The sequence below is a fragment of the Streptomyces sp. NPDC054757 genome, assembly GCF_053612185.1.
Genome location: NZ_JBSHBW010000022.1, coordinates 56,833 through 148,952 on the forward strand (window position 1 = coordinate 56,833; position 92,120 = coordinate 148,952).

Consider the following 92,120-nt stretch of genomic DNA (forward strand, 5'->3'; position numbering starts at 1 on the left):
GCGGTCTTCGCCGACGCCACCAGCGGTACGAGCAGTTACCGGTTCCGCTTCCTGCGGCCGTCCGCACCGGCCGCCGACTCCACGGTCAGCGTGGACCTCAACCGCACACTGCTGCCGCCCTGCGCCTTCGCCGAGCACTTCATCTGCCCCTTCCCGCCGCCGGGCAACACCCTTGCGGTCGCGGTCGCGGCGGGGGAGCGCAGGGCGCTCACGCACTGACCCGGGCCGACGCGATGGCCGCCCGGCCGGAAGGCGCTCTTGCGCCGGACGGCCGGGTCGCGTTCTATTCCAGGCAGCGCGTTTGTCAGGGACACGGCGGAACTGGCGCCGTCGTGCCTCTTGGCCGCGCCTCATGGGTCCCCCCACCGAAGGACCCGCGGATTCTCTTCCGGAGGAACTGATATGAGGATCAAGCGCACCACCCCCCACAGCGGCCCCGCGAGACGCGGCCGGCTGATCGCCGTGGCGTCCGGCCTGCTGGTCGCGGCTGCCCTCACCGTCCCCAGCGCCCACGCCGACCAGGCCAAGGCCTACAGCCCCCAGCAGCTCACAGCCGCGAGCAACGCGGTGCAGAGCGCGGATGTGGCGGGCACCGCCTGGTACACCGACAAGGCGACCGGCACCGTGGTCGTCACCGCGGACAGCTCGGTCTCATCGGCGGAGATCAGCCGGATCGAACAGCGGGCCGGGGCCAACTCCGGTGCGGTGCGCGTCGAGCGCACCTCCGGCACCTTCAACAAGCTCCTCAAGGGCGGCGACGCCATCTACACCTCGCAGTGGCGCTGCTCCGTCGGCTTCAACGTGCGCAGTGGCTCGACCTATTACTTCCTCACCGCGGGGCACTGCACCGAGGGTTCCCCCGCCTGGTACACCAACTCCTCCGGCACCACGAGCATCGGCCCGACAGCGGGCACCAGCTTCCCGGGCAACGACTACGGCATCGTCAAGTACACCAACTCCGCGGTGCCGCACGACGGCACCGTCGGCAGCCAGGACATCACCAGCGCCGGCAACCCGACCGTGGGACAGACCGTGACCAGGACCGGCTCCACCAGCGGTACCCACAGCGGCAAGGTCACCGCGCTCAACGCCACCGTCAACTACGGCGGCGGTGACGTCGTATCGGGACTCATCCAGACCACGGTCTGCGCCGAGCCCGGTGACAGCGGGGGCCCGCTCTACTCGGGCTCCAAGGCCCTGGGTCTCACCTCCGGCGGCAGCGGCGACTGCACATCGGGCGGTACGACCTTCTTCCAGCCCGTCACCGAGGCGCTGAGCGCCTACGGGGTCAGCGTCTACTGACCCACGCCGACACCAGGGGTGCGAGAGCCCCCGTCCGGGATTCCGGGCGGGGGCTCTTGCGCGCTTTTGAGAGGATGTCGGGGGGAGCGGGGAGCTCACAGGAGGCGGGGGCGTATGAAGCGCATCGGAGTCACCGGGCACCGCAGTATTCCGCCCGACGCCATCGCCCATGTACGGGAGGGGCTGCGCACCCTGCTCGGCGCCCATCAGGGGCCCCTGGAGGTCCTGTCGAGCCTGGCCGCGGGGGCCGACCAGCTCTTCGCGGGCATCGCACTCGAATGCGGCGCCGAACTGACCGCGGTCATTCCCAGCGGCGACTACGAACTGGGCTTCCGCGACGCGGGCGAACTGGCCGGCTACCGCCGCCTCAGGGGCCGGGCGGCCCAGGAGGTCCGGATGGACTTCCGGCACTCCACGGACGAGGCCTACTACGCCGCGGGCGCCTATATCGCCGACCACTGCGACCGGCTGGTGGCCGTCTGGGACGGCCTGCCCGCCCGCGGCCTCGGCGGTACGGGAGACATCGTCGACTACGCCCTGAAGGCGGGCAAGCCGGTGACGGTCATCTGGCGCGAGGGCGTGAAACGCGACTGAGAACGGCCGCTGCCGAAGGCGGGCCGGGGGCGGGACATCGTACGTGACGTACGGTCAACTTCCGTGCCGGGCAAGCCAGTCGGTGTACTGCGGTGAGACGACCCGCTCGGTCTCGTAGACCGCGGCCGACCACTGCTTCTCGGTGAGGGGGCTCTCCATCTCCAGATGCAGGGCCTTGAGCTTCTCTTCCACCAGGGCGTGCGCTGATATCAGCGGCTGGTGGCGGCGGAACTCGCTCCAGGCCACCCCCGAGGCGGCGGCGGCCGACACCACGGCGGCGACCTCGGTGTTCTCGGTGACGGAGAGGGCGCGCAACACCCCGAAGACCAGGGCGATCAGCGTCAGCAGGGCGAAGGCGCTGGACCACAGCAAGGCGGCCCCCCGGGAGACCTCCTGCTTGCGCCGGTACCAGGTGCGCTGCTCGATCAGCCGGTCCCGTACATAGGTCTCCTTGCGGACCCCGAACGACCTGCCCCGCAGGGAACGCATCCGAGGGGTTATCAGCTCGGCCCCCGGGGTCTCCTGGTCCCAGCCCACCGCCCGCAGCTCCTCCAGCTGTTCCCCGACCCGGCTGATGAACAGCGCGTCCGCGTCGGCCGATCCGGCGTCGAACGGTGCCCCGTGCACCGCGTAACGCCAGCACATGGACTTGATGAAGTCGGCTGCGGAGCGGTTGAGTTGCCACTCCGCCTTGGCCTTGCGGCGGGAGGTGCTGAAGGTCAGCAGCAGCACCCCGGCATACGCCAGGGCGCTCAGGACACCGATGGCCTGGAAGCCGCCCCCGAGCTCGGCCCGCCAGGGGATGGACGCCGTGGCGGCGCCGACCACCAGGAGCACCAGCTGGGCCCGGGTGGAACCCACGGCCTCGCCCTGCCGGGCGATGGCAAGGGCGTCGGCCCGGTGGAACAGCTCGGGCAGATCGGCATTGCGGAAGACCAGGCTGCGTTCTGGGTTCCGCCCAGGGCCGGGAAACGCCGTCACATGAACCCCCGTCTGCGACTTCAGTCTTCACTCTTTAGGTGGAATGGCATGTTCCGCAATTCTGGAGCACACTCTGTGCGACGTTCTTGTTGCGTCCGGTCGCGCTCAGTTGCCATCAGTCTGGTTGAGAGTAAAGTCGACCCGCCGACACTGCAACGGTGCAAGTATCGGCATTCCTGCCCATGTCCAGAAAACATCCCTCAAGGCGGCTCACCATGTCCGTAACCTCAGCCTCTTCCGCCGCTGTCAAGAAGCCGCGCGTTCCCCTGGCCGAGATCGATGTGCGCGGTACCGAGGCTGTCAAGCAGCTCGGCCGGGTCCTCTCCGTCTCGACCGGCCGTTCCATGCGGGCATCGACCTTCAATTCCGCGCTCTAGACTGGCGGAATGACAGGACCCCTGGTCCCATTCCGCGAGATCGTCCTCAAGGTCCACAGCAGATGCGATCTTGCCTGTGACCACTGCTATGTCTACGAACATGCCGACCAGAGCTGGCGCTCCCGGCCCAAGGCCATCTCCGACGAGGCGATCCACTGGACAGCTCTGCGACTGGCGGAGCATGCCAGAACCCATGACCTGCCCTCCGTGTCAGTGATCCTGCACGGAGGGGAGCCACTGCTGGCGGGCCCCGCACGACTGCGCCGCGTCTGCGAGGAGCTCACCGGGGCCCTGGAGGGGACCGCCGGGCTCGACCTCCGGATCCACACCAACGGCCTCCAGCTCAGCCCCCGCTACCTCGACCTGTTCGACGAGTTCCACGTCCGGGTCGGTATCTCCCTCGACGGCGACCGCGCCTCCAACGACCGGCACCGCCGCTTCGCCGACGGCCGCACCAGCCACCCGCTGGTGCTCAGGGCCGTCGAACTGCTCCGCCAGGACCGGTACGCCCCTCTCGACCTCGGTCTGCTCTGCACCATCGACGTGCTGAACGACCCGGTCGCCGTATACGACGCGCTGACCGATCTCGACCCGCCGCGTATCGACTTCCTGCTGCCGCACGCGACCTGGGACGACCCACCGCACCGGCCCGCCGGATCGCCGACCGCCTACGCCGACTGGATCCTGACGGTCTTCGACCGCTGGGACGCGCAGGGGCGGCGGATCCCTGTACGGCTCTTCGAGTCGGTCATCTCCACCCTCAACGGCGGTCCGAGCCTCACCGAGTCCCTCGGCCTGGCCCCCACCGACCTGGTGGTCGTGGAGACCGACGGCACACTGGAACAGGTCGACTCGCTCAAGAGCGCGTACGAGGGCGCCGCGTTCACCGGATTCGACGTCTTCAGCCACACCTTCGACGAGGTCGCCGCCCACCCCGGGGTCCGCGCCCGCCAGCTCGGCCTCGCCGGTGTCGGGCAGAAGTGCCGTCAGTGCCCCGTCGTACGGTCCTGCGGCGGCGGCCTCTACACCCACCGCTACCGCGCGGGCTCCTTCGACCAGGAGAGCGTCTACTGCGCCGACCTGGAGGCGCTGGTCCGTGGCATCGAGTCCCGCACGGCGGCGGCCACCACATCGCCCGCGCTCACCGACCTGCGGGAGCTGGACGCCGGACAGCAGGAGCTGACCCGCACTCTGCTCGCCGCGCTGCACACGGAGCTCGCGGGCCGCGGCGGCGAGGAGTGGGCACGGGCCTGGGAACTGGCCGGTGCGGTCGAGCAGCGGTCCGACGGTCTCGACACGGTGCTTGCCCACCCCTACGCCCGCAGCTGGCTGCTCAGTTGCCTGGACGAGCTGCGGCAGGGCCGGACCGGCGACCCGGGCAGGCTCGCCGCCCAGGTCGCGGCCGGTGCCCTGCGCGGCGGGCTCGACCTGCCCGTCACCGTCCCGTACGCCGGCGGCCTGCTGCAGCTGCCGACATACGGGGCGTTACGTCTGACCGGAGCCCCTGCGAGCGGCCACGCCGAGGTCCGCCGCGTCGAGAAGGGCTTCCTGGTCAGGAGCGCCGCCGCCGAACTGCGTGTGCCGCGCCCTGACGAGGCCACCGCCGACTGGCAGCCGCTGCGCCGGACCGACTGCGACGGGGCCCCCGACCTCGCCCTCGACGACCTCGATCCGTACCGCGACTGCTTCGGTACGCCGGTGGGGGAGCGCCTCACCCTGGCCGGCGCCGCCGACTGGAGCCGCCGGTTCGCGCACGCCTGGTCCGCGCTGCGGGCGGCCGTCCCCGGGTACGCGCGGGAGGCCGCGGCCCGGCTCACCACGGTGACGCCGCTGACCGCGGGCGAGCCAGCCGTGGGCCGGCACGGCCTGGGGGCCATCGGTGTCCCGCTGCCCGGTCTCACCCCCGAAGGGCTGCTGCGCGCGGTGCGCAGAGCCGGGCTGCGCGCGCTCCTGGACGTCACCGATCTCTTCGCCCAGGACGGCACCTGGCTGCACCGGATGCCCTGGCGGCAGGAGCCGGTACCGGTCTCGGAGGTGCTGGCCGGCGCCTACGAGGGCGTGGCGCTCGCCGCGTACGCGGGGGCGGCCGGGAAGGGGCACGGGAGAGAGAACCGTGCGCGCACCCTGGCGCACACCCGGCAGGCGCTGGAAGCTCTGGAGGGTGCGGCCGAACTGACCGTCAGTGGCAAGAGCCTGGCCGCCGCCCTGTGGGACGAGTGGGAGGAGGCCGCCCGTGGCTGACGGAGCCGGGACGGCCGCCGGGCTGCGCGCGCTCGGTGTGACGGAGGGGACGACCCTGCTGGTGCACGCCGCGCTCGGCGGTACCGGGCTGGACGCGCGGGCGCTGCGCGACGCGCTCCTTGAGGTACTGGGGGATGACGGGACGCTGGTGGTCCCCGCCTTCACCCCGGAGAACTCCACGACATCGGCGGCCCATCTGCGGCAGACCGCCGGGCTCACCGAGGAGGCCAGGGCCCGCTTTCTCGACGCGATGCCCGCCTTCGATCCCGCCCGCACGCCGTGCCCCGGGATGGGCCGGCTGGCTGAATGCGTAAGGCTCTCCCCGGGGGCCGTACGCAGCGGCCATCCGCAGACCTCGTTCGCCGCGCTGGGCGCGCGCGCCGAAGAGCTGGTAAAGGACCATCCCGCCGACTGCCACCTCGGTGAGGATTCGCCGCTCGGCAGGCTCGCAGCCGCCGGTGCGCAGGAGCTGATGATCAATGTGGGATTCGGGGTGTGCACCTCTTTCCACCTCGCTGAATACCGAATTCCGGATATCCCGACGCAGCTGTACCGCTGTGTGGTCAGTACGGGCGGGCGGCGTCAGTGGTTCGAATACCGGGACATCGCACTCGACGACAGTGATTTCGAACTGATCGGCGCCGATTTCCCCCGCGGGAGCCTCCGGGAAGGGAAGCTGGGCAGAGCGGCCGCCATGGTGTTCCCGATCAGGGAAGCTGTGGGGCACGCGCAGCAGTGGATGACCGAAAAGCGGCGTTGATTGACCGAACGTCGACGGGGTGGAGACTCTTCCCTCCGGAATGATGTCTTCATGGACGACGGGGGGCCGAGTGGCAGCATCGGAACAGCCGAGAGCGGCGAACCACAGGCCGTATTTCTTTCTCAGCTATGCGCACACTCCGAAACACGGGGCCGTCGGACCCGACCCCGACATGTGGGTCGAGCGGCTCTTCCGTGATCTCTGCGCCCATGTGATGGCCATGACCAATCTCCCCGCCGGGGCGCCCGCGGGCTTCATCGACCGGGAACTGCGCTCGGGCGAGGGCTGGTCGGAGCGGCTCGGTGAAGTCCTCGCCACCTGCCGGGTCTTCGTGCCGCTCTTCTCACCCCGCTACTTCGGCAGCGAGATGTGCGGCAAGGAGTGGTACGCCTTCGCCCAGCGCGCCATCCAGGAGCAGGTCCGCAACAACCGCACCGCCGACGCGATAGTCCCCGCCCTCTGGGTTCCCGTGCCACCGCACCAACTGCCGGGCCCGGCAGCCCGGTTGCAGTTCAACCACCGCGCCTTCGGCGAGCGCTATGTGACCGACGGGCTCTACGGACTCGTCAAGCTGCGGATATTCGCCGAGGAGTACGAACGGGCCGTCTACGAACTGGCCAAACGCATTGTGAGCGTCGCCGACGCGTCGGACATCGGCCCCTGCCGTCCCGTCGACTATCGCGCCATACCCAGCGCCTTCGGACCGCCCAGTGCGGGGCCGCGCCCGATGAAACTCACCGTCGCCGCGCCCACCCGCCACGATCTGCCCGACGGCCGGCATTCCGAGTACTACGGGGACACCCCGCTGGACTGGAATCCCTACCATCCCGTCTCAGCGCAGCCGCTCTCCCGGCTCGCCGAGGACCTGGTGCGCTCACTCAACTACCAGGCCACCGTCACCTCGTTCGACGAGGAGGTCCTCCACCTGGACGGCAAACAGCCGCCGTCCCGCCCCGAGGTCCTGCTCGTCGACCGATGGGCCCTGCACGACGACGAACGGCGCCAGCGGCTCTCCGCCTTCGACTCCGAGCACCGCCCCTGGGTGAGCGTGGTCGTTCCCTGGAACCGCGACGACCACCAGAGCAGAGCATCCGAGACCGAGCTGACCGGCCGTCTTGAGGACACCATGCCGTCCAAGATGCGCGAGGGGCGCGCCGCGTCCAGGGCCGCCGCCAAGGGCGTCCCGAGCATGGAGGCCTTCGGCCAGATCCTGCCCCAGGTGGTCGAGGCCGCCGCCCAGCAGTATCTGAAGCACGCCGCGGTCTATCCGCCGGGCGGCGGCGGACACCACGAAAGGCCCCGGCTCATCGGTCCGATGGCGACCGAGCAGGCCACCACCCGCTACATACCGGCCACACAGGATCTCACGCTCGACGCGGAGGACACGGATGACGGCAGGGCGTGACGGACGCATCGTCACCTTCTATTCGTACAAGGGAGGCACCGGCCGGACCATGGCGCTGGCCAACACCGCCTGGATCCTGGCCGCCAACGGCAAACGCGTCCTCGCGGTCGACTGGGACCTGGAGGCGCCGGGCCTCTACCGGTTCTTCCACCCCTTCCTCGACCCGTCCACACTCGGCGCCACCACCGGGATCATCGACCTGATCACCGAGTACGCCTGGGCGGCCACCAGCCCCGTCCCGCGCCCCGACGACTGGCACCGGGACTACGCCCGTATCCAGCAGCACGCGGTCTCGCTGACACCCGAGATCCTGGGCTGGGAGTTCCCCGACGGCGGCACCCTCGACTTCGTGTCGGCCGGCCGGCAGAACCGCGAGTACTCGGCCACCGTCTCCACCTTCGACTGGGACAACTTCTACGACCGGCTCGGCGGCGGCCACTTCTTCGACGCGCTGCGCGACGACATGAAGGCCAACTACGACTACGTCCTCATCGACAGCAGGACCGGTCTCAGCGACATCGCCGACATCTGCACCGTCCATCTGCCCGACATGCTCGTCGACTGCTTCACCCTCAGCGACCAGTCCATCGACGGCGCGGCGGCGGTGGCCCGCCAGATCGACAGGCACGACGGAGGCCGCGGCATCCAGATCCTGCCCGTCCCGATGCGGATCGACGAGGGCGAGAAGGAGAAGGCCGACGCCGGACGGGCCCTGGCCAGGCTCCGCTTCGACGGACTGCCGCGCGGGCTCAGCGCCGAGGAGCTCACCGCCTACTGGGGAGCGGTCGAGATCCCGTACCGCCCCTACTACGCCTACGAGGAGACGCTGGCCACCTTCGGCGACGAGGCCGGACTCACCAACTCGCTGCTCTCCGCCTTCGAGCGGCTCGCCGCCGTCGTCACCGACCGGCGCATCACCTCGATGCCGCAGATCCCCGAAGAGGTCAGGCTGCGCATCAGGGACGCCTTCACCCGCCGGCGCCCGGCGCTCCCCGCCGATCTGCTGCTCAGCTATGTGGCGGAGAACCGGATGTGGGCCGACTGGATCGAGTCGGTGCTGACCCGCGCCGGATTCCGGGTGGTGCCCCGCGACGTCTCCGCCGGGCCGGCGCCCTCCGACGCGGAGTCCCCGGCGGCCGACGGCGTCTCCCGTACCGTCGTCGTCCTCTCCAGCGCCTACCTCAAGTCGGCCCGCGCGGTGGAGGTCTGGCGGCGTTCGGCGGCCGAGGACCCCTCCGGGACCCGCAGACACCTGCTGCCGCTGCGGGTCGGTGACGTACGGCTGACCACGCCGTACATCGACCGGAACCCGGTCGACCTGTTCCGGCTGGACGAGGTGCACGCCACCGCCGCGCTGCTGCGGTCGGTCGACCGGCCGGGCCAGCCCGTCGACGGGGTCTCGCCGGGGCCGCGCTTCCCCGGCACCGTCCCGAAGATCTGGAACGCGCCCGCCCGCAACTCGGGCTTCACCGGCCGCTCCCTGGTCCTGGAGCGGATGCGCGACCAGCTCGGCGGCGGGATGGCCGTGGTCCTGCCGCAGCCCCAGACGCTGTACGGACTCGGCGGCGTCGGCAAGACCCAGGTGGCCCTGGAGTACGTGCACCGCTTCATGGCCGACTACGACCTGGTCTGGTGGATCTCCGCCGAACAGGCCGACGACGTCATCGCGGGCCTCGCCGAACTCGCCGTCCGGCTCGGCACCCAGGGCGCCGACGACATGGCGTCCGCATCCCAGGAGGCCATCGACCTGCTGCGCCGAGGGGTGCCGACCCCGCGCTGGCTGCTGGTCTTCGACAACGCGGACGACCCCGAGCAGGTGAAGCGCTTCTTCCCGCCGGGCGGCCCCGGCCATGTACTGGTGACCTCACGGAACCAGACCTGGTCGCAGTACGGGGACGCGCTGCCCGTCGACGTCTTCATGCGGGAGGAGTCCGTCGAGCACATCCAGCGCCGGGCGCCGGGGCTCTCCGCCGACGACGCGGCCCGGGTCGCCGAGGCGGTGGGCGATCTGCCGCTCGCCGTCGAACAGGCGGCGGCCTGGATCGCCGAGACCGCCACCCCCGTCGACACCTATCTGGAACAGCTGGCCCAGGAGGCGGAGAGCGTACTCGGGCTCAACCAGCCGGCCGGCTACCCGGAGCCGGTGGCCGCCACCTGGAACGTGTCCATCGCCCGGCTCAGGGAGCGCTCGCCCGCCGCCGTCCGGCTGCTCCAGCTCTGCGCCTTCTTCGCACCGGAGCCGATCTCGGCCAAGCTGCTCTACAGCCGCGAGATGATCGACGCGCTCAAGCCGTACGACGCGACGCTCCAGGAGAAGCTGGTGCTCGGCCGGGTCATCCGGGAGATCGGGCGGTTCGCGCTCGCCAAGGTGGACCCGGTGGGCGGCTCCATCCAGGTGCACCGGCTGGTGCAGGCGGTGATCAAGGCCCAGCTCACCCACGCGGAGCGGGACGACGCACGGCACGCTGTCCATATGATCCTGGCGGGCGCCAGGCCCGACGGCGACGAGCCTATAGACAACCCCGGCACCTGGCCCGACTTCGCCCCCATCTGGCCGCACCTCGGGCCGTCGGAGGCCAGGCTCTGCAAGGAGCCGGAGACCCGCAGGCTGATGATCGACCGGGTGCGCTACCTCTGGAAGCGCGGTGACTTCGTCACGGCCGCCGCGCTCGCGGGCGAGCTGCGCGAGGTCTGGCGCGAACGCCTCGGCAACAACGACCTCCAGTACCTCTACCTCCGCTTCCACCTCTCCAATATCCTCCGCTCGCGCGGCCGTTACGTGGAGGCGATGGAGCTGGACGAGGAGACCCTGCGCCGCCAGCGCGCCCAGCTCCCGGAGCTGGGCCCCTCCCATCCGCACACCTATATGACCACCAGCGCCCTCGCCATGGACCTCGGCGCCGTCGGTGAGTACAGCAGGGCCATGACACTGGCGACCGAGGCGTACGAGGGGTTCAAGGAGATCTTCGACGAGTCACATCCGAGGACCCTGGCCGCCGCCAACAACCTGGCGCTCAACCTGCGGATCGCCGGCCAGTACGCCCGTGCGCGCGAGATGGACCAGGATGTCTACGACCGGCGCACCGAAGTGCTCGGCCCGGAGCATCCGTACACCCTCTCGTCCGCGCAGAACCTCGCCCGCGACCTGCGTGAGGTGGGCCGGTACGAGGACTCCGTCGCGCTGCTCTCGCGGACGTACCAGATCTTCAAGGAGCAGCTGGGCCGGGCCTTCCCCGGCACGCTCGCGGCGGCCAAGAGCCTGGCCGTCTCGCTGCGCAGGGCGGGCCGCCTGGAGGACGCCAGACGGCTGACGGCGGCCACCCGGGACCGGTACCGCATCAAGTACACGGTGGCCAACCCGGACTGGCTGGCCTGCGATCTGAACTTCGCGGCCGACCTGTTCGCCGCCGGGGACGCGGCGGGGGCGCGCGACACCGCGCAGGCGGTGGTGGACCAGTACATGAAGATGCCGGGGGAGCGGCATCCGTACACCCTGACCGCCATGAACAACCTGGGGATCTACCAGGGCGCCTGCGGGGCGCTGGACACCGCAGAGTCGGTGCTGGCCAGCACCATCAGGGCGATGAGCGACGTACTGAACCCCCGCCATCCGCACGTGCTGTTCGCCACCGTCAACCTGGCCAATGTCACAGCGGAGCTGGGCGATCTCCCCAAGGCCCTGGAGATCGAACGAAGGGTGGTCGCTGCCCTGCGCGAGGTCGTCGGCGCCCACCATCCGGAGACGCTGGCCTGTGCGTCCAACATGTCGGTGACGCTGGACGCGCTCGGCCGCAAGGAGGAGGCGCAGCTGCTGAGGGCGGAGACCGTCGCCGAGCTGCCGCGCCAGCTCGGCGACGACCACGACTACGTGGGGATCGCGGGCGACGCGCGGCGGTTCAGCCGGGACCTGGAGCCGCTCGTGGTGTGAGGGCCGGCGGTCCCGCCGCGCGCCCCGGTCCTCACTCGTCCAGCAGCCAGTGCAGAACGCGGGGGAGCGCGTGCAGTGCGTCGAAGTGCGCGGCGGCCGGTTCGAGCACGGCCGTCGCGCCCGGGATGCGCCGGGCCAGCCAGCGGGAGTGGCCTACCGGTGAGAAGACGTCCTTCACGCCGTGCCACAGCATGATCGGGCTGCGGATCCCGGCCGGGTCGAACCCCCAGGGCCGGGAGAACGCCAGTGCGTCGTCGATCCAGCCGTACGGTGAAGTGCGCAGCGCCTCCTGGTAGTTGCGCAGCAGCATGGCGCGTACGCCCGCGTCGTTGACGACCCGGCGGTCGGAGTCGGTGAGGTCGCTGAAGAGCTGGTCCAGCAGCCGGACCGGGTTCTTCCTGATCTCCGCCGAGCGCGGGATGAGCCGGGCCGCGAGACCGTCGGGGTCGTCGGAAGCGGTGGTGTACTCGCGGACGTTGGACGCGGCCATGCCCTCGAACCAGTCGAGTCCCACCGCGTCCCGGGGGGCGAGCGTCACCAGGGCCGCCGCCCTGGTGACCCGGTCCGGCAGCAGTGCCGCGCAGGCGAGCGCGTGGGGTGCGCCGCCCGACCGGCCCGCCACGGCGAACTTCTCCAGCCCCAGCGCGTCGGCGATCGCCCCGACGTCCTGGGCGACATCGGCGACGCTGCGCCCCGGCAGCCGGTCGCTGCCGCCGTAGCCGGGGCGGTCGAAGGCGATGAGCTGCATCCTGCGCTGGTAGAGCACCATTCCGCGTGGGGCGGGTCCGAGTCTGCTGCCGGGGGTGCCGTGCAGCAGGAACACCGGCCTGCCGCGTGGATCGCCGAGACGCTCCACCGTCAGATGACGCCCGTCCGGTGCGCGTACCCGTCCGCGCAGCCCCGGTCCCTCTGTGCCGTACGCATGCATCGTGTGCACTGGCATCCCCCTCCGCTCCGATGATTACCCATCAGCGCGTTTTCTGGGGTGATGAGTTGGTGGGAAAGTGTGGATACGGAAGGGAGTGCGCCGCAATCCGGTCCGCCGGCGGTGGATAGCGGACGGCAGGCGGCAGGACACGAGGGTGATTTGTCACTGTCCAAGGTTTATCCATGCTTTGATACCCCGGCGGTACTCTCCATTCGTGAACGGAGTGCGGGTGCCTTGTTGGTGTCGTGTGCCCGTCCTTGAACCGACCTTGTGTGCGAGCTGTGACTGTCGGAATAGTGGGCGACTCCATCCTCCGCTTCCGGTCACCCCACATGACCGGAAGCGGCCCCCACAGGAGGTCGAAGTTGAAGCACCGACGCATACCCAGGCGCCGAGTGATCGCGGCAGCGACCGGCGCCGCCGCGCTGATCGCAGCGGGCGTCACCTTCCAGACGGCCAACGCCAGCGAGGCGGCGCCGGCATCCGCGGCGAAGACCCTGTCCGTGTCCGCGGCCGGGAACCTGGCATCGGCACTGACCCACAAACTGGGCTCGGACGCGGCCGGTTCGTACTACGACGCAAAGAGCAAGAACCTGGTGGTGAACGTCCTCGACGAGGCGTCGGCCCAGGGTGTGCGCAAGGCGGGCGGCCGGGCGAGAGTCGTCCAGAACTCGATGGCCGAGCTGACCGGCGCACGCAAGACCCTGTCCGACAAGGCATCGCTGCCGGGCACCTCATGGGCGGTGGACCCGGTCAGTAACAAGATCGTCGTCACCGCCGACCGTACGGTATCGGGGGCGAAGCTCTCCAAGCTCAACAGCGTCGTCAAGGGTCTCGGCGCCAAGGCCGAACTCAAGCGCAGCACCGGGGAGTTCAAGCCGCTCATCGCGGGCGGCGACGCCATCTGGGGCTCCAGCGCCCGCTGCTCGCTCGGCTTCAACGTGGTCAAGGACGGCCAGCCGTACTTCATCACCGCCGGGCACTGCACCGAGGCCGTCAGCAGCTGGTCGGACTCGCAGGGCGGCTCGGAGATCGGCACCAACGCGGCCTCCGACTTCCCTGGCCACGACTACGGCCTGGTGAAGTACACATCGGACACCCCGCACCCGAGCGAGGTCGACCTCTACAACGGCAAGACCCAGCCGATCACCAAGGCGGCCGACGCGACCGTCGGCATGGCGGTCCAGCGCAGCGGTTCCACCTCGCAGGTGCACGGCGGCACGGTGAAGGGGCTCGACGCCACCGTCAACTACGGCAACGGCGATGTCGTCAACGGTCTCATCCAGACCGATGTCTGCGCCGAGCCCGGTGACAGCGGCGGCGCGCTCTTCTCGGGCGACAGCGCGATCGGTCTGACCTCGGGCGGCAGCGGTGACTGCTCCGCCGGCGGTGAGACGTTCTTCCAGCCGGTGCCCGCGGCGCTGGCTGCCTTCGGGGCGAAGATCGGCTGACGCTCCCGTAGCGGTTCCCCAGCAGTACACCGGGGCCCGGCCCGTCCTCGTGACGGGACGGGCCTCTGCCGTACCCGGATGCGGTTCTCAGGTCCTGGGCGTCGTCTCCCGCACCGCCGGGGCGGCCGCCGGTCTGCCGCGGAAGACGGACATACCGATCGTGATGATCGTGCCCACCACCGCCCAGCCGGAGAGCACCAGCAGCGGGCCGGTGACGGCGTTGCCCCTGAAGTACGCGATCGAGCGCGCCGTCCAGGTCCCCGCGCCCGGGGGCAGCCAGGGGCCGATCGCATGCCAGAACGGCGGCAGCATCGGCAGCGGGAAGGCGCCGCCCGCGCTCGGGTTGCCCGCGATCACGACCAGCAGGACGGCCAGGCCGATGCCGACGATGCCGGTGAGCGCCTGGAGGGCGAGCGTGATCGCGCCGACCCCGAAGACGACCAGCGCGCCGAGACCCCAGAGCCCCGCGACGCTGCCGGGCAGCGCGCCGAGCACCGGCCCGACGATGACCGCGCCCCCGAGGCCGCCCAGGACCGAGTAGAGCGCCATGGTGGCGAGCCTGAGCACGGCGCGCTGTCCGTTGGCGGCCCGGGAACCCGCGCTGATCGCCAGGATCGACGCGCAGAGGTAGCCGCCGACGCACCAGCCGACGACGAGGTAGAACGCGGAGAGCCCGTCGAAGTCCTGGGCCGAAGCGGGGGCCAGATCGACGGTCCGTACGCTCCGCCGCTGGGTCTTCTCCACCCCGGTGATGATCCGGTCGAGCGAGGAGGAGAGCACGGTCCCGCCGCCGGACGCGACCAGGAGTGTGTCCTTCGGGCCGCCGGAGCCGACGATCAGGGCCCCGTCGAGATCACGGTTGAGGATCTTCTTCCGGGCGTCGGCGGCGCTGGAGACCGTACGCGGGTCCAGCGGGCCGCCGGGCAGCCCCTTGAGTTCGCGGACCAGCTTCGGGGCCGCCTGCGCGGGTGCGACGACCCCGAAGGGCACGTCCTTCGGCCGGGGACTGTGCAGAGCCCCCACATAGGACGCGATGAACAGCAGCTGCAGCACCAGCGTGCCGATGACGAGCAGCGCCGCGCGCGGGGTGACAGCGGTCTTCATCTCGTCCAGGAAAGTCATGGCCCCACGGTCCGGTAGCGCGGGCGTTTGCGCAGGTGGGAAGGGCCGAATGGCTGACGCTCCGTTAATCGTACAGGTATTCGAAAGTGGTCTATGGTGGGGAGAAGAATCAGGAACGGACTGGATCATCGGAGCAGGAGGTGCGGCGGATGCCCGGTTTCACGCATCTCCACACCGTCTCGGGGTTCTCCCTGCGGTACGGGGCCTCCCACCCGGAACGGCTCGCCGAGCGGGCCGCCGAGCGGGGCATGGACGCCATCGCGCTGACCGACCGGGACACCCTCGCGGGCACCGTCCGCTTCGCCAAGGCGTGTGCGGCGGCCGGGGTGCGGCCGCTGTTCGGGGCCCGGCTCGCCATCGGCGGCCGGGCGCGCGCCGAAGGGCCCACGCACCGGACGCGCACCCCCGTGCGCGGCGGGGCGTTCATCGACGAGTCCGTACCCCGCGCGACCTTCCTCGCCCGGGACGGCGCCGTGGGCTGGGCGGCCCTGTGCCGGCTGGTCACCGTGGCCCACGCGGACGGCGGGCGGCCCGTGCTGCCCTGGGACGAGAACCACGGGGACGGCCTCGCCGTCCTGCTCGGCCCCGACTCCGACGTCGGCCGGGCGCTCGCGGCGGGCCGCCCGGACCGGGCCGCCGCCCTGCTCGGGCCGTGGCGCGAGATCCACGGCGACGCGCTGCGCCTCGAAGCGGTCCATCACGGGCTGAGCGGCACCGGACCCGGCTCGCTCAGGCTCGCCGCCCGTACGCTCGGCTTCGCCGCCGAGCAGGGCGTACGCCCCGTACTGACCAATGCCGTCCGCTACGCCGACCCGGGGCAGGGCCCGGTCGCCGACGTCCTCGACGCCGCCCGCAGGCTGGTGCCCGTCGATCCGCGCAAGGGCCTCGACAGCGGTGAGCGCTGGCTCAAGGACGCCGGTGAGATGTTCCGTACCGCCGAGCGGATCGCCGAGGCGGCGGGCTTCCGCCGGGACACCGCGCACCGGCTGATCGAGGAGACCCAGGCCCTGGCCGCCTCGTGCAGCGTCGACGCCGAGGACGACCTCGGCATGGGCACCGTCCACTTCCCCGAACCGCGCCTCGTCGGCGCCGGACACCGCACCGCCCAGCGCGTACTCGCCTCCCGGGCCGCCGCCGGCATGGTGCTGCGCGGCTACGACCGCAGACGCGAGTACTGGGAGCGGATGCACCACGAACTGGACATCATCGCCTTCCACGGCCACGCCTCGTACTTCCTGACCGTCGCCCGGGTCGTGGACGATGTGAAGGAGATGGGCATCCGGGTCGCGGCCCGCGGCTCCGGCGCGGGCTCCCTCGTCAACCATCTGCTGGGCATCGCCAACGCCGACCCCGTCGAGCACGGGCTGCTGATGGAGCGCTTCCTCTCCCGCCGCAGGCTCGCGCTGCCCGACATCGACATCGACGTCGAGTCGGCCCGCAGGCTCGACGTCTACCGCGCGATCATCGGCCGCTTCGGCGCCGAGCGGGTCGCCACCGTGGCCATGCCGGAGACCTACCGGGTGCGCCACGCGATACGGGACGTGGGCGCCGCCCTGTCCATGGACCCGGCGGAGACCGACCGGCTGGCCAAGGCCTTCCCGCACATCCGCGCCCGCGACGCCCGTGCGGCGATGGCGGAGCTGCCCGAACTACGCGCCGTGGCCGAGGAGTCGGAGCGGGATGCCGGGAAGTACGGGCGGCTGTGGGAACTGGTCGAAGGGCTCGACGCCCTGCCGCGCGGAGTCGCCATGCACCCGTGCGGGGTGCTGCTCTCGGACGCCTCCCTGCTGCGCCGGACGCCCGTGATGCCGACCAGCGGCGAGGGTTTCCCCATGTCCCAGTTCGACAAGGAGGACGTGGAGGACCTGGGGCTGCTCAAGCTCGATGTGCTGGGGGTGCGGATGCAGTCCGCGATGGCCCACGCCGTCGCCGAGATCGGCCGGGCCACGGGGGATCGGCTCGATCTGGACGACCCCGCACAGGTGCCGGAGGGTGACCCCGGAACGTACGCGCTCATCCGCTCCACCGAGACCCTGGGCTGCTTCCAGATCGAATCGCCGGGCCAGCGCGACCTGGTGGGACGGCTGCAGCCCGCCACCTTCGACGATCTGGTGGTCGACATCTCGCTGTTCCGGCCGGGTCCGGTCGCCGCCGACATGGTGCGCCCCTTCATCGAGGCCCGGCACGGCCGGGCGCCGGTCCGCTTCCCGCACCCCGACCTCGCCGAGGCGCTGAGCGGTACGTACGGGGTCGTCGTCTTCCACGAGCAGATCATCGAGATCCTGCGGATCATGACGGGCTGCGGCCGGGACGAGGCGGACCAGGCGCGGCGCAGGCTCTCCGACCCCGAGTGGCAGGGCCGGATCCGCGCCTGGTTCGCCGCGGCTACGGCGGAGCGGGGCTACGCGCCCGATGTCACCGCGCGCACCTGGGAGATCGTCGAGGCGTTCGGCGCGTACGGATTCTGCAAGGCGCACGCGGTGGCCTTCGCCGTGCCGACCTACCAGTCCGCCTGGCTCAAGGCACACCACCCCGCGGCTTTCTACGCGGGGCTGCTCACCCATGACCCCGGGATGTACCCGAAGCGGCTGCTGCTGGCGGACGCGCGGCGGCGCGGGGTCCCGGTGCTCCCGCTGGACGTCAACCGGTCGGCGGTCGCTCACCGTATCGAACTGGTGTCCGGTAATTTCGGGGTCCGCCTCGCGCTCTCCGACGTCCACGGCATCAGTGAGGCCGAGGCCGGCCGGATCGAGGCGGAGCAGCCCTACTCCTCGCTGCTGGACTTCTGGCAGCGTGCCCGGCCGGGAAAGCCGGTCGCCCAGCGCCTCGCCCAGGTCGGCGCGCTGGACGCGTTCGGCGCCAACCGGCGGGACCTGCTGCTGCACATATCCGAACTGCACGCGGGAGCGCACCCCGGCCGCGGCGGATCCGCGCACAGTGGCCAACTCGCCCTGGGCGAAGGGCGGAACACGGCACCGGCCGGACTGCCCGACCTCAGCGACGCCGAGCGGCTCAGCGCCGAACTCGGTGTTCTCGGCATGGACTCCTCGCGCCATCTGATGGAGGACCACTACGCCTTCCTGAAGGAGCTGGGCGCGCTCTCCGCCCAGCGGCTGCGCTCCGCCGAACACGGGCAGAGCGTCCTGGTCGCGGGCGCCAAGGCCGCCACCCAGACCCCGCCGGTACGCTCCGGGCGCCGGGTCGTCTTCACCACCCTGGACGACGGCACGGGCCTGGTCGACCTCGCCTTCTTCGACGACAGCCATGCCGCGTGCGCGTACACCGTCTTCCACTCCTGGCTGCTGCTGGTGCGCGGAGTGGTGCAGCGGCGCGGGCCGCGCAGCCTCAGCGTGGTCGGCTCGGCGGCCTGGAACCTGGCCGACCTGGTGGAGCTGCGGCGGACCGGCGGCCTCGACGCCGTCGCCGCCGCCCTGGCCGCGCCCGCGCCGGGCGGCGGGGACGGCGCGGACGGCGGGGGCGGAGGCGGTACGGAGGCAACGGACGGCACCGGCCGCCGTATCCGCCACTCCACCGGCTACGAGATGAACCCCTGGGCCGACCTCAGGCCCGCCGGGGACCCCAACGCCACCGGGCGCAAGCTCTGGCACTCCAGCCAGGGGAGCGCGGGATGATCCTCTCCGTACGGTTCACTCCCGAGGCCCTGCCGCTCGGCCTGATCGAGGACCTCACCCCGGTGGTCCAGGCCTTCCCGCCCGATGCCGCGCTCATCGATGTGGGCGGCGCACAGCGGTACTTCGGGCGCGGCGCCACCGAACTCGCGGCGCTGCTGCGGGTGCGGGCGCTCGCCCACCACGGTCTCGACTGCGCGATCGGCGTGGGCGCCAATCCGCTGCTGGCCCGGATGGCCGCGCGGGAGGCCCGGCCGGGGACGACCCTGGTGGCCGGTGACGCCCGTACGTTCCTCGCGGACAAGCCCGCCGCCGCGCTCCAGGGGGTCGGGCCGAAGCTGGCCCGCACCCTCTGCTCGTACGGGCTCGACTCCATCGGCAGGATCGCCACCGCCCCCCTCGCCACCCTCCAGCGGATCGCCGGAGCGCGCGCCGGGCGTGAACTCCAGGAGCGGGCGCGCGGCATCGACCGTACGCGGGTCGTACCGAACGCGGCGGCCCGCTCGGTCTCGTCCGAACGGTCCTTCCCCCGCGACGAACTGGACCGTGACCGGCAGCGGGTGGCCCTGCTCTCGCTCACCGAGGAGCTGGGGGCCCGGATGCGCCGTGAGGGGCAGGTGTGCGGCGCGCTGGCGCTCACCGTGCGGTACGCCGACCGGTCCACCACCACCCGCGGACGCACCCTGCGCGAGCGGACCGCGCACTCGGCCGCGCTCACCTCCGCGGCGTACGCGGTCCATGACTCGCTCGGGCTGCAGCGCGCCAGGGTGCGTGCGATCGCGCTGCGTGCGGAGGGGCTGTCACCGGCCGAGCACGCCGCCCATCAGCTGATGTTCGACCCCGCCGACGACAGGGCACGCCGGATCGAGGCGGTCGCCGACCGGGCGCGGGCACGCTTCGGACCCGGCGCGATCATGCCGGGGGCGCTCGGGACCGCCCGGCGGGCCGCGGTCTCGTGAGGCGCGGTGCCATGAGGTGCGGTGCCATGAGCTGTACGGTCGTGGACCGCGGAGATCATTCTGATTCTCCCTGACCCTCCCTGGTCCTCCATCAGTTCTTTACTGACGCGTAACTTCCCCCGCTACCCTACTCGCGCGTAATTTGGCGTGTACAGAACACTCTTGTGGTCCGGGCCGCAGGGCGAACATCCGTCGTCACTCCCTTGAGTCGCAAGGAGATCACCCGATGATGCCCTGGAAGCGTGCGCTCGGAGCCCTCCCCGCGCTGGCGCTGGCGGTCACCGCCGCCGCGGTCCCCGCCGCCACGACGGCGCAGGCCGCCGCCCCCAGCAGCGGATGGAACAACTACTCCTGCAAACCGTCCGCGGCCCACCCCAGGCCGGTCGTCCTCGTCCCCGGCACCTTCGGGAACGCGGCCGACAACTGGCTGGTGCTCGCCCCGTACCTGGTCGACCGCGGATACTGCGTCTTCTCCCTCGACTACGGACAGCTCCCCGGCGAGACCCTCTTCGACGGGCTCGCCCCGGTCGACCAGTCGGCCGCCCAGCTCTCCACCTTCGTCGACAAGGTGCTCGCGGCGACCGGCACCCCGAAGGCGGACATCGTCGGCCACTCGCAGGGCGGCATGATGCCGAACTACTACATCAAGTTCCTCGGCGGGGCGGCCAAGGTGAACTCGATGACCGGCATCGCCCCCGACAATCACGGCACCACGCTGTCCGGGCTCACCAAGCTGCTGCCGTACTTCCCCGGCGCCGCCGACATTCTCAAGAAGGGCGCACCGGGCCTCACCGACCAGGTCGCGGGCTCGCCCTTCGTCAACAAGCTCAACTCGGTGCCCGACACGGTGCCCGGGGTGCATTACACCGTCATCGCCACCAAGTACGACGAGGTGGTCACCCCCTACAAGACCCAGTTCCTCAGCGGCCCGGACGTCAACAACGTACTGCTCCAGGACAAGTGCGCCGCCGACATCTCCGAGCACGTCACCATCGGCCTGACGGACCGGATCGCGTACCACGAGGTCGCCAACGCCCTCGACCCCGCGCACGCCACCCCCACCACCTGCGCCTCCGCCGTCGGTTAGGGCGGGGCCGCCGGATGCGGTGTCCCCTCCCTCGGGTTCCCGGGCGGGGGCGGGGGCACCGCACCGGTTGTATACGGACGCGCCGAGGCACCGGAACCGCGCACCGCGTGCACGGTGTGAGCGTGAACTGCCCGATTGACGCCGGGAGATACACATATGTTTCGCCGGGCATGTGATCAGCCGGATTGTCGGTGGGAGCTGAGAGCATCGGACCATGACGATCAACTGGGATGCCGCGGCCGACACTTTCGACGAGGAGGCCGACCACGGCCTGCGCGACGCCGGGGTGCGTGACGCATGGGCGGCGCGGCTGAAGAGATGGCTGCCGGGCGAGCCGGCCGGGATCCTCGATGTCGGCTGCGGGACGGGCAGCCTCGCCCGGCTCGCGGTCGACCAGGGGCACCGGGTGACCGCGGTCGACCTCTCGCCCCGGATGGCCGAGCTGGCACGGACCAAACTGGCCGGCACGGACGCCGAGGTGCTGGTGGGCGACGCGGCACAGCCGCCTGTCGGCGAGCGGACCTTCGACGTGGTGCTGGCCCGTCATGTGGTGTGGCTGCTGCCCGACTTCGAGGCGGCGCTCAAGCACTGGTGCTCACTGCTCAACCCGGGCGGCAGGCTGGTCCTTGTGGAGGGCGTCTGGGCCGGAGTGGGACTCTCCGCGGGCCAGCTGATGGCGGCGCTCGACCCGCTCACCGCATCCGTGCACCACGAACTGCTCTCGGCCGACCCGGCCCTCTGGGGCAAGGAGGTCGACGACGAGCGGTACGTACTGGTGGCGCTGGCCTGAACCGGGAAGCGGCGGCGGGGGCCCGGCGGACCACCTCCCCTTTCCCTTGAGGGCTGCCGCCGGGGTGGCGGGCCCCCGGTAAGGGAGAATCGCGGGGTGACTCTGAAGATCAACATTGATGCGGACGCCGCCACTGCACCGTACGAGCAGGTGCGGGCCCAGATCGCCGGACAGGCCCGCTCGGGGAAGCTTCCCGCGGGATACCGGCTGCCGACGGTGCGGGGCCTGGCGGACGAGCTGGGGCTCGCCGCGAACACCGTCGCCAAGTCGTACCGGGCGCTGGAGGCCGACGGCGTGATCGAGACCCGCGGCCGCAACGGCACCTTCGTGGCGGCCGCCGGTGACGCGGCGGAACGGGAGGCGGCGGAGGCGGCACGGGCCTTCGCCGAGCGGGTCCTGCGGCTGGGCCTCGCTCCCGAAGCGGCCCGCACCGCGGTCGACGACGCGCTGCGGGCGGCGTACGGGAAGTAGCCCGGCCGGAGTGTTTTCGGCGTTCAGCACGTACGCACGGCAGCGGCTACCGGTGCCGTCGCCTACAGGTACAGCCCCGCGTCCGCGCCCCGTTCCTGTGCGGGGACGGACGCGGGCCCCGCGCCGCGCCGGAGCGCGTACAGCTCCGCGAGCGTCGCGCCGTCCCGGCCGACGCCCTCGTCGGTCCCCAGCCACGCCGTCGATTCCGCACGGGTCAGCGGACCGACCTCGATCCGGGCCAGGCAGCGGCCCGGCCGCACCACGGCGGGGTGCAGTCGTTCCAGGTCCTCATTGGTGGTGACGCCCACCAGGACATTGCGGCCCTGGCCCAACAGGCCGTCCGTGAGGTTCAGCAGCCGTGACAGCGCCTGCCCCGCCGTGTGCTTGGCCTCACCGCGGATCAGCTCGTCGCAGTCCTCAAGGAGCAGCAGCCGCCAGCGCCCCTTCGCCGAACCGTCGTCCTCACCGATGGCGATGTCCATCAGATAGCCGACGTCGCTGAAGAGCCGCTCCGGGTCGAGCACGCAGTCCACCTGGCACCAGTCGCGCCAGGAGCGGGCCAGGGTGCGCAGCGCCGACGTCTTCCCGGTGCCCGGCGGACCGTGCAGCAGGAGCAGCCGTCCCGAGATGTCGTCGGGGGTGACCTTCATCAGGCCGCCCAGCGCGTCGGCCACCGGCGCCGTGTAGTTGGCCCGCACCTCCTCCCAGGTACCGGCCGCGATCTGCCGGGTGGTGCGGTGCGGGCCCCGGCGCGGGGAGACGTACCAGAACCCCATGGCGACGTTCTCGGGCTGCGGTTCGGGTTCGTCCTGCGCGTCGTCCGTCGACTGCTTCAGTACCCTCGCCGCCAGCTCCTCGCTGACCGCGGTGACCGTGACATCGGCTCCGCGGTTCCAGCGCGAGACGAGCAGCGTCCACCCCTCACCCTCGGCGAGCGTCGCGCTGCGGTCGTCGTCCCGGGCCGCTCGCAGCACGGTCGCGCCGGGCGGCAGCAGGGTGAGCCCCTTCTTGACGCGGTCGATCGACGAACTGTGCGAGTACGGCTGCTCGCCGGTGGCGAAGCGGCCGAGGAACAGCGCGTCCACGACATCGGACGGCGAATCGCTGTCGTCGACATTGAGCCGGATCGGCAGGGATGCCTCAGGGTTTGCGGACATGCGCCCATGATCCGGCACCGGGGCGGCCCGTGCACGCGCTTTGTGCCGCGCGTTCTCTCCCGGCGAGAGCGCCGTACGCCCGTCCGGCCCACTGACGCCTTGTCACCGAAGGGGTGAATCACAGTCGTTCGTGCCCCGGGCGGCCGGGAGCCGGGCTTCACTGACAACCAGGCGACCGCAGGCTGTCGCAGCATCGAATACTTGGCATGGACACTTCCAGAAGGTGGCCGTGGGCTGGTACGACAGACGTGGCGGAAATCCTGCCTCAGGGAGGTTCCATGAAATTGTCCAGATTTGTGACTTTCTCATCCTCTGTTCTCCTCGCCGTCGGACTCGCCCTCACCGGGGTGGGCACGGCGCAGGCTGCCCAACCGGCCGCATCCACCGGCTATGTGGCGCTCGGTGACTCGTACTCGGCGGGAGTCGGATCCGGCAGCTATGACAGCGCCAGCGGGGACTGCAAGCGCAGCAGCCTCGCGTACCCGAAGCTGTGGGCCGCCGCCCATTCGCCCTCGTCGTTCGCCTTCGTCGCCTGCTCGGGCGCTCGTACGGGTGACGTTCTCTCCAGCCAGCTCTCGGCGCTGAACTCCTCGACCGGTCTGGTCTCCCTCACCATCGGCGGCAACGACGCGGGCTTCGCCGACACCATGACCACCTGTGTGCTGAAGTCCGAGGCGACCTGTCTCGCGGCGCTCGCGACCGCCAACACCTACATCGACTCGACGCTGCCCGGCCTGCTGGACAAGGTCTATTCGGCGATCTCCGCCAAGTCGCCGTCGGCGCATGTGGTCGTGCTCGGCTATCCGCGCTTCTACCAGCTGAACGGCACCTGCATCGCCGGGCTGAGCGAGAAGGAGCGCGGCGCGATCAACTCGGCCTCCGATCACCTCAACGCGGTGACGGCCAAGCGCGCCGCCGACCACGGTTTCGCCTTCGGTGATGTCACCTCCGCCTTCTCCGGACACGAGATCTGCTCGTCCGACAGCTGGCTGCACAGCGTGAACATCCTCAATCTGACCGAGTCCTACCACCCGACGGCGGCCGGCCAGTCCGGCGGCTATCTGCCTGTGCTCAACGCGCAGGACTGACCCGCCGCCGGCGGAGGAGGCCCGGTGGTCCGGGGCCTCAGGCCGGCCCGGTTCCGCCCCGTCGCCCGGGGCGGAACCGGGCCGGCCAACTCTGGCCGGGGCCAGGTGACTTCGGAGAGTCACCGTCAACCTCCGTATGCCAGAGGTGAATCCGGCGCCCGGGATACACGAGTGCCGCCGAGGGGCGATAGGGTTACTGTGCCCGGGGCCGGGTGCCCTCGTACGGGTGGGGAGTGACATGGAACAGATAGCAATGCGCAGCAGGCCACGAGTGCCTGCGATCACATGCGGAAGCGGTGCGACCAGTTCGCGCCTCGACCGCCATCTCTCGGTGCTCGGCGGCCCTGTCGTCCCGCAGCGCGAGTCGGCGGAGGCGACATCCCTGATGCGTGAGCTCACCTCACGCGATGTCGCCCACTCCAGGACGGGCAGGGGCGCGCGGGTGAAGCTCTTCGCCCCGCTGCGACGGCTGCGCCGTTCGCTCTTCGGCAGCCGCGGCTGAACCTTCCGAACCGGAACGACCGGTCCACGACCGGGCGACCACACCGTCCCGTGCGGCGCTGCTCACGTCCCGCCCGTCATCCCCGGGGCGTCCAGTGGTGCGTCGGTGTGTTCGCCGGGCTCCCCACCCCGACCTGCCTCAACCCGGCCAGGCCCCGTCCGGCCCGTGGGTCCTCCCCAGCCCGCAGGCCGCCCGTGAGAGGTACGGACATGGCGAGCGGCACGTGATGCCGTGCGCGGTACGGACGCCGTACACGTTGCCGATGCCGTGCGCGTTACGGATGCCGCGAGTGGCGCCGATGACCGCGGGGGCTTCAGCCGGTGTCATCACCAAACAGCGGTAACGGCCGTGTCACACCAGGGCGAACTGGCCCTCCGGCCCCTCCTCGTGGTGGTCGAGCACCGATGCGGGGCGGCGGGCCGCCGCGGGGACCGGCAGGACACCTGCCGCCTCCAGTTCTGCCCGCCCGATCCGCGGGCCCGACGCCAGCTTCCGCCGCAACTCCCGCTGTTCGGAGCGGAGCCCGGCCAGCAGAGCCAGCACGGTGATCAGTTCGAGCAGTTCGGAACTCCACTCGGGGGGCCAGCCGGACGGGCGCAGCGCCTCCAGCGTGCCGGGCTCCGCCGGAGCGTTCCTGCGCCCGAACCACAGATCGAGCACCCGCACACCGCCCACCGTGAAGTCCCATGCAGTGGCCGGAACCGGTGAGATACGCCCGGTGCCGAGCAGCAGGGTCTCCTCGTCGGGGTCGTACGCGAGTGCCCCGGGCCGTGGCGGGACGGCTGCCCGCACATAGGGCCGGCGGCCACCGGGCAGCCGGGGCCGGTCACCGCCGCGCGCCCCGCGCAGCTGGATCCGCAGCAGTTGACCTCCCAGTGCGGTTCCGGCCGACCAGAGCTCCGGGTCGGCGGGGAGCGGTACGGCGCACCCGCCGGGCACCGGCCCGGCCGCGGCCATCGCCCAGGCGAGTATCTGCTCGGCGGTGACCTCCTGGCCGTACCGCGTGGTGAGCAGATCCGCCAGCCCCGGTGCGATGTTGGGCTCGGCGCCGCCCGGCCTGCGGTGCAGCGGCCTGATCCGGCCCGCCCGGCCCGCCGGGGTACGGCCGTCCGGGAGCACGGCGGAGACCAGCAGCGCCGGACCCGGGTGCCCGGCGGCCTCGTCCGCCGCCGTACCGGCCCGTGCGGTTCCGCCGCCGCCCGCCGGGCTGTTGCGCGCGGCGCCGTCCCCGGGGGGCCCGGCCTGTTCGACGACGAAGAGCTGATGGGCGTCGGCGACCCGCCACAGCTCCGGGCGGGCCGCGTCGAGCAGTCGATGGTCCGGGATCAGCCACTGCTCGTCGAACGGACCGCATCCCAGCCGGACCGGTGCGGGGCACGGTCCCGTCTCACGGCTGAAGCGGCCCGTGCCGGTGGGCTGTCCCGGCAGCGCGGGTACGGAACTCTCCGGCGTCCTGGCCCTGGTGGGGCGGAAGAGGCGTTCACGTTCGGGTCCGTCGGCCCGTACCAGGGTGTCCCAGCGTGCCCTGAGCGAACGCGCGTCGGGCGCCACCACCCAGTCACGCCCCAGCCGGGGGGACTGCGCCGACCAAGGCATCAGATCGTCGAGCAGGGGAGCGTCATCCGTCACGGTCCGCATGTTAGGGCCTGTCGTCGGAGCGCTGCCCGCCGAGCGACCACCCTTCGGGCCACGACGGCACTTCGGCGACAGGCCGCGGAGCCTGTGGCCGGTCGCCGTGCTCCGGGAAAGCGGGGGAACCGGCAGGCTCGCCTGCCGGTTCCCCCGCCCCAGCTGTTCCGCTCTCTGCTTGTCGGCGGCGGCCGGACGCTACTTTCTGACCACCAGCAGGACGATCACCGCGATGACCACCAGGGCGGCCACCACCGCGGCGGCGATCTTGCCCTTGCTGTACGGCCGTTCGCCGATGACCTCGGCGGTCCGTGCGTTGACCATGACCTGCCAGCTCTTGCCCGCGTAGAGATAGGTCAGGAACCACACCGGCAGCAGCATCAGCTTGAAGGTGAGACCCGAGTACCGGGTGTCCACCGAGTGGACCCGCTGCTCGTCCCCGCCGATATCGGAACGGCAGTCGCCCGTGATGACCTTGGCCATCCGCTCCTTGGCGGTCACCAGCCCTTCCTCCGGCTCCACGTCGTACCGCACGGTCTGGAAACCGGCCAGGTACTCCGGCTGGAAGGGCTTCGCCTCTTCCAGCGGCCAGGGCGTCAGCTTGTCCAGCTGCTTCGTCGCCACGTGGTTGGTCCCCGCGACCAGCACATCGTCGAAGTCGCGGCTGACCGTCCCGGAGGCGGCGAACCAGCGGGTGTGGCGCACCTGACGGGTCTTGGTGACGCTCTGGCCGTTCTCCTCCGTGGTGTAGGTCTCGGTCACGTAGTAGTACTCGCCACGCTGGCCCCGGTAGTGGGAGACCGTCTCCGCGTCATACGTCCAGTGCGGCAGATAGCTGCCTTTGAACGTCTCGGCCTCGCTGACTTTCTTCAGGCTGGAAGGGGCGAACCAGCGGGAGGACGTCCACTTGCGCAGCGCCTCACGTGCGTTGTTGCGGTCCAGGCCGAAGGGGACCACCGCTTCGGGCGCCACACGCTCGGTGGCGTCCGGCTCCGCGACCAGCGCGGTCGCACAGAACTGGCAGCGGGCGGAGAGGTCGTCGGTCTCGGTGTGGGCGCCGCAGCCGGGGCAGACATAGGCCCGCACGCCCGCGGGCACCGAGTCACGCGGCTTGGCGGGCAGCGCGGCCAGCTCGTCCCAGCTGTGCTCGCGCACCTGCCGGGGCAGAGCGGTGACGGCCTGCTCCTGACCGCAGTACGGACAGCGCATCGCGTCGGAGCCCGGTGCGAACTCCACGGTGGCGCCGCACGCCTGGCAGGGGTAGGACCGGGAGGCGGCCGGTCCGGACACGGCGGCCCCGGCGCCCGGGCCGGTGCCGGGCGCGGTGGGCGGGCCGGTGTACTGATCGTCGGTGGTCATCGTCGCCCGGCCTCAGCCCTGCGGGGGGAGCGGCGGCGGCACGGACCCGAAGAGCCCGCTGACCCCGGGCACCTGGTCGGCGGGGAGCCAGCCCGGCATCCCGTCCTTCCAGACGAGCGTCGCGCGCGTCAGCGTGCCCGCGCCCACCAGACCGCTCAGCGTGGCGCTGTCGTAAGGCCCCTGCTGGGCGCCGTCGACACCGATGAACCACTGCTCCTGGGCGGGCAGCGGCGGGGGGCCCGCCGCCTGCGCGGGCGCTGCGGCCGGCGCGGGCGCCGCAGCGGACTGCTGCGGGGCGAGACCGGCCGCCATCCGCTGACCGGCTGCCATCCCCAGGCCGAGCCCCATGCCTTCGCCGACCCCGCTGCCGGGGGTCCGCGCCCCGGCGCCGAGCGCGTCGGCCGCCTGGAACTGGGTGTACTGGTCGAGATTGCCCGCGATGCCCATCCGGGAGCGGGTGTCGATCGCCTGCTCCACCTCCGGCGGCAGCGAGATGTTCTCGATGATGAACTTGGGGACCGCGATACCGACCGGTGTCAGCTCCTGGGTGAGCGCACCCGCCAGCTTCACGCCGATGGCCTCCTGCTGGGTCGCCAGATCCAGCATCGGCACGCCCGAGTTGGCCAGCGCGCTGCCCAGCTTGCCGACTATCAGCTGCCGCAGGTACTCCTGCACCTCCTCGGTGCGGAACTGCGGGTCGGTGCCCGCCAGTTCGCGCAGCAGCGCGGCCGGATCGACCACCCGCGCGGCGAAGGCGCCGAAGGCCCGGAGCCGCACCATGCCGAACTCGGGGTCACGGACGATGACCGGGTTCTGCGTGCCCCACTTCATGTCGGTGAACTGGCGGGTGGTGACGAAGTAGACCTCGGCCTTGAAGGGCGAGTCGAACCCGTACTTCCAGCCCTTCAGCGTGGCGAGCAGCGGCAGGTTCCGCGTCTCCAGGGTGTAGGTGCCGGGCTGGAAGACATCCGCGATCCGGCCCTCGTTGACGAAGACCGCCGTCTGCGACTCGCGCACGACGAGCTTGGCGCCCATCTTGATCTCGTTGTCATGGCGCGGGAAGCGCCACACGATGGTGTCCCGGCTGTCGTCGGTCCATTCGACGATGTCAATGAATTCTCCGCGGATGCTGTCGAACAGCCCCATGGAACCTCCCCCGCTCTCGTTCTCGCACCTTGCCTGACACGCCACGGAACGATAGCAACCGGTTCGGACACCTGGCCGGGCTGTCCACAGGCGCCCCCGCGCACCGGCCGGCAGGACGCCCGTGCCGGCCCGTCGGCAGGTCCCGTACCGGTCTGCCGGCAGGTCAGGGCGCTTCGACCGTCACGGAGAAGGAGAACCGGTCACCCCGGTACCGGATCCGGGCCACGTCCACCACCCGGCCCGCCTCGTCGTACGTCACCCCCGTGTAGTGCAGGATCGGCGAGAGCAGCGGAACCCGGAGCAGTTCGGCCGTCACCGGATCCGCGAGCCGTGCCTCGACCGTGTCGGTGATCCGGCTGATCCGCACCCCGACCTCGTCCCGCAGGACCTTGGTCATCGGCCAGCGCTCCAGATCACCGGGCCGGACGGCGGCCGCGATCTCCGGACGGAGCGCGTTCTCCGCCCAGTTGACCGGCTCCCCGCTCTCGCCGTCGCAGCGCAGCCGGGTGTAGTCGACTACCTCGTCGAGACCGGGGAAGTGCTCGGCCAGCTCGCCCGGCACGGGGACCGGACCATGGCTGAGCACGGTCGTCCGCTCGCCCGACTGCTGGGCGACGATCGCGTCGATCGACCCCAGCAGACGGCGCGGAGCGCTCGGCCGTGCGCCGGGGTCGATGAAGGTGCCGCGCCGCCGGTGCCGGGTGATGAGGCCCTCCGTCTCCAGCTCCTTGAGGGCCTGCCGCATGGTGAGCACGCTGACGCGGTAGTGCCCGGCCAGCTGTTCCTCGGTGGGCAGCCGCAGCGGATCCTGCGGTCGGCGGCCCAGTATCGAGGCCCGCAGCGACTGCGAGACCTGGTACCAGAGAGGCAGCCTGCGGTTCAGGACCAGCGAATCGGGGGCGAAGGCGGTCACATGGGTCTCCGTACGTACGGACGGTCGGCCGGCCGGCACCGGACGGCGGGCGACCGTGGTGCGAGTATCCCTCAGCCCTCCCAGTGCCTGGCCAGCCCCTGCCACACCTCGTCGTACCCGGTCTGAAGATGTCCGGCGCGCGCCGCCTGCGCGGTCGCCGTCACCGGCCATCGCGTCTCGAACATGAAGGCCAGTCCGTCGTCGATCTTCTGCGGCTCCAGCTCGGCGGCGCTCGCCCGCTCGAAGGTCTCCCGGTCAGGACCGTGCGCGGACATCATGTTGTGCAGAGAGCCGCCGCCCGGGACGAACCCGCCCTGGCCGGCCGTCTTCGCGTCGTACGCGCCCTCGATCAGCCCCATGTACTCGCTCATCACATTGCGGTGGAAGTACGGCGGCCGGAACGTGTCCTCGCCGACCAGCCAGCGCGGTGCGAAGACCACGAAGTCGACCCCGGCGAGACCCGGTGTGCCGGACGGCGAGGTGAGCACCGTGAAGATCGACGGGTCCGGGTGGTCGTAGCTGATGGAGCCCATCACATTGAAGCGGTGCAGGTCGTACACGTACGGCACATGGTTGCCGTGCCAGGCGACGACATCCAGCGGCGAGTGGTCGTACTCCGCGGCCCAGAGGTTGCCGCAGTACTTGCTGACCACCTGGACCGGCCGCCCGTCGTCGCCGTCGTCCTCGAAGGCGGCCACCGGGGCCAGGAAGTCCCTCGCGTTCGCCAGGCCGTTGGCGCCGATCGGGCCGAGGTCGGGGAGCTGGAAGGGACGGCCGTAGTTCTCGCAGACATAGCCGCGGACCGATCCGTCGAGCAGCTCGACGCGGAACCGTACGCCGCGCGGGATCAGCGCGACCGAGCCCGGCCGCACGCTCAGCAGCCCCAGTTCGGTGCGGACGAGGAGCCCGCCGCTCTCCGGGACGATCAGCAGCTCGCCGTCCGCGTCGCTGAACACCCGGTCCGTCATGGAGGAGTTGGCGTGGTAGAGGTGTACGGCCATACCGGAGCGGGTGCTCGCGTCGCCGTTGCCGCCCAGCGTCCACAGACCGGCCAGGAAGTCCGTGCCGGGCGCCGGTTCGGGCAGCGGGTCCCAGCGCAGCCGGTTGGGGTCGGGCACGGTCTCGGTGAACGGCGCACCGCGCACCGTGCCGTTGTCGATCCGGACGAACGGCGGATGGGCTGCGGACGGCCGGATCCGGTAGAGCCAGGAGCGCCGGTTCTGCGCGCGGGGCTCGGTGAACGCGGAGCCGCTGAGCTGCTCCGCGTACAGCCCGAGCGGGGCGCGCTGCGGCGAGTTCCGGCCGTGCGGCAGGGCGCCGGGCACCGCCTCCGTGCTGTGCTCGTTACCGAAACCCGAGGAGTACACCAGCGCGTCGGCCGTCTCCCCGGCCCTCTCCAGCGCCGCGGCCCGCTCGGTCTCTCTGGCCTGCTCGGTGGTCGTCATCGCTCGCTCCCGGGTGCCGAAAGAATCCTATGCTCAACAGTAGGATTGCGCTTACCGCGCGTCAACGGGGAGAAACCGGCCGCAACACGGCGCCGGGGCATCATGGAACGCATGCCCGATCCGAACGCGCTCCGCCGCGTCCCCGTACAGCAGCGCAGCGCCGAGCGGCTGACCCGGATACTCGACGCCTGCGCGGACATCCTCGACGAGGACGGCTACGAGCGGCTGTCCACCCGCGCCGTCGCCGCGCGGGCGGCCGTGCCCATCGGCTCCGTCTACCGCTTCTTCGGGAACAAGCGCGCGATGGCGGACGCTCTGGCGCAGCGCAATCTGGACGGTTACGCGGCCCGGGTCACCGAGCGGCTCACCGTCCTCCCTGCGGCGGACTGGCGCGGGGTGATCGATGCCGTACTGGACGAGTACCTCGCCATGCGGCGGACCGTCCCCGGATTCGCGTTCGTCGACTTCGGCGGGCCCGCGGCGCTGGACGAACCCAACCCGAAGGTCGCCGACCGCCTCACCGGACTGCTCGCGTCCCACCTCGGCAGGGCCGCGGACGACCGGCTGCGCCGCAAGGTGCTCGTCGGCGTCGAGGCGACCGACGCGCTGCTCCAACTCGCCTTCCGGGCCGAGCCGTCGGGCGACCAGGGGCTGATCGGGGAGGTCAGGGAGCTGCTGCACGCGTATCTCGGGCCGGTGCTGGACTGAGGCGGGGGAGGGTGGGGCCGGAACGGTCCGACGGGTGGGTCTCTCCGGAGCCCTGCTCCGGCGGTCGCTCCCGCGCCCGCCCCGGTCCGCGCGCCGGTGACCCGTACGCCGGTCCGCTTCCGATGCCCCTGGCGCCGGAAAACTAACATCGCTAGTTTGGGCGGTGACGGCCCTCGCGACGGCCACCCGGCCGGCACCGGCCCGCGCCGTTCCGGCGAGGCGCGGGGGATACGGCACAGCACAGCGACACCGGCAGGCTCTGGAGGAGTGCGATGAAGCCCCACGACGGCATGTACATCGGCGGCGAGTGGCGGCCCGCGGCGGGCGGGGACACGATCGCGGTGGTGAACCCCGCGGACGAGCAGGTCATCGGCCATGTCCCGGCGGGCACCCCGGAGGATGTCGACGCGGCGGTACGGGCGGCCCGCGCGGCCTTCCCCGCCTGGGCGGCGACGGCGCCCGCCGCGCGCGCGGCCAGGATCGGGGCCCTGCGCGACGTGCTGGTCGCCCGCCAGGACGAGATCGCCGAGACCGTCACGGCCGAGCTGGGCGCACCCCTGAAGTTCTCCCGGGCCGTGCACGCCGGAATGCCTGCGATGGTCGCGGGTTCGTACGCCGAACTGGCCGCCGCCCACCCCTTCGAGGAGACGGTCGGCAACTCGAAGGTCCTCTCCGAACCGGTCGGTGTGGTCGGCGCGATCACCCCCTGGAACTACCCGCTGCACCAGATCGTCGCCAAGGTGGCCCCGGCGCTCGCCGCGGGCTGCACCGTCGTCCTGAAGCCCGCCGAGGACACTCCGCTGACGGCGCAGCTGTTCGCCGAAGCGACCGCGGAGGCCGGTCTGCCCGCCGGAGTCTTCAACCTCGTCACCGGTCTCGGTCCGGTCGCGGGCCAGGCGCTGGCCGGGCACGACGGCGTCGACCTGGTCTCCTTCACCGGCTCCACCGCGGTCGGCCGCCAGATCGGCGCGGTCGCGGGCGCGGCGGTCAAGCGTGTGGCGCTGGAGCTCGGCGGGAAGTCCGCCAACGTCATCCTGCCCAGCGCCGATCTGGCCAGGGCAGTGGCGGTGGGCGTCGCCAACGTCATGGGCAACTCCGGCCAGACGTGCAGCGCCTGGACCCGGATGCTGGTCCACCGCGACCAGTACGACGAGGCGGTCGGCCTCGCCGCTGCCGCCGCCGCCAAGTACGCCCCGGGCGAGCGGATGGGCCCGCTGGTCAACGCCAAGCAGCTGGACCGCGTCCGCGGATACATCGAGAAGGGCGTGGAGGAGGGGGCCAGGCTCGTCGCGGGCGGCCCCGAAGCGCCGTTCGAGCGGGGGTACTACGTCAGCCCGACCGTTTTCGCCGATGTCACCCCCGGCATGACCATCGCGCAGGAGGAGATCTTCGGCCCGGTCGTCTCGCTGATCGCCTACGAGGACGAGGAGGACGCCCTGCGCATCGCCAACGGCACCGTCTACGGCCTCGCGGGCGCGGTCTGGGCCGGTGAGGAGAGCGAGGCGGTGGCCTTCGCCCGGCGGATGGAAACCGGCCAGGTCGACATCAACGGCGGCCGGTTCAACCCGCTCGCCCCCTTCGGGGGTTACAAGCAGTCCGGCGTCGGCCGCGAGCTCGGCTCGCACGGTCTCGCCGAGTACCTCCAGACCAAGTCCCTGCAGTTCTGACCCCGGGAGCACCGCACATGGTCCGCGCCGCCGTCCTGTCCGCCACCGGCTCCCCCCTGGAGATCACCGGCATCGAACTGCCGGATCCCGGCCCCGGCCAGGTCCGGGTCCGGCTCGCCGCCGCCGGGGTCTGCCACTCCGACCTCTCGCTCGCCAACGGCACCATGCGGGTGCCGGTCCCGGCCGTGCTCGGCCACGAGGGCGCGGGCACCGTCGTCTCCGTGGGGGAAGGGGTCACCCATGTCGCCGCCGGGGACGGTGTGGTTCTCAACTGGGCGCCTTCCTGCGGGAGTTGTCATGCCTGCTCGCTCGGTGAGGTGTGGCTCTGCGCCGACGCGCTCTCGGGTGCCGGGCGCGTCCACGCCCGTACGGCAGACGGCGTCGACCTCCATCCCGGCCTGAATGTCGCGGCGTTCGCCGATGAGACGGTCGTCGCCGCGAACTGCGTCCTGCCGGTGCCCGAAGGGATCCCGCTCACCGATGCCGCGCTGCTGGGCTGCGCGGTTCTCACCGGGTACGGCGCGGTCCACCACTCGGCACGGGTCGCCCCGGGGGAGACGGTCGCGGTCTTCGGGGCCGGCGGGGTGGGTCTCGCGACGCTGCAGTCCGCGCGGATCGCGGGTGCCTCGGAGATCATCGCGGTGGACGTCTCCCCGGCCAAGGAGGAGCTGGCGAGGGCCGCCGGTGCCACCGGGTTCGTGGTGGCGTCCGGGACGACGGCCAAGGACATCCGCCGGCTGGCGGGCGGCCACGGCGTGGACGCGGCGATCGAGTGCGTGGGCCGCGCGGAGACCATCCGTACGGCGTGGGAGTCGACACGGCGTGGCGGCCGTACCACGGTGGTCGGCATCGGCGGCAAGGACCAGCAGGTCACCTTCAACGCCCTGGAGCTCTTCCACTGGGGCCGTACGCTCTCCGGCTGCGTCTACGGCAACTCCGACCCGGCACGGGACCTGCCGGTGCTCGCCGGGCACATCCGGGCGGGCCGGCTCGACGTCGGGTCGATGGTGACGGAGCGGATCGGCCTGGAGGGGATCCCCGGCGCCTTCGAGAACATGCTCGCGGGCAAGGGCGGACGGGCGCTGGTGGTCTTCGAGTAGGGCCCCGGTGGCGGGACGGCGGACCGGCCGGCGCACGCGTGCCGTCGGCGTCAGCCGCCGTCCCGGACCGGCCGGACGGCCGCGAACTGCACGGCGAGACCGTCCACCAGGGCCCTGAGTCCGGTCTCGAAGGCGCCGTTGTCGACCTTCTGCCGGTGTTCGGCCAGCAGATGCGCCTGGCCGAGGTGCGGATAGTCGGCCGGGTCGTAGGCCGTCTCGTCGTCGACGAAGCCGCGCGCGAACGAGCCGAGCGCCGAGCCGGTGATGAAGTACCGCATCAGCGCCCCGATGTAGGTCGCCTGGGCGGGCGGCCACCCCGCGCGGACCATCGCGCCGAAGACCGCGTCGGCCACCCGCAGCCCGGCCGGGCGCCGTCCGGGGCCGCGGGCCAGCACCGGGACGATGTTGGGGTGGTCGCTGAGGGCCTCCCGGTAGGAGACGGCCCAGTCGTGCAGCGCGGTGCGCCAGTCGCGGCCGTCGCCCTCGTCGAACATCGACAGGTCGATCTGCGCGGAGACCGCGTCCGCGACCGCTTCGAGGATCTCGTCCTTGGTGCGGAAGTGGTTGTAGAGCGAGGGCCCGCTGACCCCCAGTTCGGCGGCGAGCCGCCGGGTGGAGACGGCGGAGAGCCCCTCGGAGTCCACGAGCGCGCTCGCGGTCGTGACGATGCGCTCCCTGCTGAGGAGGGGCTTGCGTGGGCGGGCCATGGCGCACATAGTAGGGGCTGTCATCCAGAAACTAGCAGTGCTAATTTAACTGGATCCGACGGTGTCCGGGCCCGGCCGCTGAAATGAGAGGTGCCCCCATGAATCTGGAGCTCAGCGAGGAGCAGTCCGCGGTACGGCGGCTCGCCGAGGACTTCGTCGCCCGGGACGTCGCCCCGTACGTCGTCGAGTGGGACCGGGCGGAGAGCGTCGACCGCTCCGTGGTGCGCAAGCTCGGCGCGCTCGGCTTCCTCGGTCTCACCGTGCCCGAGGAGTACGGCGGCTCCGGCGGCGACCACCTCTCGTACTGCCTGGTCACCGAGGAGCTCGGCCGCGGTGACTCGTCGGTGCGCGGTATCGTCTCGGTCTCGCTGGGCCTGGTGGCCAAGACCATCGCGCACTGGGGCGACGAGGAGCAGAAGCGGCGCTGGCTGCCCGGACTCACATCCGGCGAGCTGATCGGCTGCTTCGGCCTCACGGAGCCCGGCACCGGCTCCGACGCGGGCAGCCTCACGACGAAGGCCGTCCGGGACGGCGGCTCGGGCGACTACGTCGTCAACGGCTCCAAGATGTTCATCACCAACGGCACCTGGGCCGATGTGGTCCTGCTCTTCGCCCGCTCCACCGACGCGCCCGGCCACCGGGGGATCTCGGCGTTCCTGGTCCCCACCGACACCCCGGGGCTCACCCGGCGCACCGTCCACGGCAAGCTCGGACTGCGCGGCCAGGCCACGGCCGAGCTGGTCCTGGAGGACGTGAGGGTCCCGGCGTCGGCCATGCTGGCACCCGAGGGCAAGGGCTTCTCGGTCGCCATGTCGGCGCTGGCCAAGGGGCGGATGTCGGTCGCGGCGGGGTGTGTGGGCATCGCCCAGGCGGCGCTCGACTGCGCGGTGAAGTACGCGACCGAACGCGAGCAGTTCGGCAGGACGATCGCCCACCACCAGCTCGTCCAGGAGCTGATCACCGACATCTCGGTGGACGTGGACGCCGCCCGGCTGCTCACCTGGCGGGTCGCCGATCTGATCGACCGGGGCGAGCCGTTCGCCACCGAGTCCTCCAAGGCGAAGCTCTTCGCGTCGGAGGCCGCCGTACGGGCCGCGAACAACGCCCTCCAGGTCTTCGGCGGTTACGGGTACATCGACGAGTACCCGGCGGGGAAGCTGCTGCGTGACGCACGGGTGATGACGCTGTACGAGGGCACCAGCCAGATCCAGAAGCTGGTCATCGGCCGCGCGCTCACCGGGGTCTCGGCCTTCTGAACCGGCCCGCGGTCATCGCGGATGAGTAGCCGTACTGAGTAGCTGTGCGGATGTGGCGGGTGCCACATCCGCACGATGCTCTCCCCATGAGTGACACACCGGTCAGACAGCAGAACACCGCCGCCTACTTCGGCCAGGCCGTCGCGTCCTTCGCGGTCGCCCTCGCGGCCATGACTCTGGGCATCCTCAACCTGGACGTCAACGTCTGGGTGCGGGCCTTCCTCGGCCTCGGCCTCCTGTACCTCACCACCTCCGCCTTCACGCTGGCCAAGGTCATCAGGGACCGGCAGGAGGCCGGCCAGATCGTGACCCGGGTCGACCAGGCCCGCCTGGAGAAGCTGCTCGCCGAGCACGACCCGTTCCAGAAGCTCTGACCGTCCCCCCGCCGCCTGCCCTCCCCGGCCGGCGTTCTAAGCGCTTGCTCACCTTCGGGGTATGGTGTGCGTCCTGCAGCAGCGCTGCGTCATGGGCGGAAGGGGCCAGCAATGAGCACGGCGGAGGAGACGGCGGGCGGCGAGGAGCCGTGGGCGGAGGTCGGCCCCGAGGCCGCCAGGCGGCTGCTCGTCGCCGCTGTCGGAGCCTTCGCCGAGCGCGGCTACCACGCCACGACGACCCGCGACATCGCGGGCCGCGCCGGAATGAGCCCCGCCGCGCTCTACATCCACTACAAGACCAAGGAAGAGCTGCTCCACCGGATCAGCCGCATCGGCCACGAGAAGGCCCTGGAGATCCTGGAGACGGCGGCCGAAGGACCGGGGACCCCCGCCGAACGGCTCGCGGCGGCGGTCCGCTCCTTCGTCCGCTGGCACGCCGGACACCACACGACGGCCCGGGTCGTCCAGTACGAACTCGACGCGCTCGGTGACGAGCACCGCGCCGGGATCGTCGGACTGCGCAAGCGCAGCGACGCCGCCGTGCGCCGCATCATCGAAGACGGGGTGCGGACGGGGGAGTTCGATGTCCCGTACATCCCGGGAACCGCCCTGGCCGTGCTGTCGCTCTGCATCGACGTGTCGCGCTGGTTCAACGTGGAGGGGCGCAGTACGCCCGACGAGGTCGGCGCGTTCTACGCCGACCTCGTCCTGCGGATGGTCTCCGCCCGGAAGTAGCGCGGGCCGGTGCCGGCCGCGGATCACAGGGTCCGGCGCGGGCCAGCAGCGCGGGTGGATCAGACGTACGGGTGGACCGGACGTACGGATGGATCAGAAGTAATACCGGGAGACCGACTCCGCCACGCACACCGGCTTGTCGGCGCCCTCGCGTTCCACCGTGACGGCGGCCGTCACCTGGACGCCCCCGCCCGCCTCGGACACATCGGTGAGGACGGCCGTGGCCCGCAGCCGGGAGCCGACCGGCACCGTGGAGGGGAAACGCACCTTGTTGGTGCCGTAGTTGATGCCCATCTTCATTCCCTCGACCCGCATGATCTGCGGGACCAGGGTGGGCAGCAGCGACAGGGTCAGATAGCCGTGGGCGATGGTCGTGCCGAACGGGCCCGAAGCGGCCCTGGCCGGATCGACGTGGATCCACTGGTGGTCACCCGTGGCATCCGCGAAGAGGTCGATCCGCTTCTGGTCGATCTCCAGCCAGTCGCTCGGCCCCAGTCGCTCACCGATCCCGGCGCGCAGCTCATCGGCGGATGTGAAGATCCTCGGCTCTGCCATGCGTGATCCTGCCTTTCCCAACGGTTCCGACGGTCCCGGTGGCCGCGGCGCTCCGGCGGCCCCGGTGAAGTGTCCAAGCGCTTGCTCAGCATTGTCGGGTGCGGCCGCCCCTGTCAACGACCGGCCGCACCGCCGGTGCTGATCAGGGTCGCGGGACATCGTCAGGAACAGACCGGACACCGGCGGAAAGGGGGCGGGACTCCGGCAGGAACAGACCAGACCCCCTCAGGAACGGGGCAGTAGGCTTCGCGGAGTGCCGCACCTTCCGGAGAAGATCCACGAACTCACCGTCGGCCAGCTCTCCGCGCGGAGCGGAGCCGCCGTCTCCGCCCTGCACTTCTACGAGAGCAAGGCCCTGATCACCAGCCGCAGGACAAGCGGCAACCAGCGCCGCTACACCCGGGACGCGCTGCGCCGCGTCGCCTTCATCCGGGCTGCGCAGCGGGTCGGCATCCCGCTCGCCACGATCAGGGACGCGCTCGCCGAGCTGCCCGACGAGCGCACGCCCAACCGCGAGGACTGGGCGCGCCTCTCCGCCGCCTGGCGCTCCGAGCTCGACGGTCGCATCGCCCAGCTCGGCATGCTCCGCGACCATCTCACCGACTGCATCGGCTGCGGCTGTCTGTCGCTGGAGAACTGCGTCCTGTCCAACCCGGACGATGTCTTCGGCGACCGTATGACCGGATCGAGGCTGCTCCCCGGCCCGCCGGAACCGGATCCGGAGGGCGGGACCGGCTGACGGACGGTCCCGCCGGTGCTCAGGCCGCCGAGGCCAGGGAGGAGTGACCGGCGCTCCGCGCGCGGGCCAGCGCGGTGGAGGTCAGGGCGGGCTGCGGTACGAGGATCCCGCAGCGGTTGCAGACGGGCCCCGACCACGGCTCCCGGCCGCCCCGCGAGGTCCAGGTGATCGTCTTCCCGGTGCACACCGGGCAGGCGCCGGCCGGGTCGGCCCTCAGGGCGGAAATCAGCCGCCGCAGAACCTCCGCCAGCGGCCGGGACGGGTGCACGGCGGGGTCCCCGCACCAGGCCACACCGCAGCCGCCCCAGGTGCGCCGGTGCCAGTCGTCGAAGGCGCCGGGACGCCTTATCCCCTCGTGCTTCTCCCGCTTGCGCCGTTCCGCGAACTCCGCCTCGTAGGCGAGCCAGACGGTCCGCGCCTCTTCGAGTTCGTCGAGCGCGGCCACCAGCCGCGCCGGATCCGGGGCCCGGTCCTCGGGCCCGATGTGATGCCTGGCACACAGATGATCCCAGGTCGCCCTGTGTCCGTACGGGGCAAACCTCTCCAGACACTTGCGCAGCGAATACCGCCGCAGGGCAAGGTCGTGGTGGGGATCGCGCACCTGTCTCGCGAGACTCCGGAAACCGGCCATCGCACTGCCACCTCCGTCGCTGAATGCTGCTGCGTCAGTGAATGGACGTACGGCTACCCGATTCGGCTCCATCGAATTCCCGATGGGTGCCATCACCGATGCGGCCTCTCCCGCACCTGTGTGGTGATTCGGAAAAGGTGACGCATGTTCACCTTACTGACGGGTCACCTCGCCAGTAACGTCCGTTCCCATCGGCTTCCCCCTCAGGAGCATTCATGCGACGACGTACCGGAAAGCTCAGAACTGGCATCGCGATAGCGGTGTTCGCACTCGGCGCCGGCCTGATGACCCCGCTGCCGCAGGCGACCGCCGCGGCGGCGGATCCCGGCACCGACTACTGCAAGAGCCAGTGCAACGACATCATGCCGCCGGGTGAGAACGGCAATGCCACCCTCGCCCAGATCCTCGCCCACCGTGCGCTGGGCACCCGTCCCGAACACAGCGCCGACCAGCTCGGACCGTACGACGCGCTGCCCGCCGGGGCCCCCTCGCTCACCGACTCCACGCTGAACAACTTCTTCAACGACGGCTCGTTCGGCGTCCCCGACGACCAGGTCGCCTCGGTCACCAAGCCGCGCGACGACGTCAGCATCACCCGGGACAAGAAGACCGGCGTCCCGCACATCAAGGGCACCACGCGCTACGGAACCGAGTTCGGCGCCGGATACGCGGCAGGCCAGGACCGGCTCTGGCTGATGGACCTCTTCCGGCACATCGGCAGGGGCGAGCTCACCTCCTTCGCCGGCGGCGCACTCGCCAACCAGGGCCTGGAGCAGGAGTTCTGGCCGCAGGCCCCGTACACCGAGCAGGACCTCCAGGACCAGGTCGACCGGATCGCGGCCCAGGGCGCCCGGGGCAAGCAGGCCATGGACGACGCCCAGGCGTATGTCGACGGCATCAACGCCTACCGGCAGAAGTCGAAGGACGGCCGCTACTTCCCCGGTGAGTACGTCCTCACCGGGAAGATCAACGCGATCACCAACGCCGGGGAGATCGAGCCCTTCAAGATCACGGACATGATCGCGCTTGCCTCGGTGGTCGGCGGTCTCTTCGGCGGCGGCGGTGGCGGCGAGGTGCAGGCCGCGCTCTCGCTGCTCTCCGCCCAGCAGAAGTACGGCGTCACCGAGGGCAGCAAGGTCTGGGAGTCCTTCCGGGAGCGCAACGACCCGGAGGCCACCCTCACCGTCCACGACGGCACCAGCTTCCCCTACGCGGACAAACCGGCCGATCCCAAGGGCACCGCGATGCCCGACCCGGGCTCGGTGAAGGCCGAACCGCTGGTGTACGACAGGACCGGCGGCGCCAAGACCGCGGCGAAGACCCCGGTCAAGGCGTCGAAGAAACTCAAGCCGGTCCAGGGCATGTACGACAACGGGGTGCTCCCGGCGGACCTGTTCAGCAGCAAGAAGGGCATGTCCAACGCCCTTGTCGTCTCGGGTCAGCACACCGCGAGCGGAAACCCCGTCGCCGTGTTCGGTCCGCAGACCGGATACTTCCTGCCGCAGCTGCTGATGCTCCAGGAACTCCAGGGGCCCGGCATCAGTGCCCGCGGTGTCTCCTTCGCCGGTGTCGGCATGTACATCCAGCTGGGCCGCGGCCAGGACTACGCGTGGAGCGCCACATCGGCCGGCCAGGACATCACCGACACCTACGCGGTGGAGCTCTGCCAGGACGACACCCACTACCTCTTCAGGGGCGTCTGCACCCCGATGGAGAAGATGGAGCGGACCAACTCCTGGAAGCCCACCGTCGCCGACTCCACGGCGGCCGGCTCCTACCGGATGCAGGTCTACCGCACCAAGTACGGCATCGTGACCCACCGCGCCACCGTCGACGGCAAACCCGTCGCCTACACCTCGCTGCGCAGTACGTACGGGCATGAGGCCGACTCGATCGTGGGCTTCCAGATGATGAACGACCCGGGGTACGTGAAGGACGCCAAGACCTTCCAGCAGGCCGCCGACCACATCGGCTACACCTTCAACTGGTTCTACGCCGACTCCCGCCAGGCCGCCTACTTCAACAGCGGGATGAACCCGGTGCGCGCCGCCGGGGTCGATGCCTCGCTGCCCGTCAAGGCCGAACCGGCCTACGAGTGGAAGGGCTTCGACCCCGACCACCACACCACCGACGTCACCCCGGCCACCCAGCATCCGCAGTCCGTGGGCCAGGACTACTACGTCTCCTGGAACAACAAACAGGCCAAGGACTACGCGTCGGCCGGGTTCGGCAACGGCTCGGTGCACCGGGTCGACCTGCTGGGTGACCGGGTGGCGAAACTCGTCGCCAAGGGCGGCGTCACCCGTGCCGCGCTGACCCGCGCCATGGCCGAGGCCGCCGTCACCGATCTGCGCGGCGAGGACGTTCTGCCCGAACTGCTCGACGTCGTACGGAGCCAGCCGGTCACCGACCCGGCGGAGGCCAAGGCGGTCGAGCAGCTGGAGGCGTGGGTGTCCGACGGCGCCCAGCGCAAGGAGAACGCCCAGAGCTCGCACGTCTACACCCACCCCGACGCCGTGCGGATCATGGACGCCTGGTGGCCGCTGCTGGTGCAGGCCGAGTTCAAGCCGGGGCTCGGCGACGACCTCTACTCGGCGCTCACCGCCAACCTCTCCATCGACGAGTCGCCCTCGGCGGGCCACGGACCGACCGGGGCACACGCCGGATCCGCCTTCCAGTACGGCTGGTGGAGCTATGTCGACAAGGACATCCGCACGGTCCTGGGGCGCCCGGTGCAGGGCAAGCTGGGCAAGACGTACTGCGGCGGGGGCGATCTGAGCGCCTGCCGGGACGCGCTGCTCACCACGCTCGGCCAGGCGGCCGCCAAGACCCCGGCGCAGGTCTACCCCGGTGACGACAGCTGCGCCGCCGGTGACCAGTGGTGCTCGGACGCGATCATCCACCGTCCGCTGGGCGGGCTGCAGTTCTGGCCCATCCAGTGGCAGAACCGGCCTACGTACCAGCAGGTCGTGGAGTTCCCCTCGCACCGGTAACCGTAAGGGGACACAGAGACGGCCACGGGCCGGACCGGATGACTCCGGTCCGGCCCGCGGTGGCTGCTCGGCGTCATGTCGGATGTTGCTCAGCGGTACGTCAGATACCGCTCGCGCACGGCCCGGAAGGCGGCGAGTTCGCCCTGCCAGGCCGCCACCACCTCATCGGTGTCCGCGCCCTTGTCGATCATCGTGCGGACCCTGGTCGATCCGGTCAGCTTGTCGATCCAGTCGTCGGAACGCCAGGCGAACCCGGACCAGACCTTCTTCGCCGTCACCAGCAGCCCGACGGCGGTCCGCACCGGGTCGAACGCCGTACGGTCCTGGACATGGAGCTGGACACCGCCAACCGTCTTCCCCTCGAACTTGGAGAAGGTCGGCGCGAAGTACGCCTCGCGGAAGACGACCCCGGGCAGATCGAGCGTGTTGGCGGCCTCCGCCCACCGCCGGTCGATCCCCTCGGCCCCCAGCAGCTCGAACGGCCTGGTGGTGCCCCGCCCCTCGGAGAGGCTGGTCCCCTCGAAGAGACAGGTCCCCGAGTAGACCAGAGCCGTGTCGGGCGTGGGCATGTTCGGGCTCGGCGGCACCCACGGCAGCCCTGTCGCGTCGAAGAAGTCGCCGCGCCGCCAGCCGGACATCCGTACCGTCTCCAACTTCACCCTGCCCGCCAGGAACTCGCCGTTGAAGAGCCGGGCCAGCTCCGTCACCGTCATCCCGTGCGCCTGCGCGATCGGCTGCCGCCCGACGAACGTCGCGAACCCCTTGTGCAGCACCGGGCCGAGCGCGGCCCGCCCGGTCACCGGATTCGGCCGGTCGAGCACCACGAAGCGCAGCCCCGCGAGCGCCGCCGCCTCCATGCAGTCGTAGAGCGTCCAGATGTACGTGTAGAAGCGGGCGCCCGCGTCCTGGATGTCGAAGACCACCGTGTCCACACCGGACGCGGTGAAGATGTCAGCGAGGGGCTGCCCGCTTCTGGTGTACGTGTCGTACACCGGAAGCCCGGTCGCCGGGTCGTCGTACCGGCCCTCCGAACCGCCCGCCTGCGCCGTGCCGCGGAAGCCGTGCTCGGGGCCGAAGACGGCGGTGAGGTTCACCCGCCGGTCGGCGTGCATGACATCGACGATGTGCCGGACGTCCTGGGTGACCCCGGTCGGATTGGTGACGATCCCGACGCGCTCCCCGTCGAGCAGGGCGTAGCCGTCGGCGGCCAGCCGGTCGAAGCCGGTACGCACCCGGGCGCGCCTCCCGCGCGCGGCGGCCGGTTCCGCCGTGGCGCCCACGGCTCCCAGCGCACCCACGGCTCCGCTCGCGGCCAGCAGCCCCCGCCTGGAAAGGTTCATCGGGATACCTCCATGATCTCGCCGAGTGTCATGGCCACGCAGGCTAGCCCTCGCCCCTTCCCCTGCCACATACCGACTGGTTAGTCTGCTGGTGCATTCAAGGGAGAGGCAGGTCCTGATGGGTACGGTCGACGGCGCGCGTGTAGTGGTCACAGGGGCGGGCGGCGGTATCGGCGCGGCGCTGGCCCGGAGGTTCGCCGCGGAGGGGGCCCGTGTCGTGGTCAACGACCTGGACGGCGCCAGAGCCGGTGCGGTGGCCGATGAGATCGGCGGGACCGCGCTGCCCGGTGACGCGTCGGCGGTCGTGGAGGCCGCCCGGGATGCACTCGGCGGACGGGTCGACATCTACTGCGCCAACGCCGGCCTCGGCTCGGCAGGCGACCCCTTCTCCGACGAGGCGGTCTGGGACGCGGCCTGGGACCTCAATGTGATGGCCCATGTCCGCGCCGCCCGCGCGCTGCTGCCCGGCTGGCTGGAGCGCGGAGAGGGCCGGTTCGTCTCCACCGTGTCGGCCGCCGGGCTGCTCACCATGATCGGCGCGGCGCCGTACAGCGTCACCAAGCACGGTGCGCTGGCCTTCGCGGAGTGGCTCTCGCTCACCTACCGCCATCGCGGGCTGAAGGTCCACGCGATCTGCCCGCAGGGCGTACGGACCGACATGCTGGCCTCGACCGGGTCCGCGGGTGAGCTGGTGCTCGCGCCGACGGCGATCGAGCCCGCCGATGTCGCCGAGGCGCTGATGGCCGCCATCGCCGACGACCGCTTCCTGGTACTTCCGCACCCCGAGGTCGCCGACTACTACCAGGCGCGGGCCGCCGATCCCGACCGGTGGATCGGCGGGATGAACCACCTCCAGCAGAAATGGGAGTCCGGACGGTGAGCGCCTCGCTCTACGCGGCGAAGCCCTGGCTGGAGCTGCTCAGCGAGGCCCAGCGCCGCCCGGTCCACCCGCAGGCGAGCGTGGTGCACGCCTTCCGTGACGCCGTCGCCCGCGCACCGGAGCGCCCGGCCCTCGCCTACTTCGACGGACGGCTGACCTACCGCGAGACCGACGCGCTCTCCGACTCGGTCGCAGGGCACCTCGCCGCGCGGGGTGTGGGGCGCGGCGACCGGGTCGCGGTCATGCTGCAGAACTCGCCGCACTTCGTGCTGGCGCTGCTCGGTGCCTGGAAGGCCGGCGCCACGGTCGTACCGCTCAACCCGATGTACAAGTCGGCCGAGGTCGGCCACGCCCTGCGGGACGCCGGGGTCACCGCGCTCGTCTGCTCCGACCGGGCCTGGGAGTCGTATCTGCGCGAGACCTCCGCCGGAGTGCCGCTGCGTTGCGCGCTCACCGCCTGCGAGCGCGATCTGCAGACCCGGGACGACGCCCGGGTCCTCGGCTTCGAGCGGCTGCCGTGCCCCGCCGACACCGACGACCTGGTGACCGTCGCCCGGCAGGGTCTCCCGGCCCCCGCAGGCCGCGATCCGCACCCCGCCGACGTGGCCCTGATCAGCTATACGTCCGGCACCAGCGGGACCCCCAAGGGCGCGATGAACGCCCACGCCAACATCATGGTGAACGCCGAGCGCCAGCGCACCGGGCACCCGGTGGCCGAGGGCTCCGCCTACTTCGCGCTCGCGCCGCTCTTCCACATCACCGGGATGGTCTGCGAGCTGGCCGCGTGCGTCGCCAACGCCGGGACTCTCGTACTCGCCTACCGGTTCCACCCCGGAGTGGTGCTCGACGCCTTCGCCGAGCACCGCCCCGCCTACACCGTCGGCCCCTCCACGGCCTTCATGGCGCTCGCGGCCGATCCCTCGGTCACCCCGGACCACTTCGCCTCCTTCCAGGTGATCTCGTCCGGCGGCGCACCGCTGCCGCCCGCGCTGGTGGAGGGGTTCCGTGAGCGCTTCGGCCCGTACATCCGCAACGGCTACGGGCTCACCGAGTGCACCGCCCCGTGCGCGTCCGTCCCGCCCGAGCGGGAGGCCCCGGTCGACCCGGTGTCGGGCACGCTCTCGGTCGGAGTGCCGGGGCCCGACACCGTGGTGCGGATCGTGGACCCCGACGGCGGTGAGGTGCCGTTCGGGGAGCAGGGCGAGATCGTGGTGAGCGGGCCGCAGGTCGTCTCCGGATACTGGGAACGGCCGGAGGCCACCGCCGAGGCGTTCCCCGGCGGTGAGCTGCGCACCGGGGACATCGGCTTCATGGACCGGTACGGCTGGCTCTATGTCGTGGACCGGATGAAGGACATGATCAACGCATCCGGCTTCAAGGTCTGGCCGCGCGAGGTGGAGGACGTCCTCTACACCCACCCCGCCGTACGGGAGGCCGCCGTGGTGGGGATCCCCGACGCCTACCGCGGCGAGTCGGTCAAGGCGTATGTGAGCCTGCGGCCGACGGGGACCGGGAGCGCGGTGACACCGGCGGAGCTGGCCGCGTACTGCAAGGAGCGGCTCGCGGCGTACAAGTACCCGCGCGAGGTCGAGATCCTGCCGGAGCTGCCGAAGACCACCAGTGGGAAGATCCTGAGGCGGGAACTGCGTTCCCCGCAGTGACGAGCACACGGACGGAAGGTGGCGGCGATGGCAGCCAGAACGACCGACGGGAACGGCGTGCCCGTCCCGCAGAGGCTGCTGGCCGCCGCCACCCGGCTCTTCGCCGAGCGCGGCTACGACCGGACGTCGGTCCAGGAGATCGTCGAGGCGGCCGGAGTCACCAAGGGCGCCCTCTACCACTACTTCGGGTCCAAGGAGGATCTCCTCCAGGAGGTCTACTCACGGGTGCTGAGGCTCCAGCAGGAGCGGCTCGACGCGTTCGCGGACGCCGACGCGCCGGTCGAGGAGCGGCTGCGCGACGCCGCCGCGGACGTCGTCGTCACCACCATCGACAATCTGGACGACGCGTCGATCTTCTTCCGCTCCATGCACCATCTGAGCCCCGAGAAGAACAAGCAGGTACGGCTGGAGCGCCGCCGCTACCACGAGCGCTTCCGGGCGCTGGTGGAGGAGGGCCAGCGCGCCGGGGTGTTCTCGGCGGCCACCCCCGCGGACCTGGTGGTCGACTACCACTTCGGGTCCGTGCACCATCTGTCCACGTGGTACCGCCCGGACGGCTCGCTGACCCCGCGCGAAGTGGCCGACCAGCTGGCGGATCTGCTGCTGCGGGCGCTGCGGCCGTAGCTCCGCTGCCGGAGCGTCAGCCCGCGGCCGCCGCGACCAGCGCCGACATCACCCGGGTGTCGTCGCCCGCCTCCGGATGCCACTGCACGCCCAGCACCCACGCCGCACCCGGCAGCTCCACCGCCTCCACGGTGCCGTCCGCCGCGTACGCGCTCACCACCAGGGTGTCGGCCAGCCGGCCGGCCGCCTGGTGGTGGTACGTCGGGACCGATGCCTCGTCCGGCACGATCGACGCGTACCGCGTGCCCGGCACCGGCTTCACCGGGTGCCGGCCGAAGACACCCACACCCCCGGTGTGCCCGTCCAGATGCTGCACCAGCGTCCCGCCCAGCGCGACATTCAGCAGCTGCATCCCCCGGCAGATGCCGAGTAGCGGCACCCCCGAGGCCAACGCCACCCGGATCAGGGCGAGTTCCCAGGCGTCCCGGTCCCGCGCCGCGGGGCCGGTACGGGGGTCGGTCTCCGCCCCGTACCGCGCCGGCTCGATGTCGGCGCCGCCCGCGACGACAAGACCGTCCAGCCTGGCCAGGGCGGGGGCCGCGACGGCCGGGTCGTCCGGCGGGAGGAGTACGGCGATACCGCCCGCCGCCTGGACCAGGCGCGGGTATCCGGCCGGCAGCAGCGCCGCCGGCATGTCCCACACACCCCACTGGGCCGGTTCCAGATAGGTCGTGACACCGATGAGCGGCTTGGACACAGCGACTCCGTTTCCGCGGATTCCGTTCGGTCGGGTGTGAGCCGGTGAGGTGGTGAGTGTGCGCCAGTGGGTCCGGGCCTGTGGGGCAGGCCCGGTGGGGGCCGGGCCTGCGGCGTCCGGTTCAGTCCCGTTCGAGCTCGGCCTCGGCCGCTGCCAGCGCGGCGAACTCCTCCTCCGGCGCCCGCGCCACCAGATGATGGCGACTGTAGAGCGCGAAGTAGGCGAGGGCCACGGCATAGACGCCCATGGCGATGAACGCCGCGTCCTTGTCCACCAGGAACGTCGCCGCCAGCGCGAAGAGGGCGAGTACGAACGCCACCGACGAGGTCAGCACACCCCCCGGGGTCCGGTACGGGCGCTCCAGCGCCGGTTCGCGGCGCCGCAGCACGATGTGGGACAGCGCCATCAGCGCGTACGAGATGGTCGCGCCGAAGACCGCGACGTTCAGCATCCGGGCCCCGTTCCCCGTCCCCGCCGCCAGCGCGAAGCCGATCGCTCCGGGGACCAGCAGCCCCAGGTACGGCGACTTCCGGCGGTTGGTGAGCGAGAGGAAGCGGGGCAGATAGCCGGCCCGGGAGAGCGCGAAGAGCTGGCGTGATCCCGCGAAGACCAGCGAGAAGAAGGACGCGACCAGGCCCGCGAGACCGGCGTAGTTGACGAAACGGCTCAGCGGTGTGGGACCGCCGTCCCCCTGCAAGGCCACCACCAGTGGGTTCCCGGCCTCCTTGATGGCGTTCGAGCCGTGTGCGCCGGCCGCCGCGAAGAAGGTCAGTACGGCGAGCAGCACCAGGACGCCCACGGAGATCGAGAGGGCCCGCGGCATGGAGCGCACCGGGTCCTTCGCCTCCTCCGCGGCCAGCGGTACGCCCTCGACGCCGAGGAAGAACCACATACCGAAGGGGAACGCCGCCCAGATGCCGAGGAGTCCGAACGGCAGCCACGAACCCGAGCCGAAGGCGCTCGTGTCGACCGGGATGTCGCTGAGCCCGCTCACGCTGAAGCCGGTGAACGCGCCGACCGCGAAGATCAGCAGCGCGGCCACCGCGATCGCCGTCACCACCAGGCTGAAACGCAGTGCCTCGCCCACGCCCCAGAGATGGATTCCGATGAAGACCGCGAAGCAGGCGAGATAGACCGGCCAGCCGGATTCGAGGCCGAAGAGGCCGAGCGACTCGACGTAGTCGCCGATGAAGATGGAGATCGCGGCGGGCGCCAGGATGTACTCGATGAGGATCGCGGTGCCGGTGAGGAAACCGCCCCACGTACCCAGCGCACGGCGGGCGAAGCCGTAACCGCCGCCGGCCGTCGGCAGGATCGTGGACAGCTCCGCCAGCGTGAAGACCAGACAGGCGTACATCACGCCCATCAGCAGCATGGCGACGGCGAGCCCGCCGAAACCGCCCTTGGACAGACCGATGTTCCAGCCGGAGAAGTCACCCGAGACGACGTAGGCGACCCCGAGCCCCGTGAGCAGCAGCCATCCCGCACTGCCCCTGCGCAGAGTGCGGCGGCTGAGGTAGGCATCGTCGGCCGGGGAGGAGGGAGACGCGGGGGAGGAGAGAGACGCGGGGGACGAGGCGGAGGGGTCGTCCCTGGTGGTGCCTTCGGCCATGAGTCGCTCCTGACAGAGGTCAAAGGTTTGCACGCACACCATTCCGGTACTCCCGGCCGTGCGCAAGCCCCCTGCGCGGGCCCGTGCGGCCGGGCCTGTGCGACCCGGGCCGGCCATCCGGCCCGGATCGCACCGGTCCTGGTCGCTGCGGCCCCCGGTCAGGACAGAAAGCCGCGCAGCAGCGCGGCCGTACCCTCGCAGTGCTCCCGCATCACCTCGCGCGCCGCGTCCGCGTCCCCGTCGACGACCGCGTCGACCAGCGCGGAGTGCTGGTGCTGTGAGTGCTCCAGGTTCCGTACGAGCAGCGGAATGCAGTCCAGCAGATCGTTCAGCGTCGCCCGCACCGCGACGTACTGGGCGCTGAGCGTGGGCGACCCGCACAGTTCGGCGAGGGTCAGATGCAGCACCGTGTCCCGCCGCCGGTACTCGGCCAGCGGTGCGTCATGGGTGGCGGCGAGCGCGGCCCGCAGGCGCCGCACGTCCTCATCGGCGAGACCGTGCGCCACGCACAGTCCGGCGGCCCCGACCTCCAGCACCTCGCGGAAGCGCAGGGTGTCCTCGACGTCCACCCCCGCCACCCGCCGGCGCAGCTCGTCCTCACCGTGCGCGGCCGGGCGGTGCAGCACGAAGGTCCCGCCGTACCGGCCGCGCCTGCTCTCCACCAGGCCCTGCTCGGTCAGCACCTTCAGCACCTCGCGGAGTGTGACCCGGCTGATCCCCATCCGCTCCGCCAGTTCGCGCTCGGCGGGCAGCCTGTCCCCGGCCGGGACAAGGCCGAGGCGCAGCAGCTGAAGGATCTGTTCCAGCGCCTCTTCGAAGCCGTTCCCGGCGCGCACGGGGCGCAGTACGGGCGTCAGGGGGTCTGCCGGTTCGATCTGCCTCGCCACGTCACCGATCCTCTTCCCCTTCAATGGTCTTCGGTACTACCTTATGGCTTCCGGCTGGCCCAAGGAGGGGTAATCCCGTGGCAGACCGCACACCCCCGCTCGGGGTGGAGGAGCTTCGCTCCCTCGTCACGAGCGGTGAGATCGACACCGTCGTCCTGGCCTTCCCCGATATGCAGGGACGTCTCCAGGGCAAGCGGTTCGCCGCCCCCTTCTTCCTGGACGAGGTCCTGGAGAACGGCAGCGAGGGGTGCAACTACCTTCTCGCCGTCGACACCGAGATGAACACCGTCGACGGCTATGAGATGTCCTCGTGGGAGACCGGCTACGGCGACTTCGCGATGCACCCGGATCCCACCACACTGCGCCGGATCCCCTGGAACCAGGGCACCGCGCTGCTCATCGCCGACCTGGCGTGGAACGACGGCGCACCCGTCGTGGCGGCCCCGCGCCAGGTGCTCCGCCGCCAGCTGGAGCGTCTCGCCGAGCACGGTCTCACCGCGCATGTGGGCACGGAGCTGGAGTTCATCGTCTTCCGGGACACGTACGAGGAGGCATGGGACCGCAACTACCGCGACCTCGTCCCGGCCAACCAGTACAACATCGACTACTCCGTCCTCGGCACCGGCCGGATCGAGCCGCTGCTGCGCCGGATCCGCAACGAGATGGCGGCGGCCGGTCTGACCGTCGAGTCCGCCAAGGGCGAGTGCAACCCGGGCCAGCACGAGATCGCCTTCCGGTACGACGAGGCCCTCGTCACCTGTGACCAGCACGCCGTCTACAAGACCGGCGCCAAGGAGATCGCGTCGCAGGAAGGGGTCGCGCTCACCTTCATGGCCAAGTACAACGAGCGCGAGGGCAACTCCTGCCATATCCACCTCTCGTTGCGGGACGCCGAAGGCCGTCCCGCGATGGCCGGCGCAGGACCTGACGGGATGTCGCCGGTCATGCGGTCCTTCCTGGCGGGGCAGCTGGCCGCACTGCGTGATTTCTCGCTGCTGTACGCGCCCAACATCAACTCGTACAAACGCTTCCAGCCGGGCTCCTTCGCTCCGACCGCCGTGGCCTGGGGCCACGACAACCGCACCTGTGCGCTCCGTGTCGTCGGCCACGGCCCCTCGATGCGCTTCGAGAACCGGCTGCCGGGCGGTGACGTCAATCCGCACCTGGCCGTCGCGGGACTCGTCGCGGCCGGCCTGTACGGCATCGAGCAGCGGCTGGAACTGCCCGACGAGTGCACCGGGAACGCGTACACCGCCGGATACGAGCGGGTCCCCACCACTCTGCGCGAAGCCGCTGAACTGTGGGAGACCAGCCCGGTCGCCAAGGCGGCCTTCGGCGCCGAAGTCGTCGCCCACTACCGCAACATGGCGCGGGTCGAACTCGAAGCCTTCGACGCCGCGGTGACCGACTGGGAGCTCCGCCGCTCCTTCGAACGTCTGTGAGGAACGCTGTGGTCCACGCATCCCACGAGGTAGGTCCCGAGCTGTCGCACGAGGTGCTCGACCCGACAACCGGCCAACTGGTCGAGACCGTGCGGGCGACGACGGCCGCCGGGGTCGACGAGGCCGTCGCCAGGGCGGCGCGGGCCCAGCGCGGCTGGGCCGCAGCGGCGCCGGCCGACCGCGCCAGGCTGCTGCGCCGCTTCGCCGACGTCGTCGACGGACATGCCGAGGAGCTGGCGCGGCTGGAGGTGCGGGAGGCCGGTCACACCATCGGCAACGCCCGCTGGGAGGCCGGCAACGTCCGCGATCTCCTCGAATTCGCCGCCGGAGGGGTGGAGCGGCTCAGCGGCCGGCAGATCCCCGTCGCGGGGGGCCTCGACCTCACCCTCCTCGAACCGCTCGGCGTCGTCGGCGTGATCGCGCCCTGGAACTTCCCCATGCCGATCGCCGCCTGGGGCACGGCCCCCGCGCTGGCCGCGGGCAACGCGGTGCTCCTCAAACCCGCCGAGACCACCCCGCTGACCGCGCTCCGGCTGGCCGGACTCGCCCTGGAGGCGGGTCTGCCCGAAGGGCTGTTCCAGGTACTGCCGGGCGCGGGCGACACCACGGGCCGGGCCCTGGTCGACCATCCGGGTGTGGCGAAGATCGTCTTCACCGGCTCCGTCCGCGTCGGCAAGAGCGTCATGGCCAGGTGCGCCGAGCGCGTGAAGCGCGTGACGCTCGAACTCGGCGGCAAGAGCCCCAACATCGTCTTCGCCGACTGCGACCTGGAGGCCGCGGCCGCCGCGACCCCCATGTCCTTCCTGGACAACAGCGGCCAGGACTGCTGCGCCCGCACCCGCATCCTGGTGCAGCGCTCCGTCCATGACCGCTTCCTCGCTCTCCTCACTCCCGCGATCGAGTCCGTGGTGGTCGGTGACCCCGCCGACGAGAAGACCCAGATGGGCCCGCTGATCTCCGAGGCCCAGCGCGAACGGGTGCGTGGCTACGTCCCCGACGGGGCGGCGGGGATCCGCGGTACGGCGCCCACCGGACCCGGTTTCTGGTTCCCGCCGACCGTGCTCACCGGCCTCGCTCCGGATGCCCCGGCGGCTTGTGAGGAGATCTTCGGCCCGGTCGCCGTGGTCCTTCCCTTCGAGGACGAGGAGGAGGCGGTCCGGCTCGCCAACGCCACCGAGTACGGGCTGTCGGGCTCCATCTGGACCCGCGACGTCGGCCGTGCGATCCGGGTCTCCCGCGCGGTCGCCGCGGGCAATCTCTCCGTCAACTCGCACTCCAGCGTCCGCTACGGGACACCCTTCGGCGGCTACAAGCAGTCCGGCATCGGCCGCGAACTCGGCCCCGACGCCCTGACCGCTTTCACCGAGACCAAGAACGTCTTCATCAGCACGGAACCCAGCACGGAACGCAACATGGAAGCCAGCACGGAACGCAACACGGAACCCCGCAAGGAACCCGGCACAGAACCCGGCACGGAGGCCTGAGACACCATGACCGAGAGCAGCATCTGCCGCCGCCTGGCCGGCCGTACCGCCGTCATCACCGGCGCGGGCAGCGGAATCGGCCGCGCGGCCGCGCGGCGACTGGCTTCCGAGGGCGCCCATGTCGTCTGCGGCGACATCGACGAGGCCGCGGGCAAGGCCGCCGCCGAAGAGGTCGGCGGTACCTTCGTGCGGGTCGACGTGACCAGCCCCGAGCAGGTCGAGGCGCTGTTCAGGACGGCGTACGACACTTACGGCAGCGTCGACGTCGCCTTCAACAATGCGGGTATCTCGCCGCCCGACGACGACTCCATCCTCACCACAGGACTGGAAGCCTGGAAGCGCGTCCAGGACGTCAACCTCACCTCCGTCTACCTCTGCTGCAAGGCAGCCGTCCCCTATATGCAGCGCCAGGGCCGGGGCTCCATCATCAACACCGCGTCCTTCGTGGCGATCATGGGCGCCGCGACCTCGCAGATCTCGTACACCGCGTCCAAGGGCGGTGTGCTCGCCATGTCACGCGAGCTCGGCGTGCAGTTCGCCCGCGAGGGGATCCGCGTCAACGCGCTCTGCCCGGGGCCGGTCAACACCCCCCTTCTGCAGGAGCTGTTCGCGAAGGACCCGGAGCGCGCGGGACGCCGGCTCGTCCACATCCCGGCCGGCCGGTTCGCGGAGGCGGACGAGATCGCCGCCGCCGTGGCCTTCCTCGCCAGCGACGATTCCTCGTTCGTCAACGCCACCGACTTCCTGGTCGACGGCGGTATCGCGGGCGCCTATGTCACACCCGTGTAGGCGTCGCGGAGGAGCGGCGGTGGTCCGGGGGCGGGCAGGGCGGCCCGGGGGCAGGGAGGTCCGGGGCGGGACGGAGGTACACGCCTGCCCCGGACCTCCCTGCCCGCCCCCGTAACGGCCCCCCTCCCGCTACAGGTACTTCTTCAGCTCGCGGCGCGCCAGGGACCGCTGGTGCACCTCGTCCGGCCCGTCGGCGAGCCTCAGGGTCCTTGCCGCCGCCCAGAGTTCGGCCAGCGGGAAGTCCTGGCTCACCCCGCCGGCGCCGTACAGCTGGACCGCGTTGTCGATGATGTCGATGACCGCGCGCGGAGTCGCGATCTTGATGGCCTGGATCTCCGTGTGCGCACCGCGGTTGCCCACCGTGTCCATCAGCCAGGCGGTCTTGAGGACCAGCAGCCGCAGCTGCTCCACGGTGACCCGGGCGTCCGCGATCCAGTTCTGTACGACGCCCTGCTGGGCCAGCGGCTTGCCGAACGCCGTGCGCCCGACCGCGCGCCGGCACATCAGCTCGATGGCCCGCTCGGCCATCCCGATCAGCCTCATGCAGTGGTGGATCCGGCCGGGGCCGAGACGGGCCTGGGCGATGGCGAAGCCGCCGCCTTCCTCGCCGATCAGGTTCGACACAGGGACCCGGACGTTGTCGAGGACCACCTCGGCGTGGCCGCCGTGGTAGTGGTCCTCATAGCCGTACACCTGCATGGCGCGGCGGACTTCGAGCCCCGGGGTGTCGCGCGGGACCAGGATCATCGACTGCTGGCGGCGGACGTCCTCCCCGTCCGGGTCGGTCTTCCCCATCACGATGAAGATCTTGCAGTCCGGGTTCATCGCCCCGGAGATGTACCACTTGCGGCCGTTGATGACGTACTCGTCGCCCTCGCGTGCGATACGGGTCTCGATGTTCGTCGCGTCGGACGAGGCCACCTCCGGCTCCGTCATGGCGAAGGCCGACCTGATCTCACCGGCGAGCAGCGGCTCCAGCCACTGCTTCTTCTGCTGCTCGGTGGCGAACTGGAAGAGCACCTCCATATTGCCCGTGTCCGGTGCCGCGCAGTTCAGCGCGGTGGGCGCCAACTGCGGTGAGCGCCCGGTGAGCTCGGCGAGCGGTGCGTACTGGAGGTTGGTCAGCCCCGCGCCGTACTCCGCGTCCGGCAGGAAGAGGTTCCACAGGCCCTGGCGGCGCGCCTCCGCCTTCAGCTCCTCGACCACCGCGGGGGTCTCCCACGGGGAGGCGAGCCGCGCACGCTGCTCGTGGGCGACGGCCTCGGCGGGCCGGACATGCTCGTCCATGAAGGCGGTGAGCCTGCCGCGCAGCTCTTCGGTGTGCGCGTCGAATGCGAAATCCATGGGGGTTCAGCCTTCCTGGAGGGTGGTGAGGCCGTGCTCGATGAAGACGGGGACCAGGGAGCCGATCTGGTCGAAACCCGCCCCGACGGTCTGGCCGAGGGTGTAGCGGTAGTGGATTCCTTCGAGGATCACGGCGAGCTTGAACCAGGCGAACGCCGTGTACCAGGCGATGGCGGAGGTGTCCCGGCCCGAGCGGGCCGCGTACCGCTCGACCAGCTCGGTGGGCGAGGGGTGGCCCGCCGCGCCGCTCGTGGTGGAGACGGGCGACTCGGGGATGCCCAGATCGGAGCTGTACATCACGAGCAGCCCCAGGTCGGTGAGCGGATCGCCCAGTGTCGACATCTCCCAGTCCAGGATCGCGTTGATCCTGTCGTCGGGACCGAGCAGGACGTTGTCCAGGCGGTAGTCGCCGTGCACCACGGTGGGGGCGGGGGAGCGCGGCAGCTCGCGTCCGAGTGTGGCGTGCAGTTCGTCGATGCCGGGCAGATCGCGGTTGCGCGAGGCGTCCAGCTGCTTGCCCCAGCGGCGCAGCTGCCGGTCGAGGAAGCCCTCGGGGCGCCCGAAGTCGGCGAGGCCCACCGCCTCCGGGTCCACGGCGTGCAGATCGACCAGCGTGTCGACCAGACCCAGCACCGCCGCCCGGGTCCGCTCGGCGCCGAGCGGCGCCAGCTGGGCGGCCGTACGGTACGGCGTGCCCTCGACGAACTCCATGACGTAGAACGGCGATCCGATCACCGACTCGTCCTCGCACAGCAGGACCGGCTCCGGCACCGGGACGCCCGTCGGGTGCAGCGCGCTGATCACCCGGTGCTCGCGCTTCATGTCGTGCGCGGTGGCCAGGACATGGCCGAGCGGGGGCCTGCGCACCACCCACCGGCCGGTGCCGTCGCTGACGGTGTACGTCAGATTGGACCGGCCGCCCTCGATCAGCCGCGCGCTGAGCGGTCCGCGCACCAGGCCGGGCCGCACCCGGTCGAGATGACCGCGCAGCGCCTCGGGGTCGATTCCCGGTGGGTGGACTGCGCTCATGGGGCACCTCCGTGTGTAGGGGCGGACCGTCCGGGTGGACGCTCGCGCGGATGTCTGCGGGAACGCTCGCTGTACTGCCAGCGCCCATCATGCCGACCAGTCGGTATGCCGTCCACCCCCGGTCCGCCTCCGGCAGCGGTGGGTGAGGGCCACATCTCTCATACACCGCCCGGCCGGTTCGGGTTCCCCTCCGGCCGGGACCGGCGCGGATGAACCGGGCTCACGTTTGCACGGGGTCCGGTTGCGCGAGGCCGGGCCTGACCAGAGGCTCGTAGGCATGAAGGCGATCAGCTACAGCCGTTACGGCGGCCCCGAGGTCCTGGAGTACGGCGAGCGCCCCGAGCCCAAGGTCGGGCCCGACTCCGTACTGGTGAAAGTGCGCGCGGCGGCCGTCAACCCGGTCGATGTGCAGACCCGTGAGGGGCACCTCGACGCGGTACTCGAAGCCGTCTTCCCGGTCGTGCCGGGCTGGGACGTCTCCGGGGTCGTGGTGCAGCCGGGTGCGGCCGTGACCGAGTTCGCCGTCGGCGACGAGGTGATGGGGTACGTACGGGAGGACTTCCTCTCGCGGGGCACCTTCGCCGAGTACGTGGCGGCCCCGGTGCGCACCCTCGCCCGCAAACCGCTGGGGCTGAGTTTCGAGGAGGCCGCCGGACTGCCGCTGACCGGGCTCACCGCCTACCAGGCGCTGCGCGCGCTCGAAATCCGGTCCGACGACACCGTTCTGGTCCATGCCGCCGCGGGCGGTGTCGGCTCGATGGCCGTGCAGCTCGCCCAGCACTCGGGCGCACGCGTCATCGGCACCGCGAGCACCCACAACCACGACCATCTGCGCACGCTGGGCGCGGAACCGGTGGCCTACGGCGAGGGGCTGGCCGAGCGGGTGCGCGCCCTGGCGCCCGAGGGGGTGGACGCGGTGCTCGACACGGTCGGCGGCGACACCCTGCGGCTCTCGGCGAACCTGCTCGCCCCGGAGGGCCGGCTCGCGTCCATCGTCGACGGCGACGTCGCCGAGTTCGGCGGCCGCTATGTCTTCGTACGGCCCGACCCGCTCGATCTGCATGTCCTCGGCGAACTGGCCGACCAGGGGGTCATCGCGGTCCATGTGGACCAGGTCCTGCCGCTGGAGCGCACGGCCGACGCGCAGCGGCTCAACACCGAGGGCCACACCCGGGGCAAGATCGTCGTCACGGTCGACTGGGAGGCGGCAGCCTGAGGCGACGGCGTCGGACAGACCGGATCGGGGCCCCGCAGCACAACGGCCGGGGCGCCGGTCCGGCGCGGTCGTGCGCGGCGGTGGAGGCCGCCGTCACCGCGGGTGCGAAGCGGTCAGACGGCGGTACGCGTCGAGGCCGTCGGGCACCCACTCCCAGGTGCCGAGCCGCTGTGCCAGCTCCTCGTCCGAGAGGAAGCCGTGCCAGGCGACCTCCTCCACCTGGGGATCGACCGGAAGGGTGCAGCGCACCTCGTACACCCAGGACCACCAGCCCTGCCCGGGGCCCTCGTAGAGGAACTTGAAGAGCGGTACGGGCGCGGGCAGCCCCGAGACGCCCAGCTCCTCCTCGGCCTCCCGCAGCGCCGCCGCGTCGTAGGACTCGCCCGCGCCGACCACCCCGCCCACGAACATGTCGTAGAGCGAGGGGAAGACCAGCTTCACCGGTGTCCTCCGGTGGACGAAGATCCGGTCGTCGGCGTCCCGGGCGAGGACGAAGACACAGCGGTGCAGCAGCCCCTTCGCGTACACCTCGCCCCTCGGGGCCTGCCCCGTCACCTGGTCGGACGCGTCGACCACATCGAGGATTTCGTCGGCCGGAGAAGCCGGAGAAGCCGGAGGAGCGGGAGACACCGGAACGGCAGGGGCAGAGGCAGCAGGAGCACCAGGGGACTCAGGTGAACCGGAGGACGCGGGAGGCACAGGGTTCGCAGGGGTCATGCGGCCATCTTCTCGCGCGGCGCACGCGCCGACCCGGAGGGCATCGCCGGGTGCCGCCCCAGCAGGATGATCCCCACGACGATCGCCGCCAGCCCGGCCGATTCCCAGGCCAGGGCGCCGGTGTCGGTGCGCAGCCGGTCGCCGAGGAAGCCGACGCCGCAGGCGATGCCCGCGAGCGGCTGCGCCGCGGTGAGCGCGGGCAGCGAACTGCGCAGCGGGGCGGCCTCGAAGGCGCTCTGCACCAGGACCAGTCCGGTCACCCCCAGCGCGATCACGGCGTACGGCTCCCAGCCCGTGGCCAGGCCCGCCCAGCCGCCGTGCTCCAGATGCTGCCCGCTGACCCGGGTCAGGGCGTCCTGGAGCCCGTACAGCAGCCCCGCGCCCAGCGCGAGGAGCGCGGGGCCCACGGTCAGCCGGGTCCGTTTGGCGAAGAACGCCAGGAGCATCGCGGTGCCCGCCACCACACCGATGATCAGCCAGTGCCGCAGCTCGTTCACCGATGCGGCGCCGGCCTTCGGCTGGCCCGCCAGGATGAAGACCGCGACCCCGCCCGCCAGCAGCGCGAGACCGCTCCACCCCTGCCGCCCCAGCGGCTGCCCGGTCTGGTGGCGGGAGAGCGCCATCGCGAAGAGCAGGTTCGTGGCGAGCAGCGGTTCCACCAGGGAGATCTCGCCCTGGCCGAGCGCCAGCGCGCCCAGCACCATGCCGCAGACCATCAGCCCGATGCCGCCCAGCCAGAGCGGCACCCGTACGAGGTCGAGAAGGAGCCGGAAGGAGAGGAAGTCCTTCATCGGGGCATGCCGGGCCGCTCTCTGCTGGAGCACGAAGCCGAAACCGAGACAGCAGGCCGCACCCACGGAGAGCGCGAGAACGAGTACCGACACGTGATCAACCTCAAGACCGGCCAGAAAAGGGGCGGGGTCCTGGCGACGATAGCGCCTGGAACGGCACCTGTACCCGTTGAGTGCAGCGAACGGGACGGTTGACGCAGCTTCGGGACGAACTGAAGATGTGACCCACAAGTAACCTGGCAGGGATGGGGCTCATGGCGGACGACGCTGACGTGATCGTGATCGGGGCCGGACTCGCCGGTCTGGTGGCCACCGCCGAGCTGGTGGACGCCGGCCGGAAGGTGATCCTTCTCGACCAGGAGCCCGAGCAGTCCATGGGCGGACAGGCGCACTGGTCCTTCGGCGGCCTCTTCTTCGTCGACTCGCCCGAACAGCGGCGCTTCCGGATCAAGGACAGCCATGAGCTGGCGATGCAGGACTGGCTGGGCACCGCCGGATTCGACCGCCCGGAGGACCACTGGCCGCGCCGGTGGGCCGAGTCGTACGTGGACTTCGCGTCCGGCGAGAAGCGGGCCTGGCTGCACGCCCAGGGGATGCGTTTCTTCCCGGTCGTCGGGTGGGCGGAGCGCGGTGGCTACGACGCGACGGGACACGGCAACTCCGTACCGCGCTTCCACATCACCTGGGGGACCGGGCCCGGTGTCGTCGCGCCCTTCGAACGCCGGGTGCGGGAGGGCGTGGCGCGCGGCCTGGTACAGCTGAGATTCCGCCACCGGGTCACCGGCCTCGCCCGCAGCGCCGGCGCGCTGGACACGGTGACCGGTGAGGTACTGGAGGCGAGCGGCGCGGAGCGGGGCACGGCGAGCAGCCGTACGGTCACCGGCGAGTTCAGCTACCGGGCGCAGGCGGTCATCGTCACCTCCGGCGGGATCGGCGGCAACCACGACCTCGTACGGGCGCAGTGGCCCGAGCGGCTCGGCACCCCGCCCGCGCACATGCTGTCGGGGGTGCCCGCACATGTGGACGGGCTGATGCTGGGCGTCGCCGAGGCAGCGGGCGGCAGCCAGATCAACCGGGACCGGATGTGGCACTACACCGAGGGCATCCAGAACTGGAACCCGATCTGGGCCAAGCACGCCATCCGTATCCTGCCGGGGCCCTCGTCCCTCTGGTTCGACGCGCGGGGCAAACGCCTGCCGGTGCCGCTCTTCCCCGGCTTCGACACGCTGGGCACTCTCGACCACATCATGAAGTCCGGCCACGACTACACCTGGTTCGTCCTCGACCAGCGCATCATCGGCAAGGAGTTCGCGCTCTCGGGCTCCGAGCAGAACCCGGACCTGACCGGGAAGTCCGTCCGTGACGTCATCGGGCGGGCGCGGGCCGACGTACCCGCGCCGGTGAAGGCGTTCATGGACAACGGCGCGGACTTCGTCGTGGAGAAGGATCTCGCCTCGCTGGTACGCGGGATGAACGCGCTCACCGACGAGCCGCTGATCGACGAGGCGGAGCTGCGCCGGGAGATCGTCGCGCGTGACCGCGAGATCAACAATCCGTTCACCAAGGACCTCCAGGTGATGGCGGTCCGCGGCGCTCGGAACTACCTGGGCGACAAGCTCATCCGTACGGCAGCGCCGCACCGGATCCTGGACCCCGCGGCGGGACCGCTGATCGCGGTGAAGCTCCACATCCTCACCCGTAAGTCGCTGGGCGGCCTGGAGACGGACCTGTCCTCCCGGGTCCTCGCCGAGCCGGACGGCGGCCCGGACCGGGGCGAGCCCGTGCCCGGTCTGTACGCAGCGGGGGAGGCGGCCGGGTTCGGCGGCGGCGGTGTGCACGGCTACCGCTCCCTGGAGGGCACGTTCCTGGGCGGCTGTATCCACTCCGGGCGGGTCGCCGGAAGGGCGGCGGCACGGGCGGTGGGGTAACGGCCTGCCCTCCTAAGGCCGTTCCCGCAGCCGTTCCACCACCCGGAACCTCTCGGCCACGATCATCGTGTCGTCGTCCACGGTGAACTCCGGGTCCCGCAGCGCCTCCCGCATCTCGTCCCCGTGCCAGAACCGCTCGTGCCCCGCGCGCCACTCGGCGACCGACGTATAGCCCTCGCCCTCGTCCAGCGCGTGCTGGAGGCCGATGTCGCCCAGCCGCTCCACCCGGACCTCGGTCAGCTCGACCACCGCCACCTCGCGGCCGTCCGAGTCGATCAGCGCCGAGCGCTCGCCGACCGGGGGCAGTTCCTCCTGCTCGGCCTCGTACTCGGCGAGGAGTCCGCTGGTCGAGACCTTCTCGCCGCGCAGCACGGCATCGACGAGCCGGTCGCGCAGCGGGCCGGGGAAGGCGAACAGCAGAGGCTTGAGAGGCTCGGGACCGGTCATGGTGCCAGCGTACGCACCCGGGTAAAACATTGCGGCGCAAGGGGAGTTGAGGCGGGTATGGCACCCGTCCGCCCTTGACGTGGGGCCATTACTACCGGTTTGCTGTGCGTGATCAATTGCCCCGGCGCCCTTGAGGAACCCCGCGGATGCCCCCTTTCCTCGGCCGCTCCCGAAGACGGGCCGGCCAGCTCGCCGACCCGGCGCTCGACGACGCCGAACTCGCTGCGGCGAAAACCCAGTTGGCCCAGGGCCGCTGGGGCACCGTCAGTTCACTGCTCACCGCGACCGCCGACGACTGGGACCGCCGCGGCCACCGTCTCGTCGTACTCGGCGAAGGGGCCGGGTCCGCGGCCTGGGCGGAGGACTGGCTGCTGGCCGAGCCGGAGAGCGCGGACGCCGCCGCGCTGCTGGCCTGCGCCACCGTGCTGCGGCTGCTGCGCGGCAAGGGGAACAGGACCGGCCGGGCCGGCCGGGACGAGGAGGACGCGGCCAGAGAGGCGTGCCGTGCCGCCGCCCGGATGGCGCCATCGGACCCCACGCCCTGGCTCGGCCTGCTGATCCTGGCCCGCAGCCGCGGTACCGAGGAGGAGGTCAGCCGCCTCTTCGACGAGGTGCGCTCCCGCCACCCCGAGCACCACCATGCCCACCACCTGATGGCCGCGCGGCTCGCCGAACGGCATCCGGAAGCCGGGCAGGACCCGCTCCACGAGGTGTACGACTTCGCGGCCTGGGCGGCCGAACAGGCGCCCGCCGACTCGCCGCTCGCCGTCCTTCCGGTGGTGGCCCACGCGGAGCGCTACCGGGTGCTCGCCGCCGCGGGCAGTGAACCGGACGATCCCGCGCGCTCCGCGCACTGGACGGGCCGCCGGGCCCGCCAGGTGATGAAGGCCGCCTTCGACTGGTGGCTGGAGTGGGAGCGCGAGGACCATCCGCGCAACCGCGTCGACCTCAACTTCCTGGCCCACGCGAAGTTCTGCGAGGGCCGCCCGGCCGAGGCCGCCGCACTGTTCCACCGCATCGGAGAACACATCACGCCAGCTCCCTGGGCGTACCCCGACCGGGACCCGTACCAGGCGTTCATGGCCGCGCGCGAGGCCGCGCTCGGCTCCGTCTAACTCCTCACCGAAGGGACCGACCCGCCATGCCGCCGGGCAGTTCGAGCACGAGCGAGATCAACGAGATCAGCACGTTCAAGGGGCAGGACCAGGCGCTGCGCGCCGGCCGTCTGGGGACGGCGGGGCTGCTGCTCTCCGTGCTCGCGGCCAGCGCGCCGCTTATGGTCGTCGCGGGTGTCATGCCCACGATCTTCGGCCTGATGGGGATCGTCGGACAGCCGATCCTCTACGTCATCCTGGCGGTCGTCCTGGCGCTATTCAGCGTCGGTTACGCGGAGATGAGCCGGCACGTCCACAACGCCGGGGCCTTCTACGCGTACATCGCCCGCGGCCTCGGCTCCACCGCAGGGGCCGGCGCCTCCTTCGTCGCGCTGGTCGCCTACAGCGCCATGCAGGTGGGCATCTACGGCATCTTCGGCTTCGAGGTGTCCGGCCTCTTCGACACCTATCTGAGCACCGAAGTGGCCTGGTGGATCCCGGCGCTGGTCGCCGTCGCGGTCGTCGGGGTGCTCTCCTGGCTGAAGATCGACCTCAACGCGAAGGTCCTCGGTGTGCTGCTGCTCATCGAGTGCGCCCTCGTGGTGATCTTCGACATCGCCTCGGTCGCGAACCCCGCCAAGGAGGGGCTCTCGCTGCACGCCTTCAACCCCGGCACCCTCACCGGTGCGGGCTTCGGCACTGCGCTCTGCTTCTGTATCGCCGCGTTCGTCGGCTTCGAACAGGCCCCGGTGTACGCCGAGGAGACCAGCAGGCCGCAGGTGGTCGTCCGCCGGGTGATGTTCCTCGCCGTCGGCTTCGTCGCGCTGTTCTTCGCCATCAGCTCCTGGGCGCTGACCGTGGCCGCCGGGCCTTCGGCGATCAGCGCGCAGGCCGGGAAGCTCGGCCCCGGACTGCTCTTCGGCCTCAGCGAGGGCGTCGTCGGCAAGTCCTTCACCGATGTGCTCCATGTCCTCTTCGTCACCGGCATGTTCGCCGCGATGCTCAGCTTCCACAACGTGGTCGCCCGGTACGCCTTCGCGATGGGCCGCGAGGGACTGCTGCCCGCCGCCTTCGGCCGTACCAACAAGTCCAGCGGCGCACCCGGCACCGGCTCACTGCTCCAGACCGTGATCTCCCTCCTGGTCGTCATCGCCTTCGCGGTGACCGACGGCAAGCCGCACGGCGACCCCACCGCGCCCGTCCTGCACCTCTTCACCTGGATGGGCAACATCGGCGCCCTCGGCATCATCCTGCTGATGGCCGCGGCGTCGGTCGCGGTCATCGCCTTCTTCGTGCAGCGCGGGGCGGCCCGTACACAGCTCTGGCGGCTGATCGCGTCGGGGCTCGCCTGTCTCGCCCTGCTCAGCATCGCCTTCATGACGGTCAAGGACTTCGATGTGCTGGTCGGCGCGGGCCCCGGCTCCGTACTGAGCTGGCTGCTGCCCGGCATCATCGGCCTCGCACTCGTCGGCGGTCTGGGCTACGGACTGGTGCTCCGCTCGAACAGGCCGCAGGTGCACGCCAGGATCGGGCTCGGCAACGAGGCATTCCAGCTCGACAAGGCCGCCGAGGCGCGGGCCGGATCCACGGCCGGACTGTGACGGAAGTCTGACGGCCACCCGCGGTCGCTGGCTTCCGGCGCCCGCGGGTGCTCGAATCGCGGGGTGACACCAGAACCCTCCGACCGCGACGGCCCGCCGGTCGGCCGCCGCCTCGTCCTCGGCATGCTCGGCCTCGGCGCGGCCGGGCTCGTCGCCGCGCCCGCCATCCAGCGCGGAACCGACTCGGCGCTCGGCGCGGTGGCGGGCAAGGACCCCACGGGACTGACCGGGCTGCTGCCCGGCGGCGGCGGATTCCGCTACTACTCGGTCACCTCATCGGTGCCCCACAAGGACGCCGGGAGCTACCGGCTCACCGTGGACGGCATGGTCGAGCGGCCCGTCTCGTACACCCTCGGTTCGCTGCGCCGGCTCCCGCAGACCAGGGTGGTGCGCGATGTGCAGTGCGTCACCGGCTGGCGGGTGCCGGAGACCCCCTTCGAAGGGGTCAGGCTCTCCCGGCTGCTCGATGCGGCGGGCGTGCGGCCGGGGGCCGGAGCGGTCCGCTTCACCTGCTTCGACGGCGCGTACAGCGAGAGCCTCACCCTGGACCAGGCGCGCCGTGCGGACGTCCTGGTGGCGCTGCGGATGCGGGACGAGCCGGTGAGCCACGACCACGGCGGGCCGGTCCGGCTCTATGTCGCGCCCATGTACTTCTACAAGTCCGCGAAATGGCTGTCCGGGATCACGGCCACCCGTGATGTGCGGCGTGGTTACTGGGAGGAGCGCGGCTATGACGTCGACGCATGGGTCGGCAGGTCCAACGGACGCGACGACCACCCCACGGTCTGAACCGCGGTCCGGACTGCGCCGCTTCACCCGCCCGGTGCGCTGGGTGCACCGTACGACGTCCGCACTGATGCTGGTCTGCATCGCGTCGGCCGGCTGCCTCTACGTCCCGCAGCTCGCGGAGCTGGTCGGCCGCCGCTATCTGGTGGTCACCGTCCATGAGTGGTCGGGGCTGCTGCTGCCGGTGCCGGTCCTGCTCGGCCTCGTCTCACGTACGCTCCGGGCGGACCTGGGCCGCCTCAACCGCTTCGCACCGTACGACAGGGTCTGGCTCCGGTCGGCGCTGCGCAGGGACGGATCGCCGCGTACGGCGGGCAAGTTCAACGGCGGCCAGAAGATCTACGCGGGGTGGATCGCGGGCGCCGCGCTGGTGATGCTCTGCACCGGGCTGCTGATGTGGTTCACGGGTCTGACCCCGCTGGTCTGGCGGACGAACGCCACCTTCGTGCACGACTGGCTGGCACCGGCCATCGGCATCGTGGTCGCCGGGCACATCGGGATGGCGCTGGGCGATCCGGAGGCGCGGCGGGGGATGCGGACGGGGTGGGTCGGGCGCGGCTGGGCGCGGCGGGAGCATCCGCGGTGGCTCGACGAGCGGTGAGGAGCCGGGCCCCGGCGCCGCCCGGAGCCCGCGCCGCGCGGCCCTCAGTCGCCCCGGTCGCCGGAGCCGCCCCGGTCGCCGGAGCCGCCTCGATCGTCGGTATCGCCGAAGTCGATCAGCACCTTGCAGGACCGTGACCGGTCGGCCGCGAGGGCGAACGCCTCCACCGCCCGCTCCACCGGCACCACCGCGCTGATCAGCGCGTCGAAGGACTCCTCCCGGGCCAGCAGCTCCAGCGCCTCGTCGAACTCCGTGTCGAAGCGGAGCGCGCCGCGCAGCTCGATCTCCCGGCTCACCACCAGATTCCCGGCGAACGGGCTCATCCCCGGCGGCAGCATCCCCAGCTGTACGACGGCCCCGCCCCGCCGCACGGACCGCAGACAGGTGTCCAGGCCGGCCGCCGATCCGGACGCCTCGACCGCCGTGTCCACCTCGTCCGGCAGTCCGGACCCGGCCGGGCCGGGGTCCGCCGGGCCGTCTGCCCGTACGAGCCGCGTCGCACCCGCTGCCGCCGCGAACTCCAGGGCCCTGGGCAGCAGATCGGTGGCCGTGACGGCCGCGGCGCCCGCAGCCCGCAGCGCCGCCACCACCAGGGCGCCGATCGGTCCCGCTCCCGTGACCAGGACATGCCTGCCCGCGACGGGACCGGCCCTGCGCACCGCGTGCAGCGCCACCGCCAGCGGCTCCGCCAGGGCGGCCCTGCGCAGCCCGAGACCCGCGGGCAGCGCCCTCAACTGGCCTGCCGGTACCGCGATCCGCGCCGCGAAGCCGCCCTGCACATGCGGGGTACGGGCCGCGCTGCCGAGATAGCGGGTGTCGCGGCAGACCTGGGCCCGCCCGTCCCGGCACTCAGGACAGACAGCGCACGGCGTCGCCGGATGCACCGCCACCCGCGTGCCGGGCGGCGGCCCCGCCGCCCCTTCGCCGTACGAGACCACGGTGCCCACGACCTCGTGGCCCAGCACCATCGGCTCCCGGAGCCGGAAGTCGCCGACCCCGCCGTGCCGCCAGTAGTGCAGATCCGAGCCGCACACCCCGCCGTACCGCACCGCGACGACGGCCTCGCCGGGCCCGGCGGCCGGCTCGGGCAGCTCCTCGACCCGCAGGTCGTCCGCCCCGTGGATCACACATCCTCGCATCACAGCACGCTCGTCATTCCGCCGTCGACGTACAGGATCTGGCCGCTCACGAAGTCCGCGGCCGGTGAGGCGAGGAAGAGCACTCCGCCGACCAGGTCCTCGGTGCGCCCCCACCGCCCGGCGGGGGTCCGGCCGCGTACCCAGGAATTGAACTCCCCGTTCTCCACCAAGGGGCGGGTCAGCTCGGTCTCGATGTAGCCGGGGCCCAGGCCGTTGACCTGGATGCCGTGCGGCCCCCAGTCGGCGCACATGCCCTTGGTGAGCATCTTCAGGGCTCCCTTGGTGGCCGCGTACGGGGCGATGCCGGGGCGCACCACCTCGCTCTGCAGTGAGCAGATGTTGATGATCTTCCCCCTGCCGCGGGGGACCATCCGCCGGGCGGCCTCGCGGCCCACCAGGAAGGCGCTGGTGAGATTGGTGTCCACGATCCGGTGCCAGTCGGAGTCGGTGAAGTCGAGCAGCGGCGCGCGCAGTTGCATACCGGCGTTGTTGACCAGGATGTCCAGCGGGCCCGCCTGCTCCTCGGCCGCGGCGATCCCGGCGGCGACCGCCGGCCCGTCGGTGACGTCGAAGGCGGCGGTGAGCACCGTGCCCCCGGCGTCCGCGAGCCGGGCTGCCGCGTCCTTCAGCCGGCCCTCGTCCCGGCCGTTGATGACGACGGTGCAGCCCGCCTCCAGCAGCCCTCGGGCCAGGGCGTGGCCGATGCCCCGCCCGGCTCCGGTGACCAGTGCCGTACGGCCGCCGATCTCGAACAGTGGATGTGCCATGAGGTGTGTCCTTCTCCCGTGCGGGCGCGAACAGTTGCCTGCCCCGGTGGCTGCCCTGCCGCCTTCCTGGGCAACCAGCGGGCTCCTAGACAACCAGCGAGAGCAGCAGGATGAAGATCAGCGAGACGACCGAGATGATGGTCTCCATCACCGACCAGGTCTTGATCGTCTGGCCGACGTCCATCCCGAAGTACTCCTTGACCAGCCAGAACCCCGCGTCGTTGACATGGCTGAAGATGAGCGAGCCCGCGCCGACGGCGAGGACGAGCAGCGCCACATGAGCCGTGGACATGTCGGCGGCAAGCGGTGCGACCAGACCGGCTGCGGAGACCGTCGCCACGGTGGCGGAGCCGGTCGCGAGCCGCATCACCACGGCGATCAGCCAGGCCAGCAGCAGCGCGGGGATCGACCAGTCCTTGGAGATGTCCAGCACCATCTGGCCCACACCCGAGTCGATGAGGGTCTGCTTGAACCCACCGCCGGCTCCGACGATCAGCAGCACACTCGCGATCGGGGCGAGGGACTTCTCGACGGTGGCCGACATCCGGCCCTTGGTGAACCCGGCGGCGCGGCCCAGCGTGAACATGGCGACCAGCACCGCGGCCAGCAGGGCGATCAGGGGTGATCCGACGACGTCGAAGGTGCGCTGGACCGTGTCCGCCGGGTCGTCGATCATGATGTCGACGAGCGCCTTGGCCAGCATCAGTACGACGGGCAGCAGCACGGTGGCCACGGTGGCGCCGAAGCCGGGCCGCTTCTCCAGGTCCTCCGAAGGACGCTCGGGCACCATACGGTCGGGCGCCTCGATGTCCACCCAGCGGGCCGCGTACCGGGAGAAGACGGGACCGGCGACGACCACAGTCGGGATGGCCACCAGAACGCCCAGCGCGAGCGTCACGCCCAGGTTGGCGTGCACGGCTGCGATGGCCACCAGCGGCCCGGGGTGCGGCGGGATCAGACCGTGCATGACGGAGAGGCCGGCCAGCGCGGGGATACCGATCCGCATGAGTGAGAAATTGCCGCGCTTGGCGACCAGCAGCACCACCGGGATCAGCAGCACGATGCCGATCTCGAAGAAGAGCGGCAGACCGACGATCGCCGCGATCAGCACCATCGCCCACGGCATACCGCGCCGGCTCGCCTTCGCGAGGATGGTGTCGACGATCTGGTCGGCGCCGCCGGAATCCGCGAGGAGCTTGCCGAGGATGGCACCGAGCGCGATCAGGACACCGACGCTCGCGGTGGTGGAACCGAGGCCGGTGGTGAAACTCGTGATGACCTTGTCGAGCGGGGCGCCCGCGACCGCTCCCAGGACAAGCGATCCGATGGTCAGCGACAGGAACGCGTGGAGCTTGGTCTTCGTGATGAGCAGGACGATGACGGCGATGCCCGCGAGGACGGCGATACCCAGCTGGGCGTGGCCGGCCGACGATATCGGCGCTGCGTCCGCTGCCAGCATCTCGACACTGAGACTGGACACGGTGGATTCCTTCGGTTCGTGAGGCTGTGGCTCGGCGGTGGGGCTGTGGTACGGACAGGAGCGCGGGGGCGCTCGGTGGTGGGGCGTGACGGTGGGGCTCGGCGCTAGCGGTCCATGCCGTGCAGCGCGGCCACGGCCCGCCCGGTGATCTCATCGGGCGTCCCGGAGATGTCGACGGCGGCTCCCGCCTCGTCCCGGCCCAGCGGCTGGAGCGCGGCGAACTGCGAGTCGAGGAGCGCGGTCGGCATGAAGTGCCCCTTGCGCTCCGCCATCCGCTGCTCGATCAGCTCCCGGTCACCGGTCAGATGCAGAAAGACGGCGCCGGGCGCCTCGGCACGCAAGCGGTCACGGTAGGAGCGCTTGAGCGCGGAGCAGCTGACCACCCCGCCCCGCCCGGCGTGCTCGTGCGCCCACCGGCCGATGGCGTCCAGCCAGGGCCACCGGTCGGCGTCCTCAAGAGGCGTTCCGGCCGACATCTTGGCGATGTTCGCGGCCGGGTGGAAGTCGTCCCCCTCGGCGTACGGAACGCCCAGTGCGGCGGAGAGCAGCGGACCGATCGTGGTCTTGCTGGTCCCTGCCACGCCCATCAGGACTACGACTCGGGGGGTGCTCATCGGTGGTGCCTCGCTGTCTTCTTCGACATGACTTCGATGTGACGTCGCTGTGTCTGCGACGGGGGCGGCATGGATCCGTCGCGCTACTGAAACCCATTAGGTACGACTTATTCAAGAGTCTGTGACCTAAAAGTCATACTTAATGGGTCCGGTGGCCGCCCCGTAGGCTGAGTCCATGACCACTCAGGGCCCGGGGCTCCACGCCCATGTGCTGGAGAACCTCGGTCCCTCGATCGCCTCGGGGGAGTACCCGCCGGGCAGCGTGCTGCGTACCGACGAGCTCGCCCAGCGCTTCGACGTCTCCCGTACCGTGATCCGCGAAGCCGTCCGCGTACTGGAATCGATGCACCTGGTCGAGTCGCGGCGACGGGTCGGTGTGACCGTGCGCCCCGCCGACGAATGGAACGTCTACGACCCCCAGGTCATCCGGTGGCGGCTGGCCGGCCCGGACCGCTCCCGCCAGCTCCGCTCGCTGACCGTCCTGCGGTACTCCGTCGAGCCCGTCGCCGCCGGGCTCGCCGCCCGGCACGCCACCGCCGAGCAGTGCGCCGCCCTCACCGAGCAGGCCCTCGGTATGGTCGCCACCTCGCGCGGCCACCAGCTGGCCGGATATCTCGTGCACGACATCGCCTTCCATCGCCTGGTCCTGCGCGGCTCGGGGAACGAGATGTTCGCCCGGCTCGGCGATGTGGTGGCCGAGGTGCTCGCCGGGCGCACCGAGCACCAGATCATGTTCGACGACCCCGATCCGGCCGCCGTCACCCTGCATGTGCAGGTGGCGGAGGCCGTACGGGAAGGGGACGCGGACCGGGCCGAGGAGCTGACCAGAGAGATCGCGGTCGGCGCCCTGAAGGAGCTCGACGTCCTGGCGCCCTGAGGGAAATGTTTCAAACCTTTTGTGACATAGATTTCATTCAGTTCTCCGGCTCGACATGACCCCTTTACGCTGACGCCTTGATCAGCCGCCACCTCCCCCACGTAAGGCGACGCACCACATGAGTGACCGCACCCTCACCGCGGCAGAGCCCTCTCTGCACGTCGATGCCGGTGACGAGGGCTACAGCAAAGATCTGAAGTCCCGCCACATCAACATGATCGCCATCGGCGGGGCCATCGGCACCGGCCTCTTCCTCGGCGCCGGCGGCCGGCTGGCAGGTGCGGGCCCCTCACTCGCGATCGCCTACGCCGTCTGCGGTGCCTTCGCCTTCTTCGTCGTACGGGCCCTGGGCGAACTCGTCCTCTACCGCCCCTCATCCGGCGCCTTCGTCAGCTACGCCCGTGAGTTCATGGGCGAGAAGGGCGCCTACACCGCGGGCTGGCTCTACTTCCTCAACTGGTCGACCACCGCGGTCGCCGACATCACGGCCGCCGCCACCTACGCCCACTTCTGGTCGATGTTCAGCTCGGTCCCGCAGTGGGTCTGCGCACTCGTCGCCCTGGCCCTCGTCCTCACCGCGAACCTGATCTCGGTCAAGTACTTCGGCGAGACGGAGTTCTGGTTCGCGATCATCAAGGTCGCCGCACTGGTCGTCTTCATGTGCATCGGCATCTATCTGGTGGTCACCCAGCACCCGGTCGACGGGCACACCCCCGGGTTCGGCAGCATCGGCGACAGCGGGGGCTTCTTCCCCAAGGGCGTCATGCCGATGCTGCTGGTCATCCAGGGTGTCGTCTTCGCCTACGCCTCCGTCGAGCTGTGCGGGGTCGCCGCGGGCGAGACCGAGAACCCGGGGAAGATCATCCCCAAGGCGATCAACTCGATCATGTGGCGGGTCGGCATCTTCTACGTCGGCTCCGTGGTGCTGCTCGCCCTGCTCCTCCCGTACACCGCGTACTCCGACGGCGAGAGCCCCTTCGTCACGGTCCTCTCCAAGGTCGGCGTCCCCGGCGCGGCCGGTGTGATGAACCTGGTCGTCCTGACCGCGGCGCTCTCCAGCCTCAACTCCGGCCTGTACTCCACCGGACGCATCCTGCGCTCGATGGCGCTCGCCGGGTCCGCCCCGCGCTTCACCGGCCGGATGAACAAGGGCCAGGTGCCCTACGGCGGCATCCTGCTCACGGCGAGCTTCGGGGTGCTGGGCGTCGTGCTCAACTACCTGGTCCCCGGCAAGGCCTTCGAGATCGTCCTCAACTTCGCCTCCATCGGCATCCTCGGCACCTGGGGCATGGTCATGCTCTGCTCGCTGCTCTTCTGGCAGCGGTCCAAGGAGGGCCGGGTCACCCGTCCCGCCTACCGGCTGCCGTGGGCGCCGTACACCCAGATCGTCACCCTCTGCTTCCTGCTCTCCGTCGCGTTCCTGATGTGGTGGGGCGGGGGAGTGGGCCGCACCACCGTCGAATGCCTGCCGCTGATCGCCGCGGCCCTCGTCGGCGGCTGGTTCGTGGTGCGCGGCCGGGTCGCGTCCGTCGCCGCCGAGCGCCAGGACCTGGGAGACTGAGGCCCCATACCGTTCGGTGACACGGAAGGCTGTTGACGGCATGACGCAGCAGGTCCAGGGGGTCGTGGCCCCCGGCAAGAACCAACCCGTACGCGTGGAGACGATCCTCGTCCCCGACCCGGGACCGGGCGAGGCCGTGGTGCGGATCCAGGCCTGTGGGGTCTGCCACACGGACCTCCACTACAAGCAGGGCGGGATCAACGACGACTTCCCGTTCCTGCTCGGCCACGAGGCGGCGGGCACCGTGGAGTCGGTGGGCGCGGGCGTCACCGACGTCGCCCCCGGGGACTTCGTGATCCTCAACTGGCGCGCGGTGTGCGGCCAGTGCCGTGCCTGTCTGCGCGGCCGGCCGCAGTACTGCTTCGACACGCACAACGCCAAGCAGAAGATGACCCTGGCCGGGGGCTCCGGCAAAGGCACGGAGCTGTCCCCGGCGCTGGGCATCGGGGCCTTCGCCGAGAAGACCCTGGTCGCGTCCGGCCAGTGCACCAAGGTCGACCCGGCAGTCTCGCCGGCCGTCGCCGGGCTGCTCGGCTGCGGAGTGATGGCGGGGATCGGCGCCGCCATCAACACCGGCCAGGTCGGCCGGGGCGACTCGGTGGCCGTCATCGGCTGCGGCGGCGTCGGTGACGCCGCCGTCGTCGGGGCCCGGCTCGCCGGGGCCGCGAAGATCATCGCCGTCGACATCGACGACAAGAAGCTCGCGACCGCTCAGCGGATGGGCGCCACCCACACCGTCAACTCGCGCACCTCGGACCCGGTCGAGGCCATCCGGGAACTCACCGGCGGCTTCGGCGCCGACGTGGTCATCGAGGCGGTCGGCCGCCCCGAGACCTACCAGCAGGCCTTCTACGCCCGCGACCTGGCCGGGACCGTCGTCCTGGTCGGCGTCCCGACGCCGGAGATGAAGCTGGAACTCCCGCTCCTCGACGTCTTCGGCCGCGGCGGCGCCCTCAAGTCCTCCTGGTACGGGGACTGCCTGCCCTCCCGCGACTTCCCGATGCTCGTCGACCTGCACCAGCAGGGCCGGATCGACCTCGCCGCCTTCGTCACCGAGACGATCGGCCTCGACGAGGTGGAGAAGGCCTTCGAGCGGATGCACCACGGCGATGTGCTGCGTTCGGTGGTGGAGTTCTGATGGCGGCCCGTATCGACCACCTCGTCACCTCCGGCACCTTCTCGCTCGACGGCGGGACCTGGGACGTCGACAACAACGTGTGGATCGTCGGCGACGACACCGAGGCGATCGTCATCGACGCCGCCCACGACCCCGGCGCCATCGAGGCCGCGCTGGGCGGCCGTACACTGCGCGCCATCGTCTGCACCCACGCGCACAACGACCACATCGACGCGGCCCCCGCACTCGCCGCCGCGACCGGGGCGCCGGTCCTCCTGCACCCCGACGATCTGCCGCTGTGGCGGATGACCCACCCCGACCGCCTCCCGGACGGTGAACTCGCGGACGGGCAGAGCCTGACCGTCGCGGGGACGGCGCTGACCGTGCTGCACACGCCGGGCCACGCGCCGGGCGCGATCTGTCTGTACGCCCCCGGCCTTGCCACGGTCTTCACCGGCGACACGCTCTTCCAGGGCGGCCCCGGTGCCACCGGCCGTTCGTTCTCGGACCATCCGACGATCGTCGCGTCCATCCGGGACCGGCTGCTGACGCTGGACCCGGAGACCGTGGTCCGTACCGGCCACGGCGATACCACCACGATCGGCGCCGAGGCCCCCGGCCTGCCGGAGTGGCTGGCGCAGGACGGCTGACACGGCTGCGGGGTGCCCGGCCGGGGAGCCGGTCAGGCGTCCCTCCCGAGCACCCCGCGGGCTCAGCGGTTCCGGGTTCAGGACTTGCGGGCCACGCCCACCCAGCCCGGAATCGGGTCGTCACCGGGTACCGGCACCCGCTCACCCAGCTCGGGCCGCCACTCGGCGGCCAGCGAGACCCCGGGCTCGAACAGCTCCAGGCCCTCGAAGAACCGGGCCGTCTCCGCCTGCGAGCGGGGCCGCAGGGTCAGACCGCGTGCCCGGTACATCTCGACGGCCTTCGCCGACCCCTCCGGGTCGAACTCCCCTGTGACATGCGAGAGGACGAGACAGCTGCCCGGCGCCAGGGGCTCGACCAGCCGGTCCACCAGCTCGTACGCCTCCTCGTCGGCGACGAAGTGCAGCAGGGCCACCAGCGAGAGCGCGACCGGCCGGCCGAAGTCCAGCAGCTTGCCTGCCGCCTCCAGGATGGTGGCGGGCTCCCGCGCGTCGGCCTGGATGTAGTCGGTCGCGCCCTCGGGCGTCGAGCGCAGCAGCGCCGCCGCGTGCGCCAGCACGATCGGGTCGTTGTCGCAGTAGACGACGCGGGAGTCCGGCGCCGAACGCTGGGCGACCTGGTGCAGGTTGGGTTCGGTCGGTATGCCCGTACCGACGTCCAGGAACTGACGGATGCCGCTCTCCGCCAGACAGCGGGTCGCGCGGTGCATGAACGCCCGGTTGACCCGCGCCATCTCCCTGCCCCGGGGGTCGAGGGCGAGCAGCTGCTCGGCCATCTCCTGGTCGACGGGATAGTTGTCCTTGCCGCCCAGGAACCAGTCGTACATCCGGGCCGGATGCGGCTTGCTGGTGTCGATCTGGACGGGCGCGGGGTCTACTCCGGTCATGGAACGCTCCAGTACGTGGTCGGCAACAGCGAGGACAACGGGCAGCGGCGACAGCCTTGTTCAGTAGAGGAGGAAGTCGGCCTTGCCGGACTTCGCCCCCTGGATGAAAGCGGCTATCTCGCCGGTCGAGTAGATGAGCGCGGGGCCTTCAGGGTCTGCGGACTGGCGTACGGCGACCCTGCCGTCGGCCAGTTTCATGGCCTCGACGCAGTTTCCGCCGTTACCGCCGCTCCACGGCTTGTGCCAGCCCTCGGCGCCGAGGTCCGCGGCAGGCATGCCGTTGTATATGCGATCCATTACAGCTCCTTGCGGAAATCCCTGAGGATCTCCTTCGTGCGTTGTGCAGTTGCGGCCTGAGCCGCCATGCGGTCCATGACTTCGAGGTGGGCGGCCACCTCGGGGCGCGCGTCCAGATAGACGGCGCCGGTCAGGTACTCGCTGTAAACCATGTCGGGGAGTTCGGGCATCGCGAACCGGAAGAGGACGAAGGGGCCGTACGTACCCGGGTGGTGGCCGCTGGAGAACTCCGCGATCTGCAGCGTGACATGCGGCAGATCCGCTGCCCGCAGCAGCCGGTCGATCTGGCCGCGCATGACGTCGCGGCCGCCCGCGTGACGCCGCAGTACCGTCTCGTCCATCACGACCCAGAGGGTCGGCGCGTCCGGCCGCGCCAGCAGCGACTGCCGCTCCATCCGCAGCGCGACATGCCGCTCGATGTCCGCGGGGCTGGTCTCCCCGACGGCGCCGCTCATCATGATCGCGCGCGCGTACTCCTCGGTCTGCAGCACGCCGGGCACGAAGTGCGGCTCGTACTGCCTGATGAGCGAGGCGGCGCCCTCCAGGCTGACGTACATGCTGAACCAGTCGGGCAGGATGCCGTGGAACCGCTGCCACCAGCCCGGCTGGTTGGCCTCCTCGGTGAGTTCCACGAAGGCGTCGTTCTCCGCCTCGCTGATCCCGTACGCCTTCAGCAGTAACTGCACATAGGGGATCTTCAGCGCCACCTCGGCGGTCTCCATCCGGCGGATGGTGGCCTGGGCGACCCTGAGCACTTTGGCAGCCTGTTCGCGACTCAGGCCGGCTCGCTCGCGCAGTTCCTGCAGGCGCTTACCGAGCACGACCTGGCCAACGGTCGGGGCGGACCGCGGCTCACTCAACTGAGACCTCCACTTGGGCAGTTGTGCAGCAGTCTGCCATGCCCGCCCCATCGGTGAAACGTCACTCTGAACTTTTCAAAGTGCCTCTTGCCAAGGTGTCCGTTACGGAGGACAGTAGACGGGTGAACCAGTTCACGCGACTGGCGCATACCCATGGGGGATGGTGCGGCAGTCGCCGTACCCCACCGTGAGGATTTCGGCTGTGGCTCCAGGTACCGCGCTCATCCCCCAGCTCATCGACCAGTGCCCCGGAAGCGACGTACGGCGGTACGCATTCGAATTACCTGCACGCACCGATTCCGTGGCCCGCGCCCGCCGCCTGACCCGGAACCGGCTCGCCTGCTGGGACTTCTCGGAGGACGCCAGCGACACCGCGCTGCTGATCGTCTCGGAACTGGTCACCAACGCGGTCGTGCACACGGCGGGCGACCACATCGCCTGCGAGCTGCGGGACGACAGGGGACAGTTGCGTATCGCGATACAGGACCAGGGGCACGCCGCCGCGGGACCGCAGCTCTGCCGTTCGCCGCAGGGCGAGCACGGCCGCGGACTGCTGCTCGTCGACGCCGTCAGCAGCGCCTGGGGCGTCCGCGACGCGGCACACGGGCCGGGGCGGCTGGTCTGGGCGGAGCTGGAGTGCCACGCGGGGCGGCCGTGCTGAGGAATGCGCTGGCGCGCGTCCCTACCCTCTCGACACCCCTCGGCTGCGACGCGGTGGGCGTACCCGAACACCACGGGTTCCGGCTCCTCGCCAGGCTGCCCAAGCCCGGCTGTGTCTTCGCGGACGACGACTGGTGGTGGTGGATCGTCCCCTCCGGCTCCGACCATGAACTCGCCTGGCCGGAGCGGGTGCGCTACGCGCCCGGCGCCTATGTCCCGGCGGCCCGTCCCCGGCTGCTCCACTGGCCGCAGGACTCCCTGCCCTACACCCCGCCGATCCCGCTGTACCTCATGGTGTGCCAGCTCATGGGCGAAGTGCCGGAGTGGGCCTGAGCCCCCCGGTCCGGGGCTCCGGAGCCGGCGGGCTCGCCGTGCTCCGGAGCGGGCCGGCTACGGCCGCAGCGTGACCGTCCGCCCCGGCCGCAGCCGTACGGTCCGCCGCCACCCGCCGGCCCGCACCTCGGTCACCGTGCTGACCGAGGAGCGCAGCACCGCGCGGGTCACCTTCCCGGCGCGCCACTCCAGATCGACGGTGACACCGCCGCGCGCACCGACGCCGGTGATCCGGCCGGCCGCGGCCCAGGCGTCCGGCAGTGCGGGAAGCAGCTCGATCACCCCGGGCCTGGAGTAGAGCAGCATCTCGATCATCGCGGTCGGGGTGCCGAAGTTGGCGTCGATCTGCAGGGTGGCACGCGACCCCAGGTCGTACATGTCGAAGAGGTTCTGCGAGGTGCCGTTGGTGGCACCGGTGGACGGCGCCATGACCGTACGGACCAACCGGTACGCCCGGTCGGCGTCCTTGAGCCGTGCCCAGCTCGCCGCGCGCCAGGCGCAGCCCCAGCCGAAGCTCGACATACCGCGTGCCGTGAGCAGATTGCGGGCCCCGGTGACCAGTTCGGCCGGGCTCTCCCCGGGGGTGATCCGGTCGCCCGGGAAGAGACCGATCAGCGGTGACAGATGCCGGTGCGTGGTCTCGCCCAGATTCTCCGGGGTCATCCACTCCTCCAGCCAGCCGGTCTGCGGGCTGACCCTCGGCAGGTAGAGGCGGGACTGGAGCCCGGCCACGGTCTTCGCGTACCCGGCGTCCCTGGAGAGCAGTGCGGCCGCCGTGCGGTACGAGGCGAAGAGGTCCCGGACGAGTTCCTGGGCGTAGGTGATGCCCTTGGCGTCGGTCGGTCCCTGCTCCGGTGACCAGTCGCTGTCGTCGATCAGGACCTGCCGGGACACGCCGGTGTCCGGGTCGGTGACGGAGGTGCTGACCAGCCGGGCCTCCCAGAACTCGCAGGCGCCCTTGAGTAGCGGGTAGATCTTCTTCAGCTCGGTGCGGTCCTGGGTGTACTCGTAGTGCTGCCAGAGCGAGTTGCAGAGCCAGGCGTTCCCCGCCGGATGCCACCACCAGCCCATTCCGCCGTGGACGTTGGTGGAGATGGCGGTGGTCCAGCCAGCGACCTTCCCGCTGGAGTTGCGGAAACCGTTGCGCGGATCGTTGAACCTTCTGGCGGTCGTACGCGTCCAGGACGGCACCTGGGCCAGGCAGTAGTCCAGGAAGGGCCCGAAGCAGTCCGAGAGACCGGCGCGGTCGGCCAGCCAGTAGTTCATCTGGACGTTGATGTCCGTGTGGTAGTCGCCCATCCAGTCGGGGTCGGTCCGGTCGATCCACAGCCCCTGGAGGTTGAGCGGCACACTGTCGCGCGAACCGCTGATCATCAGATAGCGGCCGAACTGGAGGTAGGCGGCTTCCAGTTCGGGGTCCGGCGGCGCGCCGTCGGCGCCGAGCGCGGTGAGGCGGGCCCAGGTGTCGAGCGAGCGCTGCGTCTCGGTCGACCTGCCGAGCTCGACCGTCATCCGGCTGTACAGCGGCTGGTAGTCGGCGAGATGGGCGCCGAGCAGCGCGGCGCCGCCCGCCCGCGCCGCCGCGCGCAGCCGGCCGGCCGCGATGGCGTGCGGGTCCGCGCCAGGGTTCCGGTAGCCGGTCGCGGGGTCCGGCGCGTAGTTCGTACCGCCGGCTATGACGACCAGCACTTCGGAGCATCCGTCGAAGACGATGGCGTCGCCCTTGACGGCCACGGCGCCGCCGCTGCTGGTGACGCCGGCCGCCGCCGCGTACGTCAGCCCGTTGGGGAAGGCGCCGGCGAACGACACGGTACGGCCGGCACCGTCCGCCGCGGTGCTCTCGCCGTGCCATCCGCCGAGGGAGAGCGAGCCGGTGCAGTGGCCCCCGCCGCTCTGGGTGAGGCGGACGACGACGACTTCGTCGGGGTGGCTGGCGTAGACCTCGCGCCGGTAGGTGACTCTGCCGAGCCGGTAGGTGACCGTACTGAGCCCGTTGCTGAGGTCGAGGGTGCGGCGGTAGCCGGTGACGGCGGACGGCTCATGGCCCGGAAGGTCGACGGACACCTTGGCCAGCAGGGTGAAGCTGCCGAAGTCGTCCACTCCGTAAGGGAACTGACCGTCGCTCTGGAGGCTGTCGTTGAGGCCGCCGGTCCACAGGGTGGCATCGGTGAGATAGAGGACGTCGTGCGCGGGACCACCGGTCAGCAGCGCGCCCGTCCGGCCGTTCCCGATGGGCAGCCCCTGCTGGATGATCAGGTCCTCGTCCGCCGGAGCGGGGTAACGCAGCACGGTGGCAGCCGACTCGGGAACGAGCCGCGCACCGCGCCCGCCCCGCCGCGGCCCGGCGGCAGCAGCGGTGAACGGCCGGAACCCACCGAGCGCGATCCCCGCGGCGAGGGTTCCGCCCGCGGCCCCCAGAACGCTTCGACGCGACGGTGCGGGGTGTTCCGGGGAATGGGTCATCTACCGGTCCCTTCGACGTGATGTGCCCTGACGGCACCTCGGGAAGCGACGGAAACATACGATGTCTGAGGGGGCGTGTCAACGTTCTGGGCGGTTTTCACGGGTGGTTGGGGGGTGGCGGAGCGGTGGCCATCCGATGTATTCGCAGTGGGCGTACGTGAGCGCTCTGACGTGTACGAAACGGCCGATACGAGCACAGAAGCCAACCGCCTCCTGAGCGCGCGGGCTCGGCCCGTCATTCCTGGCCTCACCTGGGGAGGCTCCGGGCCGTCGGTCACGTGGTCGGTCACGCCACTGCCGGGAAATGCAGAAGACCCCACGCGAAGTGGGGTCTCAGCTGGTGTCCGAGGGGGACTTGAACTCTCCACTCGGGCGCCAGCCCACAACTGCCCTGAACTGGGGAAATGCCCGTCGAGTGGCGATATTTCGGCGGGCGCTTCTCCGGTTCTTTCCTGCTGTTTCCTGTGGGCTTCCGGGCGCTGTTGGTCATGCGTTGGTCATGTGACCATCCCGCCTCGCCTGCTTGATCAGGCTTTCTGGATCGCCTCGAAGATGTCGGCGTCGGTCTCTTGCTGCCAGGTCGGGAGATCGGGCCAGTCAGCGACGTAACCCGGCTTGGGGTCCTCAAAGTGCTTGAACATCTGCGCTGTCCAGCACGTCGCCACGAACCGGCTCTTCTGCTCACGGGACAGCCGCGACGCGTGCCCGTCGCTGACCTCGATGAACTGGCGCACCTGGTCGAAGACGGACCCGGCGGCCTCGCGCTCCCACTGCGGCGTGTCCTCCCACGGGGTCACATAGCCCGGCCTGGGCTCCCCCGGGAAGTGCTGTCGCACCCCGGAGACCCACGCTTCCCTGAACAGTCGTGCACCTTCGACCTGCGGCATGGCAACCCCTCTCGTCATGACGTGCCCAGTGCGGCGATCTCCGCCCCGAGGTCCGCTACCCGCTGGTCCCGACGCAGGGGGCCGACCTCGCCGCACAGGGCTTGGAGTCTACGGGCGACGTAACCGGAGGAGGAGGCGCGGGCCAGCCGCAAGGCTTCCTGGCCGTACTCGATGACCTGCTCGGCGTCCCGGCGCTTGGCACCGATGACGGCCAGGTCCGCCAACGCCGTGCCCCTACGCCGGAAGGACTGGCCAGAGGAAAGGGCCCCTTGCGCGAGAGCTGCCTCCAACGCTTCCTCCGCCAGGTCGAGACGGCCAAGCTGGACGTAGCGGGCTCCCTTCTCCTCGGCGAGCCTGGACCCCTCGAACCGTAGCCAGCCTCCGTTGACGCTTCCGACGGGTAGAGCGGTGACTTCCTCGGCCCGGTCCATGGCCCTTTCGCAGGAGACCAGGTCACCGAGTCCGGCGTATGCCTCGGCCTGTACGGAGGCGACCCAGTAGCGGGTGGACAACGCGCTGTCGCCCCGCTCGGCCAAGGTGTGCGCGGCGTCGAGGATCTGTGCTGCCTGGCGGTAGCGGCGCTCCGACATGTCCACGTAGGCGTGACGCACCAGAGCGCACGCCCACAGGTCGTGGGCCCCGGCATCCTTGCTGACCGAGGCGGCAAGGACGTACGAGGCTGCCGCGCCGGAGTACCTGTTGGCGTCGAAGGCCACCTCTCCGGCGAGTTGGAAGAGATCGGCTGCGGCGTTCAACAGTGGGCGGGAGTTGCCCCGGGTGTCACCGGCAAGGGCGTCGTTGAGGGTGGTGAGCTGGTCCCGGACCAGGGGGTAGACAGCTCCCTTGGAGCGGGCCAGTTGGTAGACCTGCCATAGGTGGGTGTTCATCCGGGCGAAGTCCTCGGGTGCGCCCCGGCGCACGCCGTCTTTGAGGGCTTCCGCGTCATCGATCGGCAGGGCGGTCAGCGCCCCGCTGACGGTGAGGATGCGGAGGAATTCGCGGCGGATCATCTCGTCAGGTTCTCCCGCGTTCGGGTCTTTACCGGGTGCTCGACTCGCGTCTTCCGGGCTGGATCTCTGCGCCTCCGCCAGAAGGGCATCCAGTTCATCCCGGCCGAGTTCGAGAGCATTGGCCAAGCCCGGTCGTTGGGTCGGCTGAGGGGCGCTTTTTCCGCTCTCCCAGCGCCCGATGGTCGTGCGGTCCACCCCGAGTAACCCAGCCAGTTGTTCCTGACTGTAGCCCAGGGATCTGCGCCGTTCCGCCATGCCCATGGCTGCCCCCCTTCCTGTCCCGCGCGGCCCTGGGATGAACGGCTCTCCGGCGCTTTTCTTGGAGCTGTCGCAGAGCAGCACAGGAGCGGACGGAGAGAGGCCGCACACATGGCAGCGAAGGGCCACACGGACAACGCACGTCACGAGGCAGGGGCGGCCGGCGGTCGCTATCGCCGGGAACGGCACGACCCGTCGGGAGCCGTGCTGGCCGGAACCTGGGCGCTGGGCAACCTCCTGACCTTGTTCCTGCTTGGCGCCCTTGCCAGCCAGCACGTGGGGCCGGAGGTCCACCCGCCGCACCTGGCCGACTGGTCCGCGCCGGACCAGGAAGTGACCGACTGACGCACTGCGCACGGATCACCTGACGATCCGAACCAAGCCCCTCCCGTGGCCACGTCGCTTCCGGGAGGTAGCACCACCGTGGTGGGGAAGCCACCCCGCCACGCTCGGCAGGTAACGAACGGAGATGAGAACCATGGAGGACCGTTCCCAGCTCGAACCCGAGCCCACGGAGGAGGTCGTGTCCTTGGAGGACGCGGCGCTTCTGACGAAGGGTGGCAGTAGCTCCAGCGTCGAGAACAAGCGCTCGCCCTACGGGGCGTGACGCCCGGCGGCGGCATCCCTGCCCGGGGTGCCGCCGCACCTTCTTCCACTTCCGAGAGGAGGTGACGGCATGCGTTGGTTCGGCGGGGCGATCGCCTCCCACGCACCGGCCCCGAGACCGGCGACCGCTGATTTCCTGTGGCACGGGCCGGAAGCCTGGACCGTAGGCACTCCGGTGCGCCAGGCGAGGGGCGGAGACGGCCGACGACTGGCCGTGTTCGGACCGTGTGGAGCGACAGACGCGCAGCTCGTGAGGCTGGTGCGCTCATCGGACTTGCGAGAGTTCGACGCGGCGGCCTCGGCGTGGTCCGGCTCGTACGCCCTGCTTCTCGACGACGGGGCCGGATCGATCAGCCTGTGGGCCGACCCGGCAGGGTCCTGCCCGCTGTACGTGGCAGAGGTCGACGGCGCGCTGGTCTGGGCGTCCAGTTCCTTGGCGCTGGCCTCCCTGCTGGGGAGTCGGCCGGACACGGTTTGGCTTGCGGCCCACCTGGCACACCCCACAGCTTGGGCGGCAGGGCGCTCGGCCTGGACAGGGGTGAAGCAGGTACCTCCCGGGCACCGCTGGACGGCCCCACGCGATGGGTCGTCTTTCTCTGTCCCGTACTGGCAGCCGGTTCCCTCTACCTGGCCGGAGGCCGTGGACAGGTTGCGACTCGACCTGTCGGACGGCGTGCTGATCCGGGTCACCGGGCGCGCCGCGTCCTCCGACTTGTCCGGCGGCCTGGACTCCAGCGCCCTCGCGGCATACGCGGCACAGTGCGGGCCCGTCCTGGGCGTGACTTTCCACCCCAAGGGCCGGGAGTCCGGCGGGGACGTGAACCACGCGCGCAACGTGGCCAATGCGTTCTCCTCCATCCGGCACCGGTTCATGGCGCTGGGGCGTGAACACCTGCCGTTCACCGACCTGGAAGCCCTGCCCCTCACCGACGAACCGGCACCGTCCGCCGTGACCATCGCACAACTCTGCCACCAGTTCGCCCTACTGGCGGAGGAGGGCGTCTCCGTGCATCTGACCGGGGACGGCGGCGACACCTTGTTCATGCCGCCCCCCGTCCACCTGGCCGACCTCGCCCGATCGGGCCGTCTTCTCCGCCTGGCGCGTGACGCCCAGGCATGGGGACGCCTCTACCGTTCAAGCCCCTGGCCTGTCGTGGCTGCCGCCTGGAAGGCGCCCAGTCGGCTGGCAGGCGAGGCGCTGCCGAAGTCCTGGCTCACCCACCAGGCGACCGTCGTGGCCGAGTCCGTCATCTCGCCCGAGACGGACGTTGACAGCCTCAGCTATACCGACCGCCACCTACTCAGGGAAGCGCGCTACGTCGGCCGTACAGCCGCGTCGGAGAACCAGCTTGCCGCCACGTACGGCATCGAGATGCACAACCCGTACACGGATGCCCGTGTCCTAGAAGCCGTGTTGTCGGTGCCCGCCTCGGAGCGCTGGTCGGCCCGTCGATACAAGCCGCTGCTCACCGATGCGGTCACCGGCCTGCTTCCGGACAGGGTCGTTCGGCGTGGCTCCAAGGGGCTGTTCGCGGTGGACCACCACCACGGACTACGGGCCAACCAGGCGGCCGTCCTGGAACTGGCGGACGGGCACCTGGCGGACCTCTGCCTGGTGCGCCCGGCGGTCCTGCGTTCGCTTCTCCGGCGTGCCGTCCTCGGGGTGGAGATCCCCTGGGGGCTCCTCGAACCGCTCTTCGGCGCCGAGCTGTGGCTACGGGCCCACGAGACCACGACCGAACGAGTCCGCTGGGAGCGCAAGCCGTGAACATCCCCGTCGCCAGCCGCCACACCCGTACAGCGTTGACCGGCCCGGTGGGCGTGGTCGTCAACTACCGCACCGGATCGACTGTAGTCCTTACCGGCGAACCCCTGTCACACTGGCTCGACTCCTTGAAGGACGGCGACGCACCGCCTCCCGTCACGGTCCGTCCCTCCGAGTCCTCATGGGGCACCAGTGAGGCGTCCGCCCACCTGGACGCTGTGGACCTGGCACCGTGGTCGTGGCGCATGGCGGCAACCGTTGCCCTCGCGTTCACCCTCACGACGCGCCACCTGGGACGCAGGCGTACCCGCTTCGGTCGCCTGGTCCGCCTGGCGGAGATGGGCCGTACCCTGCCACCCCCGAGCCGCGCGCATGCGAGCCTGGCGGTCCGTTCAGTCCGCTGGGCGGCCCGCTTCTTTCCCGCCCGCGTCGCGTGCCTAGAGGAGTCTGCGACCGCTGCACTCCTGCTCGCGGCAGGCGGACGGGGCGGAGCCTGGCGGCACGGCATGGCCACCGATCCGATCCGGATGCATGCCTGGATCTGCGACGTTCACGGTCAGCCCGTCGAGGAACCGGACCAGACTGGGGACTACTCGCCCATCAACGGGCCGGAGCCAACGTCGAAGGGGTGCCCATGACCGAGCCTCACATCCTGATCCCGGGCAAGCGCGTCAGCCTGGCCATGCCGGACCGTGACCACCTGCCCGACTACCACCGGTGGGAGAACGACCCCGGCACCATCCTGGGCTTCGGCACTCAGGTCCCGCAGTCCTGGGAGGTCCGTGCCGGCGGCTGGGAGGCGACCGGGCGCAACCGCGACTTCCCTCAGTTCGAGGTCATCACGACCGACGACCGGACCCCGGTCGGCCTCACGTCTCTCCAGATCGACCCGGCGGTACGGACCGCCGAGTACGTCATCCTGCTCGCGCCCGAAGCACGGGGGAAGGGACTGGCCATGGAGGCCACGGCCCTGACACTGCGGTGGGCGTTCGAGTACGCCGCACTGCGGATGGTCTGGCTCAAGGTACTGGAGCCCAACGCGACCGGGATCACGGCGTACGAGAAGGCCGGGTTCAAACCGGCTGGCCGCCTACGTCAGTCGGGTTACTGGCGTGGCCGTCCCTGTGACGAACTCCTGATGGACGCCCTTGCCGAAGAGGCTCCTCCTGCCCCGGCGTCGGGGAGCTGAGAAGCTTCGCGGCCCTACACCCCCCGGGCAGAGGAGGGCTCGGAAGCACTCCTCAACGCCCTGTGCGCCTATCTCAGGCGCTCTCACCGAAATGCCGGTAGAGGGTGGCTCGGGAGATCCCCAGCGCCTTGGCGATGGCGGTGACGCTCTCTCCCTTGGCGTGCCGGGCACGGGCCACGGCTAGCTTGTCGTCGTCCACGACGGTGGGGCGTCCCCCGTGGTTGCCCTTGCGGGCCGCAGCGTCCAAGCCTTCCAAGGTCTTCTCCCGGATGCCCTCCCGCTCGACCTCTGCACTGACGGCGAGAACGGCGAAGACGATGGCTCCCGCCCCGTTCGGGTCGTACACCCCCGTGAGGGGACCGGAGAGGAGTTCAAGTTGGATGCCGTCCGCCTGGAGGGTGGCGGACAGGGACATCAACTCCGCCGCGTTGCGGGCAAGCCGCTTCATCTCGACCACGGTCAGGATGACGGCTTGCCCGGGGGCGGCCTGCCTGATCTCCCGCGCCAGAGTGAGGGCCTTCTCCAGCTCCGGCCGCTCCTTCACACGGGTACTGATCTTCTCGGAGAACACGCGGGTGTACTGCGCCCCGGCAAGGGCGTCCAACTGGGACTGAAGTTCCTGCCCGACCGTGGAGCACCGGGCGTAGCCGAGCCGGATCGCTGCGCCCGGCTTCCCTTCGGGTGCTTGTGCCACGGGTGCGCCCTGTGCCCATGCCTTGCCGGGGTTGCGGTCGGCCGGGGTCTTCACGGTGAGTTCCGCCTTCAAGGCGGGCACGAGGGCGAAGCGCCCCGTGTGGTAGTTGGCTGCGACCTTGCCCGCGCCGGTACGGCAGGGGCTTCCTGCCTGGTTTTCCTGATGTCGGCCTCTGCGGGGCCGCACTGTCGAAGTGGCTTCGCTCTGTGGCGGCGGAGCCGCCCCCTCCCTGGTGACTCTTCCGCCGCTGCGACTTACGCAGGCGGGGCGCTGCCGCGCCCCGGTTTGCCCTTGTATCGCCCCATCGGATTCGCTGCTGGAGGGCCACAGGAGATCCGCATCGAACCGGCCGGCGATGCCGACCCTCAGGAGATCGCTCGCGGGATCTCCTCCACCGTCCTGCGCCAGATCGTCACGGCAACCCCCGGAGAGTTGGCGCGACAGGCGAGCGAAGAACCCGCGCCGGATGACCTGTCCGCCACCCTGCGCCAGATGCCAAAGGGACTCTCGGACGAGTACCTGGCGTTCCTCTCCGCCGTCTACGTCCGCGTGGTGGAGGTCGGGCAACGTGCCCCGATCCAGGACCTTGAACAAGTCACCGGAACCAAACAGGCCACCCTCAAAGGCCATCTCCGAGCCGCACGCCAGCGCGGGTTTCGGACCAAGGTCGAGGGCAAGGCCGGGGGCCAGATCACGGACAAGGCTCACGACGTTCTCAAGAGGATTCAGCCCGGCGGCGTGACCGCCGAGGACGCCCGATAGCAACCGCGATCCATAGCGGGGAAGTAGCCGAGTGGCCAAGCGCGGCAACGGGCCCGGCGAGACTCCGGTGGAGATCCCGCGTACAGGCAGAGCGAACACCTGGGGTGTACGTACGCCCCTGCACTTCAACAAGGCGACAGGGAAGCAGGAGCGCTACTGGATAGGCCGGGAGTACAAGAACAAGACGGCGGCGGAGAGGGCACTCCGGGTCTGGATCACCGACTACGAGGCGGGCAAGGTCGCCGCCCGCTCGGACATGAAACTCGGTGACTGGCTGGACAAGTGGCTGAGCAACCACAGGAAGGAGGGAACGACCACGGCCGGTTACGAGACGAAAGTCCGTCTGCACATCAAGCCGCACATCGGCGGCGTGAAGCTGTGCGAGGTCACCGACGACACCCTTGACGACCTGTACCGGCTGCTGGAAACGAGCCCGTGCCCGACCAACAAGGGCAAGCCGCTCGGGGCCAAGTCGGTGCGCCACGTGCACAACATCTTGTCCGGCGCGTTGGGGGCGGCGGTGCCCAAGCTGATACCCGTCAACCCCGCCGCGACCGCGCACCCTCCCACCGCCCGGCAGATCCGGGCGCAGGAGTCGAGGTATCCGACCCTGGACGACGGTCAGACGACCCGGTTCCTGGGGACGGTGTGGGAGCCGTGTGGCAACCGGGCCTGCGACGGGGGCCTGACCCACCACTGTCTGCGGGACGCCCCGCTGTGGACCGTGTACGCCGCTACCGGTGTGCGCCGCAGTGAGGCGCTCGGCATGAAGTGGTCCCTCATCAACTGGGATGCGGGGTCCATCGAACTCGGTTGGGTCGTGGTCGAGGAAGGCAACACCTACCGGCTGCGCAAGCTCACCAAGGACGGCGACGACAACGCCGTCATCTACGTGGACCAGTCCGTGATGAACGTCCTGAAGTGGCGAAGGGAACGCCAGAACGCGGAGCGGGCTCGGCTCGGCTCCGCGTGGGTGGACAGTGACCTCGTCTTCGCCCGCGACGGCTTCAAGCTGTACCGGGGGTGAGGCGGGCGGACCCCAGGACCCCGAGAAGGTGTCGGCACCCTGCGCACCCGGCTCCACCTGCCCGAGGACTTCCGCATCCACGACTGGCGGCACAGCAAGGTCACGAACGACCTGGAGGCCAGGGAGAACCCCGAAGAGGTCTCCGCCAACGTCGGGCACCACTTGCCGGGCTACACGATGCCCCCACTACGGGCACTCACGTAAGAACGGAGCACGGGAAGCTAGCCGCTTCCGGAGCGGACAGGCTCGGCCTGTCATCCCTGGTCTGACCAGGAGATTCGCTCGGCTGTTGGTCACGTGGTTGGTCACGCCACAGCCCAGTAACGCAGAAAACCCCACGCGAAGTGGGGTCTCAGCTGGTGTCCGAGGGGGGACTTGAACCCCCACGCCCGATAAAGGGCACTAGCACCTCAAGCTAGCGCGTCTGCCATTCCGCCACCCGGACAAGGTGTCTGTCTCGCGGCCCTGGGCCGTTCCGACGTGGAAAACCATAGCAAACATCGGGGAGTGCTCGATCACGCGCCGGGGTCTGTGAACCGTGTATGACGACCGGTCCCCGCGCTTGGGTCCCGGGGGTGGCGGGGGCGAGTATGGGACAGGGGACCACCAGCAGCGACAGCGGGAGGAACAGCGTGAGCGAGTCCAGCAGGACAGGCACGGAACGGGCCGTCTCGGGCGAGGACGAGGTCGTGGACCTCTGTCGTGACCTGATCCGGATCGACACCAGCAACTACGGCGACCACTCGGGTCCCGGCGAGCGGGCCGCCGCGGAGTACGTGGCCGAGAAGCTCGCCGAGGTCGGTCTCGAACCGCAGATCTTCGAGTCCCACCCGGGGCGCGCGTCCACGGTGGCCCGGATCGAGGGTGAGGACCGGTCGAGGCCCGCGCTCCTCATCCACGGCCACACCGACGTCGTCCCGGCGAACGCCGACGACTGGACGCACCACCCCTTCGCCGGGGAGATCGTGGACGACTGCGTGTGGGGCCGCGGCGCGGTCGACATGAAGGACATGGACGCGATGACCCTCGCGGTCGTACGGGACCGGCTGCGCAGCGGCCGCAAGCCCCCGCGGGACATCGTGCTCGCCTTCCTCGCGGACGAGGAGGCGGGCGGCACCTACGGTGCGCGCCACCTCGTGGACAACCACCCGGACCTCTTCGAGGGCGTCACGGAGGCGATCGGCGAGGTCGGCGGCTTCTCGTTCACCGTCAACGAGAACCTGCGGCTGTATCTCGTGGAGACCGCGCAGAAGGGCATGCACTGGATGCGCCTCACGGTGGACGGCACCGCAGGCCACGGCTCCATGACCAACACCGACAACGCCATCACCGAGCTCTGCGAGGCGGTGGGACGCCTCGGGCGGCACCAGTGGCCGGTGCGGGTCACCAAGACCGTGCGCTCGTTCCTGGACGAGCTGTCCGACGCGCTGGGCACCCCGCTGGACCCCGAGGACATGGAGGCGACCCTCGCCAAGCTCGGCGGCATCGCGAAGATGGTGGGCGCGACGCTGCGCAACTCGGCCGCGCCCACCATGCTCGGCGCCGGCTACAAGGTGAACGTCATCCCGGGACAGGCGACGGCCCATGTCGACGGCCGCTTCCTGCCGGGCTACGAGGAGGAGTTCCTGACCGACCTCGACAAGCTCCTCGGCCCCCGGGTCAGGCGCGAGGACGTGCACGGCGACAAGGCGCTGGAGACCGGTTTCGACGGCGATCTGGTCGACGCCATGCAGGTGGCGCTGAAGGCCGAGGACCCCATCGCGCGGGCCGTGCCGTACATGCTCTCGGGCGGTACGGACGCCAAGTCCTTCGACGACCTCGGGATCCGCTGCTTCGGATTCGCCCCGCTGAAGCTCCCGCCCGAGCTCGACTTCGCCGGGATGTTCCACGGGGTGGACGAGCGGGTGCCGGTCGACGGTCTGAAGTTCGGAGTACGGGTGCTCGACCGCTTCCTGGACAAGTGCTGACCGGAGAAGTGCCAGGCATGTGCCAGCAGCCAAGTGCCAGCTGCCATGTGCCGACCGGATACGTACTGAAACGACATTCCAACTAATCGGCTGTACGTGCGTATGCGACCGGAAAGAGTGAATGGGGCGATGGGTTCGTAGCTCTGCCGGGTTCTCCTCGTTACAGGTGGTGCGGTCCGCGGTCTGGACCGTATTTGCCGACTAGGAGGAACTAATGATCAAGAAGGTCGTCGCCGCTGCGGCAGTCACCGGTGGTCTCGTGCTCGCGGGTGCGGGCATGGCCGTCGCCGACTCGGGTGCGCAGGGTGCCGCTGTGCACTCTCCCGGTGTGATCTCGGGCAACGTTGTGCAGGTGCCCGTTCACGTCCCCGTGAACGTGTGCGGCAACACGGTCTCCGTGATCGGGCTGCTCAACCCCGCCTTCGGCAACACCTGCGCCAACGTCTGACGTTGTGCCTCCGACCCGCGAGGGTCGGAGCCCCGCCGGCCCCGGAGCGCGCGCCATGCGCTCCGGGGCCGGAGAGGCATTCGGCCCAAGGGCAACGACGTCCGCGGGCATTTCCGGAAGGTCAGAAGGCAGGAAACGAACCTATGCGACAGGTCACGAAGAAAGGCCTGATCACCGTTGCGGCCGCGGGTGGAGTGCTCGCCCTGAGCGGTGGCTACGCGTACGCCGATGCGTCGGCTGACGGAACCGCAGCGAATTCACCCGGGGTGCTCTCCGGCAATTCGGTCCAGGCGCCGGTGCACGTGCCGGTGAACGTCTGCGGCAACACCGTCGATGTGGTCGGGCTGCTCAACCCCGCGTTCGGCAACGGGTGCGGGAACGCGTCGTCCGGCAACTCCGGCCCCGGTGCGTCCCACTCCGGGAGCCCGCACCAGGGCAGCGGCCAGCACCGCACGCCCGGCAGCGGCAGTCACGACAGCGGTACCCACGGCACCGGCGGCAGCCACAGCGGTGGCGGAGCGACGGCGGAGGGCCACACGAGTGGTTCGCCCGGCGTGCTCTCCGGCAACAGCGTGCAGCTTCCGGTGGACGTCCCGGTGAACGCCTGCGGCAACAGCGTCGACGTCGTCGGCCTGCTCAACCCGGTCTTCGGCAACCACTGTGCCAACGACGAGAGCGTCCCGCCGCCGGTCCACGTCCCGCACCACCCGGTCCACCCCGGTCAGCCGGGCCACCCGGAGAAGCCGGTGACGCCGCGCGGTCACAAGCCGAGCACCCCCAAGCCGCACGCTCCGGTCACGCAGACGGTCTCGGCGCCCCCGAGCACCGAGCAGCTCGCGCACACCGGTTCGTCCGCACCGCTCGGGCTGATCATCCCGGCGAGCGCCGGAATGGTGCTCGGGGGAATCATCCTGTACAGGCGGTCACGGGCAGCCGCGTAACGGCCTGCTGAGTTCCGCACGTACGCATGGAAAGGGAGCGGGTCCCGCAGTCGCGGGGCCCGCTCCCTCTTCACCATGTGGCGCGCATCTGGCGAATGATGCGCCGGCGCAGCCGCACTCTGCGGCTGCCGTCCCGGTGCAGTGTCAGTCGGTCCAACTCCCAGTGTCCGTACTCGGCATGGTCCGTGAGCAGGCGTGTCGCATCCTTGCGGGAGACCCCGCGCGGTACGTACACGTCGACAAATTCGTATTCCGGCATCGCATCTATTGTGCGGGCAGAGGCCCGGTACGGATAGCGTCTGCCCTATGTCTGATGCTGCGCAGCCCACGGTTGCCGAGGTACGTGCCGCCGCCGAGGCGGTCAAAGCCGCGCTGGACCGGCACCTCGCCGCGGTCGAAGCCCGTACGGGAGAGGACGACCCGGCCGTCTACAGCGCGTTCAACGCGCTCGCCGCGGCCGCCGAGGTGTACGACGAGAGGCTCTACGACCGCTACGACGAGGTCACTCCCTTCGAGATTCCCGCGGCGGACGACTCCCTGCCGCCGTACGCGGGCCCCGACGATCCGAACGCGCTCACGGTGCTGATCCGCCGGGACTACGCGGTGGCGCAGCCGCAGCGGCTGCTCGGGCAGGCACAGCGCATCGTGGACCTCGACCCGGAGGCGGACGGCGTACCGGGTTCGGGGGCGGTCGTGGGCAACAGCGTCCACGCCGCGCTGGGGGTGCTCTTCGGTGAGTACGAACCGGACGAGATCGCCTCGCGGCACAAGGAGTTCGGCCTTGAGGAGGGCGATTCCACGCTCTGGGTCTCGGCGGCGGACGACCTGCCCGAGCCGGGGGAGTGGCTGAGCGCGCCGTTCGACCAGGCGGACCCGCAGCAGATCGTGTGCCGGTTCGACGTCAGTTCCGTCTTCGACGACGAGGAACTGCTCGACGATGACGATGACGATGATGACGATGCCGGGGGCGACGGCGACGACGGTCTGGTCGATGAGGACGACGCCTCTGACGGGTCCGCCGCGCACGGGGACCCGGAGGACGAGAGGGTCTGAGGTGGCCGGGAAGGGCTGAGAAGGTCTGTGAGGGCCTCAGAAGGCATGCTCCGGGCCGGGTGACGTCCGGGTGTCGGTACTACGGCCGGTGGCCGGGGCTTCGGCCCCGGCC

At 70.8% G+C, this 92,120-nt stretch carries 85 protein-coding genes, 1 tRNA gene and 1 pseudogene (1 of these 87 running past the window's edge); 53 read left to right on the plus strand and 34 right to left on the minus strand.

Annotated elements, in window-relative coordinates; all coding sequences use genetic code 11:
• The 3 genes from ACWGKJ_RS24190 to ACWGKJ_RS24200 form a co-directional block, all read left to right on the plus strand.
• A protein-coding gene (locus tag ACWGKJ_RS24190) for a DUF1684 domain-containing protein (protein ID WP_385032135.1) crosses the window boundary here: on the plus strand, positions 1–219 show its final stretch. The gene continues 675 nt to the left of window position 1, outside the view; 219 of the gene's 894 nt are visible here — the last part of the coding sequence; the start codon falls outside the window, past its left edge; the stop codon is at positions 217–219.
• A 183-nt stretch (positions 220–402) separates the two neighbouring features.
• Positions 403–1,302, plus strand: a complete 900-nt coding sequence (locus tag ACWGKJ_RS24195; RefSeq protein WP_385032132.1) for a S1 family peptidase — start codon at positions 403–405, stop codon at positions 1,300–1,302.
• Between the two features lie 114 nt (positions 1,303–1,416).
• Positions 1,417–1,896 carry a hypothetical protein gene (locus ACWGKJ_RS24200; protein ID WP_385032128.1) on the plus strand — a complete coding sequence of 160 codons (480 nt, stop codon included), beginning with the start codon at positions 1,417–1,419 and terminating at the stop codon, positions 1,894–1,896.
• Positions 1,897–1,950: 54 nt separating this feature from the next.
• Here ACWGKJ_RS24200 and ACWGKJ_RS24205 read toward each other — a convergent pair whose 3' ends face one another.
• A complete protein-coding gene (locus ACWGKJ_RS24205) occupies positions 1,951–2,835 on the minus strand; it encodes a DUF4231 domain-containing protein (protein ID WP_385032157.1) in 885 nt (294 codons plus the stop codon).
• Between the two features lie 257 nt (positions 2,836–3,092).
• Here ACWGKJ_RS24205 and fxsA point away from each other — a divergent pair, with 257 nt between their 5' ends.
• The 5 genes from fxsA to fxsT are packed head-to-tail and all read left to right on the plus strand — an operon-like array spanning position 3,093 to position 11,588.
• Positions 3,093–3,254 carry an FxSxx-COOH cyclophane-containing RiPP peptide gene (gene fxsA / locus ACWGKJ_RS24210; RefSeq protein ID WP_385032125.1) on the plus strand — a complete coding sequence of 54 codons (162 nt, stop codon included), beginning with the start codon at positions 3,093–3,095 and terminating at the stop codon, positions 3,252–3,254.
• Between the two features lie 9 nt (positions 3,255–3,263).
• Positions 3,264–5,495 carry a radical SAM/SPASM protein FxsBH, inactivated beta-hydroxylase extension form gene (gene fxsBH, locus ACWGKJ_RS24215; RefSeq protein ID WP_385032122.1) on the plus strand — a complete coding sequence of 744 codons (2,232 nt, stop codon included), beginning with the start codon at positions 3,264–3,266 and terminating at the stop codon, positions 5,493–5,495.
• A complete protein-coding gene (locus ACWGKJ_RS24220) occupies positions 5,488–6,255 on the plus strand; it encodes an aminoglycoside N(3)-acetyltransferase (RefSeq protein WP_385032119.1) in 768 nt (255 codons plus the stop codon). Before fxsBH ends, ACWGKJ_RS24220 begins: the two co-directional genes overlap by 8 nt.
• A 40-nt stretch (positions 6,256–6,295) precedes the next feature.
• On the plus strand, positions 6,296–7,660 hold the full coding sequence (gene fsxC / locus ACWGKJ_RS24225; protein ID WP_385032116.1) for an FxsC protein: 1,365 nt from the start codon (positions 6,296–6,298) through the stop codon (positions 7,658–7,660).
• The gene (fxsT, locus tag ACWGKJ_RS24230; protein ID WP_453315813.1) at positions 7,644–11,588 is read left to right on the plus strand and encodes an FxSxx-COOH system tetratricopeptide repeat protein; all 3,945 of its coding nucleotides are present in this window, start codon (positions 7,644–7,646) and stop codon (positions 11,586–11,588) included. The genes fsxC and fxsT overlap by 17 nt, the downstream gene beginning before the upstream one ends.
• A gap of 31 nt (positions 11,589–11,619) precedes the next feature.
• Here the strand turns inward: fxsT and ACWGKJ_RS24235 are convergent, their stop codons facing one another.
• Positions 11,620–12,516, minus strand: a complete 897-nt coding sequence (locus ACWGKJ_RS24235) for an alpha/beta fold hydrolase (protein ID WP_385034138.1) — start codon at positions 12,514–12,516, stop codon at positions 11,620–11,622.
• A 365-nt stretch (positions 12,517–12,881) separates the two neighbouring features.
• Between ACWGKJ_RS24235 and ACWGKJ_RS24240 the strand changes: the two genes are divergently transcribed.
• Positions 12,882–13,967 (plus strand): S1 family peptidase, encoded by a 1,086-nt coding sequence (locus ACWGKJ_RS24240; RefSeq protein WP_385034135.1) that lies wholly within the window; start codon positions 12,882–12,884, stop codon positions 13,965–13,967.
• A gap of 87 nt (positions 13,968–14,054) precedes the next feature.
• Here the strand turns inward: ACWGKJ_RS24240 and ACWGKJ_RS24245 are convergent, their stop codons facing one another.
• Positions 14,055–15,089, minus strand: coding sequence for a DUF3533 domain-containing protein (locus ACWGKJ_RS24245; protein WP_385020172.1), 1,035 nt, complete (start codon positions 15,087–15,089; stop codon positions 14,055–14,057).
• A gap of 149 nt (positions 15,090–15,238) precedes the next feature.
• Here ACWGKJ_RS24245 and ACWGKJ_RS24250 point away from each other — a divergent pair, with 149 nt between their 5' ends.
• The 5 genes and pseudogenes from ACWGKJ_RS24250 to ACWGKJ_RS24270 all read left to right on the plus strand — a co-directional run bounded on the left by ACWGKJ_RS24250 (position 15,239) and on the right by ACWGKJ_RS24270 (position 22,025).
• Positions 15,239–18,721, plus strand: coding sequence for a DNA polymerase III subunit alpha (locus tag ACWGKJ_RS24250; RefSeq protein ID WP_385020169.1), 3,483 nt, complete (start codon positions 15,239–15,241; stop codon positions 18,719–18,721).
• The gene (locus ACWGKJ_RS24255) at positions 18,718–19,677 is read left to right on the plus strand and encodes a DNA polymerase Y family protein (RefSeq protein WP_385020166.1); all 960 of its coding nucleotides are present in this window, start codon (positions 18,718–18,720) and stop codon (positions 19,675–19,677) included. The genes ACWGKJ_RS24250 and ACWGKJ_RS24255 overlap by 4 nt, the downstream gene beginning before the upstream one ends.
• Positions 19,678–19,903: 226 nt before the next feature.
• On the plus strand, positions 19,904–20,764 hold the full coding sequence (locus ACWGKJ_RS24260) for an esterase/lipase family protein (RefSeq protein ID WP_385020163.1): 861 nt from the start codon (positions 19,904–19,906) through the stop codon (positions 20,762–20,764).
• Between the two features lie 214 nt (positions 20,765–20,978).
• Positions 20,979–21,551 (plus strand): annotated as a pseudogene (locus ACWGKJ_RS24265) (class I SAM-dependent methyltransferase); the annotation flags it as partial.
• A 99-nt stretch (positions 21,552–21,650) separates the two neighbouring features.
• Positions 21,651–22,025 carry a GntR family transcriptional regulator gene (locus ACWGKJ_RS24270; RefSeq protein ID WP_385020160.1) on the plus strand — a complete coding sequence of 125 codons (375 nt, stop codon included), beginning with the start codon at positions 21,651–21,653 and terminating at the stop codon, positions 22,023–22,025.
• Positions 22,026–22,087: 62 nt separating this feature from the next.
• On the opposite strand, the gene ACWGKJ_RS24275 is transcribed toward ACWGKJ_RS24270, so the two are convergent.
• Positions 22,088–23,182 carry a DUF5925 domain-containing protein gene (locus tag ACWGKJ_RS24275; RefSeq protein WP_385020157.1) on the minus strand — a complete coding sequence of 365 codons (1,095 nt, stop codon included), beginning with the start codon at positions 23,180–23,182 and terminating at the stop codon, positions 22,088–22,090.
• A gap of 278 nt (positions 23,183–23,460) precedes the next feature.
• Between ACWGKJ_RS24275 and ACWGKJ_RS24280 the strand changes: the two genes are divergently transcribed.
• Together ACWGKJ_RS24280 and ACWGKJ_RS24285 are read left to right on the plus strand one after the other, a co-directional pair.
• Positions 23,461–24,270 carry an SGNH/GDSL hydrolase family protein gene (locus tag ACWGKJ_RS24280; RefSeq protein WP_385020154.1) on the plus strand — a complete coding sequence of 270 codons (810 nt, stop codon included), beginning with the start codon at positions 23,461–23,463 and terminating at the stop codon, positions 24,268–24,270.
• Between the two features lie 238 nt (positions 24,271–24,508).
• Positions 24,509–24,772 carry a hypothetical protein gene (locus ACWGKJ_RS24285; RefSeq protein ID WP_385023383.1) on the plus strand — a complete coding sequence of 88 codons (264 nt, stop codon included), beginning with the start codon at positions 24,509–24,511 and terminating at the stop codon, positions 24,770–24,772.
• 351 nt (positions 24,773–25,123) lie between these two features.
• On the opposite strand, the gene ACWGKJ_RS24290 is transcribed toward ACWGKJ_RS24285, so the two are convergent.
• The 5 genes from ACWGKJ_RS24290 to hmgA form a co-directional block, all read right to left on the minus strand.
• Positions 25,124–26,410 (minus strand): type ISP restriction/modification enzyme, encoded by a 1,287-nt coding sequence (locus tag ACWGKJ_RS24290; protein WP_385023385.1) that lies wholly within the window; start codon positions 26,408–26,410, stop codon positions 25,124–25,126.
• A 189-nt stretch (positions 26,411–26,599) separates the two neighbouring features.
• Positions 26,600–27,760 (minus strand): hypothetical protein, encoded by a 1,161-nt coding sequence (locus tag ACWGKJ_RS24295; RefSeq protein WP_385023387.1) that lies wholly within the window; start codon positions 27,758–27,760, stop codon positions 26,600–26,602.
• Positions 27,761–27,772: 12 nt separating this feature from the next.
• Positions 27,773–28,906 (minus strand): SPFH domain-containing protein, encoded by a 1,134-nt coding sequence (locus tag ACWGKJ_RS24300; protein ID WP_385023389.1) that lies wholly within the window; start codon positions 28,904–28,906, stop codon positions 27,773–27,775.
• A 163-nt stretch (positions 28,907–29,069) separates the two neighbouring features.
• Positions 29,070–29,819: a GntR family transcriptional regulator gene (locus ACWGKJ_RS24305; RefSeq protein ID WP_385023391.1), complete on the minus strand. Its 750-nt coding sequence runs from the start codon at positions 29,817–29,819 to the stop codon at positions 29,070–29,072.
• A gap of 71 nt (positions 29,820–29,890) precedes the next feature.
• Positions 29,891–31,264: a homogentisate 1,2-dioxygenase gene (hmgA, locus tag ACWGKJ_RS24310; RefSeq protein WP_385023393.1), complete on the minus strand. Its 1,374-nt coding sequence runs from the start codon at positions 31,262–31,264 to the stop codon at positions 29,891–29,893.
• Between the two features lie 102 nt (positions 31,265–31,366).
• On the opposite strand from hmgA, the gene ACWGKJ_RS24315 reads away from it, so the two are divergent.
• The 3 genes from ACWGKJ_RS24315 to ACWGKJ_RS24325 all read left to right on the plus strand — a co-directional run bounded on the left by ACWGKJ_RS24315 (position 31,367) and on the right by ACWGKJ_RS24325 (position 34,739).
• A complete protein-coding gene (locus tag ACWGKJ_RS24315; protein WP_385023395.1) occupies positions 31,367–31,972 on the plus strand; it encodes a TetR family transcriptional regulator in 606 nt (201 codons plus the stop codon).
• 272 nt (positions 31,973–32,244) lie between these two features.
• Positions 32,245–33,639, plus strand: coding sequence for an aldehyde dehydrogenase family protein (locus ACWGKJ_RS24320; protein WP_385023397.1), 1,395 nt, complete (start codon positions 32,245–32,247; stop codon positions 33,637–33,639).
• 17 nt (positions 33,640–33,656) lie between these two features.
• Positions 33,657–34,739 (plus strand): Zn-dependent alcohol dehydrogenase, encoded by a 1,083-nt coding sequence (locus tag ACWGKJ_RS24325; RefSeq protein WP_385023399.1) that lies wholly within the window; start codon positions 33,657–33,659, stop codon positions 34,737–34,739.
• Between the two features lie 50 nt (positions 34,740–34,789).
• On the opposite strand, the gene ACWGKJ_RS24330 is transcribed toward ACWGKJ_RS24325, so the two are convergent.
• A complete protein-coding gene (locus ACWGKJ_RS24330; RefSeq protein WP_385023401.1) occupies positions 34,790–35,446 on the minus strand; it encodes a TetR/AcrR family transcriptional regulator in 657 nt (218 codons plus the stop codon).
• Between the two features lie 98 nt (positions 35,447–35,544).
• Here ACWGKJ_RS24330 and ACWGKJ_RS24335 point away from each other — a divergent pair, with 98 nt between their 5' ends.
• The 3 genes from ACWGKJ_RS24335 to ACWGKJ_RS24345 all read left to right on the plus strand — a co-directional run bounded on the left by ACWGKJ_RS24335 (position 35,545) and on the right by ACWGKJ_RS24345 (position 37,811).
• On the plus strand, positions 35,545–36,702 hold the full coding sequence (locus ACWGKJ_RS24335; RefSeq protein WP_385023403.1) for an acyl-CoA dehydrogenase family protein: 1,158 nt from the start codon (positions 35,545–35,547) through the stop codon (positions 36,700–36,702).
• Between the two features lie 86 nt (positions 36,703–36,788).
• Complete coding sequence (locus ACWGKJ_RS24340) at positions 36,789–37,076, plus strand: YiaA/YiaB family inner membrane protein (protein WP_385023405.1); 288 nt, start codon at positions 36,789–36,791, stop codon at positions 37,074–37,076.
• A gap of 111 nt (positions 37,077–37,187) precedes the next feature.
• Positions 37,188–37,811, plus strand: coding sequence for a TetR/AcrR family transcriptional regulator (locus tag ACWGKJ_RS24345; protein WP_385023407.1), 624 nt, complete (start codon positions 37,188–37,190; stop codon positions 37,809–37,811).
• Between the two features lie 93 nt (positions 37,812–37,904).
• On the opposite strand, the gene ACWGKJ_RS24350 is transcribed toward ACWGKJ_RS24345, so the two are convergent.
• Positions 37,905–38,366, minus strand: a complete 462-nt coding sequence (locus ACWGKJ_RS24350; protein ID WP_385023409.1) for a MaoC family dehydratase — start codon at positions 38,364–38,366, stop codon at positions 37,905–37,907.
• A gap of 253 nt (positions 38,367–38,619) precedes the next feature.
• On the opposite strand from ACWGKJ_RS24350, the gene soxR reads away from it, so the two are divergent.
• The gene (gene soxR, locus ACWGKJ_RS24355) at positions 38,620–39,105 is read left to right on the plus strand and encodes a redox-sensitive transcriptional activator SoxR (protein ID WP_385023411.1); all 486 of its coding nucleotides are present in this window, start codon (positions 38,620–38,622) and stop codon (positions 39,103–39,105) included.
• Between the two features lie 19 nt (positions 39,106–39,124).
• On the opposite strand, the gene ACWGKJ_RS24360 is transcribed toward soxR, so the two are convergent.
• Positions 39,125–39,736 carry a hypothetical protein gene (locus tag ACWGKJ_RS24360; RefSeq protein ID WP_385023413.1) on the minus strand — a complete coding sequence of 204 codons (612 nt, stop codon included), beginning with the start codon at positions 39,734–39,736 and terminating at the stop codon, positions 39,125–39,127.
• Between the two features lie 215 nt (positions 39,737–39,951).
• Between ACWGKJ_RS24360 and ACWGKJ_RS24365 the strand changes: the two genes are divergently transcribed.
• Positions 39,952–42,729 (plus strand): penicillin acylase family protein, encoded by a 2,778-nt coding sequence (locus ACWGKJ_RS24365; RefSeq protein ID WP_385023415.1) that lies wholly within the window; start codon positions 39,952–39,954, stop codon positions 42,727–42,729.
• An 89-nt stretch (positions 42,730–42,818) separates the two neighbouring features.
• Here the strand turns inward: ACWGKJ_RS24365 and ACWGKJ_RS24370 are convergent, their stop codons facing one another.
• A complete protein-coding gene (locus ACWGKJ_RS24370) occupies positions 42,819–44,069 on the minus strand; it encodes an exo-beta-N-acetylmuramidase NamZ family protein (protein ID WP_385023418.1) in 1,251 nt (416 codons plus the stop codon).
• A 118-nt stretch (positions 44,070–44,187) separates the two neighbouring features.
• Between ACWGKJ_RS24370 and ACWGKJ_RS24375 the strand changes: the two genes are divergently transcribed.
• From ACWGKJ_RS24375 to ACWGKJ_RS24385, 3 genes are read left to right on the plus strand one after another with little or no spacing between them, the layout of a single operon-like run.
• Positions 44,188–44,949, plus strand: coding sequence for an SDR family oxidoreductase (locus ACWGKJ_RS24375; RefSeq protein WP_385023420.1), 762 nt, complete (start codon positions 44,188–44,190; stop codon positions 44,947–44,949).
• The gene (locus ACWGKJ_RS24380) at positions 44,946–46,610 is read left to right on the plus strand and encodes a class I adenylate-forming enzyme family protein (protein WP_385023422.1); all 1,665 of its coding nucleotides are present in this window, start codon (positions 44,946–44,948) and stop codon (positions 46,608–46,610) included. Before ACWGKJ_RS24375 ends, ACWGKJ_RS24380 begins: the two co-directional genes overlap by 4 nt.
• 27 nt (positions 46,611–46,637) lie before the next feature.
• Complete coding sequence (locus ACWGKJ_RS24385; protein WP_385023424.1) at positions 46,638–47,234, plus strand: TetR/AcrR family transcriptional regulator; 597 nt, start codon at positions 46,638–46,640, stop codon at positions 47,232–47,234.
• A 16-nt stretch (positions 47,235–47,250) separates the two neighbouring features.
• On the opposite strand, the gene ACWGKJ_RS24390 is transcribed toward ACWGKJ_RS24385, so the two are convergent.
• The 3 genes from ACWGKJ_RS24390 to ACWGKJ_RS24400 form a co-directional block, all read right to left on the minus strand.
• Positions 47,251–47,931: a gamma-glutamyl-gamma-aminobutyrate hydrolase family protein gene (locus ACWGKJ_RS24390; RefSeq protein WP_385023426.1), complete on the minus strand. Its 681-nt coding sequence runs from the start codon at positions 47,929–47,931 to the stop codon at positions 47,251–47,253.
• A gap of 121 nt (positions 47,932–48,052) precedes the next feature.
• Positions 48,053–49,543, minus strand: a complete 1,491-nt coding sequence (eat, locus tag ACWGKJ_RS24395) for an ethanolamine permease (protein WP_385023428.1) — start codon at positions 49,541–49,543, stop codon at positions 48,053–48,055.
• 158 nt (positions 49,544–49,701) lie between these two features.
• Entirely contained in the window at positions 49,702–50,430 is a 729-nt protein-coding gene (locus ACWGKJ_RS24400; RefSeq protein ID WP_385023430.1) for a FadR/GntR family transcriptional regulator, read from the minus strand.
• 77 nt (positions 50,431–50,507) lie between these two features.
• Here ACWGKJ_RS24400 and ACWGKJ_RS24405 point away from each other — a divergent pair, with 77 nt between their 5' ends.
• From ACWGKJ_RS24405 to ACWGKJ_RS24415, 3 genes are read left to right on the plus strand one after another with little or no spacing between them, the layout of a single operon-like run.
• Positions 50,508–51,872, plus strand: coding sequence for a glutamine synthetase family protein (locus ACWGKJ_RS24405; protein ID WP_385023432.1), 1,365 nt, complete (start codon positions 50,508–50,510; stop codon positions 51,870–51,872).
• Positions 51,873–51,880: 8 nt separating this feature from the next.
• The gene (locus ACWGKJ_RS24410; protein WP_385023434.1) at positions 51,881–53,356 is read left to right on the plus strand and encodes an aldehyde dehydrogenase family protein; all 1,476 of its coding nucleotides are present in this window, start codon (positions 51,881–51,883) and stop codon (positions 53,354–53,356) included.
• Between the two features lie 6 nt (positions 53,357–53,362).
• Positions 53,363–54,145: a 3-oxoacyl-ACP reductase gene (locus ACWGKJ_RS24415; protein ID WP_385023436.1), complete on the plus strand. Its 783-nt coding sequence runs from the start codon at positions 53,363–53,365 to the stop codon at positions 54,143–54,145.
• 129 nt (positions 54,146–54,274) lie between these two features.
• Here ACWGKJ_RS24415 and ACWGKJ_RS24420 read toward each other — a convergent pair whose 3' ends face one another.
• Both ACWGKJ_RS24420 and ACWGKJ_RS24425 read right to left on the minus strand, forming a co-directional pair.
• Positions 54,275–55,489 carry an acyl-CoA dehydrogenase family protein gene (locus tag ACWGKJ_RS24420; RefSeq protein WP_385023438.1) on the minus strand — a complete coding sequence of 405 codons (1,215 nt, stop codon included), beginning with the start codon at positions 55,487–55,489 and terminating at the stop codon, positions 54,275–54,277.
• 6 nt (positions 55,490–55,495) lie between these two features.
• Positions 55,496–56,518: a phosphotransferase family protein gene (locus tag ACWGKJ_RS24425; RefSeq protein ID WP_385023440.1), complete on the minus strand. Its 1,023-nt coding sequence runs from the start codon at positions 56,516–56,518 to the stop codon at positions 55,496–55,498.
• A 277-nt stretch (positions 56,519–56,795) separates the two neighbouring features.
• On the opposite strand from ACWGKJ_RS24425, the gene ACWGKJ_RS24430 reads away from it, so the two are divergent.
• Positions 56,796–57,734, plus strand: a complete 939-nt coding sequence (locus tag ACWGKJ_RS24430) for an NADP-dependent oxidoreductase (RefSeq protein WP_385023442.1) — start codon at positions 56,796–56,798, stop codon at positions 57,732–57,734.
• Between the two features lie 93 nt (positions 57,735–57,827).
• Here the strand turns inward: ACWGKJ_RS24430 and ACWGKJ_RS24435 are convergent, their stop codons facing one another.
• Both ACWGKJ_RS24435 and ACWGKJ_RS24440 read right to left on the minus strand, forming a co-directional pair.
• A complete protein-coding gene (locus ACWGKJ_RS24435; protein WP_385023444.1) occupies positions 57,828–58,451 on the minus strand; it encodes an NUDIX hydrolase in 624 nt (207 codons plus the stop codon).
• Positions 58,448–59,335 (minus strand): DMT family transporter, encoded by an 888-nt coding sequence (locus ACWGKJ_RS24440; protein ID WP_385023446.1) that lies wholly within the window; start codon positions 59,333–59,335, stop codon positions 58,448–58,450. Before ACWGKJ_RS24440 ends, ACWGKJ_RS24435 begins: the two co-directional genes overlap by 4 nt.
• Before the next feature lie 161 nt (positions 59,336–59,496).
• On the opposite strand from ACWGKJ_RS24440, the gene ACWGKJ_RS24445 reads away from it, so the two are divergent.
• Entirely contained in the window at positions 59,497–61,170 is a 1,674-nt protein-coding gene (locus ACWGKJ_RS24445; protein WP_385023448.1) for an FAD-binding dehydrogenase, read from the plus strand.
• Between the two features lie 12 nt (positions 61,171–61,182).
• Here the strand turns inward: ACWGKJ_RS24445 and ACWGKJ_RS24450 are convergent, their stop codons facing one another.
• Positions 61,183–61,617, minus strand: a complete 435-nt coding sequence (locus ACWGKJ_RS24450; RefSeq protein WP_385023450.1) for an ASCH domain-containing protein — start codon at positions 61,615–61,617, stop codon at positions 61,183–61,185.
• A 146-nt stretch (positions 61,618–61,763) separates the two neighbouring features.
• Between ACWGKJ_RS24450 and ACWGKJ_RS24455 the strand changes: the two genes are divergently transcribed.
• The 4 genes from ACWGKJ_RS24455 (at position 61,764) to ACWGKJ_RS24470 (ending at position 65,699) form a co-directional block, all read left to right on the plus strand.
• On the plus strand, positions 61,764–62,732 hold the full coding sequence (locus ACWGKJ_RS24455) for a hypothetical protein (protein ID WP_385023452.1): 969 nt from the start codon (positions 61,764–61,766) through the stop codon (positions 62,730–62,732).
• 26 nt (positions 62,733–62,758) lie between these two features.
• Positions 62,759–64,312 (plus strand): APC family permease, encoded by a 1,554-nt coding sequence (locus ACWGKJ_RS24460; RefSeq protein ID WP_385023454.1) that lies wholly within the window; start codon positions 62,759–62,761, stop codon positions 64,310–64,312.
• 123 nt (positions 64,313–64,435) lie between these two features.
• On the plus strand, positions 64,436–65,101 hold the full coding sequence (locus ACWGKJ_RS24465; protein ID WP_385023516.1) for a molybdopterin-dependent oxidoreductase: 666 nt from the start codon (positions 64,436–64,438) through the stop codon (positions 65,099–65,101).
• On the plus strand, positions 65,043–65,699 hold the full coding sequence (locus tag ACWGKJ_RS24470; protein ID WP_385023456.1) for a cytochrome b/b6 domain-containing protein: 657 nt from the start codon (positions 65,043–65,045) through the stop codon (positions 65,697–65,699). The genes ACWGKJ_RS24465 and ACWGKJ_RS24470 overlap by 59 nt, the downstream gene beginning before the upstream one ends.
• A 44-nt stretch (positions 65,700–65,743) precedes the next feature.
• Here ACWGKJ_RS24470 and ACWGKJ_RS24475 read toward each other — a convergent pair whose 3' ends face one another.
• The 4 genes from ACWGKJ_RS24475 to ACWGKJ_RS24490 all read right to left on the minus strand — a co-directional run bounded on the left by ACWGKJ_RS24475 (position 65,744) and on the right by ACWGKJ_RS24490 (position 69,699).
• A complete protein-coding gene (locus ACWGKJ_RS24475; RefSeq protein ID WP_385023458.1) occupies positions 65,744–66,838 on the minus strand; it encodes an L-idonate 5-dehydrogenase in 1,095 nt (364 codons plus the stop codon).
• Positions 66,838–67,605 carry a glucose 1-dehydrogenase gene (locus tag ACWGKJ_RS24480; RefSeq protein WP_385023460.1) on the minus strand — a complete coding sequence of 256 codons (768 nt, stop codon included), beginning with the start codon at positions 67,603–67,605 and terminating at the stop codon, positions 66,838–66,840. The genes ACWGKJ_RS24475 and ACWGKJ_RS24480 overlap by 1 nt, the downstream gene beginning before the upstream one ends.
• A gap of 85 nt (positions 67,606–67,690) precedes the next feature.
• Entirely contained in the window at positions 67,691–69,085 is a 1,395-nt protein-coding gene (locus ACWGKJ_RS24485; protein WP_385023462.1) for a GntT/GntP/DsdX family permease, read from the minus strand.
• Between the two features lie 104 nt (positions 69,086–69,189).
• Positions 69,190–69,699, minus strand: a complete 510-nt coding sequence (locus ACWGKJ_RS24490; protein WP_385023464.1) for a gluconokinase — start codon at positions 69,697–69,699, stop codon at positions 69,190–69,192.
• Between the two features lie 175 nt (positions 69,700–69,874).
• On the opposite strand from ACWGKJ_RS24490, the gene ACWGKJ_RS24495 reads away from it, so the two are divergent.
• The 4 genes from ACWGKJ_RS24495 (at position 69,875) to ACWGKJ_RS24510 (ending at position 73,904) form a co-directional block, all read left to right on the plus strand.
• The gene (locus ACWGKJ_RS24495; RefSeq protein ID WP_385023466.1) at positions 69,875–70,576 is read left to right on the plus strand and encodes a FadR/GntR family transcriptional regulator; all 702 of its coding nucleotides are present in this window, start codon (positions 69,875–69,877) and stop codon (positions 70,574–70,576) included.
• 118 nt (positions 70,577–70,694) lie between these two features.
• Positions 70,695–72,137: an amino acid permease gene (locus tag ACWGKJ_RS24500; protein ID WP_385023468.1), complete on the plus strand. Its 1,443-nt coding sequence runs from the start codon at positions 70,695–70,697 to the stop codon at positions 72,135–72,137.
• Positions 72,138–72,177: 40 nt separating this feature from the next.
• Positions 72,178–73,275: an S-(hydroxymethyl)mycothiol dehydrogenase gene (locus ACWGKJ_RS24505; RefSeq protein ID WP_453315814.1), complete on the plus strand. Its 1,098-nt coding sequence runs from the start codon at positions 72,178–72,180 to the stop codon at positions 73,273–73,275.
• Positions 73,275–73,904, plus strand: coding sequence for an MBL fold metallo-hydrolase (locus tag ACWGKJ_RS24510; protein ID WP_385023472.1), 630 nt, complete (start codon positions 73,275–73,277; stop codon positions 73,902–73,904). Before ACWGKJ_RS24505 ends, ACWGKJ_RS24510 begins: the two co-directional genes overlap by 1 nt.
• Before the next feature lie 77 nt (positions 73,905–73,981).
• Here ACWGKJ_RS24510 and ACWGKJ_RS24515 read toward each other — a convergent pair whose 3' ends face one another.
• The 3 genes from ACWGKJ_RS24515 to ACWGKJ_RS24525 are packed head-to-tail and all read right to left on the minus strand — an operon-like array spanning position 73,982 to position 75,945.
• Positions 73,982–74,788 carry an SAM-dependent methyltransferase gene (locus tag ACWGKJ_RS24515; protein ID WP_385023474.1) on the minus strand — a complete coding sequence of 269 codons (807 nt, stop codon included), beginning with the start codon at positions 74,786–74,788 and terminating at the stop codon, positions 73,982–73,984.
• A 60-nt stretch (positions 74,789–74,848) separates the two neighbouring features.
• Positions 74,849–75,085 (minus strand): DUF397 domain-containing protein, encoded by a 237-nt coding sequence (locus ACWGKJ_RS24520; protein ID WP_385023476.1) that lies wholly within the window; start codon positions 75,083–75,085, stop codon positions 74,849–74,851.
• On the minus strand, positions 75,085–75,945 hold the full coding sequence (locus ACWGKJ_RS24525) for a helix-turn-helix domain-containing protein (protein ID WP_385023478.1): 861 nt from the start codon (positions 75,943–75,945) through the stop codon (positions 75,085–75,087). The genes ACWGKJ_RS24520 and ACWGKJ_RS24525 overlap by 1 nt, the downstream gene beginning before the upstream one ends.
• A gap of 202 nt (positions 75,946–76,147) precedes the next feature.
• Between ACWGKJ_RS24525 and ACWGKJ_RS24530 the strand changes: the two genes are divergently transcribed.
• The gene (locus ACWGKJ_RS24530; RefSeq protein ID WP_385023480.1) at positions 76,148–76,606 is read left to right on the plus strand and encodes an ATP-binding protein; all 459 of its coding nucleotides are present in this window, start codon (positions 76,148–76,150) and stop codon (positions 76,604–76,606) included.
• The gene (locus ACWGKJ_RS24535) at positions 76,582–76,938 is read left to right on the plus strand and encodes a hypothetical protein (RefSeq protein ID WP_385023482.1); all 357 of its coding nucleotides are present in this window, start codon (positions 76,582–76,584) and stop codon (positions 76,936–76,938) included. Before ACWGKJ_RS24530 ends, ACWGKJ_RS24535 begins: the two co-directional genes overlap by 25 nt.
• 57 nt (positions 76,939–76,995) lie before the next feature.
• On the opposite strand, the gene ACWGKJ_RS24540 is transcribed toward ACWGKJ_RS24535, so the two are convergent.
• From ACWGKJ_RS24540 to ACWGKJ_RS24550, 3 genes are all read right to left on the minus strand, one after another.
• Positions 76,996–79,401, minus strand: coding sequence for a glycosyl hydrolase family 95 catalytic domain-containing protein (locus ACWGKJ_RS24540; RefSeq protein WP_385023484.1), 2,406 nt, complete (start codon positions 79,399–79,401; stop codon positions 76,996–76,998).
• A 527-nt stretch (positions 79,402–79,928) separates the two neighbouring features.
• Positions 79,929–80,288 carry a hypothetical protein gene (locus ACWGKJ_RS24545; RefSeq protein WP_385023486.1) on the minus strand — a complete coding sequence of 120 codons (360 nt, stop codon included), beginning with the start codon at positions 80,286–80,288 and terminating at the stop codon, positions 79,929–79,931.
• 14 nt (positions 80,289–80,302) lie between these two features.
• Positions 80,303–81,559 (minus strand): helix-turn-helix domain-containing protein, encoded by a 1,257-nt coding sequence (locus ACWGKJ_RS24550; protein ID WP_385023488.1) that lies wholly within the window; start codon positions 81,557–81,559, stop codon positions 80,303–80,305.
• Positions 81,560–81,667: 108 nt separating this feature from the next.
• On the opposite strand from ACWGKJ_RS24550, the gene ACWGKJ_RS24555 reads away from it, so the two are divergent.
• The 5 genes from ACWGKJ_RS24555 (at position 81,668) to ACWGKJ_RS24575 (ending at position 85,116) form a co-directional block, all read left to right on the plus strand.
• Positions 81,668–81,901, plus strand: coding sequence for a hypothetical protein (locus ACWGKJ_RS24555; protein WP_385023490.1), 234 nt, complete (start codon positions 81,668–81,670; stop codon positions 81,899–81,901).
• A gap of 133 nt (positions 81,902–82,034) precedes the next feature.
• Positions 82,035–82,163: an albusnodin family lasso peptide gene (locus tag ACWGKJ_RS24560; RefSeq protein WP_385023492.1), complete on the plus strand. Its 129-nt coding sequence runs from the start codon at positions 82,035–82,037 to the stop codon at positions 82,161–82,163.
• 69 nt (positions 82,164–82,232) lie between these two features.
• Entirely contained in the window at positions 82,233–83,930 is a 1,698-nt protein-coding gene (locus tag ACWGKJ_RS24565) for an albusnodin/ikarugamycin family macrolactam cyclase (RefSeq protein ID WP_385023494.1), read from the plus strand.
• On the plus strand, positions 83,927–84,565 hold the full coding sequence (locus ACWGKJ_RS24570; protein WP_385023496.1) for a lasso peptide biosynthesis B2 protein: 639 nt from the start codon (positions 83,927–83,929) through the stop codon (positions 84,563–84,565). The genes ACWGKJ_RS24565 and ACWGKJ_RS24570 overlap by 4 nt, the downstream gene beginning before the upstream one ends.
• Positions 84,562–85,116: a GNAT family N-acetyltransferase gene (locus tag ACWGKJ_RS24575; RefSeq protein WP_385023498.1), complete on the plus strand. Its 555-nt coding sequence runs from the start codon at positions 84,562–84,564 to the stop codon at positions 85,114–85,116. The genes ACWGKJ_RS24570 and ACWGKJ_RS24575 overlap by 4 nt, the downstream gene beginning before the upstream one ends.
• 73 nt (positions 85,117–85,189) lie before the next feature.
• Here ACWGKJ_RS24575 and ACWGKJ_RS24580 read toward each other — a convergent pair whose 3' ends face one another.
• Positions 85,190–85,996: a recombinase family protein gene (locus ACWGKJ_RS24580; protein ID WP_453315815.1), complete on the minus strand. Its 807-nt coding sequence runs from the start codon at positions 85,994–85,996 to the stop codon at positions 85,190–85,192.
• Positions 85,997–86,101: 105 nt separating this feature from the next.
• On the opposite strand from ACWGKJ_RS24580, the gene ACWGKJ_RS24585 reads away from it, so the two are divergent.
• Both ACWGKJ_RS24585 and ACWGKJ_RS24590 read left to right on the plus strand, forming a co-directional pair.
• Complete coding sequence (locus tag ACWGKJ_RS24585; RefSeq protein ID WP_385023502.1) at positions 86,102–86,572, plus strand: hypothetical protein; 471 nt, start codon at positions 86,102–86,104, stop codon at positions 86,570–86,572.
• A gap of 31 nt (positions 86,573–86,603) precedes the next feature.
• Positions 86,604–87,599 (plus strand): tyrosine-type recombinase/integrase, encoded by a 996-nt coding sequence (locus ACWGKJ_RS24590; protein ID WP_385023504.1) that lies wholly within the window; start codon positions 86,604–86,606, stop codon positions 87,597–87,599.
• Positions 87,600–87,956: 357 nt separating this feature from the next.
• Here the strand turns inward: ACWGKJ_RS24590 and ACWGKJ_RS24595 are convergent.
• A tRNA-Leu gene (locus ACWGKJ_RS24595) sits at positions 87,957–88,044 on the minus strand.
• 145 nt (positions 88,045–88,189) lie between these two features.
• Here ACWGKJ_RS24595 and ACWGKJ_RS24600 point away from each other — a divergent pair.
• From ACWGKJ_RS24600 to ACWGKJ_RS24610, 3 genes are all read left to right on the plus strand, one after another.
• The gene (locus ACWGKJ_RS24600) at positions 88,190–89,566 is read left to right on the plus strand and encodes a M20/M25/M40 family metallo-hydrolase (RefSeq protein WP_385023506.1); all 1,377 of its coding nucleotides are present in this window, start codon (positions 88,190–88,192) and stop codon (positions 89,564–89,566) included.
• 214 nt (positions 89,567–89,780) lie between these two features.
• Positions 89,781–90,014 (plus strand): chaplin ChpH, encoded by a 234-nt coding sequence (gene chpH, locus ACWGKJ_RS24605; RefSeq protein ID WP_385023508.1) that lies wholly within the window; start codon positions 89,781–89,783, stop codon positions 90,012–90,014.
• Between the two features lie 143 nt (positions 90,015–90,157).
• Entirely contained in the window at positions 90,158–90,955 is a 798-nt protein-coding gene (locus ACWGKJ_RS24610; RefSeq protein ID WP_385023510.1) for a chaplin, read from the plus strand.
• A gap of 70 nt (positions 90,956–91,025) precedes the next feature.
• Here ACWGKJ_RS24610 and ACWGKJ_RS24615 read toward each other — a convergent pair whose 3' ends face one another.
• A complete protein-coding gene (locus ACWGKJ_RS24615) occupies positions 91,026–91,214 on the minus strand; it encodes a DUF5703 family protein (protein WP_385023512.1) in 189 nt (62 codons plus the stop codon).
• Between the two features lie 47 nt (positions 91,215–91,261).
• Between ACWGKJ_RS24615 and ACWGKJ_RS24620 the strand changes: the two genes are divergently transcribed.
• Entirely contained in the window at positions 91,262–92,008 is a 747-nt protein-coding gene (locus ACWGKJ_RS24620; protein ID WP_385023514.1) for a hypothetical protein, read from the plus strand.
• Positions 92,009–92,120: the final 112 nt, after the last annotated feature.

Bases quoted from the DNA above. Each gene is read 5' to 3' on its own strand.
- ACWGKJ_RS24330 (WP_385023401.1), bottom strand. From the start codon at position 35,446: ATGGCCCGCCCACGCAAGCCCCTCCTCAGCAGGGAGCGCATCGTCACG.
- ACWGKJ_RS24610 (WP_385023510.1), top strand. From the start codon at position 90,158: ATGCGACAGGTCACGAAGAAAGGCCTGATCACCGTTGCGGCCGCGGGT.
- ACWGKJ_RS24555 (WP_385023490.1), top strand. From the start codon at position 81,668: ATGGCAGCGAAGGGCCACACGGACAACGCACGTCACGAGGCAGGGGCG.
- ACWGKJ_RS24250 (WP_385020169.1), top strand. From the start codon at position 15,239: ATGCCCGGTTTCACGCATCTCCACACCGTCTCGGGGTTCTCCCTGCGG.
- ACWGKJ_RS24460 (WP_385023454.1), top strand. From the start codon at position 62,759: ATGCCGCCGGGCAGTTCGAGCACGAGCGAGATCAACGAGATCAGCACG.
- ACWGKJ_RS24260 (WP_385020163.1), top strand. From the start codon at position 19,904: ATGATGCCCTGGAAGCGTGCGCTCGGAGCCCTCCCCGCGCTGGCGCTG.
- ACWGKJ_RS24425 (WP_385023440.1), bottom strand. From the start codon at position 56,518: ATGAGCGCAGTCCACCCACCGGGAATCGACCCCGAGGCGCTGCGCGGT.
- ACWGKJ_RS24200 (WP_385032128.1), top strand. From the start codon at position 1,417: ATGAAGCGCATCGGAGTCACCGGGCACCGCAGTATTCCGCCCGACGCC.
- ACWGKJ_RS24470 (WP_385023456.1), top strand. From the start codon at position 65,043: ATGACGTCGACGCATGGGTCGGCAGGTCCAACGGACGCGACGACCACC.
- ACWGKJ_RS24445 (WP_385023448.1), top strand. From the start codon at position 59,497: ATGGCGGACGACGCTGACGTGATCGTGATCGGGGCCGGACTCGCCGGT.
- ACWGKJ_RS24340 (WP_385023405.1), top strand. From the start codon at position 36,789: ATGAGTGACACACCGGTCAGACAGCAGAACACCGCCGCCTACTTCGGC.
- ACWGKJ_RS24450 (WP_385023450.1), bottom strand. From the start codon at position 61,617: ATGACCGGTCCCGAGCCTCTCAAGCCTCTGCTGTTCGCCTTCCCCGGC.
- ACWGKJ_RS24435 (WP_385023444.1), bottom strand. From the start codon at position 58,451: ATGACCCCTGCGAACCCTGTGCCTCCCGCGTCCTCCGGTTCACCTGAG.
- ACWGKJ_RS24415 (WP_385023436.1), top strand. From the start codon at position 53,363: ATGACCGAGAGCAGCATCTGCCGCCGCCTGGCCGGCCGTACCGCCGTC.
- ACWGKJ_RS24280 (WP_385020154.1), top strand. From the start codon at position 23,461: ATGAAATTGTCCAGATTTGTGACTTTCTCATCCTCTGTTCTCCTCGCC.
- fxsBH (WP_385032122.1), top strand. From the start codon at position 3,264: ATGACAGGACCCCTGGTCCCATTCCGCGAGATCGTCCTCAAGGTCCAC.
- ACWGKJ_RS24560 (WP_385023492.1), top strand. From the start codon at position 82,035: ATGGAGGACCGTTCCCAGCTCGAACCCGAGCCCACGGAGGAGGTCGTG.
- ACWGKJ_RS24350 (WP_385023409.1), bottom strand. From the start codon at position 38,366: ATGGCAGAGCCGAGGATCTTCACATCCGCCGATGAGCTGCGCGCCGGG.
- ACWGKJ_RS24320 (WP_385023397.1), top strand. From the start codon at position 32,245: ATGAAGCCCCACGACGGCATGTACATCGGCGGCGAGTGGCGGCCCGCG.
- ACWGKJ_RS24365 (WP_385023415.1), top strand. From the start codon at position 39,952: ATGCGACGACGTACCGGAAAGCTCAGAACTGGCATCGCGATAGCGGTG.
- ACWGKJ_RS24195 (WP_385032132.1), top strand. From the start codon at position 403: ATGAGGATCAAGCGCACCACCCCCCACAGCGGCCCCGCGAGACGCGGC.
- fxsT (WP_453315813.1), top strand. From the start codon at position 7,644: ATGACGGCAGGGCGTGACGGACGCATCGTCACCTTCTATTCGTACAAG.
- ACWGKJ_RS24285 (WP_385023383.1), top strand. From the start codon at position 24,509: ATGGAACAGATAGCAATGCGCAGCAGGCCACGAGTGCCTGCGATCACA.
- ACWGKJ_RS24275 (WP_385020157.1), bottom strand. From the start codon at position 23,182: ATGTCCGCAAACCCTGAGGCATCCCTGCCGATCCGGCTCAATGTCGAC.
- ACWGKJ_RS24480 (WP_385023460.1), bottom strand. From the start codon at position 67,605: ATGGCACATCCACTGTTCGAGATCGGCGGCCGTACGGCACTGGTCACC.
- ACWGKJ_RS24500 (WP_385023468.1), top strand. From the start codon at position 70,695: ATGAGTGACCGCACCCTCACCGCGGCAGAGCCCTCTCTGCACGTCGAT.
- fsxC (WP_385032116.1), top strand. From the start codon at position 6,296: ATGATGTCTTCATGGACGACGGGGGGCCGAGTGGCAGCATCGGAACAG.
- ACWGKJ_RS24465 (WP_385023516.1), top strand. From the start codon at position 64,436: ATGCTCGGCCTCGGCGCGGCCGGGCTCGTCGCCGCGCCCGCCATCCAG.
- ACWGKJ_RS24540 (WP_385023484.1), bottom strand. From the start codon at position 79,401: ATGACCCATTCCCCGGAACACCCCGCACCGTCGCGTCGAAGCGTTCTG.
- ACWGKJ_RS24315 (WP_385023395.1), top strand. From the start codon at position 31,367: ATGGAACGCATGCCCGATCCGAACGCGCTCCGCCGCGTCCCCGTACAG.
- ACWGKJ_RS24545 (WP_385023486.1), bottom strand. From the start codon at position 80,288: ATGCCGCAGGTCGAAGGTGCACGACTGTTCAGGGAAGCGTGGGTCTCC.
- hmgA (WP_385023393.1), bottom strand. From the start codon at position 31,264: ATGACGACCACCGAGCAGGCCAGAGAGACCGAGCGGGCCGCGGCGCTG.
- ACWGKJ_RS24600 (WP_385023506.1), top strand. From the start codon at position 88,190: ATGGGACAGGGGACCACCAGCAGCGACAGCGGGAGGAACAGCGTGAGC.
- ACWGKJ_RS24295 (WP_385023387.1), bottom strand. From the start codon at position 27,760: ATGACCACCGACGATCAGTACACCGGCCCGCCCACCGCGCCCGGCACC.
- ACWGKJ_RS24360 (WP_385023413.1), bottom strand. From the start codon at position 39,736: ATGGCCGGTTTCCGGAGTCTCGCGAGACAGGTGCGCGATCCCCACCAC.
- ACWGKJ_RS24495 (WP_385023466.1), top strand. From the start codon at position 69,875: ATGACCACTCAGGGCCCGGGGCTCCACGCCCATGTGCTGGAGAACCTC.
- ACWGKJ_RS24300 (WP_385023389.1), bottom strand. From the start codon at position 28,906: ATGGGGCTGTTCGACAGCATCCGCGGAGAATTCATTGACATCGTCGAA.
- ACWGKJ_RS24475 (WP_385023458.1), bottom strand. From the start codon at position 66,838: ATGCGAGGATGTGTGATCCACGGGGCGGACGACCTGCGGGTCGAGGAG.
- ACWGKJ_RS24565 (WP_385023494.1), top strand. From the start codon at position 82,233: ATGCGTTGGTTCGGCGGGGCGATCGCCTCCCACGCACCGGCCCCGAGA.
- ACWGKJ_RS24335 (WP_385023403.1), top strand. From the start codon at position 35,545: ATGAATCTGGAGCTCAGCGAGGAGCAGTCCGCGGTACGGCGGCTCGCC.
- eat (WP_385023428.1), bottom strand. From the start codon at position 49,543: ATGGCCGAAGGCACCACCAGGGACGACCCCTCCGCCTCGTCCCCCGCG.
- ACWGKJ_RS24430 (WP_385023442.1), top strand. From the start codon at position 56,796: ATGAAGGCGATCAGCTACAGCCGTTACGGCGGCCCCGAGGTCCTGGAG.
- ACWGKJ_RS24615 (WP_385023512.1), bottom strand. From the start codon at position 91,214: ATGCCGGAATACGAATTTGTCGACGTGTACGTACCGCGCGGGGTCTCC.
- ACWGKJ_RS24575 (WP_385023498.1), top strand. From the start codon at position 84,562: ATGACCGAGCCTCACATCCTGATCCCGGGCAAGCGCGTCAGCCTGGCC.
- ACWGKJ_RS24245 (WP_385020172.1), bottom strand. From the start codon at position 15,089: ATGACTTTCCTGGACGAGATGAAGACCGCTGTCACCCCGCGCGCGGCG.
- ACWGKJ_RS24455 (WP_385023452.1), top strand. From the start codon at position 61,764: ATGCCCCCTTTCCTCGGCCGCTCCCGAAGACGGGCCGGCCAGCTCGCC.
- ACWGKJ_RS24510 (WP_385023472.1), top strand. From the start codon at position 73,275: ATGGCGGCCCGTATCGACCACCTCGTCACCTCCGGCACCTTCTCGCTC.
- ACWGKJ_RS24550 (WP_385023488.1), bottom strand. From the start codon at position 81,559: ATGGGCATGGCGGAACGGCGCAGATCCCTGGGCTACAGTCAGGAACAA.
- chpH (WP_385023508.1), top strand. From the start codon at position 89,781: ATGATCAAGAAGGTCGTCGCCGCTGCGGCAGTCACCGGTGGTCTCGTG.
- ACWGKJ_RS24255 (WP_385020166.1), top strand. From the start codon at position 18,718: ATGATCCTCTCCGTACGGTTCACTCCCGAGGCCCTGCCGCTCGGCCTG.
- ACWGKJ_RS24290 (WP_385023385.1), bottom strand. From the start codon at position 26,410: ATGCGGACCGTGACGGATGACGCTCCCCTGCTCGACGATCTGATGCCT.
- ACWGKJ_RS24370 (WP_385023418.1), bottom strand. From the start codon at position 44,069: ATGAACCTTTCCAGGCGGGGGCTGCTGGCCGCGAGCGGAGCCGTGGGT.
- ACWGKJ_RS24620 (WP_385023514.1), top strand. From the start codon at position 91,262: ATGTCTGATGCTGCGCAGCCCACGGTTGCCGAGGTACGTGCCGCCGCC.
- ACWGKJ_RS24345 (WP_385023407.1), top strand. From the start codon at position 37,188: ATGAGCACGGCGGAGGAGACGGCGGGCGGCGAGGAGCCGTGGGCGGAG.
- ACWGKJ_RS24515 (WP_385023474.1), bottom strand. From the start codon at position 74,788: ATGACCGGAGTAGACCCCGCGCCCGTCCAGATCGACACCAGCAAGCCG.
- ACWGKJ_RS24505 (WP_453315814.1), top strand. From the start codon at position 72,178: ATGACGCAGCAGGTCCAGGGGGTCGTGGCCCCCGGCAAGAACCAACCC.
- ACWGKJ_RS24490 (WP_385023464.1), bottom strand. From the start codon at position 69,699: ATGAGCACCCCCCGAGTCGTAGTCCTGATGGGCGTGGCAGGGACCAGC.
- ACWGKJ_RS24520 (WP_385023476.1), bottom strand. From the start codon at position 75,085: ATGGATCGCATATACAACGGCATGCCTGCCGCGGACCTCGGCGCCGAG.
- ACWGKJ_RS24325 (WP_385023399.1), top strand. From the start codon at position 33,657: ATGGTCCGCGCCGCCGTCCTGTCCGCCACCGGCTCCCCCCTGGAGATC.
- ACWGKJ_RS24385 (WP_385023424.1), top strand. From the start codon at position 46,638: ATGGCAGCCAGAACGACCGACGGGAACGGCGTGCCCGTCCCGCAGAGG.
- ACWGKJ_RS24420 (WP_385023438.1), bottom strand. From the start codon at position 55,489: ATGGATTTCGCATTCGACGCGCACACCGAAGAGCTGCGCGGCAGGCTC.
- ACWGKJ_RS24235 (WP_385034138.1), bottom strand. From the start codon at position 12,516: ATGCATGCGTACGGCACAGAGGGACCGGGGCTGCGCGGACGGGTACGC.
- ACWGKJ_RS24375 (WP_385023420.1), top strand. From the start codon at position 44,188: ATGGGTACGGTCGACGGCGCGCGTGTAGTGGTCACAGGGGCGGGCGGC.
- fxsA (WP_385032125.1), top strand. From the start codon at position 3,093: ATGTCCGTAACCTCAGCCTCTTCCGCCGCTGTCAAGAAGCCGCGCGTT.